At 35.6% G+C, this 115,343-nt stretch carries 108 protein-coding genes and 1 tRNA gene (2 of these 109 cut by a window edge); 17 read left to right on the top strand and 92 right to left on the bottom strand.

What is annotated here, in order from left to right; translation table 11 throughout:
* Together HFC68_RS00885 and HFC68_RS00880 are read left to right on the top strand one after the other, a co-directional pair.
* On the top strand, positions 1-592 hold the 3' portion of the coding sequence (locus HFC68_RS00885; protein ID WP_011673452.1) for a CocE/NonD family hydrolase. It extends 1,169 nt beyond the left edge of the window; only the last 592 of its 1,761 coding nucleotides appear in the window; its start codon lies beyond the left edge, outside the window; the stop codon is at positions 590-592.
* A 74-nt stretch (positions 593-666) separates the two neighbouring features.
* Positions 667-1,572, top strand: coding sequence for a LysR family transcriptional regulator (locus HFC68_RS00880; RefSeq protein ID WP_011673453.1), 906 nt, complete (start codon positions 667-669; stop codon positions 1,570-1,572).
* A gap of 435 nt (positions 1,573-2,007) precedes the next feature.
* Here the strand turns inward: HFC68_RS00880 and HFC68_RS00875 are convergent, their stop codons facing one another.
* The gene (locus HFC68_RS00875; protein ID WP_011673454.1) at positions 2,008-2,460 is read right to left on the bottom strand and encodes a MarR family winged helix-turn-helix transcriptional regulator; all 453 of its coding nucleotides are present in this window, start codon (positions 2,458-2,460) and stop codon (positions 2,008-2,010) included.
* Between the two features lie 93 nt (positions 2,461-2,553).
* On the opposite strand from HFC68_RS00875, the gene HFC68_RS00870 reads away from it, so the two are divergent.
* On the top strand, positions 2,554-3,153 hold the full coding sequence (locus tag HFC68_RS00870) for an NAD(P)H-dependent oxidoreductase (protein ID WP_011673455.1): 600 nt from the start codon (positions 2,554-2,556) through the stop codon (positions 3,151-3,153).
* Between the two features lie 167 nt (positions 3,154-3,320).
* Here the strand turns inward: HFC68_RS00870 and HFC68_RS09420 are convergent, their stop codons facing one another.
* From HFC68_RS09420 to HFC68_RS00845, 5 genes are all read right to left on the bottom strand, one after another.
* Positions 3,321-3,440 (bottom strand): LPXTG cell wall anchor domain-containing protein, encoded by a 120-nt coding sequence (locus tag HFC68_RS09420; RefSeq protein ID WP_372237474.1) that lies wholly within the window; start codon positions 3,438-3,440, stop codon positions 3,321-3,323.
* Between the two features lie 125 nt (positions 3,441-3,565).
* Positions 3,566-5,821: a hypothetical protein gene (locus tag HFC68_RS00860; RefSeq protein WP_041526967.1), complete on the bottom strand. Its 2,256-nt coding sequence runs from the start codon at positions 5,819-5,821 to the stop codon at positions 3,566-3,568.
* Positions 5,818-7,056, bottom strand: a complete 1,239-nt coding sequence (locus HFC68_RS00855; protein WP_011673457.1) for a hypothetical protein — start codon at positions 7,054-7,056, stop codon at positions 5,818-5,820. Before HFC68_RS00855 ends, HFC68_RS00860 begins: the two co-directional genes overlap by 4 nt.
* 351 nt (positions 7,057-7,407) lie before the next feature.
* Positions 7,408-8,253: an Rgg/GadR/MutR family transcriptional regulator gene (locus HFC68_RS00850; RefSeq protein WP_002833176.1), complete on the bottom strand. Its 846-nt coding sequence runs from the start codon at positions 8,251-8,253 to the stop codon at positions 7,408-7,410.
* Positions 8,254-8,443: 190 nt separating this feature from the next.
* Positions 8,444-8,869 (bottom strand): nucleoside-diphosphate kinase, encoded by a 426-nt coding sequence (locus HFC68_RS00845; RefSeq protein WP_002833178.1) that lies wholly within the window; start codon positions 8,867-8,869, stop codon positions 8,444-8,446.
* Between the two features lie 117 nt (positions 8,870-8,986).
* Here HFC68_RS00845 and HFC68_RS00840 point away from each other — a divergent pair, with 117 nt between their 5' ends.
* Positions 8,987-9,481, top strand: a complete 495-nt coding sequence (locus HFC68_RS00840) for a GNAT family N-acetyltransferase (RefSeq protein ID WP_178084807.1) — start codon at positions 8,987-8,989, stop codon at positions 9,479-9,481.
* Positions 9,482-9,621: 140 nt separating this feature from the next.
* Positions 9,622-11,175 carry an APC family permease gene (locus tag HFC68_RS00835; protein WP_049752773.1) on the top strand — a complete coding sequence of 518 codons (1,554 nt, stop codon included), beginning with the start codon at positions 9,622-9,624 and terminating at the stop codon, positions 11,173-11,175.
* 403 nt (positions 11,176-11,578) lie between these two features.
* Here HFC68_RS00835 and HFC68_RS00830 read toward each other — a convergent pair whose 3' ends face one another.
* The 3 genes from HFC68_RS00830 to HFC68_RS00820 form a co-directional block, all read right to left on the bottom strand.
* Positions 11,579-12,961, bottom strand: a complete 1,383-nt coding sequence (locus tag HFC68_RS00830) for a sugar porter family MFS transporter (protein WP_011673461.1) — start codon at positions 12,959-12,961, stop codon at positions 11,579-11,581.
* Positions 12,962-13,040: 79 nt separating this feature from the next.
* Positions 13,041-13,493 carry an NUDIX hydrolase gene (locus tag HFC68_RS00825; protein WP_011673462.1) on the bottom strand — a complete coding sequence of 151 codons (453 nt, stop codon included), beginning with the start codon at positions 13,491-13,493 and terminating at the stop codon, positions 13,041-13,043.
* 437 nt (positions 13,494-13,930) lie between these two features.
* Positions 13,931-14,827, bottom strand: coding sequence for a helix-turn-helix domain-containing protein (locus HFC68_RS00820; protein WP_011673463.1), 897 nt, complete (start codon positions 14,825-14,827; stop codon positions 13,931-13,933).
* A 171-nt stretch (positions 14,828-14,998) separates the two neighbouring features.
* Here HFC68_RS00820 and HFC68_RS00815 point away from each other — a divergent pair, with 171 nt between their 5' ends.
* Together HFC68_RS00815 and HFC68_RS00810 are read left to right on the top strand one after the other, a co-directional pair.
* On the top strand, positions 14,999-18,301 hold the full coding sequence (locus tag HFC68_RS00815; protein WP_011673464.1) for a DUF5107 domain-containing protein: 3,303 nt from the start codon (positions 14,999-15,001) through the stop codon (positions 18,299-18,301).
* A gap of 48 nt (positions 18,302-18,349) precedes the next feature.
* Positions 18,350-19,375 carry an aldose epimerase family protein gene (locus tag HFC68_RS00810; RefSeq protein ID WP_011673465.1) on the top strand — a complete coding sequence of 342 codons (1,026 nt, stop codon included), beginning with the start codon at positions 18,350-18,352 and terminating at the stop codon, positions 19,373-19,375.
* Between the two features lie 103 nt (positions 19,376-19,478).
* Here HFC68_RS00810 and HFC68_RS00805 read toward each other — a convergent pair whose 3' ends face one another.
* The 13 genes from HFC68_RS00805 to HFC68_RS00745 all read right to left on the bottom strand — a co-directional run bounded on the left by HFC68_RS00805 (position 19,479) and on the right by HFC68_RS00745 (position 32,699).
* A complete protein-coding gene (locus HFC68_RS00805; protein ID WP_002833185.1) occupies positions 19,479-19,832 on the bottom strand; it encodes an arsenate reductase family protein in 354 nt (117 codons plus the stop codon).
* Between the two features lie 147 nt (positions 19,833-19,979).
* Positions 19,980-21,317, bottom strand: a complete 1,338-nt coding sequence (locus HFC68_RS00800) for a Na+/H+ antiporter NhaC family protein (protein ID WP_011673466.1) — start codon at positions 21,315-21,317, stop codon at positions 19,980-19,982.
* 192 nt (positions 21,318-21,509) lie between these two features.
* On the bottom strand, positions 21,510-22,880 hold the full coding sequence (locus HFC68_RS00795) for a S41 family peptidase (protein WP_372237473.1): 1,371 nt from the start codon (positions 22,878-22,880) through the stop codon (positions 21,510-21,512).
* A 47-nt stretch (positions 22,881-22,927) separates the two neighbouring features.
* Positions 22,928-23,152 carry a YozE family protein gene (locus HFC68_RS00790; RefSeq protein WP_002833189.1) on the bottom strand — a complete coding sequence of 75 codons (225 nt, stop codon included), beginning with the start codon at positions 23,150-23,152 and terminating at the stop codon, positions 22,928-22,930.
* A gap of 11 nt (positions 23,153-23,163) precedes the next feature.
* Positions 23,164-23,754, bottom strand: coding sequence for a YpmS family protein (locus HFC68_RS00785; protein ID WP_011673468.1), 591 nt, complete (start codon positions 23,752-23,754; stop codon positions 23,164-23,166).
* 8 nt (positions 23,755-23,762) lie between these two features.
* Positions 23,763-24,680 carry an SGNH/GDSL hydrolase family protein gene (locus tag HFC68_RS00780; RefSeq protein ID WP_023440465.1) on the bottom strand — a complete coding sequence of 306 codons (918 nt, stop codon included), beginning with the start codon at positions 24,678-24,680 and terminating at the stop codon, positions 23,763-23,765.
* Between the two features lie 64 nt (positions 24,681-24,744).
* Entirely contained in the window at positions 24,745-25,590 is an 846-nt protein-coding gene (locus HFC68_RS00775; protein WP_011673470.1) for a DegV family protein, read from the bottom strand.
* Positions 25,591-25,826: 236 nt separating this feature from the next.
* The gene (locus HFC68_RS00770; protein ID WP_011673471.1) at positions 25,827-26,564 is read right to left on the bottom strand and encodes an amino acid ABC transporter ATP-binding protein; all 738 of its coding nucleotides are present in this window, start codon (positions 26,562-26,564) and stop codon (positions 25,827-25,829) included.
* Positions 26,561-28,012: an amino acid ABC transporter substrate-binding protein/permease gene (locus HFC68_RS00765; RefSeq protein WP_011673472.1), complete on the bottom strand. Its 1,452-nt coding sequence runs from the start codon at positions 28,010-28,012 to the stop codon at positions 26,561-26,563. The genes HFC68_RS00770 and HFC68_RS00765 overlap by 4 nt, the downstream gene beginning before the upstream one ends.
* Before the next feature lie 121 nt (positions 28,013-28,133).
* A complete protein-coding gene (locus HFC68_RS00760; protein ID WP_099046115.1) occupies positions 28,134-28,610 on the bottom strand; it encodes a dihydrofolate reductase in 477 nt (158 codons plus the stop codon).
* Positions 28,611-28,647: 37 nt separating this feature from the next.
* Positions 28,648-29,598, bottom strand: coding sequence for a thymidylate synthase (locus HFC68_RS00755; protein WP_011673474.1), 951 nt, complete (start codon positions 29,596-29,598; stop codon positions 28,648-28,650).
* A gap of 12 nt (positions 29,599-29,610) precedes the next feature.
* Positions 29,611-31,488 carry a ribosomal protection-like ABC-F family protein gene (gene abc-f / locus HFC68_RS00750; RefSeq protein ID WP_011673475.1) on the bottom strand — a complete coding sequence of 626 codons (1,878 nt, stop codon included), beginning with the start codon at positions 31,486-31,488 and terminating at the stop codon, positions 29,611-29,613.
* 2 nt (positions 31,489-31,490) lie between these two features.
* Complete coding sequence (locus HFC68_RS00745) at positions 31,491-32,699, bottom strand: CCA tRNA nucleotidyltransferase (RefSeq protein WP_041526969.1); 1,209 nt, start codon at positions 32,697-32,699, stop codon at positions 31,491-31,493.
* Positions 32,700-32,952: 253 nt separating this feature from the next.
* On the opposite strand from HFC68_RS00745, the gene HFC68_RS00740 reads away from it, so the two are divergent.
* Positions 32,953-33,837: a YitT family protein gene (locus HFC68_RS00740; RefSeq protein ID WP_002833200.1), complete on the top strand. Its 885-nt coding sequence runs from the start codon at positions 32,953-32,955 to the stop codon at positions 33,835-33,837.
* 54 nt (positions 33,838-33,891) lie between these two features.
* Here the strand turns inward: HFC68_RS00740 and HFC68_RS00735 are convergent, their stop codons facing one another.
* From HFC68_RS00735 to HFC68_RS00655, 17 genes are all read right to left on the bottom strand, one after another.
* Positions 33,892-34,362, bottom strand: a complete 471-nt coding sequence (locus HFC68_RS00735; RefSeq protein WP_002833201.1) for a nucleoside 2-deoxyribosyltransferase — start codon at positions 34,360-34,362, stop codon at positions 33,892-33,894.
* Between the two features lie 185 nt (positions 34,363-34,547).
* Entirely contained in the window at positions 34,548-34,850 is a 303-nt protein-coding gene (locus tag HFC68_RS00730; RefSeq protein WP_011673477.1) for a hypothetical protein, read from the bottom strand.
* 22 nt (positions 34,851-34,872) lie between these two features.
* A complete protein-coding gene (locus tag HFC68_RS00725; RefSeq protein WP_002833203.1) occupies positions 34,873-36,141 on the bottom strand; it encodes a tetratricopeptide repeat protein in 1,269 nt (422 codons plus the stop codon).
* 66 nt (positions 36,142-36,207) lie between these two features.
* Positions 36,208-36,483, bottom strand: coding sequence for an HU family DNA-binding protein (locus HFC68_RS00720; protein ID WP_002833204.1), 276 nt, complete (start codon positions 36,481-36,483; stop codon positions 36,208-36,210).
* 171 nt (positions 36,484-36,654) lie between these two features.
* Positions 36,655-37,962 carry a ribosome biogenesis GTPase Der gene (der, locus tag HFC68_RS00715; RefSeq protein WP_002833205.1) on the bottom strand — a complete coding sequence of 436 codons (1,308 nt, stop codon included), beginning with the start codon at positions 37,960-37,962 and terminating at the stop codon, positions 36,655-36,657.
* Between the two features lie 139 nt (positions 37,963-38,101).
* A complete protein-coding gene (rpsA, locus tag HFC68_RS00710) occupies positions 38,102-39,310 on the bottom strand; it encodes a 30S ribosomal protein S1 (protein ID WP_002833206.1) in 1,209 nt (402 codons plus the stop codon).
* A 75-nt stretch (positions 39,311-39,385) separates the two neighbouring features.
* Positions 39,386-40,066, bottom strand: a complete 681-nt coding sequence (cmk, locus tag HFC68_RS00705) for a (d)CMP kinase (protein WP_002833207.1) — start codon at positions 40,064-40,066, stop codon at positions 39,386-39,388.
* 15 nt (positions 40,067-40,081) lie between these two features.
* Entirely contained in the window at positions 40,082-40,759 is a 678-nt protein-coding gene (locus HFC68_RS00700; RefSeq protein ID WP_011673478.1) for a LysM peptidoglycan-binding domain-containing protein, read from the bottom strand.
* A gap of 72 nt (positions 40,760-40,831) precedes the next feature.
* Positions 40,832-42,256 (bottom strand): ATP-dependent DNA helicase RecQ, encoded by a 1,425-nt coding sequence (locus HFC68_RS00695; protein ID WP_011673479.1) that lies wholly within the window; start codon positions 42,254-42,256, stop codon positions 40,832-40,834.
* Positions 42,243-43,271, bottom strand: a complete 1,029-nt coding sequence (locus HFC68_RS00690) for a helix-turn-helix domain-containing protein (RefSeq protein WP_011673480.1) — start codon at positions 43,269-43,271, stop codon at positions 42,243-42,245. The genes HFC68_RS00695 and HFC68_RS00690 overlap by 14 nt, the downstream gene beginning before the upstream one ends.
* Positions 43,268-43,993, bottom strand: coding sequence for a pseudouridine synthase (locus tag HFC68_RS00685; protein ID WP_002833211.1), 726 nt, complete (start codon positions 43,991-43,993; stop codon positions 43,268-43,270). Before HFC68_RS00685 ends, HFC68_RS00690 begins: the two co-directional genes overlap by 4 nt.
* Entirely contained in the window at positions 43,994-44,584 is a 591-nt protein-coding gene (gene scpB / locus HFC68_RS00680; RefSeq protein ID WP_011673481.1) for an SMC-Scp complex subunit ScpB, read from the bottom strand. It abuts the gene before it with no gap.
* Positions 44,584-45,312, bottom strand: coding sequence for a ScpA family protein (locus tag HFC68_RS00675; RefSeq protein WP_167399568.1), 729 nt, complete (start codon positions 45,310-45,312; stop codon positions 44,584-44,586). Before HFC68_RS00675 ends, scpB begins: the two co-directional genes overlap by 1 nt.
* Complete coding sequence (locus HFC68_RS00670) at positions 45,302-45,661, bottom strand: hypothetical protein (RefSeq protein WP_002833214.1); 360 nt, start codon at positions 45,659-45,661, stop codon at positions 45,302-45,304. The genes HFC68_RS00675 and HFC68_RS00670 overlap by 11 nt, the downstream gene beginning before the upstream one ends.
* A 15-nt stretch (positions 45,662-45,676) precedes the next feature.
* On the bottom strand, positions 45,677-46,564 hold the full coding sequence (xerD, locus tag HFC68_RS00665) for a site-specific tyrosine recombinase XerD (protein ID WP_011673482.1): 888 nt from the start codon (positions 46,562-46,564) through the stop codon (positions 45,677-45,679).
* 2 nt (positions 46,565-46,566) lie between these two features.
* Positions 46,567-47,433: a S1 RNA-binding domain-containing protein gene (locus HFC68_RS00660; RefSeq protein WP_011673483.1), complete on the bottom strand. Its 867-nt coding sequence runs from the start codon at positions 47,431-47,433 to the stop codon at positions 46,567-46,569.
* Between the two features lie 17 nt (positions 47,434-47,450).
* Positions 47,451-47,909 carry a DUF441 domain-containing protein gene (locus HFC68_RS00655; RefSeq protein WP_011673484.1) on the bottom strand — a complete coding sequence of 153 codons (459 nt, stop codon included), beginning with the start codon at positions 47,907-47,909 and terminating at the stop codon, positions 47,451-47,453.
* A gap of 458 nt (positions 47,910-48,367) precedes the next feature.
* Between HFC68_RS00655 and HFC68_RS00650 the strand changes: the two genes are divergently transcribed.
* Positions 48,368-48,733, top strand: a complete 366-nt coding sequence (locus tag HFC68_RS00650) for a DUF805 domain-containing protein (RefSeq protein ID WP_011673485.1) — start codon at positions 48,368-48,370, stop codon at positions 48,731-48,733.
* Positions 48,734-48,916: 183 nt separating this feature from the next.
* Here the strand turns inward: HFC68_RS00650 and pyk are convergent, their stop codons facing one another.
* From pyk to dnaE, 3 genes are all read right to left on the bottom strand, one after another.
* Complete coding sequence (gene pyk / locus HFC68_RS00645; RefSeq protein WP_002833398.1) at positions 48,917-50,680, bottom strand: pyruvate kinase; 1,764 nt, start codon at positions 50,678-50,680, stop codon at positions 48,917-48,919.
* A gap of 72 nt (positions 50,681-50,752) precedes the next feature.
* The gene (pfkA, locus tag HFC68_RS00640; RefSeq protein ID WP_002833399.1) at positions 50,753-51,721 is read right to left on the bottom strand and encodes a 6-phosphofructokinase; all 969 of its coding nucleotides are present in this window, start codon (positions 51,719-51,721) and stop codon (positions 50,753-50,755) included.
* A gap of 122 nt (positions 51,722-51,843) precedes the next feature.
* Positions 51,844-55,167, bottom strand: coding sequence for a DNA polymerase III subunit alpha (dnaE, locus tag HFC68_RS00635; RefSeq protein ID WP_011673486.1), 3,324 nt, complete (start codon positions 55,165-55,167; stop codon positions 51,844-51,846).
* Positions 55,168-55,293: 126 nt separating this feature from the next.
* Here dnaE and HFC68_RS00630 point away from each other — a divergent pair, with 126 nt between their 5' ends.
* Positions 55,294-55,467: a YjzD family protein gene (locus tag HFC68_RS00630; protein WP_002833401.1), complete on the top strand. Its 174-nt coding sequence runs from the start codon at positions 55,294-55,296 to the stop codon at positions 55,465-55,467.
* A 44-nt stretch (positions 55,468-55,511) separates the two neighbouring features.
* On the opposite strand, the gene clpB is transcribed toward HFC68_RS00630, so the two are convergent.
* From clpB to rpsU, 14 genes are all read right to left on the bottom strand, one after another.
* Positions 55,512-58,103: an ATP-dependent chaperone ClpB gene (gene clpB / locus HFC68_RS00625; RefSeq protein ID WP_011673487.1), complete on the bottom strand. Its 2,592-nt coding sequence runs from the start codon at positions 58,101-58,103 to the stop codon at positions 55,512-55,514.
* A 19-nt stretch (positions 58,104-58,122) separates the two neighbouring features.
* On the bottom strand, positions 58,123-58,914 hold the full coding sequence (locus tag HFC68_RS00620) for a Nif3-like dinuclear metal center hexameric protein (protein WP_011673488.1): 792 nt from the start codon (positions 58,912-58,914) through the stop codon (positions 58,123-58,125).
* Positions 58,904-59,602, bottom strand: a complete 699-nt coding sequence (locus HFC68_RS00615) for a class I SAM-dependent methyltransferase (protein WP_011673489.1) — start codon at positions 59,600-59,602, stop codon at positions 58,904-58,906. Before HFC68_RS00615 ends, HFC68_RS00620 begins: the two co-directional genes overlap by 11 nt.
* A 95-nt stretch (positions 59,603-59,697) precedes the next feature.
* Positions 59,698-60,837 carry an RNA polymerase sigma factor RpoD gene (rpoD, locus tag HFC68_RS00610; protein ID WP_002833405.1) on the bottom strand — a complete coding sequence of 380 codons (1,140 nt, stop codon included), beginning with the start codon at positions 60,835-60,837 and terminating at the stop codon, positions 59,698-59,700.
* A gap of 17 nt (positions 60,838-60,854) precedes the next feature.
* Positions 60,855-62,717: a DNA primase gene (gene dnaG / locus HFC68_RS00605; protein ID WP_011673490.1), complete on the bottom strand. Its 1,863-nt coding sequence runs from the start codon at positions 62,715-62,717 to the stop codon at positions 60,855-60,857.
* A gap of 251 nt (positions 62,718-62,968) precedes the next feature.
* Positions 62,969-65,041, bottom strand: coding sequence for a glycine--tRNA ligase subunit beta (gene glyS / locus HFC68_RS00600; RefSeq protein ID WP_011673491.1), 2,073 nt, complete (start codon positions 65,039-65,041; stop codon positions 62,969-62,971).
* A complete protein-coding gene (glyQ, locus tag HFC68_RS00595) occupies positions 65,041-65,940 on the bottom strand; it encodes a glycine--tRNA ligase subunit alpha (RefSeq protein ID WP_011673492.1) in 900 nt (299 codons plus the stop codon). Before glyQ ends, glyS begins: the two co-directional genes overlap by 1 nt.
* 273 nt (positions 65,941-66,213) lie before the next feature.
* Positions 66,214-66,975 (bottom strand): DNA repair protein RecO, encoded by a 762-nt coding sequence (gene recO / locus HFC68_RS00590; protein ID WP_002833409.1) that lies wholly within the window; start codon positions 66,973-66,975, stop codon positions 66,214-66,216.
* Between the two features lie 2 nt (positions 66,976-66,977).
* Complete coding sequence (era, locus tag HFC68_RS00585; RefSeq protein ID WP_011673493.1) at positions 66,978-67,892, bottom strand: GTPase Era; 915 nt, start codon at positions 67,890-67,892, stop codon at positions 66,978-66,980.
* Positions 67,893-67,914: 22 nt separating this feature from the next.
* Positions 67,915-68,304 carry a diacylglycerol kinase family protein gene (locus HFC68_RS00580; RefSeq protein WP_011673494.1) on the bottom strand — a complete coding sequence of 130 codons (390 nt, stop codon included), beginning with the start codon at positions 68,302-68,304 and terminating at the stop codon, positions 67,915-67,917.
* Positions 68,282-68,752, bottom strand: coding sequence for an rRNA maturation RNase YbeY (gene ybeY, locus HFC68_RS00575; RefSeq protein ID WP_002833412.1), 471 nt, complete (start codon positions 68,750-68,752; stop codon positions 68,282-68,284). Before ybeY ends, HFC68_RS00580 begins: the two co-directional genes overlap by 23 nt.
* A 5-nt stretch (positions 68,753-68,757) precedes the next feature.
* Entirely contained in the window at positions 68,758-69,726 is a 969-nt protein-coding gene (locus HFC68_RS00570) for a PhoH family protein (protein ID WP_011673495.1), read from the bottom strand.
* Between the two features lie 11 nt (positions 69,727-69,737).
* A complete protein-coding gene (locus HFC68_RS00565) occupies positions 69,738-70,181 on the bottom strand; it encodes a GatB/YqeY domain-containing protein (RefSeq protein ID WP_002833414.1) in 444 nt (147 codons plus the stop codon).
* 61 nt (positions 70,182-70,242) lie between these two features.
* Positions 70,243-70,428 carry a 30S ribosomal protein S21 gene (rpsU, locus tag HFC68_RS00560; protein WP_002830340.1) on the bottom strand — a complete coding sequence of 62 codons (186 nt, stop codon included), beginning with the start codon at positions 70,426-70,428 and terminating at the stop codon, positions 70,243-70,245.
* A gap of 198 nt (positions 70,429-70,626) precedes the next feature.
* Here rpsU and HFC68_RS00555 point away from each other — a divergent pair, with 198 nt between their 5' ends.
* Positions 70,627-71,436, top strand: a complete 810-nt coding sequence (locus tag HFC68_RS00555) for a pyruvate, water dikinase regulatory protein (protein ID WP_002833415.1) — start codon at positions 70,627-70,629, stop codon at positions 71,434-71,436.
* A 64-nt stretch (positions 71,437-71,500) separates the two neighbouring features.
* Here the strand turns inward: HFC68_RS00555 and HFC68_RS00550 are convergent, their stop codons facing one another.
* From HFC68_RS00550 to hisS, 6 genes are all read right to left on the bottom strand, one after another.
* Positions 71,501-72,391: a deoxyribonuclease IV gene (locus tag HFC68_RS00550; protein WP_011673496.1), complete on the bottom strand. Its 891-nt coding sequence runs from the start codon at positions 72,389-72,391 to the stop codon at positions 71,501-71,503.
* Positions 72,388-73,599 carry a CDP-glycerol glycerophosphotransferase family protein gene (locus HFC68_RS00545; protein WP_011673497.1) on the bottom strand — a complete coding sequence of 404 codons (1,212 nt, stop codon included), beginning with the start codon at positions 73,597-73,599 and terminating at the stop codon, positions 72,388-72,390. Before HFC68_RS00545 ends, HFC68_RS00550 begins: the two co-directional genes overlap by 4 nt.
* On the bottom strand, positions 73,592-74,749 hold the full coding sequence (locus tag HFC68_RS00540) for a CDP-glycerol glycerophosphotransferase family protein (RefSeq protein WP_011673498.1): 1,158 nt from the start codon (positions 74,747-74,749) through the stop codon (positions 73,592-73,594). The genes HFC68_RS00545 and HFC68_RS00540 overlap by 8 nt, the downstream gene beginning before the upstream one ends.
* A 10-nt stretch (positions 74,750-74,759) precedes the next feature.
* Complete coding sequence (locus HFC68_RS00535; RefSeq protein WP_002833420.1) at positions 74,760-75,638, bottom strand: YitT family protein; 879 nt, start codon at positions 75,636-75,638, stop codon at positions 74,760-74,762.
* Positions 75,639-75,792: 154 nt separating this feature from the next.
* Entirely contained in the window at positions 75,793-77,574 is a 1,782-nt protein-coding gene (gene aspS / locus HFC68_RS00530; RefSeq protein WP_160211275.1) for an aspartate--tRNA ligase, read from the bottom strand.
* A gap of 13 nt (positions 77,575-77,587) precedes the next feature.
* Positions 77,588-78,862, bottom strand: a complete 1,275-nt coding sequence (gene hisS, locus HFC68_RS00525; protein WP_011673500.1) for a histidine--tRNA ligase — start codon at positions 78,860-78,862, stop codon at positions 77,588-77,590.
* Positions 78,863-79,204: 342 nt separating this feature from the next.
* Between hisS and HFC68_RS00520 the strand changes: the two genes are divergently transcribed.
* Entirely contained in the window at positions 79,205-80,074 is an 870-nt protein-coding gene (locus HFC68_RS00520) for an N-acetylmuramoyl-L-alanine amidase (protein ID WP_011673501.1), read from the top strand.
* Here HFC68_RS00520 and HFC68_RS00515 read toward each other — a convergent pair.
* From HFC68_RS00515 to HFC68_RS00480, 7 genes are all read right to left on the bottom strand, one after another.
* Complete coding sequence (locus HFC68_RS00515; protein ID WP_011673502.1) at positions 80,044-80,682, bottom strand: HAD-IA family hydrolase; 639 nt, start codon at positions 80,680-80,682, stop codon at positions 80,044-80,046. The genes HFC68_RS00520 and HFC68_RS00515 overlap by 31 nt on opposite strands.
* Positions 80,683-80,776: 94 nt before the next feature.
* Positions 80,777-81,226 carry a D-aminoacyl-tRNA deacylase gene (gene dtd, locus HFC68_RS00510; protein WP_011673503.1) on the bottom strand — a complete coding sequence of 150 codons (450 nt, stop codon included), beginning with the start codon at positions 81,224-81,226 and terminating at the stop codon, positions 80,777-80,779.
* A gap of 9 nt (positions 81,227-81,235) precedes the next feature.
* Positions 81,236-83,467: a bifunctional (p)ppGpp synthetase/guanosine-3',5'-bis(diphosphate) 3'-pyrophosphohydrolase gene (locus HFC68_RS00505; protein ID WP_002833426.1), complete on the bottom strand. Its 2,232-nt coding sequence runs from the start codon at positions 83,465-83,467 to the stop codon at positions 81,236-81,238.
* Positions 83,468-83,918: 451 nt separating this feature from the next.
* Positions 83,919-84,656 (bottom strand): 16S rRNA (uracil(1498)-N(3))-methyltransferase, encoded by a 738-nt coding sequence (locus HFC68_RS00495; RefSeq protein ID WP_011673505.1) that lies wholly within the window; start codon positions 84,654-84,656, stop codon positions 83,919-83,921.
* Between the two features lie 9 nt (positions 84,657-84,665).
* Positions 84,666-85,616 (bottom strand): 50S ribosomal protein L11 methyltransferase, encoded by a 951-nt coding sequence (gene prmA, locus HFC68_RS00490; protein WP_011673506.1) that lies wholly within the window; start codon positions 85,614-85,616, stop codon positions 84,666-84,668.
* 73 nt (positions 85,617-85,689) lie between these two features.
* Positions 85,690-86,982: a uracil-xanthine permease family protein gene (locus tag HFC68_RS00485; RefSeq protein WP_011673507.1), complete on the bottom strand. Its 1,293-nt coding sequence runs from the start codon at positions 86,980-86,982 to the stop codon at positions 85,690-85,692.
* 197 nt (positions 86,983-87,179) lie between these two features.
* Positions 87,180-87,512 (bottom strand): hypothetical protein, encoded by a 333-nt coding sequence (locus tag HFC68_RS00480; protein ID WP_171030544.1) that lies wholly within the window; start codon positions 87,510-87,512, stop codon positions 87,180-87,182.
* Between the two features lie 353 nt (positions 87,513-87,865).
* On the opposite strand from HFC68_RS00480, the gene HFC68_RS00475 reads away from it, so the two are divergent.
* Positions 87,866-88,765 carry a DMT family transporter gene (locus HFC68_RS00475; protein WP_011673508.1) on the top strand — a complete coding sequence of 300 codons (900 nt, stop codon included), beginning with the start codon at positions 87,866-87,868 and terminating at the stop codon, positions 88,763-88,765.
* Positions 88,766-88,805: 40 nt separating this feature from the next.
* On the opposite strand, the gene nfsA is transcribed toward HFC68_RS00475, so the two are convergent.
* On the bottom strand, positions 88,806-89,543 hold the full coding sequence (gene nfsA, locus HFC68_RS00470) for an oxygen-insensitive NADPH nitroreductase (RefSeq protein WP_160211274.1): 738 nt from the start codon (positions 89,541-89,543) through the stop codon (positions 88,806-88,808).
* A gap of 196 nt (positions 89,544-89,739) precedes the next feature.
* Between nfsA and HFC68_RS00465 the strand changes: the two genes are divergently transcribed.
* A tRNA-Ser gene (locus tag HFC68_RS00465) sits at positions 89,740-89,827 on the top strand.
* A 470-nt stretch (positions 89,828-90,297) separates the two neighbouring features.
* Here the strand turns inward: HFC68_RS00465 and HFC68_RS00460 are convergent.
* The 4 genes from HFC68_RS00460 to rnz are packed head-to-tail and all read right to left on the bottom strand — an operon-like array spanning position 90,298 to position 94,882.
* Positions 90,298-90,816, bottom strand: coding sequence for an adenine phosphoribosyltransferase (locus tag HFC68_RS00460; RefSeq protein ID WP_002833433.1), 519 nt, complete (start codon positions 90,814-90,816; stop codon positions 90,298-90,300).
* 1 nt (position 90,817) lies between these two features.
* Entirely contained in the window at positions 90,818-93,139 is a 2,322-nt protein-coding gene (gene recJ, locus HFC68_RS00455; protein ID WP_011673510.1) for a single-stranded-DNA-specific exonuclease RecJ, read from the bottom strand.
* Positions 93,140-93,152: 13 nt separating this feature from the next.
* Complete coding sequence (locus tag HFC68_RS00450) at positions 93,153-93,938, bottom strand: SDR family oxidoreductase (RefSeq protein WP_011673511.1); 786 nt, start codon at positions 93,936-93,938, stop codon at positions 93,153-93,155.
* 17 nt (positions 93,939-93,955) lie between these two features.
* On the bottom strand, positions 93,956-94,882 hold the full coding sequence (rnz, locus tag HFC68_RS00445) for a ribonuclease Z (protein WP_011673512.1): 927 nt from the start codon (positions 94,880-94,882) through the stop codon (positions 93,956-93,958).
* A 124-nt stretch (positions 94,883-95,006) separates the two neighbouring features.
* On the opposite strand from rnz, the gene HFC68_RS00440 reads away from it, so the two are divergent.
* A complete protein-coding gene (locus tag HFC68_RS00440; protein WP_011673513.1) occupies positions 95,007-95,297 on the top strand; it encodes a hypothetical protein in 291 nt (96 codons plus the stop codon).
* A 74-nt stretch (positions 95,298-95,371) separates the two neighbouring features.
* Here the strand turns inward: HFC68_RS00440 and obgE are convergent, their stop codons facing one another.
* The 4 genes from obgE to HFC68_RS00420 form a co-directional block, all read right to left on the bottom strand.
* Positions 95,372-96,664 carry a GTPase ObgE gene (gene obgE, locus HFC68_RS00435; RefSeq protein ID WP_002833437.1) on the bottom strand — a complete coding sequence of 431 codons (1,293 nt, stop codon included), beginning with the start codon at positions 96,662-96,664 and terminating at the stop codon, positions 95,372-95,374.
* Positions 96,665-96,722: 58 nt separating this feature from the next.
* On the bottom strand, positions 96,723-98,507 hold the full coding sequence (gene uvrC / locus HFC68_RS00430; RefSeq protein WP_011673514.1) for an excinuclease ABC subunit UvrC: 1,785 nt from the start codon (positions 98,505-98,507) through the stop codon (positions 96,723-96,725).
* Positions 98,508-98,618: 111 nt separating this feature from the next.
* Positions 98,619-99,362 carry an amino acid ABC transporter ATP-binding protein gene (locus tag HFC68_RS00425; RefSeq protein WP_002833439.1) on the bottom strand — a complete coding sequence of 248 codons (744 nt, stop codon included), beginning with the start codon at positions 99,360-99,362 and terminating at the stop codon, positions 98,619-98,621.
* Entirely contained in the window at positions 99,355-100,821 is a 1,467-nt protein-coding gene (locus HFC68_RS00420) for an ABC transporter substrate-binding protein/permease (protein ID WP_011673515.1), read from the bottom strand. The genes HFC68_RS00425 and HFC68_RS00420 overlap by 8 nt, the downstream gene beginning before the upstream one ends.
* 188 nt (positions 100,822-101,009) lie before the next feature.
* Here HFC68_RS00420 and HFC68_RS00415 point away from each other — a divergent pair, with 188 nt between their 5' ends.
* The gene (locus HFC68_RS00415; protein ID WP_167399567.1) at positions 101,010-101,153 is read left to right on the top strand and encodes an SPJ_0845 family protein; all 144 of its coding nucleotides are present in this window, start codon (positions 101,010-101,012) and stop codon (positions 101,151-101,153) included.
* Positions 101,154-101,196: 43 nt separating this feature from the next.
* Here HFC68_RS00415 and HFC68_RS00410 read toward each other — a convergent pair whose 3' ends face one another.
* From HFC68_RS00410 to rpsO, 8 genes are all read right to left on the bottom strand, one after another.
* The gene (locus HFC68_RS00410; RefSeq protein ID WP_002833441.1) at positions 101,197-101,487 is read right to left on the bottom strand and encodes a nucleoside triphosphate pyrophosphohydrolase family protein; all 291 of its coding nucleotides are present in this window, start codon (positions 101,485-101,487) and stop codon (positions 101,197-101,199) included.
* A gap of 1 nt (position 101,488) precedes the next feature.
* Positions 101,489-102,076, bottom strand: coding sequence for a ribosome biogenesis GTP-binding protein YihA/YsxC (yihA, locus tag HFC68_RS00405; protein WP_011673517.1), 588 nt, complete (start codon positions 102,074-102,076; stop codon positions 101,489-101,491).
* Between the two features lie 99 nt (positions 102,077-102,175).
* Positions 102,176-103,432, bottom strand: coding sequence for an ATP-dependent Clp protease ATP-binding subunit ClpX (gene clpX / locus HFC68_RS00400; RefSeq protein ID WP_011673518.1), 1,257 nt, complete (start codon positions 103,430-103,432; stop codon positions 102,176-102,178).
* A gap of 139 nt (positions 103,433-103,571) precedes the next feature.
* Positions 103,572-104,879: a trigger factor gene (gene tig / locus HFC68_RS00395; RefSeq protein ID WP_011673519.1), complete on the bottom strand. Its 1,308-nt coding sequence runs from the start codon at positions 104,877-104,879 to the stop codon at positions 103,572-103,574.
* Positions 104,880-105,019: 140 nt separating this feature from the next.
* The gene (tuf, locus tag HFC68_RS00390; RefSeq protein ID WP_002833446.1) at positions 105,020-106,207 is read right to left on the bottom strand and encodes an elongation factor Tu; all 1,188 of its coding nucleotides are present in this window, start codon (positions 106,205-106,207) and stop codon (positions 105,020-105,022) included.
* 183 nt (positions 106,208-106,390) lie between these two features.
* A complete protein-coding gene (locus HFC68_RS00385) occupies positions 106,391-107,266 on the bottom strand; it encodes a hypothetical protein (RefSeq protein WP_023440512.1) in 876 nt (291 codons plus the stop codon).
* Complete coding sequence (locus tag HFC68_RS00380; RefSeq protein ID WP_002833448.1) at positions 107,259-108,971, bottom strand: ribonuclease J; 1,713 nt, start codon at positions 108,969-108,971, stop codon at positions 107,259-107,261. The genes HFC68_RS00385 and HFC68_RS00380 overlap by 8 nt, the downstream gene beginning before the upstream one ends.
* A 124-nt stretch (positions 108,972-109,095) precedes the next feature.
* Positions 109,096-109,365: a 30S ribosomal protein S15 gene (rpsO, locus tag HFC68_RS00375; protein ID WP_002833449.1), complete on the bottom strand. Its 270-nt coding sequence runs from the start codon at positions 109,363-109,365 to the stop codon at positions 109,096-109,098.
* Positions 109,366-109,570: 205 nt separating this feature from the next.
* On the opposite strand from rpsO, the gene rpsT reads away from it, so the two are divergent.
* Positions 109,571-109,825, top strand: a complete 255-nt coding sequence (rpsT, locus tag HFC68_RS00370; RefSeq protein ID WP_002833450.1) for a 30S ribosomal protein S20 — start codon at positions 109,571-109,573, stop codon at positions 109,823-109,825.
* 25 nt (positions 109,826-109,850) lie between these two features.
* On the opposite strand, the gene holA is transcribed toward rpsT, so the two are convergent.
* From holA to rsmD, 6 genes are all read right to left on the bottom strand, one after another.
* The gene (gene holA, locus HFC68_RS00365; protein ID WP_011673521.1) at positions 109,851-110,870 is read right to left on the bottom strand and encodes a DNA polymerase III subunit delta; all 1,020 of its coding nucleotides are present in this window, start codon (positions 110,868-110,870) and stop codon (positions 109,851-109,853) included.
* Positions 110,867-112,984, bottom strand: coding sequence for a DNA internalization-related competence protein ComEC/Rec2 (locus HFC68_RS00360; RefSeq protein WP_080504380.1), 2,118 nt, complete (start codon positions 112,982-112,984; stop codon positions 110,867-110,869). Before HFC68_RS00360 ends, holA begins: the two co-directional genes overlap by 4 nt.
* 133 nt (positions 112,985-113,117) lie before the next feature.
* Positions 113,118-113,600 carry a ComE operon protein 2 gene (locus HFC68_RS00355; protein WP_011673523.1) on the bottom strand — a complete coding sequence of 161 codons (483 nt, stop codon included), beginning with the start codon at positions 113,598-113,600 and terminating at the stop codon, positions 113,118-113,120.
* A gap of 18 nt (positions 113,601-113,618) precedes the next feature.
* The gene (locus HFC68_RS00350) at positions 113,619-114,326 is read right to left on the bottom strand and encodes a helix-hairpin-helix domain-containing protein (protein WP_011673524.1); all 708 of its coding nucleotides are present in this window, start codon (positions 114,324-114,326) and stop codon (positions 113,619-113,621) included.
* Positions 114,327-114,395: 69 nt separating this feature from the next.
* On the bottom strand, positions 114,396-114,872 hold the full coding sequence (gene coaD, locus HFC68_RS00345) for a pantetheine-phosphate adenylyltransferase (RefSeq protein WP_002833455.1): 477 nt from the start codon (positions 114,870-114,872) through the stop codon (positions 114,396-114,398).
* 4 nt (positions 114,873-114,876) lie between these two features.
* Positions 114,877-115,343 carry the 3' portion of a 16S rRNA (guanine(966)-N(2))-methyltransferase RsmD gene (gene rsmD / locus HFC68_RS00340; protein ID WP_002833456.1) on the bottom strand. The gene runs 85 nt beyond the window's last position, so the window shows 467 of its 552 coding nt (coding positions 86-552); its start codon lies off the right edge, out of view; the stop codon is at positions 114,877-114,879.

Raw genomic sequence — 115,343 nt, 5'->3', positions numbered from 1 at the left:
GCCTTTGTCACAGGCTGCCACAGTGCAGTATGTAGCTAACGACAATCCTGGACGTGTCTCATTTTTAACTACTTTCGATGCGCCGGTCACGATGGTCGGTTATCCTAAGGCAAAGCTATTCATGGAAGTCGACGGTTACGATGATATGGATATCTTTATCATGGTACAAAAATTAGACAAATACAGTAATGTGTTAAGTGAGTTCGTTGTACCTAATCACGGTGCAGCCCTCCAAGACTTTACTCAAGAAAGTGCCTCGGCCCTACGTTATAAAGGAGTCTGGGGCCGTCTACGAGCTTCAATGCGTCATTTAGATGATAAGATGAGCACGGATGAGATTCCTGCATATTCATTTGATCGCGTTGAAAAGTTGGCACCAAAAGAAATTGTCCAATTAGATGTTGTTTTAAGCCCAATGGGGATGACTTTTGCTCCTGGCGAATCGTTACGTTTTGTAATCAGTTCCAAGAATGAATTAGGTTCTGTTATGCCAGGGACTCCTGGTGCTACCCCTGACAATCAAGGTATCCATATCCTTCATACCGGTGGCAAATATGATTCCTATTTACAATTACCTATCTTAAAAAAATAGAAAAGAATTTAGTTGCTTAACTAAAGGATTTGTAGTATTAATGACTATAAATCCTTTTTTTGATTGGAGTCACAATGAATTTAACAACATTAGAATACTTCGTTCAAGTAGCAACAGAAGGAAGCCTAACTAAGGCTGCTGATAAACTTTTTATTTCTCAACCTACTTTAAGCCGTCACATGAAAAATTTGGAAGCTGAATTAAATACTCAACTATTTGTTCGTCAAAGTCATTCTCTAAAACTCACCGAAAATGGGATTACTTTTTTAAAAGCTACGACAAAAGTAATCCAAGACGTAGATGCATTAAAACATTTCTTTGATCAACACCAAACAGCTAGCAATCCAACTCACTACCTTAATGTGGGCTATTTAGAAAATTTTCGTTTAGAAAAAATGTATGCAGTCCTGGACCAAATTAGTCATGAGAATAATATTCAGTTCTCGCTCTTTCCAGACACCCCAACTAATTTATCCAAAGGTTTATCTTCTGGTAAATATGACTTGATTTACTCTTTAAGACCCTATACCACTGACAATGTATTGTTTAAAAGCACGGATTTTTTAGAAAATCATCTTCAGATTGCATTACCAATTAATCATCCTTTAGCCATGAAACCACAACTTTCGTTTTCCGATTTAAAAAATGAAACTTTTATTTTATTAGATCGAGATAAATCACCAATTATTGTCGACAATGTGTTAAGTCAAGGAATCAAAAATGGCTACAATTTAAAAGCAAATTATTATGTTAAAAATTTAAGTCAGGGACTTTCAATGACAGCATTGGGAAATGGATTAGCCTTCCTATATTCTGCAATGAATGACGGCCAATTGGAAAAACAATACCGTATAAAAATTAAAGATTTAACCGATAATTTTGGTAATCAAAATATTGTGATCGCAATGAAACGTTCCGTAGATAATGCATTGATTGGATCTATTTTCGAAAAAATAATCGATACTAAAAAAAATAGATAAGCTAGTTAACTAGCTTATCTATTTTTGTATTTTCACAATAAAAAGTCATGCTCTAGCTCTAAAAGGTTTAGTTATTTATGAAAACTCTTACTTCCTAAACCATTCGTTTCTGACTGGCAAAAACTTTAACATCTGAATTTTCTCGTTCCCATAACGTACTTTTATTTTTAAAATATGATCCATCCTTCGATTGGAAACCTCTAAGTATTCATTTTTTCCTAAAATATTATTTTCTTCTTTTTTAATACCAGATTAAATGTTAACTTTCCGTGATACTAATTTTGCTGATCTAGCTGTTTTAGTTTCTCTCAGGCATAATAGTATTTTGATCAGCAATCTTTCTAAAGATTAAGAATTTCGCTACTTACAAAAAAGCTTATTACGTTTGTTAATTATCTCTAAAAAAACTGAGACTAAACAACATAATAAGCTTTTTTAATCCAATTGGTTTCGGGCTGCGTTGATTTTTTTCAATACACTAACGGTGATTCTAATATCTTGTTCAGTGAATTGATCTAGTGCTTGTTCTAAGCGTCGTTCTAGTTCTTGATGAAATTGGTGATGAACAGCCTCTACTTCCCGACCTAGATTGGTAAGCCGCAAATACGTATCCTTTTGATTTCCTTTCATATGATATTTTTCAACAAATCCATATTCAACAAGTCGATTGACCAGTTTAGATATGGCCCCTTGAGTCATATTTATATACCGCAATAAATCATTAATTTTTAAATTATAATCGGCAATCCATGCAATCACATCTAATTCTATAATGGAAAGTTTATTCAGGTTCTTTATATCATTGTGGCTGCCAATTAATTCTTTAATGGCCCTTTCATTAGAATGTTCGCGGTAATTTTTTAGTTCCTTAGCTAGTTCTTCATTCATTTATATTCCTCGACATATATATTGACTTTATAAATTTTGGTGCTATATTAAATATATTCCAAAGAATATAAAAGTACAAGAAAAGAGCATATTATGAAAAAAATAACAATTGTTTTTGATCACCCATATGGAAAAGAAGCTGGTTACAATGAACCACATAACCGTTCTTTTACTTCTGCTCTACTAGTTGCTGTGATACAGGCGTTAGAAAAACAAAGCGCTCAAATAGATTTAATTGACCTACACCAAGATCAATTTAATCCTGTAATGACTAAAACTGATTTACTTAATTGGCGAACTCACCCTTTCGTTGACACTCAAAGTCAAAACTACTTCGAAAGGCTCCAAAATTCAGATGAAATCATTATGTTATTTCCAATTTGGTGGGAAATGATGCCTGCAATGACCAAGGGTTTTATTGATAAGGTATTTGCCAAAGGACAAATCCAAGAACATCGTGGTATTACGCGACGACTATTTTCATCGAACACCAAAGTTAGAGTTCTTACGGTATCTGGTGCTCCAACCTGGATATACAAAGTTCTCTATGGGAATCCTGTTGGTCGCATGTTAAAACGTGGCGTTTTTAGAAAGTCTGGTGTTAAAAATTTTAAATGGCATAATTTTAATGCCGAAGACGTTTCTCCTAAGGCTCGTGCTAAAATGCTTAATTCAGTAGCTAAATATATTTAAATTACCTTTTCCCAATTAAAGGCTAAATTATTTTTGATCAATATTAAGTTTTGATATTGGAAAACAAAACTCCTATTTATTAATAAATAGGAGTTTTTATGTGTCACTAAAAATTTCTATATTTAATGTTCAATAGTCACTACACCATAAGTTTCTATTTCTTAGGTTTACTTCCTTTTTAAAATTGTGATTATCGTAGATAGAATTAATAGCGGTACTAGTAAAAAATACACAAATTTGTTTGATTTCTTCTCTCCAGTTTGAGGAAGTTTTTGATATTTTTTAATTGCACGCTTTTGATGGACTGAGTTTTGCTTTTTTATTTTATCACCTGATTTTATCAGCGTATTTAGTTTAAACTTAGTTTTATGTGTTGACTCAACTTTCTGCCTGTCATGATGAGGTTTAAGGCTTATTTTTTTGTGTGACTCTTTTCAGTGTTAATCCTTACCTCTCGATTTGGGTGAATCACCCTTACTAGAATTATTTTAATTTGTTTAAACTTCTTTGGAGAATTGCCACCAACCACCTCATTTTGTTTGTTGGCTTGATATACCACCGTTTTTTCAACGTCTTGATGGTAACTATTAATATTATTAATCGCCCTAACAATCTCAGGGATTGGTGTATATCCCTCTATGATTGGTGAAACTACACTCCTAAAATTAGTACCGTCAACCGCTTGCCATACTCCATAATATTTTTGACCCGTGACCTGATCAATTTTTACAATTCGTCTAAAACTAAGTTTATTTTTATATGTTGGCTCAGCTAATTGGCCGTCATCATATTGATAATAAATTACTTCTTTTACCGCACGTTGTTCAAAATCCATTTTTTCTCCATGTTTTAGATGTACTTCATACATTTTTATTAGCTTATCTTGGTCGTAAAACACCCCATTTTGGGGATAATCATCACTAACCAACTCGTAGCCTGCCCACTTATATTGATTAATCGCATCGACTGTTCGATAACTATCTCGAGTGCGATAAGCTCCATTTAGTCCTTTTTCGCTTAATTTTTTTCGAGTTGTATCATCATAGTATGTTACTTGAGCTTTTTCGTCGTTAATTTTGTATACTACCGTTTCTTCTATATCTTTATGGCTGCCATCAATGTTATTGATCGTTTCAATTGCCTCAAGAGTTGGCGTATAACCAATAATTTTCGGAGAATCTACTTTTTTAAAGTACGTTCCATCAATTGCTTGCCAATTTCCATAGCGTTTCTGCTTTGTTACTTGATCAAACTCGATAATTCGTTTGAAATCAAGTTCGTTTTCATATATTGGTCCAGCAGGTTGACCGTTATCATATAGATAATGAATCACTTCCTTTACAGTACTTTTTTCTGGTTGCTTAACGATTTTATGTTTTAAATGAATTTCATACACTCGAACTAATTTATCTTGACTATAGTTTGCTCCATTCTTAGGGTAGTTATCACTCACCAACTCATAACCCATTTGTTTATAACGCTGAATTGTATTAGCCGTTCGATAAACATCTCGACTACCATAAACACCATGTAGGAGTTGCTCACTTAGTTTTCGCCCTATCGTATCATCGAAATATTTCACTCGAGCTTTTTCGTCGTTAGCTTTGTAAACTACTATTTTTTCGATATTTGCGTGATTAACATTGATATTATTGATGGCCACAACTACTTTAGGCAGCGCCGTATAACCTTCTATCTTAGGAGAAACAACCTTCTTAAAACTTGTACCTTCAGTTGCTTGCCAAATTCCATAGTATTTTTTTCCTGTAACCTGATCAATTCCAACCATCCGACTAAAATTAAGCACACTTTCATATACTGGTTTGGCTAAATGACCATTGTCATATAGATAATGAATCACTTCCTTTACAGTACTTTTTTCTGATTGCTCAATGATTTTATGTTTTAAATGAATTTCATACACTCGAACCAATTTATCTTGACTATATTTTGCTCCGTTTTTAGGGTAGTCATCACTCACCAACTCATAACCCATTTGTTTATAATGCTGAATTGTATTAGCCGTTCGATAAACATCTCGACTACCATAAGCACCATGTAGAAATTGCTCACTTAACTTTCTCCCTGTCGTATCATCGAAATATTTCACTTGAGCTTTTTCATCGTTAGCTTTGTAAACTACTATTTTTTCGATATTTTTATGATTTTCGTTAATATTAGTAATTTCATCGATCAATTTTGGTACAGCGGTATAGCCTTTTATATACGGAGAAACTACTCTTTTAAAACTAGTTCCATCAACCGCCTGCCAATTCTTATAATTTCTTTGTTTTGTAACTTGATCAGTTTCTACCTTCCGTTCAAAATTAAGTACATTTTGGTATATCGGTCTGGCTAATTGACCATTATCATAGCGATAATGAACGGTCTCTTTCACATTCCGTTTTTCAAAATCAGACTCTATTCCATGCTTAAAATGAACTTCGTATATTTGATCGGTTCTATCGTCAGTATCAAAAGTAGTTCCCGTTACAAAATTATCACTAACTAATTGATAACCTTGTTTTAAATAATCTTGGATGTCTGCTCTTGTAGAGTACTTCATCGTTTTACCACCCTGGCCAGTTAGTACACGGACTCTCATGTTAGTTCCAGTATTATCGTCAATATACTTAATAAATGCTTTTTGAATTGACGTATATTTCATGGAGTCAATTTTAAAAAATTGTTTAGTAGGTAATACGCCTGTGGATGAAGCGATAGTAAAGTAATAGACGGGATCTTTAGCATCATAATCAAATTTTTTCTTAAAATAACATCCCCCGTTGGGGTCGAAAGGATCACCTTAAATTCTTTCGTACGAGCTGTATATATCATTTTTATAGCGTGGTATTTATTATCTTCGATAATTTTTGGTAAAGGCCGTACACTGTCTTTATCAATGGTCCCTTGACCATTTTTATTAGTAGTTACCATCGCACCATATGGATCGGGAAAAGCATCATCAGCTTCACCCTGTAAGCGCCTGGTAGTGTTACCAAACTTAAACGATCTACCCACGTTATGCCATGTGTCAGCTTTCCATCCAAAAGCATTAGTCACTCCATAGATACCCAAATTCCCACCGCTTCCACCAATTTGGTTACGGGTTCCTTTGTAAAAAACGATCCCAATTCCGTCTGCGATTCCCTTTAAAACTCTAAAAACATTCCTTACTTTCGTTTCTTTTCCTAAATTAATTGCACCATCAATTCTAAAATTGTGCCTAAGGTCTATTCCTCCTTTAAAAGTGATATTGCCACTTTGCCATGAACCTGTAGTAAGCTTTTGCTCACCGGTTATTGGATTGTAGTTACCTTTGGCACTCCCGTTCTGATTAAAGTAATCTTTAAAATTATCTTTGTTTACATACACATTATCCTGTAAATCTGTTTTATCATTTGGTTTCACTTTAATTTCACTGTTTATAAAATTTATATTTTTAATAGTACCTTGATTTTCATGGATTTTCTTAGGGGTTATTAGAGCTCTGTTCTTCACTTTTGTATTTTTTAGTGACCAATCGTCCTTAATAGTTTTTGGATCGACAATCCGATTTTGATTTTTTTTAAGTAGCCTTGAAGCTTGGTTACTATCTGCTCTTTTATTAGTATCATTGGATTTTGATGGTTGACTATGAGTCTCTGTTTTTACATCAACACCCACTTCCTTAGTGGTTTTACCATTCTTAGTTAGCTCTAATAACTGATTTGTTTTTAAAGAATTAGCATCTTTATAAGTATTCACTTTTCCAATCTCGGAAGCCTGAGCTACATCTGCATGCTGTAGATAACTAATACCAAGTCCTAACATAGCTAAATTGATCAATGTTAAGATCCTCTTAGGTTCGAGACGTGGACAATATTTCTTTTTATTGAACGATTTACCAAACTTTGCAGTCAATCTAAGTCACTCCAATTTAATTTTAAATTTAAAAACATTATTCATTACTAATCGCATTATTCTAAACAAATGCATCTATGGCTATCCTCCCCTCATTAAAGGTTTAAAATTTCATAATGTGCTTCTAATTTTAATTTAGGGTATTAACTGATTGTAACTATATTTCTTTTTAGGATATTATGGCCCTTAAACGGGACATATTTTTTATATCTAAAGATTATCTGCATAATTTAACTGGGGGGATTAGTATGGAATATGTTCTTTTCTTTTTATTTTTCTAAAAAACGACCGTGCAGGCATTAAAAATTAGTCTACACGGTCGTTTTAAATGATTATTTTTGCTTTTTAACATTATAATTTTGCAATGGCATTTTTAAAAATCCTTTTTTGCTCCTCCATTTGTAGTACATCTAAAATAAAATATAATTTGTTAAATTCTTTGTTGTACTCTATTTCAGAATAGCCTTCTAATTTTTTTCTGATACCCTTAAAAAAAAGTAACAAAATCCTTTCATACACGTGCTCTTCTTTCACTTGAAACTCTTCTAGTTTTGAAATATAGTATAGCGCCAAAGTTGGTTCTTGCTGGTATAAAAGAGAGATAATGGCGTTACTTAAAAGTCTAAACCCTTCAACTACTTGTGGGTTAAGATCATCCAATTCATGGACATGCTTTAATGCATTACTCAATAGGATGCTCAAAGTTTCTGGTTCAATATAAAATAGAGAATTATTAAACAAAATGATTTCATATCTAGTCCAAGAAGACGTGTTAATCAAGTATCGATATAAAATATTCTGGTTCATATCCAGTTTATAGTGATTTAAACGAGCAATCAAAATCTCACAAAGTCCGATTAAATGCTGATATTCAGTGTTATGAATTTTTGAATATTCACTTTCCAAAATTTTAATAATTCCTTTTAAAGCATTAGCATCACGCTTGTTAAAAAATTTTTTAATTCTGGATAGATAAATATTTATATCTTTAGGTACGTATCCCCTATCAATATATTCAAGCTCAGTTAAAGTTACGTGTAAACGTTTCAGTAGCTCGATGAAGTAATGGCTGTGAATGTCGGCTTTTCCAGCAGCAAAACGATTATAGCTGGATTTAGACATATTATCCCGGATGAGATCATTGACTGTTAAATTTTTTTCTTTTCTAATTTTTGCAATTGTCTTACTCAAAACCATGTTCAATTAGCCCCCCTTTTCTAATGACTAATAAATATAAACTGATGAACAGACTTAGTAAAGGAAGTTTAATTATCTAATTTTATTTATTACTCTCGCTACTGAAAAATAATGAGCTCTTATATAAAAAAACTAGCCAATCAGTCATCGATTAACTAGTTTCTGTAATTTACTTTTTTATAAACACATCTTAGTTTAATTCTGGAAACCAAATTTTGATTTCTTTTTCAGCATTTTCAATGCTATCAGAACTGTGCACCACATTACGTAGTAAACCGTCTGGCCACTCCCGTCCCAGGTCTCCACGAATGGTTCCGAAAGCAGCTTCCGACGGATCTGTAGCACCTGCCATCCGATGAAAAACATCAATAACATGAGTTCCACTGGCAATCATCGCCACGATTTTGCCTTCTAACATATATGTTTCGATTTCCTTAAAGAATGGTTTATTAACTAATTTTTCATAATGTTGCTGCAACTGTGCTTCCGTCGCTTGGGTAACTTTAAGCGCATCAATTGAATATCCTTTCAGTTCTAAACGTGTAATTACTTCCCCAATATGCCCTAAACTAACACCATCTGGTTTAATTAAAATTAAAATTCGTTCTTGTTCCATCAAAAACTCCTCCATTTCATGTATAGGCTTAGTGTTATTGTACTAAATATATATACGATAAACACTGTAATATGATCCAAAATCATTTTTACTTAGATTTAATTTAAATGAATCCGTATGATACCATTTAAACATACTAGAAATGGAGCTCTAACAATAAAAGGAGATGTTATTATTTTAAACGCAAATACTGCTACTAAATCCGATTACCCTTTAATTCTCAAAATTTGGGAAGCATCCGTTAGAAAAACTCACCACTTTTTGAAAGAATCAGATTTACTTTTTTACAAGGAAATCATTCCACAGGCTTTGGATTCAGTAAATTTAATCGTCTGGAAAAATCAAAATCATAAAGTGGTTGGTTTTAGTGGTATCGATAAAGACGAGCTTGTCATGTTATTTTTAGACCCCCAATTTATTGGCCAAGGTTACGGTAGAGAAATATTGTCTACTTTAGTACGCAAATATGATATTAAAAGAATCGATGTAAACTCGCAAAATGTGCAAGCAAAACGTTTCTATCTAAAAAGTAACTTTAAAATTGATTCAGAGGATCCAGTCGATGGTTTTGGTAAATCTTACCCTATCACCCATTTAATTAGATCCATATAAGCGATTAAATTTTAAATAAAAATATGGAACGTCCTATACCAATTTGATTTATTTACACAAATACGTTAATATTTACCATTATTAATCAAAAATTAAGGAGGATATTTTTTATTAAAAAACTAAATCTTTTTCAACTGGTAATGCTTGGGCTCGGTTCTCTAATTGGTTCGGGGTGGCTTTTTGGATCAATGGAGGCCGCTTCGGTAGCTGGTCCAGCGGCAATTTTTTCTTGGATAATTGGATTTGTTGTGATTGGTGTAATTGCCTATAACTATATTGAGTTAGGGACAATGTTTCCAGAATCTGGCGGAATGAGTAAATTTGCTCAATACAGTCACGGATCATTGGTTGGCTTTATTGCCTCTTGGGCAAATTGGATTTCTCTAATCACTCTCATCCCCATCGAAGCTGTAGCCGCGGTCCAATACATGAGTTCTTGGCCATGGGCATGGGCGAATTGGACCCATAGTTTTTTCAAAAATGGGAACATCACTACTAGTGGTCTATTAGTAGTTTTTTGTTTCATTTTAATCTTCACCTTATTAAATTATTGGTCAGTAACTCTATTAACAAGATTTACGAGTTTAATCTCCATTTTCAAAATTGCTGTACCTTTAATTACTATTATATTTTTAACTTTAAGTGGCTTTCATCCTGAAAATTACGGAAAATCACTATCGGAATTTATGCCTTACGGATCAGCTTCGATTTTCGCTGCTACTTCTGCTTCTGGGATTATTTTTTCCTTTAACGCCTTTCAAACCGTAATTAATATGGGAAATGAAGTCGAAAACCCTAAGAAAAACATTGGGCTAGGTGTAGGGCTTTCACTCTCAATCAGTGCTGTACTCTACCTAGTTCTACAAAGTACTTTCATCACTTCCGTACCAACTGCACTAATTACTCAATCTGGTTGGCATGGAATTAACTTTGAATCACCCTTTGCGGATTTAGCTATCTTACTTGGGATTCATTGGTTATCAGTTTTACTTTATTTAGATGCTTTCATTTCACCCTTTGGAACTGGTGTTTCATTTGCTGCTTCAACTGGACGGGCCTTGGCCGCTATGTCAAGTAATAATCATTTTCCTAAAATTTTAGGAAGAATTAATGCTAAATATGGGATTCCTCGAGTAGCTATGGCTTTCAACGCTGTTCTAAGTATGGTAATGGTTTCGATTTTTAGATCATGGGGAACTTTAGCCAGTGTTATTTCGACTTCGACGTTAATTGCTTACCTGACTGGGCCAATCACGGTCGTATCATTAAGAAAAATGGCTTCCCGTTTCAATCGACCTGTTCGTTTAAAAGCAATTAAATTTATGGCACCTTTAGCTTTCATTTTAGCTTCTTTAGCTATTTATTGGGCCATGTGGCCAACAACAGTTGAAGTTATCTTAGTCATTTTACTAGGTTTACCAATTTTTATTTATTACGAATGGCGATTACATTGGAAAGAAACTATGAAACAACTACGTAGTAGCCTTTGGCTGATTGTATACTTAATTTTCCTTTCAGTTATGTCGTATATTGGTAGTGATAATTTTAATGGTAGAAATTTAATCCATTATCCTCTTGACTTTATAGTTATCATCATTGTGGCATTTATTTTCTACATTTGGGGAATGCGCAGTCGCATCATAACTGTTTCATTTGGCAACGCCCAAGAGGTTAATAAGCATGTTAAAAAATAATTTTCCAAATAAAAAAGGAAACCAATTCACTTACGAATTTGGTCTCCTTTTTTATTGTACTTAGGATAATCATTTATTTAGCATCTGCATGACTTATCATATAATCTAACAACTTAAACGTTACTTTTTGATTTTACTTTGAAATGGGAAAAGCCAGTATATCGTCAGGGACTTGATGCAAATCATTATGAGTTGATTGTATTCTTTACCGTTTGCACTAATTTCACGAACGTCATCTGTCATTGATTTAAAATGAAATTGTAACCCAATATGACGTTCAATTTCTGAGGTAGTCCAGGTACTATATCCGTTTGACAATAGACCGACGCCCATCCCATTTCTTTATGTGAGACCTTATTGCCTATCAAATGAGAGTTTAAGAAATTATCATTTAAACCTAAAATTATTTAACATGGGTTTTACTTTTAGCATGCCAATATACTTCGATTTCCTCTAAAGACTTACCTCTTGTTTCTGGAACTAATTTCCATACAAATATAGCCGACAATGCAGTAACTACTACATAAAGCATAAAAGTCCATCCTTCTCCTATATTCTGAGTCAGAATTGGGAAGGTATAACTTAAGGTAAAATCACTTAGCCATAAAACTGCCGTACAAATTGACATTGCTCTACCTCTGATTTTTAATGGAAAAATTTCTGAAATTAGTATCCACGTTACAGGAGCTAAAGAAACTGCGTATGCGGCAATTGCTAATAAAACAAAAGTCAATGTTATGCTAGTAGCAGCATGTACAAAGAAACAAATTGAAACAACAAGTAAACAACATGACATCGCAAAAGATCCCCATCCTAATAACTTTTTACGGCCTATCTTGTCTACTAAACCTAATGCGACAATGGTGATTACCATATTAATTACTCCGATTGATACAGTAGCCATGAATGCACCACTTTGTCCAAATCCTGCACCCTTAAATATTTCAGGAGCATAATACATTATTGCATTACTTCCAGAAAATTGCTGGAACAAGGCTAACAATACTCCAATAATAAGTACTGGTAACCAAGTCTTATTAAATAAATCTCTAAATTTTGTATCATCAACAACTTCCTCAGACATCTGAATTTCTTCTAAGCTCTTTTCTGCAGCCTCATCACTTATTTCAACTTTTTGTAATACTTTATAAGCAGCCTCAGATTTTCCGTGTTGTGATAACCAACGTGGACTTTCACCAGCCGGGATCAATGCAATTAAAAATAATAACGATGGTATTACTCCAACCCCCATCATCCATCTCCATCCTGTTGAAACATTCCATAATTGCGTTGCATTTGACGCAATTGCTGCATTAACAAAATAGACAATAAAAATTCCAATCGTGATAGCTAATTGATTAACGGATACCAATTTTCCACGCACATTTGACGGTGCCATTTCTGCAATATATAAAGGTGTTATTAAGGAAGTCAATCCTATACCAATACCTGCAAGCATTCTCCAAATCACTAAAATCATATAACTTCCTGCGAAAGCAGCACCTAAAGAAGAAAGTGCAAAAATAACTGCAGAAAGCGCCAATATTTTCTTGCGTCCAAATAAATCACTTAAAATACCTGCAATCGAAACACCTAGTGCGCATCCAATTAAGATACAAGACGTAACCCATCCAACTTGCGCGCTACTCAAAGTAAACTTTATCTGTAAGAACCCAACAGCTCCTGAAATAACTGCTGTATCATATCCAAACAGAAGTCCTCCCAAAGCGGCTGCACAGGAAATCAATATTACATATGGACTAATTCTTTTTTTATTAGCGTTCATTTAACTCACTCCGTTTCTTGTAAAAACGTCTAAAGCTTATAGATATTGCTTTATAATTCAAAATTTGTGGAATATCAGTTTATTCTCTCATTCGTTGTATTTTTTTAAACATTTCGGCATGTTGTTCGTTAAAAAATTGAGGGGGTTGATCTAATTTAAAATATTTTAGTCTGGTTGTTTCACCTGTTTTTACACTCAATAATGTTCCTTCAAGGTATCTAACTAAAAAAAACTGGTTAATAGATTGTATCTGATCACCATTCGGATATTTATAAAAAGTATCATCTGTGTTTTGAATTAATTTCTCAGGTATTACCGATAGACCTGTATCTTCTTGAAACTCTCTCATTATTGCTTTTTTATATGTTTCACCATATTCAAGGTAACCTCCTGGAAATCCCCAATCTTTCGTATCTACCCTTTCCTGCAATAAAACTTCACCCGCATTATTAAAAAGTGCTCCTGTAGCAGTATTCAATATTAACGGTGCGTTCCCAACTTTTTGTCGTAAATCGTTTATATAATTACTCAAAACATTTCCACCTCGTCCAGATTATAAGTATTCCAATTATAATTAACTTTAAACAAATTATTACTTAACTACGTTTTTCGTAATCATATTTTTAATTAAGAAGTACTTATCGAATCAGTGAAACTAAAATGTATCTCTTTTGATAGAACCAATATTTCTTGTTCTATACATAAACATTTTATATATTTACTACATTTACTCTTCCTTCTCTCAACAAAAAATACTCAATGATACAGTGAAATTTTTCCATATATTAAATCTTCATCGCAGGATTTTTATACATCATTGCTATATCACTTAAAATTAGACGTAAATATAATACATTTAATACAAAATTATCACTTCCATTCTAAAAAAACGCCCTCAATACATTCATATTATGTATTGAAAGCGGTATCAAAAACATGGAATATAAACTCATAAACATGGATAATTGGCTACAACCTATTTTTTTCTTGCTTCCTAAAAACCCGTGGAGAACTACCTACCACCTTTTTAAAAATTCTTGAAAAATAGTATGGATCATCGTAGCCCAATCGAGAGGCAATTTGATGAACTGCCAAATTAGTATCTTTTAAGTAATAACATGCTTGCTTCATTTTGATATCCAGAATAAACTGGTTTACACTAGTACCAACCGTTTGTCTAAAAATTCGGCTAAGATAACTTTTCGACACGTCCAATACCTCGGTTAACGTAGACAAACTAACCTTTTCTTCGAAATGGTCATATATATATTTAACTGCTTTGGTTATATATTCGTTACCCATTGTATAAGAATCATGCGGCAAAACTGACTGCAACGATACATACGCTAAAGTTGCACCTAATACCTGTGATGAGTAAAAAACTGATTGATATGAAAATCCTGCTGATAACGCTTGAATCATTTGCCAAAATTGTGACATAAGCATTTGCATATCTTCAGTACTTGTTTTATTAATCACTAAGAAACCGTTTCCTTGCAAAGCTTCTTGTGGAATATATTCATTTACAGAATCTCCGTTAAAATGCGCCCAAAATATGTCCCAAGGATCATCATCAAAAGCGTAGTATGTATGTTCCTTACCAGGAGGTAACAAAACAATTGATCCACTTTCGATTAGCCATTCCTCAGTCGCAGATTTTACAACTCCTTTGCCATGTGTACAAAAAATCAATATCCATTCTTCAGTACCACGATCACGGTGAACAAAATGATATCTTGCTTTAGGATAAAAACCGAGATCGGTTATATATAACAGCTTTATGACTTTTGAAAAATTAAAATTATTCAAAATCACTGGCGGTAATACAAATAAATATTCATTCTCAAACCCGTGTAATTTTTTCATAAGCTCCTCCTTTATAAAATCTCTTCATTAATTGGTCTCGATATTATCATATGATAAAAATTTAAACAAATAACAGTTGCCTAAAATCCATCATTTAGCACATTTTGTACATTTGAAGAAAGCGTTTTCTATTATACCCTTAAAACGTAAATTTGAAAGGAGCTGTTTTATATGACTACTGATATTACGTTAAATGAACCAGTTATTCTAAAAGAAACAGACTTAACGATTCCAACCTATGGAATCGCTAAGCCAGAAAAAAATCCGATGTTTTTAGAAGATCGAGTATATCAAGGAAGTAGTGGTAAGACTTATCCATTTCCGGTAACCGAACGTGTCTTTGATGAAAAACATGACAAGATATATAAAGCCGTTATCTTAGAAAATAAGTATATCCAGGTTACTTTCCTACCCGAATTAGGTGGACGAATTTATCGAATGTTAGATAAAACTAATAATTACGACTTTGTCTATTATAATCACGTTATTAAGCCAGCACTTGTTGGTCTGGCTGGGCCATGGATTTCTGGAGGAATCGAATTCAATTGGCCACAACATCACCGGCCAGATACTTTTTCTCCAGTGAATTATTACACTAAGATTAATTCAGACGGTTCTAAAACAATCTGGATGAGTGATATAGATCAAATGAATGGCACAAAAATTTTAGTTGGTTTCACTATGTATCCTGATAAAGCATATTTGAAAGTTGATGAAACTTTTTCAAATCCAACTGATTTACCACAGACTTTCTTGTGGTGGGCTAATCCGGCAGTACCTGTAAACGAAAACACTCAATCAATCTTTCCGCCAGATGTTAATGCTGTTTTTGATCACGGAAAACGTGCAGTTTCTGATTTTCCAATTGCAACTGGTGAATATTATAAAGTTGATTACTCAGAAGGCGTTGATATTTCTCGTTACAAAAATGTACCTGTACCTACTTCTTACATGGCAGCCAAATCAAAATACGACTTTTTAGGTAATTATGACCACCAGAAAAAAGCTGGACTTCTTCACGTAGCTGACCACCATACTTCACCTGGCAAAAAGCAATGGACTTGGGGACATGGTGATTTTGGACAATCTTGGGATCATCAATTAACCGATAGCGATGGACCATACATCGAATTGATGGTTGGTACTTTCACCGATAATCAACCCGACTTCTCTTGGCTTAATCCTCATGAAGAAAAGCATAGTACTGAATACTTTATGCCTTATAAAGCTGTAGGAGCAGTTAAAAATGCTACGATTGATGCCGCAGTTAACTTAGAAAAAGACGGAGATACAATCTCAATTGCAGCATATGCAACATCAGAATTTTCAAATGTACAAATCATTTTAGAAAAAGAAAACGAAGTTCTACTTGACGAAAAAACTACATTAAGTCCCATAGAAACTTTTGTAACAACCATTCAAAATGATCAGTTTAAATTGCATGAATTAACATTAAAAGTACTTGATCCAGATGGAAATATTTTGGTGCAATACAAACCCGAACCTGAAAAAATCGAAGCGATTCCAGATGCTGCTAAAGCAATTCCTAATCCTAAAGATATTAAAACTAACGACGAACTATTCAATGCAGGACAACATCTTGACCAATATCGTCACGCTAGTTTCAGACCTGAAGACTACTATCTGGAAGGACTTAAACGGGATAAATTCGATAAACGAATCAATGATGCGTACGGTCTCCTACTCTACCGTCAAGGATTGTTTGTAGAAAGTGAAAAATACTTTAGACGTGCTTTAGAACGTCAAAACAATCATAATACTAACCCAGTATCTGGTTTCCCAAGTTATCATCTTGGACTAAGCCTTGAAAAGCAAGGGAAATATGCTGAAGCATACGATGCTTTTTACAAAGCAACTTGGTCTGCAGATACAAAATCAGTTAGTTTTGTGGCAATGGCTAAAATAAAGATTCGCGAAAATGATTTAGACAATGCTCTTAAATTTATTAATCAAGCACTATTATTTAACTATAATGATTTAACAGCTCGAGCAATCAAGGCTCATATTTTAATTTTGATGAAATCCGATCAAGCTGAAAAACTTTTAAAAGATAGTTTGGAAATCGATAACAGTGCTTCAGCGGTATTATTCGAATATTCAAAAATTAATCCAGATTACTTAGATACGTTAAAACATTTCATTGATACTCGCTTAAATGATGTTTTAGATTTAGTTCAACTTTATCTTGAAACTGGACAATATGCTGATGCATTATCGGCCTTGAACATTTACAAAGATGATAATCCATTAAAATCTTATTATGAATCTTATATATACTCTAAATTGGATTCGCAAGAACAAGCTCTTGCTTCAGCAAAACTTGGAGCTAGTCTATCTCCTGACTATATCTTCCCAAATCGTCTGTTCGACGTTATCATTTTGGAATATATTCAAAATATCAATCCAAAAGATGGCTTAGCACCCTACTATCTTGGTAATTTATACTATGATCGTCGTATATATCAAAAAGCTCAGGCTTTATGGGAAAAATCAGTCAAACTTGATCCTGATTACGCAATGTCTTACCGAAATCTTTCAATCGTCTACTACAACAAGACTAACCAACCTAAGAAAGCCTTAGAATATTTAGAAAAAGCATTTAAATTAGATCCTAAAAATGCACGGCTTGTTTTTGAACTGGATTCTTTGTATCAAAAAATGAACCATTCTTTAACGGATCGCCTAGCCTTTCTTGAAAAATATTTGGATCTGGTCGAGCAACGCGACGATAGCTACATTCAACTAGTTACTTTATTGAACGAAACTGGTAGATACAAAGAAGCTTATCAAAAGTTAATGGATCGCATCTTCCACCCTTGGGAAGGTGGCGAAGGTAAAGTCAGCTCACAATACGAATATGCATTAGTTGAACTTGCAAAACAAGATATTGCTAACGAAAATTATACGACTGCAATTGAAAAACTTAATCGTGCTTTAGTTTATCCACGCTCACTGGGTGAAGGAAAACTTCCTACGGCAAACAATAATGTTATCGATTTCTACCTAGGTTATGCTTACAAACAAATTAACGATACTCAACAAGCTAATGAGCATCTTAGATTAGCTACTCAAGGATTGGAAAAACCATCTAGTGCTATGTATTACAACGATCAACCATCAGATACGATTTTTTATCAAGGATTAGCCTTTGAACAATTAGGTCAGACAAAAGAAGCAAATGGTAAATTTCACGCATTAATTAGTTATGGTGAAAAACATATTTTCGACAATATCGAAATGGATTACTTCGCTGTATCATTACCTGATGCCCTGCTATTCAAAGATGATCATAAGTCACTTAATGTCATCGACTGTTATTACCTAATCGCATTAGGATACCTCGGATTAAATCAAGTGGATAAAGCTCATACAATGATGGATAAAATAACTGAATTGACTAATAATCATCAAGGGATGCTCAGACACTGTTCGTTCAAAAAATTTAGTTTATAATATAAAAGCACTCATGTGAGTGCTTTTATTAATTGGAGGAATTTCGAAATGAAACATACTTTAGTTAATAAATACCAAACACTAGATGATAAAAATTACTATCGTATTTCTATGTTTAATAAAAATGGTGTTCAAGTTGATATTTTAAATTATGGTGCAACTCTTGAACATTTTTTTGTACCTGGTCGAACATCTGAAAAGGACAACATTATTTTAAGTTTAGAACGCCCAGAATATTATGATAAAGAACGGAATTATCTCGGTGGTACTGTTGGTAGAGTTATTGGTAGAATTGCACATGGTCACTGGCAAGATGAAGATAACACAATACAATTTGAATTAAATGATGACCCTAATCATGCACATGGGGGATCAAAAGGATTCGATACGCAAGTATTCGGCTTTACTATTAAAGAAAATGAAAACTGTAGTATCCTTAAATTACATCTATTAGATCCGGATAATTATAATAACTATCCTGGGAATTTAAGCATTTATGTAACTTACACGTTAACAAACGAAAATACATTAATTTATGAAATAGAAGCTATTTCAGATAAAAAAACTTTATGTAATCCAGCAAATCATAGCTATTTTAATCTAAATAGCGGTAAAGATATACTAGACCAATATCTAACTTTAGATGCTGACTATTATTTACCACTGGACAAAAATAGTATTCCAACCGGCGAACAAAAATCAGTCACTAATACTCCATTTGATTTTCGAAAACCCAAATTACTTGGTAAAGCAATTACTTCTTTAGATTCACAAATAAGAGAACAATTAGGACTTAATCATCCTTTCTTGCTCAACCGAAATAATAATATTGCAGCAGTATTAGAAAGCTTAGATCATCAGCGTAGATTGAGTGTGGAAACAACTGCCCCATCAATTGTTGTTTATACTGGTAACCATTTTAATAATAGTGGATTTGCACAGAATATTGGCCAATATGGTGGAGTTGCTTTAGAGACCCAATTTCCACCAAGTAATGATGAATCTTTGTCTTCAATTGTGTTGCTACCATATCAAAAATTTTATAGTCGAACTAGTTGGTGTATAGAATTTTGATGTCTTAATTAATCGTATTCCATATAAAATAAGAGTTGAATTTCTGAATAAACTACAGAAATCCAACTCTTATTTTTAGTACAACCGTGTGTCTTTCATTATATTAAATCCAATTCTCTTCATACACTCCTACATTAAATCCACAAGTGACTTTAGTATCGTCGACCATTAACGGACGTTTAATTAACTTACCATTCTTGGACATTAATGTTGCAGCCTGTTCTTTCGTCATCATTTCTACTTTATCTTTAAGTCCCATTTTGCGATAATCGATTCCACTAGTATTAAAAAAGTAGCGTAATTTCTGATTACTCTTGGAAAAAATATTTAGCATTTGTTCTTTAGTCGGTGGTTGTTCAACTAGATCGATTTTTCCATAGGATACGTCATGTTCTTGTAACCATTTTTCGGCTTTCTTGCATGTACTACACTTAGAATAACAATAAAAAGTTGTCATGTGTCCTCCTAAAATAAAATTTGAGAAACTTCAATTTGCATTCATAATACTATAATTTTTATAGTATTAGTAATAGTAAGAGAAATAAAACTCTTTCTGGATTTATTTTATTTAAAAATAAAAAGACGATCCTAATCGTCTTTTTAACTATTCAGCTTTACTTAAAGTGCTCTTTTTGGCTGAAAAATAATTAATCCCAAATGTTAGTGCCATCAAGATTACCGGGTAGAACATATAACGAATCAAATCCAGATAATTAGTACTCTTACCGGCTAATTGAAGAGTCATCATCATTGCAGAGTCTTGTGGAATTACCATTGAGGCAGTTACCGCGAAGATGGAAATAATTCCTGCTAACACTTTACGATCAACTTTATATTCATCACCGAGTTCTCTAGCAATGGGTGAAGTAATTAGAACTGAAATGTTATTATTTACAATTGCTCCGGTTACACAGAAACTCAAGATTCCAATTAAAGCTTCACAACTAGCTTTACTATGAATACGTTTAGTAAAGACATGCACCAACCAGTCAATTCCACCATAATAACGCATTAACGCAACCATCCCATTGACCATCATTGCAAAAATAGCTAACCAGAACATGCTTTCCATTCCGTTTCCAATTGCCTTCGCACAATCAAAAATATTCGCTTTTCCAAGAAAAATTCCAATTGCGCTTGCCATAACCGTTCCTAACGCTAGTACAATGACCACATCCATCCCAACGGCAGCTAACACTAAAACAGCTAGGTAAGGCAAAATTGTAATAATATTATAGCTTCCGGCGGCAATATGATGGGCACCACCATTATTTAAACTCATCAAAGTATAGGCGATAATAGTTAAAATTGCAGCTGGTGTCGCAATTTTAATTTGCCACAAGAATTTATCCTTCATAGGTGAACCAACTCCAGCAGCTGCCGAGATAGTAGTTCCACCAATCATAGATAACCCATCACCAAAATATGATCCGGTAATTACAGCCGCTCCTGCCATCCCTGCATTCAAATGGGCAGCGGCTACCAGAGAAAATGTAACGGGTGCCATCGTAACGATGGTTCCCGTTGAGGTACCAATACAAAGCGAAATAATTGCTGAAATTAAAAAGATACCTGGAACTAAGAATTGACTAGGAATCAAGGAAACACCTAAATTAACAATTGAGGATTGTCCCCCTGAAAGGGTTACGGCGGATGAGAAACCACCGGCCATCATAACGATTAAAGCTAAATTCATCACCCCTGCATTTCCAGCATTATTTAGGTATAAGTCCATTTTTTTACTGAATTTACTGCGAGGTTCAAAAAATATTAGTGCAAATACTAATGCAATTAAAATGGCCACTTGGCGTGGCATGTATGAAGAAGGATCTTTAGCGCCTTTAATTGTAAAAACGGCTAAACATCCAACATATAGTAGCAAAAAAATTAGTAGCGGAAGCAACCCTGCTGCCCCGTAATTTTTCCGCGTTTCTTTTTCCATTACTCAAAACTCCTATCATACTATGATTAAAACAGATATATTTAACTTACTACTATCTTCCGTAAATTAAAACCAAAAACTGTTAAAAATGCTGACTTTTTGTTAGAAAGTTTGAATAAAACGTTACCATATTTAAATTAGTTCAAAAATTCCAATCAAAAAGGCCCTACAACTGTAGGGCCTTAAATCAATTTATTTTTCGTCATTCATAACTTTTTGCGCTTTTTCTAGAGCAGGATCATTTTTAGCTAAAGTTTTAATGACATTCTGTTCGATTGAACGCATTGTCTTCGCATCAACTTTTCCAGTAACAGCTAGCTGATTCTTTTCTTGATAAGCTTCCACTGCCTGCTTGACTTTCTCAGTATACTCTTTAGAAATTTTATCATCATAGTAACCTAATCCCTTTAAGGCAATTTGAATATTTTTAATATCTGAATTGCTCTCTCCCACGGAGTACGTTTTTTTCTGATCAAATTCTGTAATGTATGCCATGGCAGGATAATCAGCCTGATAGTCTGGTTTTAACCCTTTTCCATGAATCCAAGTACCGTTTGGCGTTAACCATTTTGCAATCGTTAGCTTTAATTCATCACTATCTGTATATTGGGTAATATTTTGAACGGTGCCTTTTCCATAACTTTTGGAACCTACAAGTGGAACATTAGCCGATTGGTGTAAAGCTGCAGCAAAAATTTCAGCTGCACTAGCGCTTTCGCCATTAATAACAACTGTAGTAGGTTTAGTAACTTTATAGCCACCATCATACTTTTTAGACGCCTTGTATACTTCTGCTTTACCAGTCCGAGCTTTAACTTGCATAATAGTTTTGCCATTCTTTAAAAACATCGAAGACATCTTTAAAGCTTCCTGCATCAGACCACCCGGATTATTTCGGACATCAATAATATAAGATTTAGCTCCCTGTTTATCTAAACGTTTAAGCGCCCGTTTAAGTTCACTAGAAGTTTTTTCAGCCACTGTTGAGATAGTTATATAACCTACTTTATTCTTCAACATCTTAGCCGTGACGGTCTCAACTGGAATTTTAGAACGAGTTAGCACCTTATCAAAGGTATCATTTCCTCGCTGCAATTTAACCTTTACTTTAGTCCCAACTTTTCCTCGCATTAAGGTGGTGGCTTTAGAAAGGGATTGATTAGTTAATTTCTTACCATCTACTTCTAAAATCACATCTCCGGCTTTCAGACCCGCTTTTTTGGCCGGTGTACCATCAATGGTAGTCATAACTTCAATTTGGTGATTCTTCTTTACAACTTGAATACCAACACCACCGAAGGCTCCTGAAACACTATCATTCAAACTAGTAGCATCACTATCAGTTAAATAGTCCGAAAATGGGTCATTTAAAGTGCTCAACATTCCATCAATTGCTCCTGTAGCTAATTTAGAAGTGTCGACTTTTTTATAATAATCACTATTAATTTGATTATAAACACTCGCTACACGATTAAAATCATTTTTCTCACCATCGGTATGACCTAAAATCCCTACAAAAAATACTAAACCACTGACAATAGTAATTAAAACTCCTAAAATCATGGAAAATACGATAGTTAAATACGGATGTTTTTCTATTATTTTTTTCATTAAAACTGTTCACTTTCTAAATATCTTTGCCACGCTGAATCAAAAATTGACATACTTTGTAGATAGCCCGCATTGAGCTCTAAATATTTACTGATCTCATCAAAATCGCGTGATTGTTTAGGAAAAACTTGATCAAAAAAAGCTTGGTTAGCAAATTCTTCAACTTCATTATTAGGTTGCGGATTGCGTTGTGTCATTAAATATTCAAAAAATGATTTTTTCATTAGCATTCTCCTTAATTATTGGCTTTAGGAACGTTAATTATGAATTGAAAATCGTTTTTATCAATATCGATTGTTTTAGCTTGGAAGCTGACTTTATTAGTTGTTTTGATCTGATTCAAACGTAAAAGTGCTTCATCGCCATCAATACTTACCCATTTAGGAAGTTGATAATTACGTGAAATATATTTCAAAACAATTTTAGCTGACAAATTTAGCGTTCCCACCGTTAGCCCATGCGCTTTAAGTTTGATATTACCACTTTTGGTAACCTTTGGAATCATCGTTAACGCAATTTGAATCTTTTTACCTAAAATTTCAGTTTCTCCGCTTAAAATAGCGTAGCGTTGACCAATTTTAAACTCATAATTAAAGTCTTCATCTTTTTGAAATTGAGAAAGATAAGCTGCACTTAGATCATTAATTTGATTTTTCTTTAATTTAATTGGAATTCGATCATAGTGGTTACTACTTCGAACTACTTGGTCATCAACTTGCTGAATTGGACGAGAAGCTTTAAAAGTTACATAAATACCGCCCGCTAAAAAAATGGAGAGCAGGACTAAAAATCCCCATTTCCAAAAATGATACATATATTTATTCATTTCTTCACCTACTTGAAAATTCTTGCCCGATCCATGGCCTTAAAGATCTTATCTGCCATCATATCATATCCCTTGTCGTTGGGATGAAAATGATCTGCATCCGATAAATAATTATTTTTTTCTTTAGTATCAAATTTACTTTTCTCAAGTTGACTCTTTTCAACAACCGCAATATCATCCTCGGTACTTTGTTTCTTTAAACGCTGCTGCTGACTAAGCGTCTTATATTGACCCACTGATAATGCATTGATATCAACAAAAGTAGCATGCTTAAAATAATCACCAGTGGCTTTTGCTGTGGTATTAAATGTATTTATCGCATCTGTGATAGCCACTACATTTGGGAAATATACGTAAAATGGGTTATAAATTCCTACCATAACAATTTTAATTTTGGGATTCAGCTTTCTTGCATATTTAAAAATATTTTCTAAGTTGTCTTGATAAGTAAGACTAATACGATTAACATTTACGGCAACTTGACTAGGTGATTCAGTAACATCTTTCTGGAGATTCTGGAAAAGATCATTTCCCCCGGCCGTAACAATAAGTACATCACTTTTAGCAGCCTCTTTTTGAATTTTAGTAGTAGTTTTGAAGCGTTTAAGGATTTGATCACTACGTTCACCACTAACTCCCTCATCGTAAATCGTTGCCTTTTTTATCTGTTTGGTTTTAGTAATTTTCTTAGCTAAACGTTGCTGATATCCACTTTGATTCTTTGTATCGCCAACTCCTTGAGTGAGAGAGTCACCTAATGCTAAAATCTTAAGATTTTTAACTTTTTTCTGGGTTGTCGGTACGACTTTGTTAGCAACTTGAGACGGTGTCTTAGCTCCTTTAAAAAAGCCCAACCCCCATAAAATTAAAAGCGTGATAACCGAAATACCAATGATACTAAATAAAATTTCTCTGACTACTTTCATAATGCCTCTCTCTGTAAAATAAATTAGGGCCAAAATCGGTTAGTCCCGATCTAAGCCCTACTTTTTAATCTTCACTGTAATATAAGATACAAAACGCACCCATACCTGTATGAGTTGCAATAATTGGAACAGTCTCTCGTACAACAATATCATTAACTGGGAAAAATTCACCAACATGTTTCTTCATATCTTCTACCATATCAAAGGCTTCTACATGTGAAATTCCTACCCCTTTGATTTTGCCACTACCTTGCATTTCAGTATAAATATCTGACCAAAGTTTCTTCATGGCTTTCATCCCGCGAACCTTGCCGGCTACATCAAGTTTACCATTTTTTACCTCAAGTAATAACTTAATATTTAGTAAACCTCCCAGCATTCCGCCAATCTTACTTAGACGACCGCCTTTAACTAAATTTTCCAAGTTAACAACGCTTAAGTAAAGTTTGGTATGATCTCGGATATATTCTGCTCGCTGGATAATTTCGTCTTTGCTGGCACCTTCTTTAGCCATCTTAGCTGCTTCTAAAACTTGAAAAGCTAAGGCGCGATCCGTGAATTGGCTATCAATCACAGTCACATCTGCTTTACTAAGTTGAGCAGCTTGTTCGGCAGTATGTACCGTACCACTGATTGCCTCTAACATATTAAAGCTGATGATTTGGCTACCATCTTCACCTAATTTATCAAACATTTCAACAAATTTACCTAATGGTGGTTGGCTAGTCTTTGGTAGTGACTTAGATGATGCCATTTTATGAATAAATTCTTCATTAGTAATGGTTTCACCTTCGACATAAACTGTATCATCAATCATTACACTTAATGGGACAATTGAAATATCATATTTTTTAATTTCTTCATCAGTAACGCCACATGATGAATCTGTGACAATTTTAATTTGACTCATATTTTCACTCTTTCCTTGTTACATAGTTATTCCGAGTTCTATTCACATGAAGCGTGTTTCATATACATTTATAGAATCCCCGTACATATTTACAATTTTAATTATAACAATCTATTCTAAATTTTTGTTCTATAAACAAACTTTTCCGCAAAAAATTTTTGTATTTAAAAAGAGCCTTGATAAAAATAATATTTAACCTCATTAAATATTATTTTTACTTCAAGCCCTTTTATTGATTAAACGTTTAAAATTTTGTTTAAAAATTCTTGTGTCCGTTCGTTTTGAGGGTTACCAAAAATTTCTTCCGGCTTTCCTTCTTCCATGATATGACCATCCGCCATAAAAATCACACGATCAGCAACTTCTTTAGCAAAGCCCATTTCATGCGTTACAACAATCATGGTCATCCCTGCCTTAGCTAGTTTTTTCATTACTGCTAACACATCTCCAACCATTTCAGGATCTAGGGCCGAAGTCGGTTCATCAAATAAAATCATATCTGGTTTCATCGCTAGAGTTCTTGCAATGGCCACTCGCTGTTTTTGACCCCCCGAAAGAGATTGGGGTTTAGCATTAAATTTATCTTCTAAACCCACTTCTTTTAGCAATTCACGTGCCTCAAGCTCGGCATCCGCTTTACTCATCTTCCCTAATTCAACCGGCGACAACATCACATTTTCGCCTACGGTCAAATTATTAAATAGATTAAAGTGTTGAAATACCATTCCAATTTTTTCACGAACCTGATTCATATTAACCCGTGGATCCTTCAAATCATGCCCATCGATAATGATTTTTCCAGCGGTCGGTTCTTCTAACTTATTTAGCGTACGTAGAAAAGTACTTTTACCCGAGCCCGACGGACCAATCATAACAACCACTTCATTATCTTTGACGATCAAATCTAATCCTTTCAGAACCTCGTTACTGCCGTAAGATTTTTTTAAGTTCTGTACTTCTATTTTTGTACTCATCCCTTCATCCTCCGTTCAACCCATTTTGAAAGCCACGTTAGTAATGTGATGATGACCAAGTAAATTAGTGCTACCATGGTCCAAATTTTAAATCCTTCTAGATTACGTGCAATAATTATCTTACCTGTCTGTGTTAATTCAAGTATTCCAATAATTGAAAGAATCGAAGTATCTTTCAGAGTAATAATAAATTGATTAATAAAAGATGGAACCATAATTTTCAATCCTTGCGGTAAAATAACTCTTCGCATCGCCTTTCCATATGGTAATCCCAGTGAACGTGCTGCTTCCATTTGTCCACCATCTACTGCTTCAATACCACCTTTTACAAAAGCGGCAGTATAAGCTCCTTCATTTAAGGTTAAGGTAATAATTCCGGCAACAAATGCTGGAATTTTTTCACCTACCAAATTAGGCACCCCCGTATAGATAAATAAGGCTAAAACTAACAAAGGAAGTCCACGGAAAATATAAATTACAGTAGTCGAAACTCCATTAGCAAATTTATTTGGGACAACCCCTAACATTCCGAAGAATATCCCAAAAATGGTAGCAAAGAAAATTGATAATACTGTTAAAATAACCGTTTGTTCTAATCCACCAAGTAATGCGCCTTGATTTTGTTTCCATAAACTAATAAATGTATTTTGTGTTTTATGAGCTTTTTGTGAAGCAACAGCAGAAGCTCCTAAATATTTAGCTACAATCTTTTTATACTGTCCATTGCTTTTAATTTTCTTTAAACCCGCATCAAATTTCTTTAATAGTTCTTGGTTATGTCCTTTTTTAACAGAAAATCCATAAGCACCGCCATTGGCTGGTTTAGTAACGATCTTAAGTTTTGCCCCAGTTTTAATAGCGTATTGCATAACCGGCTGATCTTCAAAACATGCCACTGAATTTCCAGTCGTCACGTCGTTATAGACGTTATTAGAATCATCAAAAGTAACCGTTTTGAATCCATACTTTTTCTGAATACTTTTAGCATAGTCTCCAGCAGCTGTACCAGTTTTGATAGCAACTCGCTTGCCCTTTAAATCTTGGAAATTTTTGATGGATGAGTTTTGTCCTACAGCCATCACCACCCCAGTTTTAAAGTATGGGGCCGAAAAATCCATCTTCTGTTTACGTTCATCAGTAATCGTTGTTCCAGCAATAACTCCATCCAATTGCCCGGCATCAAGCGCTTGAACCGCTGCATTGAAACCAACTGGCTTAATCTTTACTTTAAAACCTTCGTTTTTAGCAATCGTCCTAATGATATCCATATCAATCCCTACGTACTGATTTTGATCATTAGCAAATTCAAACGGTGGAAATGTAACATCAGTTCCAATCTCGTACACTTTCTCATCCGCATTGACGTTATTCGAATTAAAAACTGACCACCCAAATAAAATTACAATGCTAAAAACTATGCTCAATAAAGTTTTTTTAATCTTTGCCATGATGCCCTCCTACTTATGTTAGATAACCTAACATTAAAAATTAGATTAAATATATCATATAATTTTAATTTTGAAAAGGAGGATAAATAAAAAACCTCAATAAATGAGGTTTTAACGTTTATTAAATTCTAATCCATGTTTCAAAAGTATATGCAGGATTTCTTTCGGTTGATTCATGTTCAACTGAGCTAGCCAATTTAAATTCATTTTGGGTGATATCAGGTGCTAAAACCTCACATTGATAATCTTTTTGGATTCTAGTTATCAGAAGTTCATCAGCTTGTGATAACAAGGCATTGTATAAATGACTTCCTCCAATAATATAAAATTTTTCATTAGGATGGGTTTCAAAAATCGCCTGAAGCTCACTTAATGAACCCACGCCAACTACAGAATCTGGCAATGAGGTTGGATGATGACTTAAAACAATATTTTTTCGGTTAGGCAACGCTTTTCCAATTGAATCAAAAGTTTTACGACCCATAACTACGGTGTTCCCACTAGTGGTTTTCTTAAAAAAAGCCATATCACCTGGAATATGCCACGGAATAGATTGCTGCTTGCCAATTCCATGACGCAAATCTTCGGCCCAAATCATTGAAATCAAATTTAATTCCTCCTAAATTGACTTAAAATTAAACTGCTACCGGTGCTTTAATGGTTGGATGAGGATCATATCCTTCAACCACAATATCTCCTGGTTCATAGTCAAAGATACTGTCATGCACTTGTTTAAATTTCAATTTAGGAGCCGGACGTGGAGTACGTTCTAATTGTTCTTTAACCTGATCCAGATGATTAGAATAAATGTGAGCATCACCGATGGTATGGATAAATTCTCCCACTTCTAAACCAGTCGCTTTCGCAATTAATTCTGTAAGCAAGGCATAGCTAGCAATATTGAAAGGAATTCCTAAGAAAATATCGCCACTGCGTTGATACAGTTGACAGCTAAGTTTCCCATCAGCCACATAAAATTGAAATAGTGAATGACACGGAGGTAATGCTGAGGTTGGCACATCTTCAGGATTCCAAGCCGAAACGATCATTCTTCTTGAGTTAGGATTATTCTTAATCATATCAATAACATTTGAAATTTGATCGATAGTCTCACCAGTACTAGTCTTCCATGCTCGCCATTGGCTACCGTAAACATTTCCAAGATCACCATATTTAGCAGAAAATGTATCATCTTCCAAAATTTGTTCTGTAAAACGTTGTTTTTCAATTTTATAGAGTTCATTGAATTCAGGATCAGTCAGTGAGCGGTGACCAAAATCGGTCATGTCTGGTCCCTGATATTCATCACTTTCAACCCACTTTTTAAAAGCCCATTCATCCCAAATATGATTATTATGTTGAAGTAAATATCTAATATTGGTATCGCCTTTTAAAAACCAGAGTAACTCACTCTTAATCAAACCAAAAGGGACTCTCTTGGTCGTTAGTAATGGAAAACCTTCACTTAAATCAAAACGCATTTGATATCCAAAAGTACTTAGGGTACCAGTTTGGGTACGGTCTCCTTTGAGATGCCCATTTTCCAAAACATATCTTTCCAAATTAAGGTATTGTTCTTCAAGCATATTAAATTTCCCCTATTCTTCGAAACTTTCTAAGTATTCCCATCTTGCCATTTTTTCTTCTAATTGGTCCGAAATTTCATTTAATTCTTTTTGCAATTCTGCTAATTTTCCGTAATCAGCAGCACATTCGCTCATTTGTTCCTCCACAGATGTGGACTTTTGTTCTAACTTTTCGATTTCAGTTTCAATTGTCTGCCATTCTTTTTCTTCTGAATACGTCCTTTTTTTCTTTTTAGGAGCTTCAACTTGTTCAACTGACTTAGGAGTACTTTTAATTTTACTTGATTGTACTACGTTTTGTTTTAAATAGTCACTGATCGAGCCCGTATATTTTTCAACTTTAGCATTTCCATCAAATATTAGTAATTGGTCACTAACTTTATCTAAGAAATACCGATCATGGGACACGGTAAGGACTGTACCTTTGAAGGTTTTTAAATAACTCTCTAAAACAGTTAAAGTAGCAATATCCAAGTCATTAGTGGGTTCATCTAACAATAGTACATTAGGTTGTTCCATTAAAATCTTAATTAAAAATAGACGCCGTTTTTCACCACCAGATAGCTTTTTAATTAAACTACCATGTAAAAAACTTGGAAATAAGAATTGTTCTAAAAGACTAGTGACACTAATTTTTTCACCATCTTTATTGATTACTTCTTGTCCAACTTCTTTTAGGTAATTAATTACCCGTTTATCTTCTGGTATGGGTTCAATTTTTTGAGTATAATACCCAATTTTAACAGTTTCGCCAATTTCAATTTTCCCACCCTGAATAGGCAATACTCCCGCAATCGCATTCAAAAATGAAGATTTACCTGCGCCGTTGGCTCCTGTTATTCCGATTCGGTCACCCGCCTGAATTAACTTAGAAAAATCCTTCATAATTTGATGGTCGCCAACTTCTAAATCTAAGTCATTGATTTCAATTACTTTTTTGCCCAATCTTTGTTGTGTTAGACCAATCTCAAGGTCTTGATCAACCTCTTTAGGCGCATGTACAGCTTGGTCTAACTTTTCAAAATGGTTAATTCGCGCTTGTTGTTTAGTTCCACGTGCTTTGGGTCCACGTTTCATCCATTCAAGTTCTTGCTTATATAGTTTGTACTCTTTTTGTTTACTAGCTTCGTTTTGCTCATCACGAACCGCTTTTTGTTCAACATATTTTTCATAGTTACCGACGTACTCAAAAAGGTCTCCGTAACTTAATTCCCAAATTCGATTGGTAACTCGATCTAAGAAATATCGATCATGGGTAACCAATAGTAATGCGCCTTTATAATCAGCAAGGTATTTTTCCAGCCACTCAATTGAATCAAAATCTAAATGGTTAGTAGGTTCATCTAAAATCAATAAATCTGCTGGTTCTAACAATGCCTGTGCTAAAGCGATTCGCTTAACTTGTCCACCCGAAAGATGATGGATAGATTCATCTAGCATATCAACATGTAATTGCGTCAAAATGGTTTTAATATTGCTTTCCGTATTCCAAGCATCCAGTTGATTCATTTCATTTTCAAGTTTAGTAAATTTTTCAAATAGCGTTGATGAAGTTGGATTATTAGTATATTGTTCTAAGATTTCTTCGTAGTGTTTAATTACTTGAAATACATGTTGATCCCCGCTGTAAATAAATTCACGTACCGTTTCAAACTGACTAATTTCTTCACTTTGTTTAAGATATGCAATACGGTAATCGTTTGGTGTTTCAATTGTTCCTGAATCAGCGGGATCAAGATTCGAAACGGCATTAAGTAAATTCGTTTTTCCTGATCCATTAGTTCCAATTAGTCCAACTCGATCGTGTTCATTGATTACAAAATTAATCGAGTTAAACAGCTTCTTTTCACCGTAAGTTTTGGTTAGATTCTTACCTTTTAGTATTTTCATATTTAATCATCTTTCTGTAACTTATTTACTGCATTCAAAAGCGCTAAGGACTCGTTTTTCAGTTCATCATTAATAACCATTAATTTTAACCGGTTTAAAACTTGTCCCATCTGAGGTCCAGGCTTAATTATTCCCTTTTGAATTAGCTCTTTACCAGTAATTGCCATTTCATGTGTATCTTTAATTTGAAGGTTTTGGTAAGTATCTAGCCAAGCCTCACGATTCATCCCCAGAATTTGGGCCACCCGAATGGCGTTAACTACATTAGCTTCCCCTGCGTTGAACAGCGCTAAACGTTCGTTTTGATCATTTTTATCCATGCTTAATACTTGTAAAGTCGCACTGACATTTTTGATCAAATCGTTAGATGTCTTCCATTGTTTCAAGAAAGGCATTACTTCTTGAGGAGTTAATTTTAAACTCCAAGCAATCATAGTCCAAACTTGTTCAGGATTTTCTAGAAGTTTCAAGGGATATTTTGTAAGCTGGTCTAGTTCTTTAGAACGGTCCTTAAATCCCGGGCAATATTCATTCAATTTAGTTGTCAGCATGTCTTCTAGTCCACGATTAGGTTTGCTACCCAACATCATTTTTTCAAATTCAACTAAGATTCTTTCGACTGAGATTTTACCTAAAAGCATATTATTTTCTTCGATTGCCTTCAGCGTCTTTGCTTCAATTTTGAAATCTAGTTGGCTTGCAAACCGTACTGCTCGCATCATTCTTAAGGCATCTTCATGAAAACGTTCGTGTGGATCTCCTACCGCACGAATAATTTTATGTTCTAGATCACTTAAACCATCAAAAATGTCAATTACCGTTCGATCTTCTTTTAAAGCAAATGCGTTAATTGTAAAATCACGGCGCATTAAATCTTCTTTTAAAGAGCGTACAAAAGTAACCTGATCTGGACGGCGAAAATCCTGGTAGCCACTTTCGGTTCTAAAAGTCGTGACCTCGTAACCTTCGCCATCATGAATCACCATTACCGTACCATGTTCGATTCCTGTATCAACAGTTTTCTTAAAAATATGTTTAATTTCGGCGGGGTATGCGCTTGATGCAATATCAACATCATGAATTGGCTTATTTAATAATGTATCACGAACACTTCCCCCAACAAAAAAAGCATCAAAACCTGCATCTTCGATTTTTTGTAGGACTGCACGGGCGTCCTCAAATTCTTGGGGCATTTTTTCTATCTGCACCATTTCCACATCCGTTTCAAAGGAATTACTTTCTCGTAACACCTTAAATAATAAATTCTTTAACTTAGTATGCGCATCAATCCGATTTAAGTAAAGGTACTATCTTTTAACTAATTACCGAATTAAGTATAAAAATTTTGCACATACTCTAACATCGTCTTAATAATTCTACCAGCGTATGATTTTTTTGAAAAGCCTGCTCCGCTCTATGGTATGATATTTGCAAGTACTTCAGTTTCTACGTAGGAGGTCTATTATGCAAAAAGATGAATCAATCCGATTTTTAGATTTTGTGATGATTGCCTTAGGTTGTTGTCTGTATGGTTTAGGGTTGGCTGTAGTCAATATCCCTAATAATCTAGCTGAAGGTGGAATTACAGGGGTCACCTTAATTTTACGAGCTTTATTAGGAATTGATCCTGCACTCTCAACAATTTTAATTAATATCCCATTAATTTTCATAGGTTACCGTTTTCTGGGAAAAAGATCTTTAATCTACACAATTTTTGGGACGTTTGCGCTCTCGTTTTGGTTATACGTTTGGCAACGAGTACCCATCAGTCTCGATATTCATCATGATATGTTTATCGCCGGAATCCTGGCCGGAATCGCTGGTGGTTTTGGTAGCGGGATCGTTTACCGTTTCGGTGGTACAACCGGTGGAACCGACGTTGTAGCTCGCATTCTCGAGAAACGGCGTGGAATTGCCATGGGTCATACTCTTTTCGCTTTAGATGCCGTCGTATTAACCATTTCTCTTTGCTACATCGATGTCCTTCATATGATGTATACTCTACTAGCAGCTTATGTATTTTCTCGTCTAGTTTCTCTTACACAGGTGGGAGCCTATGCTGCTCATGGTTTACTAATTGTCAGTAGCAAAAACCAAGAGATTGCTGATGCCTTAATGGACGAGTTAGAGCGCGGGGCAAGCTATATTCATATGTCTGGTGCCTATTCTAAAACAGAGCGTGAAATGGTTTATTGCGTAATTGGACCTAACGAATTAAACGTTGCTAAACGTATCATTGGACGAATTGATCCTCAGGCGTTTACTTCTATTATTGATGTCCATGAAGCCATTGGTGAAGGTTTTACCTACGATTCGCCCAGTGCTAAAAATCGAAATATCCCTAATTAAAAAACATCAGTTATGTATAAACTTAAATACATGACTGATGTTTTTTAATTAGCTTTAGAATACTGTTAAATCAGAATATACCGGCTTTAACAAATTAAAATCATAAGTTGCCAAGTCCTTAATACTTTCACCATTAAAGAAAGCAGTGTGACTTCTAGCAAGCATCAAATTAATTTTGTCAGAATCATCAAATTGAACAAGTGCTACGGGATTACCATGTTCAAAGGCAGTACCGATCTCAAATACTGTTCCAGGATCTGAAATGATTTCTTCACCGTTTTTAGTATAATCTAAGATTGCTACAACAATATCGGCTTTGCGAAGTTGACGCACATCGGTTTCAAAGACTCCCACTTGCCATTCAAATGAACCAAATTCCTTAGTATCATATTGATTATCCATTGGTACAAAAATTCTTTTTGAATCAATTGTAGAATTTTTCTTTAAAAGTTCTTCAACCTTACGTACTCTTTCAATTTGTAAATCACTAAAGAAAGGCCCTGCTAAATATACTGAGTTTCCCATGCTTTTTACTCACTCCTTCAATTATGTGTATATAACTATACCATATTTTTTCACTTTTTAGTTAAAAACTGGTTAATTAGCAACTGAATTTATTATTAATGTTCGTTTATTAAGATAATCAAGAACTAATTGAACAAAAATCTATATTAAAAAACAGATTCCGCGCTTGACGGAATCTGTTTTTATTATTTATCGAATAAAACTCTTAGCTTTTCAACGGAAACTTCATTTTGAACATTTTTATCAATTGCATAAAAAAATTCATTATGTTCGTTACGTCCAATTACGCTAAAAATTGTACGCTCATTAAAACTAGTAACCACTTTAATTTCATATTTTTTAGAGATTTCATTCTTCATTAAGTCTTGTTGTTGGTTAAAATCAATTTGTTTGAAGCCATTAAAATCCTCTGAATTATCAGATTTAAATTGATTTTTACGCATCACTTCAACCATTTTTTTATTGAACTTAGGCGCCCAACTTTTCACTTTGAATTTATCATTTAAATTATTAATAACCTTGTTCCTCCAGCTGTTCTAATTCATCCTGCATATCGACATCGGTTGGTGCTAATTTTACGTATTTACGTGCGATATCGACAGCGTGTTCCAACTGTCCACTCTCCCTAAGAAAATGGTAAAGATCCAATAAAAAGGCAGTTGTATCTTTTAAATCACTCAATGCTGCATCAAAGTGACTAGCAGCCTTTTTAAAATCATCTGTCTTCCAATATGCTAAAGCTAAATTCCAATTTAATTGAGCATCAGTTATATCGTCACTAGCGAAACGTAAAGTTTCATCATATTTTCCAATTCGATTATAAAAATCGGTAATGCGAATCATACCTTCTGTATTTTCAGGTGCTAATTCAATTGCCTTACGCAGGTATTTTTCCACCAATTCATTATCTAAAGCATGCTCAGCCATTTCTGCTGCTTGAAGGTACAACTCAGGATTGTATTGATCGACCGCCAAGCCCTCTTGGGCAGCAATCAATCCTTTATCCCATTGCTCATCTTTTTGATAAGAATTAATTAAATATGGGTAAGCACTGCTATAAGAAGGATCCAATTCAATTACTTTTTCAAGAGTTGCTTGTGCTCTCTCATTTTCATCTAACTGAAGATAAGTAATTCCTTCTTGCATCAAAATATCTGGTGTCAAATCTTCTTCATGAATTTGTTCAAAGTAGGCAATCGCTTTTTCAAACTTTCCATAAGCGGCATAAGAGACCGCTAACCGTTCAACAATATTAATTTGGGACATTTCACTGATCCCACTTTTAATTAACCCCAGATAGTAGTTTACAGCCTTTGAGTAGTCTTGCGTTGTATAATACAGCTCACCTAAGGCTAATTGGATAGCGGGCTCCTCTGGGGCTAGTTTAATTGCTTCAACTAACTTTCTCTCGGAAACCTCATACAACTCTTCGGTTTGATATAAATCAGCTTGAACCATTAATGATGATACATAAAACTCAGAGTCAGGCGAAATTTGATCTAAATTTTCTAAAGCTGCATCATTTTTACCTTGATCAATTAAAATTTCAGCCGCCAAGACTAACAGTTCATCATCATTAGGATATTCTTCGATCAATTTTTCGTATATACGAAGTGCTTTTCCATCAAATCCTAATGCAAATAATTCTCCAGCTAAATTATATAGCGTTTCATTGTCATCTTTTCGAAGAGCCCAGCTGTATAGACGGTTCGATTCTTCAATCTGCCCCGATTCAAGTGCTGCTAATGTTTTTTGTGAATATGACTCATTATTATCCATAAATTTTTACAGGCAAACAAAAAGCCAGCATAACAGAGCTATGCTGACTAAAGTTCAGAAAACCGCTTATTTAACAGCGTCCTTCAAAGCCTTACCAGGCTTGAATGCAGGAACTTTACTTGCTGCGATTTCGATTTCTTTACCAGTTTGTGGGTTACGGCCCTTACGAGCTGCACGATTACGTACTTCGAAAGTACCAAAACCGATTAATTGAACTTTTTCACCCTTCTTCAAGTCATCTTGAATTGAGCTAAATACAGCGTCTACTGCTGCGGTTGCATCCTTTTTAGTTAAACCTGTTACTTTAGCAACGTTATCAACTAATTCTGCTTTGTTTGCCATGTATTTCACCTCCTGAAAATTATTTATCAAAACGAAATGTTTTGTCATTTCTGAAAGGATCAAAAATGTTGAAACAATACTCTGATATTATTTCAACTTGAAATATATCATACAAACACCGACGTGACAAGCTTTTTCATATTTTAGAGAGTTCTTATAATACAATCTTAGCTATTTACGTCTACGTTCTATCAAATGAACGGGTGTTCCCTCAAAGTCAAACGCTTCACGGATTTTATTCTCTAAGAAGCGTTCGTATGAGAAATGCATCAAATCAGGATCATTTACAAAAACAACAAAGGTAGGTGGTTCAGTGCTGACCTGCGTGCCGTAATAAACCCTCAAACGTTTTCCATTATCACTTGGAGTTGGATTAACGGCAATCGCATCCATTAACACGTCATTCAAGGAAGAAGACTGGATACGACGACGATGGTTGGTATCTACTCGCTTAATTAATTCTGGAAGCTGTGAGAGCCGTTGTTTAGTAACTGCTGATACAAAAATGATTGGAGCGTAACTTAAGTAAGCAAATTCTGAACGGATAGCCTGTTCAAAGTTAGATAAGCTATGGTTATCTTTCTTAAGGGTATCCCATTTATTAACCACGATTATGATACCACGGCCAGCTTCATGCGCATATCCAGCAATACGCTTATCTTGCTCTCTGATGCCTTCTTCGGCGTTCAGCACGACTAAAACAACATTACTATTGTCAATGGCTTTCATAGCACGCATTACACTGTAGCGTTCGGTATTTTCATATACCTTACCTTTTTTACGCATCCCAGCGGTATCTACCATCACATATTCATCTTCATTATTAGTGAAACGCGTATCAATTGCATCACGTGTTGTCCCAGCAATATCCGAGACAATCACCCGTTGTTCACCTAAAATGGCGTTAACTAATGATGATTTACCAACATTAGGGCGACCAATCAAACTAAAGCGAATGGCGTCGTCCTCTTCTTCATTTTTATCTTCTGGGAATTTAGAAATTACTTCATCAAGTAAATCTCCAAGCCCTAATCCGTGACTTCCTGAAAGTGGAAACGGTTCTCCGAAACCTAAGCTGTAAAAGTCATAAATATCTTGTCTTAATTCGGGATTATCTACTTTATTGACGGCTAAAATGACGGGTTTATCAGCTTTATAGAGAATTTTAGCAACAGCTTCATCAGCATCACTAACTCCCTCACGTACACTCACAAGAAATACAATAACATCTGCTTCATCAATAGCTAATTCAGCTTGATCCTTAATTTCTTCTAGGAATGGTTCATCACCAATCTGGATACCACCAGTATCGATCAAATTAAATTTATGTCCTAACCATTCACTATGAGTATAAATACGATCTCGTGTTACACCTGGAGTATCTTCAACAATTGAAATACGTTCTCCAGCAATTCTATTAAAAATAGTTGATTTACCGACATTTGGCCGGCCAACTATTGCTACGGTTGGGTTACTCATATTGAATTAGCCCCCTTTCCTTACAAATTAAAAAGGTCTTGGACAGACTATCATTCTCCGCCAAGGCCTCTCTAACTGAGTCGATAGGTATAATCTAGCATGGGAAAAATGTTAAATTATTAATCCTAACACTTATAATTTATTTTTCTGAATCGTCTAAGCTCTTACCAATAATGTCTCCAAGAGTGAATCCAGTTGCTTCTTCAGGCATATCTTTACTAAAGTCTGCTGCAGGAGCTTCCGTTTTCTTTTCGTTCTTTGGAGCTTCTTCTAAAGCTTTAATTGACAAAGCAAGACGGTGTTCTGCTGGATGTACTTCAAGAACTTTAACCTTAATGTCTTGTCCTTCTTTAAGAACGTCAGCAGGAGTTGCAATGTGCTTGTGAGAGATTTGTGAAATATGAACTAAACCTTCTACGCCAGGGAATACTTCAACGAATGCCCCGAAATCTGTTAGACGTTTTACTTTACCGTCTAATACAGCACCTTCTGGAGCATTTTCTTCGATATTGTCCCAAGGTCCTGGTTGTGTTTGTTTGATTGAAAGTGAAACACGTTCTTTTTCTGCATCAACAGAAAGAACTTTAACTTGCACTTCTTCACCGGCTTTAAGCACGTCAGAAGGTTTGTCAACACGTTGGTATGAAATTTCAGAAATATGAACAAGTCCATCAATTCCACCAAGGTCAACAAATGCACCAAAGTTTGTTAAACGAGCTACTTTACCAGTTACAACATCGCCTTCTTTAATTGAGGCAAGTACTTCACCGCGTTTAGCTTCACGTTCAGCGTTTAATACAGCTTTGTGTGAAAGGATTAAACGGTTGTCTTCTGGCTTAACTTCAATAATCTTAACTTTAAGAGTTTGACCCTTGTAAGCATTCAAATCATCAACAAAACGATTTTCGATCATTGAAGCTGGAATAAATCCACGTACACCAGCATCTACAACCAAACCACCTTTAACAACTTGTGTTACAGGGACATCAAGTTCTTCATTATTAGCAGCTTTTTCTTCAATTTCTTTCCATACTTTACGAGCTAACAAACGTTTACGTGAAAGAAGGTAACTTCCACCTTCCTTGTCATCACCGATTCTTGAGATAACAACAAGTTCTAGTTCATCACCAATTTTTACTTCATCACTAATATTATCGATATGTTGAGTTGATAGCTCACGTAAAGGAACAACACCCTCCACACCAGCACCTTGAATACCTACGATCACTTGACGATCGTCATCAATATCCAATACTTCACCGGTAACTACATCACCAACTTTTACTTCTTCAACGCTATTAATTGCGTTGAGTAAATCACTGTTTTGATTAACATCATTTTCGGCCATCCGAATAAATCCCCCTTTTACAGCACTTATACATATATAATATCGAAAAACTGCTCCAATTGCTAGTAATTGTTGCTACTTTCTCTTGGATGCATTTTCTACAATACGTAATATTTCATTTACAACGTCTTGAATTGACATTGAAGTTGTATCAACCTCGATTGCATCACTGGCTTTTGTCAATGGTGAAATCTTTCTAGTTGAGTCTTTATGGTCTCTAATTTCAATTTCTTTTTTAAGTTGCTCTAAATCAGTTTCCATACCCTTAGCTATGTTTTCTTTATAACGACGTTCGGCACGTTCTTGGACACTGGCAATTAAGAAGATTTTAACTTCTGCATTTGGTAAAACAGCTGAACCAATATCGCGCCCATCCATTACAATGCCACCATTCTTAGCAAGATCACGCTGCCAGTTAGTTAAAACTTCTCGAACTGCTTTTTGAGCAGCAATGGTTGACACAGAGTTCGTAACGTTGGCTTGGCGAATATCTTCCGTAACTTCATTCCCATCCAGAAAGACCTTTTGAACTGGCTCACCTGGTTCGAAGCGAATATCCGTATCATTAAGCATTTCACTAATTTTTGTTTCATCGTTAAGGTCAATACCATTTTGAATGGCCTTAAGGGTTACCACTCGATACATTGCTCCCGTATCACAATAAACATATTGCAAATCCTTTGCAACAATTTTTGCAACTGTACTTTTTCCAGCTGATGCCGGACCATCAATTGCAATTTGATATTTATTATTCATGAATACACTAATAACCTACCTTACTCTAAGTTGTTGTCCTGGTTCAATATCTGAACTACTTGTTAAACCATTTAATTCCATTAATTTTTGAACCGAGATACCATTGTTAACAGCAACCCGATACATACCTTGCCCAGATTGAACAGTTGCATAAGATGCGTTGCCATCGGTACTAGAGCTACTTGTGGCGTCACTTTGTTCTACGCTTGAACTCTCACTGGTTACCTCAGAAGAGGCTTCACTAGCCGAATTTGCATCTTCACTAGCTGCTACAGCTTTAGATTCTGATTCAGACTTAACTTTAGCCTTGGACTCTGATTCAGGTTTAGCGAGAGACGAAGATTTGTCATCCTCTTCTTTAGAAGCCTTTGATTTACTTGATTTCTTTTTATCACTACTAGATTTAGCTACCTGTGTAGTTGTTGTATTCGCCGTCTTCTGTTGAAAATCTTGTTTTTGTGTCATGTAATAAGCTAGCGACGCGATAGCTAAAATAACAATCACCCAAATTAATGATCCAGCAAAATTCTTAGATTTCTTTTTATTTTTATGGAATTCTCCCCGTCCTCCAGTAGTGGCAGACTCCTCGGCGCCTGCCTGTTGATCAGCGCTTGATTCTTCACTACTTGGTTTTTGATCTGAATTCTCCGGTGTTTGCTCATCCTTTAAGTTCTCATCATTTTTCTCGTTCATGTTTATCCTCCTACTACATACCAATAAATTGTATTTTACAATAATTCAATTTGAATGACCACGAAAATTACGCTATATTCCTGCAAAAATTTTATTTAATCTTGATTTCCAAGGTTCAATTTGCATTTTTTTAGTTGTTAAATTAGCTTCTAACTTTAATTCTTCGAAAGTATTGATTGAACCACAACATAAATCATGGTGTTTTTTGAAGCCCTCATCAAAATATTGTAGCAAATATTGACGATGACAATTCTCCGTTCGAATGAGTTTTAACATTCTTAAGATTTGCTGTTCATTTTGTAATTGTTGTCTTTTAAATAACTCTGTTAATTCGTGAGGGGTTAGCCCATTTTCTTGATAATATTTAATTAATTCTTGCTGCTCTTCATCTATACCACTGCGTTCAAGATTTTCAGTAAGGATTGCTTCAGAAGGAATTTCAATATCATTTAAAATTGAAGGAATTACCTCGTCGCCAGCCGCATACAACATAATAGCAATACTCTGTTGACCATCGCGACCAGCACGACCGATCTCTTGGACATAACTTTCAATGTCTCCGGGCAAATGATAGTGAATTACATATCTGATATTAGCTTTATCAATACCCATTCCAAACGCACTGGTAGCACAAATCACATTGACTTGATCTTGTTGAAACTGTTTTTGAACTTGAAAACGGTCATAGTCTGTCATCCCTGCATGATATGGAGCCGAAGTAAGAGTAAGATTATTATTAATCATTTCGCTAACTTGGCTAGCAACTTTGCGACTTGAAAAGTAGATTATTCCTGCCCCTGGTAACTCATCAAGTAAATCTAAAAGTTTTTCATCTTTGTCACTTCTACTTTCGACTTCTAAAAAATCAAGATAGATATTGGAGCGATCGACAGAACTAATATATTCTTCAACCTCACCTTTTTTCAAATTAAGGTACCTAACGATTTCTTCACGGGTTGTTTTTCCAGCTGTGGCCGTTAACATCAATGTTAGGGGGTTGTTTAATTGCGTTCGTATCCGACCAATTTTTAAGTAGTCTGGACGAAACGACTTCCCCCATTGAACGATACAATGAGCTTCATCAACTACAAATAAGTCGATCTCTATTCGTTGCATCGCTGCTTGAACATCAGGTCGCTGCAATCCCTCAGGTGATATAAAAATAAATTTATATCTTTCTAAATTGTTAAGGATTTGCTTTTGCTCCATAAAATCTATTTGAGAAGTTATCTCTGCTATACGACGTTCCCCACTTAATCTTAACCGGTTGATTTGGTCTTTAATCAAGGATAATAAAGGCGAAACCACAATAACGGAGCCCTCATTTAAAAAACCATACATTTGATAAATTAAGGTTTTTCCAGCTCCTGTTGGTAAAATCGCCAATGTATGGTGATGGTCAAAAAGTTTATGTAAAATTTCTAACTGACCCGTTTTAAACTCAGTAAAATTAAATTTCTCATGTAAGACTTGATAAATTTTTTTATCTGTTACCATTATTATTCTGTTGTTCCTTAATTTTTCTGATTTGGATTAGCCTAAAATCAAAAAATGTAATATCTGCAATTTGGCTTTGGATACTTCTAAAGTCAACTTCTGTAGGATGCTTCCCAATCTCAAAATTAAATCTAACAAACTTATCAAATGGAAAATTAGAATCCAAAATTGCTGCCATCAAGATGTGTTCCTTCACGGTATTAGTTTTAACATGTTTCAAACGTGCAACTTCGTCCACCGTTTTACCTTGTCGAATTAATTGCCACGTTTGATAAGTGCTATCTGGCATAACATTTTCTTTAATGGTTGAATTTAATAAATCAACAAACGGTGCTATTTTTGTTAAAACAGCATCACTAATAATCTTGCTAAAAATCAACCTAATTTTAAGTTCCATTTGAAATTTGCTGATTCCAAATGCCTGAGCTAGTTGATCAATAGTCCACCCCGGATCAACATGATTGGGGAGATAACTAAGCAAGATGTCTGCATCGTGCTGTTGTAATTGACTTAAAAGTTCATCTAAACCCTGCGTATATTTTTGAACAATGTCTGTCGTATGATGGTTTCTTGACTTAAGTTGCTTAAACCAATTCTTTAAGATCACATTAATTCGAAGATTATCACTGACTGGGATATAACGGTTGTTTTTAAAACTAAATTCGGAAATTACCTGGTTAGCTAATAGCAACAAATCAATTGCCTCATCGAGCCGAACTTTTTTAATAAAAGGCGTAGGAGTCGTACAACTGAATTGCTTTTGTTGTCCTGCCTCCGTCAAATAAATCAACTCATCCTTTTTGGCTAAAAAACCACCTTCAACAGCTCGGTCAACATTTTCTAGAAAAGAGGTTGTATCAATTGTTTTCCAGAAATTTAGGTACTCCAAAATATCGTATTCTAAGCCCCAAAATAAGGCCGAAACCGTCATTTTACCAACCAATACATTCAAAATTGCCTTCGGACGGCGCCCCTGCTTAAGATCAAAAAAAGCTAAAACATCTTCTGGAATCATTTTTCAATTTGACGTTTTAGACGACTAATTTCATTAACCTTCAAAGCACGCCATTTTCCAGATTGCACTCCATCAATATTTAAAAATGAGTAACTATCACGGCGTAATTTTTGGACTGGGTGACCAACTGCCATAAACATATTTTTAACTTGATGATTACGCCCTTCGTGGATAGTGAGGCTCACAATCGAAGTTTTCTTTTCATCATCCGTGCTAATTAAGTGTGCTTTAGCTTTAGCTGTTTTTTTATGATCAATTACCAATCCATTTTCTAGCTTCTTTAAATCTAAACTATTAACAATTCCTTTAACTTTTGCGGTATATGTTTTTTCAAACTTAAATTTGGGGTGAGTTAAACCATTTGCTAAAGTTCCATCATTGGTCATTAAAACGGCACCTGAAGTATCATAGTCTAGACGCCCCACTGGATAAATACGTTCAACTACGTCAGGGAAAAAGTCCATGACCGTTTTACGCTTTTTATCATCACTAACGGATGTAATAACCCCTCGAGGTTTATTTAATAGGAAATAAACCATCTTTTCTCGTTGAAGAGGAACACCATCAACTTCAATCTTATCGTGGGCAGTTACTTTTGTACCTAGCTGTTTAATCACCTTACCATTAACACGTACATGGCCTTCAGTAATTAATTTTTCTGACTTTCGTCTTGAAGCAACTCCTGCTTCAGCCATTACTTTTTGTAATCTTTCTTCTTCCATTTATTTCTCCTTATTATTTAAATTCATTTTTGATTCAAACTCTTGTAAAAATAAATCGCTATCGTCTAATTCTGAATCTTCTCCAACTTTTTCAAGTTTAGGTAAATCTTTAATATCCTCTAAACCAAAATAATCTAAAAACTCATCTGTTGTACCATACGTTTTGGGTCTTCCAGGCTCTTCAAGTCTACCAACTACTTTCACTAGATTTCTAAGTACTAAGTTCTGTAAAGTCGTGCCACTTTGAACACCGCGAATTTGGTCAATTTCAATCCGTGTTATGGGTTGACGATAAGCCACAATTGACAATATTTCTAATGCTGCAGGCGATAGTCCTGAGCGACTATTTCGATCAAAATACTTTTCTAAAATCGATGCTAACTCAGGTTTAGTAACTAGTTTGTAAGTACCACCAGTTTGGATTAGCTTCAAAGCAGTTTTAGAATTAACTTCGTAATTTTTTTCAAGATTATCTAGCATCGTTAGTATAGCAGGCTTAGCATAACCCGTGAAATTAGATAGTTCTTCAACTGAAATTCCTTCAGCCCCTGCTACAAAAAGTAGGGCTTCTACTTTCTGCTCATTATTCATTAAACTTCACCTAACTTAATTAAAATTGATTGTTTTCTTGCTGGCTGTTCAAGTAAGATTTGATGATTTTTAGCTAGTTCTAAAATTGCCATAAAGGTTGTTACTAATGTTTCTCGGCTAAAATGTCCAATAAATAAATCTTCAAAACAGCATTGCTTTAAATCAAAAATACGTTTTTTGATTTCTGACATTCGTTCTTCAAGAGTGACTTCTTCTGCTTTAACGGTTCTATAAGTGGGTTCTAGGAGCGCTTGGCGCGCTAAAACCTTCTGAAGTGCGAATTGTAAGTCACTTATTTTAACGCCCGGAGCTAAGCGATTAGCTTCATTAGGAGGAATTTCCATTTCTGGGCGTGTAAACGAGGTCTGTCGTTCTTTTTCAAGTGATTTTAGGCCTTCCGAAGCTTCCTTAAACATTTGATAAACTAAAAGTTGATCAACTAAGTCATTACGTGGATCTTCTTCCTCAATCACTTCTTCATCATGTGGTAGTAGTAATTTTCCTTTGATTTCAGTTAATTTTGCAGCCATCACTAGATACTCTCCAGCAATATTTAACACTAGCGATTCTTGTGAATGTAAGTATTGTAAATATTGGGCAGTAATTTCTGATATTTTTATATCATAAATACTCATCTGTGATTTTCGTACCAAATGTAATAATAAATCTAGCGGTCCCTCAAATTCAGCTAGCTTAACGTTTGGTAGGGTATAATTTTCAGCTTTCATTTACCTGCCCCATTTCGAATCTTTCAATCATTGCGCTAGTTTTTAACGACCCCATTAAACGCCGGTCTGGATAGATAGAAGTTAATGATCTTAAAATTTCATTTTCGTTGAATACTGTTTCCTCGTTTGCAATAAAAGCCATGCGATCAACTACAAGACACTCTTCTTCTAAGATAATCATTACGATTCCAATATAAGTTCCATCTTTTCGCTCTAAATAAATCTGTCGATTTCCTTTAGTAAACCGCTCTAAGACCAACTGTACTACATCAATTGAATTAAATGCTTGAACAGTCGACAATAATCCCATCGCAATTTGTCTTTTTGAATCCGAATATTTTACTAACATGTTGCTCCTTTATCTTTAGGCTCGTGGATGATATTTGTCATATACATCAACCAACCTTTGCTGCGTAATATGCGTGTAAATTTGAGTCGTTGAAATATCAGCATGACCTAATAACTCCTGGACAATCCTGAGATCTGCTCCATTCTCTAACAAATGGGTCGCAAAAGAATGCCGAAGGGTATGGGGAGTAATATTTTTTTCAATTCCAGCTTTTTTAACCTGAGCTTTAAGATTCTTCCAAATCCCTTGTCTTGTTAATGGATGTCCATGTTGGTTTAAGAAGATTTCATTGTACTTTTTATCACCCAATAAAATTCTACGCGGTCCATTAATATATCGATTAAGCCATTTAATCGCCACGTCACCGATTGGAATGATTCGTTTTTTATTCCCTTTCCCAATCGTTTCAATTAGTCCCATCTCCAGATGGAGTTCGTTTAAATTCAATGTAATTAACTCACTAACTCGTAATCCTGTTGCATACATAACTTCTAGAATAGTTCGATCCCGCATTCCAAGTGGTTCATTTGTATTTGGAACCTGCAACAGCTTTTCTACTTCCGCTGTCGTTAGTACTGAAGGCAAATGGTGAGCTCTTTTAGGTGGATCAATATTAACCATGGGATCAACATCAATCTTATCCACAATCAATAAGTACTTAAAAAACTTTCTTAAACTTGAAATGGTATGAATTGAAGAACTTCTTGCCCTACCAGTTTTCTTGAGCTCATCTAAATAATCTAAGATTGCATACCGATCAATTTTTTTTATATCTGTAATTTTTTCTTTAGTCAAATAGTCATTCAAGTGACGTAATTCTTGGCGGTAACTAATAATTGTATTATCAGATAAGCCTCGCTCTACTTTAAGAGAATGTAAATAGTCATTGATTAAATCATTCATGACTATTTCTCCTTTAAAACAATCCCATCTTCAGTTTGTTGGATTACACCAGCCTTAAGCAAATGTCCCAATGCCATTTTGAAACGTCCTTTACTAATACCAAAACGTTCTTTAATCGCATCTGGTTTGCTATGATCATTAAATGGTAGCGTTTGGTCTCGGGTATGTTGTAGCATGGCTAAAACCATTGCTGCATCATCACCTAGAGCCTCATAATTCCTAGGTTTTAATGATAAATTTAACGTTCCATCTGGATGAACCCCGATTACCCGTGCATTTAATTGTTCGCCCAATCGTGGTTCTCGATCTCGTTCGGAAGCATGGATAAATCCTAACAAAAAGTTATCAGTCAATACCAAAGAACCAGCCATCTTTAACCGGAAAGCCGTTGCATTAACATTTTTATTAATCATTGTTTTATCTGCTCGAGCAGAAATTGCCTTAAAAACATCATAGTCAGCTGGATGTGCCCACATTCTTTCCTTTTTGTCTACAGACAGACAAACTAAAATACGATCATTAGTATGCGGCCAGATACTTGTTTCTGTTGGTAATTCATCTAACGAAATAACAATATCTTTATTAGGTAAACCAATGTCAACGAAGACTCCTAAATCTTTACGCGTTTTAACAACCGTTCCCCAACCATATTTACCAGCAGTTGCTCGTGGCGTCTCACGTGTTATTTGGCGGTCATGATCTGCATTTTCATAAGTAAATCCAGTAAAGAAACTACCCTTCTTCAGTGGTTTTTTAATTTCTTTTTTATCAAGTCGATAGGCATTTCCATCTGACAATTGAACAAAATAATAATCATCATTTTCATCAATAACTTTACCTTTTTCGACTTTTCCTAATAGTGTATCCATATTTATTTCACCCATTTTTATTTAATTTGAATTTGTAAAAGTTGAATAATCAAATACGCAATTCCTGACGCAATGATTGGTCCAGCTGCAATGCCATTCATAAACACTACCCCAATGATAGTTCCCATTACTAAAGCAACTGTCACTTCTGGACTAGCTGATAAGAAGCCTACTCCTTGGTACGACAATAGTGAGACCAAGATGCCACAAGCTACTGCTATCCAGCCCACCGGTGATTTAAATGAATTAACTAAATCCATAAAACCAATCTTCCCAGTTGCTATTGGAACTAAAATGGTAATTGAAATAATCGTAACCCCCCAGTTTATTCCTTGTTTATTTAATAAAGGAAAAATTTTATCTGAGTACGGTATTAATTTTAAAAATAGTACTACAATACTAGCGATAATTAATGATTGATTTTTGCCTAATAACGCCACAATAAAGATTCCAATCAAAAATAGCCAACTCTCCATTAAATTCCACTCCAATTTCTAGTTTACATAATATATGTACATTAGTCCATAGAACCGACATCAATATATCAGGGTTCCTTAAGGACCAACACTACAATTAATTATCTTCCAATTAGTAATTAAAAAACTGACCGTCAAAAACGACGGACAGCCCTTCGCAGAAGCACAATGCTTCTCAATTTTTATTCATTCTACATTTTAACATATTTCTAGAGGTTTCCTCGCTTCTAATTTCTTATTCCCATAGCATTAACCTAATATACCCTTCTTAATCAAACAATAAATCCCAAGTAGGATTATTTCTAAATTCAGCATTATCTTTGCCAATTATATTATTAAACATTCACTTTATTAGACATTTTGACTACCTTTGCTATACTAAAATGTAATAAAAACTACATTATGACTAAATACTGAAGTCTTTAAAAGCTGTTTATTGCATTGGAGGTGACATATTGATGGTTGAATCATATAAAAAATTCTGGCATAATATCACCAATTTTTCAGGTACTGCCAATCGTCCCGACTACTGGTGGCCAGTTATTATCAATTATATTTTAGGTGTAATCATCATCGCAATTATCCAATCTATTACTGGTCATCCTATTGAAGACATCTACAATCTAAGTGATTTGAATATTAATCTAGTTTCTAAAATCATTGCATTCATCGTTTGGCTGGGTATGTGGACACTTAAAGTAAGACGTTTACATGACACCGATCGAAGTGGCTGGTGGATTTTAATTGAAATCATCCCACTAATCGGTACAATCTGGTTCTTTATTTTAATGATCTTGCCTTCTAAGGAAAATCGTTGGAGTTAAGATCCATAATTGAATTTATAATTTGTTTTAACTAAAAAGGGATACTACTAATTTCATTACTTTAGTAGTATCCCTTTTTAGTTAAATCTAGAACCCTAACAGTCTAAATTCAACTTTCATTCTGCCAAACAAAAAAACCTAGAACATATAATGTTCCAGGTTTTAAAAATTTAAATTAAATTTTTATAGTGAGTTTGATGCACCATGGTAGATAATACCACGACGTGAGTCAACTGTAATCAATTCATCATCTGAAAGGATTGAAGTTGCGTTTTGTACACCAACAATAACAGGAATTCCCATTGAAATACCAACTACTGCAGCGTGTGATGTCAAACCACCATTTTCAACTACTAAAGCACTTGATTTTTCAATTGCTGGTAGATAGTCTTTGTCAGTTGTCTTTGTAACAAGTACTCCGCCTTCAACAGCTTTTTTGTTAGCTTCATCAGCTGATGTAGCAACAACTGCTTTACCAATAACTGTTTCATCACCAACACCTTGACCAGAAGCAAGCTTTGAACCAATTAGTTGTAACTTCATGATGTTTGTTGTTCCACTTTCGCCAACTGGAACACCAGCAACAACAAGAATCAAGTCTCCTTCTTTAGCAAGACCAAGATCTACAGCTTTGTTAGCAGCTAGTTCAAACATTTCATCAGTTGTTGATGGACGGTCAGCGATGATTGGGTGTACACCCCAGTTAACCATCAAACCGCGACGAACACGTTCGTCAAATGTGATTGCAAGAATGTCAGCATCTGGACGATACTTAGAAATCATACGAGCTGTGTAACCTGATTGTGTTGCAGCAACGATAGTCTTAACACCAAGGTTCTTAGCAGCACGAGCAACAGCAGCACTAATTGTTTCTGTAACATCACTTTGATCAAATGTGTTGATTTGAAGATTTCCGTCTTCAGCCATAGCATTTTCAGCTTTTTCGTCAATCTTAGCCATTGTAGCAACAGCTTCAACAGGGTAGTCACCATTAGCACTTTCACCAGAAAGCATAGTAGCATCTGTACCATCCCAAACAGCATTAGCAACGTCAGAAGCTTCAGCACGTGTTGGACGTGGGTTTTCGATCATTGAGTCAAGCATTTGAGTTGCTGTGATAACAGGCAAACCAACTGCATTACACTTCTTGATCAATGTCTTTTGTACCAAAGGAACATTTTCAGCTGGAATTTCAACACCCATGTCACCACGAGCAATCATAATACCATCTGAAACTTTCAAGATTTCGTCTGTGTTGTCAATACCTTCTTGTGATTCGATCTTAGGGAAAATTTGAACATCTTCCATGTTCTTTTCTTCCAACAATTCACGAATTTCAAGAACGTCTTGTGGCTTACGTACGAAACTTGCAGCGATGAAGTTGATGTTCATTGATTCAAGACCAAAACGAATATCATCAGCATCTTTTTCAGTAATACCAGGTAAGTTAATTGAAACACCAGGAGCATTTGTACCCTTACGTGATCCAAGAACACCATTGTTAGTTGCATGAGCAACTAATTCGCGGTTTTCTTCATCTTTTTCGTCAATCTTAAAATCAAGAAGTCCATCATCAAAAAGAACGTGTCCACCAACATGAACGTCATCAAAAAGTCCATCATATGTAACAGCAATCTTTTCTTTTGTTGTTTCCAAAGTGTCATCCATTGAGATGCGAACCTTATCATTTGTGTGATATTCTTGGTTACCATCTTTTTGTGGAGTTGTACGGATTTCAGCACCCTTTGTATCAAGCAAAATACCTACTGACTTGCCAGTAATCTTTTCTGCTTCTTTAACCATGTTATAACGACCTAGATGTTCTTCATGGTCACCATGTGAAAAGTTAAAGCGGAATACATTAGCACCGGCTTCAATTAATTTAACAATTGTGTCAACAGAAGTACTTGCAGGACCAAGTGTTGAAACGATTTTGGTTTTCTTCATTACAGAATCTCTCCCTTGATTTTAAATTATAAAAGACTTCTTAAGTCATTTTATCCAAATATTAATAGAACTCTAGAATGATAAATCTTCACTTAATTGGTAAAGTGAATCATCTGCTTGATGTTTTGCATCAAACAAGTCAAGCATGTTATGAGCTTGAACCTTATTTTCTAAGATTCCAACTGCTAAACCACCCTTACCTTCAAGGAGTAGCTCAACAGCGTAAGCACCCATCTTACTTGCTAAAACGCGATCTTTAGCACTTGGAACACCACCACGTTGGACATGTCCAATTACAGTAGCACGTGCATCAAAATCGCCGTATTGCTTAAGCTGGTCAATGAATTCAGGAGCTGCATCTGAATTAGCATCACCTTCAGCGATGACAATAATGCCGTAGTCCTTACCGTTTGCACGGTTCTTTTTCAACTTGTTGGCAATTGCTTCAACGTCATAATCAAAACCAGGTGCGATAACCGCATCTGCTCCTGAAGCAACACCAGCCCAAAGAGCAATATCAGCAGCATTGCGGCCCATAACTTGGACAGCAAAGACCCGTTGATGACTCTTAGCAGTATCGCGAATTTTATCAATCGCGTCAACTGCAGTGTTTAACGCTGTATCAAAACCAATAGTGAAGTCAGTGAAAGGAATATCATTATCGATTGTTCCTGGAAGACCAATGGTGTTGTATCCATGTTCTGTCAAACGAAGAGCACCATGATATGAACCGTCTCCTCCGATAACAACCAATGCATCGATACCGAACTTCTTAAGTTGTTCAATACCTTTCAATTGGCTTTCTTCTTGTGCAAATTCAGGATAACGAGCTGAATAAAGCATCGTTCCACCTTGTGAAACCATATCGTCTAAATCTGCTGCCTTGAATTCGTGGATATCACCAGCAACTAGACCGGCAAACCCGTAGTTAATTCCGTAAGCTTCAAGACCAGAGCTTAGGGCCTTTCTTGCAACGGCGCGGATAGCCAAGTTCATCCCTGGAGCATCCCCACCACTTGTCATGATACCAATACGTTTCATCTTTTCACCTCAAACAGAAATATTGAGTTTTTTCAAAACTTCATTGTTGATTTTATCACTTTTGAAAACAGTTGTCTGTACCATTTTCTTAATTAATCGAATGTAAGTGCTTTATTCAAAATTTATTTTTTAATTAACGAAATATGTTGACTTCCTAGCAATTCTGCTAATTGCTCTTTTACTTCAGAACTGTCATTTAAATAAAATTTTTCAGACAACTCATTATGTTCATTAGTATCCTCATAAACTAAAATAACTGGAACTTTTCCATGATATTTTCTGAAAATATCAAATAGTTTGGTTTGGAATTCTGATGAATTATTTCGGCTAGGCACTTCTAATTTCCAAATTGCTGCTTGGACCTGTTTGGTTTGAGGGGCGGTAATTTCATTAACAATTAATTGTAAACCGTCGTTTCTTTTCTCAACCTTGCCTCGTAATTGTAGGACTCGTTTGTTTCTCAAAATTTTAGCATGCTGGTATATCCTTGGAAAGATAACTGCTTCGCTTTCTCCAGTAGGGTCCGTGATATTCGCAAAGGCCATTGACTCTCCTTTTTTAGTTCTGATGGTCCGAATACTTCTTATATATACAATCGTAGTCACTTGAGCTTCATCACTAAATTCATCGATTTTTTTAAACCCATTTTGTTCAATCAAGTTTGCATAGCGTTCAACTGGATGCGCGGAAATGTAAGTTCCTAATAATTCTTCTTCCCAATCCAGCTTTTCATCCAAATCCATATCCGGTCGATGTTTAATCGTAGGCATTAACTTTTCAAAAAGATCCACATTTTGCCCGCTAAAAGCAATACCTTTCAACAATTCAGGTAAAAAGTCACCTAATTCCGCTCGGTTATATCCAAAGGAATCTAGAGTTCCCGAAAAGATTAGTTTTTCAATAATTTCTTCTGTAATACCCTTATCCCGCATTCGACGTAAAAGACTGTCAACTGATTTAAATTCTCCATTACTTTGACGTTCTTCAATCAAATTACGGATGAAATCTCGCCTTAATCCTTTAATGGATAGAAAACCCATGATAATTTGTTGTTGATAAAATGCATATTGTAGTTGGCTCAAATTAATATCCGGTGCTTTAACTTTAATCCCTAAACGATTCAATTCTTGAATGTATTCTTTAGTTTTAGCCTCACCACCAATAACTGAATTAAGTAAGGCTGTATAAAAAGGTCCTGGAAAGTACGTTTTTAAATAAGCCAGCTGAAAAGCTAGCTTGCTATAAGCTACGGCATGTGACTTATTAAAACCATAATTAGCAAAATTTTCGATATAACTATAAACTTGTTGGGTTAACTTGGCGTTATATCCCTTTTGCAATGCTCCATCAATAAAATTCGTCCGCATTTGTTCAATTACATCATGTTTTTTCTTACTCATCGCTCTCCGCAACAAATCGGCCTGTCCCAAACTCAGGCCCCCCATTGCTGAAGCAACTTCCATAACCTGTTCTTGGTACACTAAGATACCGAAAGTTTCACCTAAGATTTCCGATAAAACGTCATTAGGAAAAGAATAGTGTTCGCGATGTTCTTTTCGTTTTACAAATCGATCAATATTTTCCATTGGTCCTGGACGATAAAGCGCATTTACCGCAACTACTAAACCAAATCGATCAGGTTTCACTTTTCTCAATACATTCCGAATACCAGCCGATTCAAATTGAAAAATGCCACTGGTATCGCCTCGTTGGAAAAGTTCTAAAGTCTTTGTATCATTTAAATTAATGTTCTCGATGTCAAAATCGGGTTTAAGTTGATGGACTTGATCTAAAATATTAGCCATTAATGACAAATTTCTTAAACCTAAAAAGTCCATTTTTAACAACCCTACCCGCTCAACATAATTCTTGGAATACTGACTCATCAGCATTCCTTCATTTCCATCCTGAACAGGAGTGGTTTCAGTTAAATTATTTTCACTTAAAACAATTCCCGCTGCATGCGTAGAGTAATGACGTGGCAATCCTTCTAAGCGCCGCGCCGTTTCAAACATAAATCGATTTTTTTCGGAAGTTCTTATAAACTCTTGTAACTTACTTGAATTTTCTAAAGCACGCTCCAATGTGATATTTAGTTCACTAGGAATTAATGCGCTTATTTGATTAATTTTATTCGGCATTTCCCCAAAAACACGGGCAACATCGCGAATGGCTTGCTTAGCTGCTAAAGTACCAAATGTGATAATTTGTCCCACATGTTGATGTCCATATTTATCATGGACATATTTGAGCATCAATTCTCTTTTATCATCTGGAATATCTAAATCGATATCTGGCATTTGGGCACGTTCTGGATTTAAGAAACGTTCAAATAGCAGTCCATATTCAATTGGATCCACACTAGTAATCCTGAGTAAATAAGCTACTAACGAGCCTGCAGCTGAACCACGTCCCGGTCCAGTCAAGATGTGATTTTGATGAGCAAATTGGACCACATCGTGAACAATTAAGAAGTAGTCCGCAAAACCCATGGATTCAATGACATTAAGCTCTCGATCCAATCTTTGCTGATATTGCAAATTTTGAGCATTTTTACTTTTTTCTAACTGTTGAAAGCATAATTCCTTTAAATATTGAATAGCCGATTGATTAGCTGGCGTGGGAAATTTTGGTAATTTGGGCTGGACAAACGGAATTTTTAGCTCGATTTGGCTAGTTAGCGCATCTAGCTGGTCTAATAATTCACTCAATCCAGCATCCCGATACTCTTTTTCAAATACATCTCGCGGTTTTAACCAATTATTACCTTGGTCCTTTGCTAGGATTTCAGGATGCTTAATAACTTCCCCCGAGGCAATATCCTTCAAAACTTGAGTTGCAAAATGGTCTTCACTATTTAAATACTCCACGCTCGGTAAGGGCAAACAACCAAGACTGTGTTTTTCGGCAATTTGCATCAAGGTTTGACGCATAATATTAGTTTGCTTTAAATTAATTCCTAGATAAAGATCTTCATCACCAACAACTTGACGATAATTTTCTAAAAGCTCGGTTGCATCACCGGATAGCCCTCGCTCCAACAATTCAATCATTTCTGATCTTTGTGCTGGAACAATCATGATTAAATCATCTAGCAAATCTTTAATATCATCAAAAACAAATTTTGGTGTACTACTCGTCATCTTGGCCGAACTAATCTGCATTAAATTACGGTAACCTTTAACACTCTTAGCTATTAAAACTAGCGCAAATTGATTGTCAATTCCTGTCGTGCTATCTAACCAAAGCGTTAAACCCACGATGGGCTTTAAATTGTTTTTAATACAAGCTTGATAAAATTCAACTGTTCCATACATTGTATTATGATCGGTGAGGGTCATCGCTTGATATCCACGATTTTTCGCCGTAGCAATTAAGTCGTCAATTTTAATCGGGCTAGATAACAAACTGTAAGAACTTAATACTTGCAGTGGCACGAAAGCCATTCTTATCCCCTCCTGTTTTTTATAATTATACTAAATAAATTCCCCTTCTCCAAAAATATAGAGTTTAATTTATTTCCCCACGTAATTGTGCTAAAATTACTGTTGTTCAGAAAGGGGCCAAACGAAATGAAACAAATCGTAGTTATTTTTTGGGCATTTATCTTTGGTGAAGTTATTGGCTATATCGGAGGACAACTTGATGCCCTTCCATATACACCATTAGAAATTGGTATCGTGGCAGCTGTAGTAGCTCTTATCACTTCTAACATGATCCCACTAATTTCAAAACCTAAAAAATAAGGATGCAAATCTTTGGTATTTTTACCAAAGAGAGCATCCTTTTTTTATTTATTCTGGAAAACCAATTGATCATTCAAAACATCGATATTGACTGTTGAATTAGGACGGACACGCCCACTAATAATTTCTTTTGCCAAAGGAGTTTCAACATTTTTAGTAATGTAGCGGCGCAATGGTCGAGCACCAAACGCTGGATCATATGCCTGTTCAACAATATAATCTTGTGCATCATCCGAAATACTTAAACTTATTTCTTGGTCGCTCAAACGCATAGATAAATTATGAATTAATTTAATCACAATTTGGCGTACATCTTGTTTACTTAATGGAGTAAACATAATGATATCATCAATCCGATTTAAAAATTCTGGTCTAAAGTATCCATGCAAAACATCTTGAACTTGGTTACGGATATTATCATCAATCTTGTTTTCTGATTGATTCTTTAATAATAAATCTGAACCTAAGTTAGAAGTCATAATTAAAATTGTATTTCTAAAGTTAACCGTACGTCCTTGTCCATCTGTTAAACGACCATCATCTAGAACTTGTAAAAGAATATTGAACACTTCTGGATGTGCTTTTTCAATTTCATCAAATAGAACAATGGAATATGGGTTTCGCCGGACCGCTTCGGTTAATTGGCCTCCCTCTTCGTAACCAATATATCCTGGAGCAGCTCCAACCAAACGGGAAACCGATTCTTTTTCCATGTATTCAGACATATCGATTCGGACCATATTATCTTCCGAATCAAATAACGCTTCTGCTAAAGCTTTAGACAATTCTGTCTTACCAACCCCTGTCGGACCAAGGAAGAGAAATGAACCAATCGGACGATTAGGATCCTGGAGTCCCGCACGGGAACGTAAAACCGCATCTGAAACGGATTGAACGGCTTCATCTTGACCAATTACTCGATTGTGTAATTTATCAGCTAAATGTAGCAGTTTTTCTCGTTCACCTTCCACCAACCGTGCAACTGGAATGCCTGTCATTTGACTAATAGTTTGGGCAATTTCTTTATCTGTAACGGATTCTTCTACCAACCAATCCCCATGATCACTTTCGGATTGATTTTCTAATTGTTCCAATTCTTTTTCCAAAGCTGGAATGGTCCCATGTTGTAAAATAGCCGCTTGATCGAGATCATAAGAACTTTCAGCTTCTTGTAAGTCATGCTTGGCCTTATCTAATTCATTCTTCTTATCACTGATCTTTTTAATTTCTTCTTTTTGGGCTGACCAACGTGATTCCAGCTTAACTTTTTCTTCTTTGGTTTCAGATAATTCTTTCTGTAAGTCCTTTAAACGTTTAACTGACTCTGCATCACTTTCATTTTTAAGTGCTCGTTCTTCAACCTGCAAACGCATCAACTGTCGTTTGACCTGATCGAGTTCAGTAGGATTGGAATTCATTTCCACTTTAATTTTTGCAGATGCTTCATCGATTAAATCAATCGCCTTATCTGGTAAATAACGATCCGTAATATAACGACTAGAAAGTTTAGCGGCTGCCACAAGAGCATTATCATGGATACGAACGCCATGATGAATTTCAAAGCGTTCCTTTAAACCTCTTAAAATACTGATAGTATCCTCAATGCTAGGCTCCTTAACCAGCACCCGTTGGAAACGGCGCTCAAGTGCCTTGTCTTTTTCAATGTTTTCGCGGTATTCATCTAATGTTGTTGCACCAATCAAATGGAGTTCACCACGAGCTAGCATAGGTTTCAAAAGATTTCCAGCATCCATACTACCTTCAGTCTTACCCGCTCCTACAATCGTGTGAATTTCATCAATGAATAAGATAATTTGACCATCTGACTTTGATACTTCCTTCAAAACTGCTTTAAGTCGTTCTTCAAAATCGCCTCGATATTTAGCCCCGGCAATTAATGAGCCCATATCTAGAGAAACAATGGTTTTATCAACTAAATTGCTAGGAACATCACCTTTAGCAATTCTTTGCGCTAGACCTTCTACAATGGCTGTTTTTCCTACACCAGGTTCACCAATTAGTACTGGATTATTTTTTGTTTTTCGCGATAAAATTCGAATAACTTCTAAAATTTCTTCATCACGTCCAATAACTGGATCTGGGTTTTCACTGTGGGCCCTTTTAACTAAATCTGTCCCATATTTTTCTAGCGCTTTATATCCACTTTCTTGTTCCTTTGATGTCACTCTTTCACCCCCACGAAATTCATCTACTTTGGCTAAAACCTGTTTTTGAGTTAGACCTTGTTGATTCAGGAATTTTTTAAACTGATTCTGATCTAAATTAAATAAAGCAATTAAAATAGTATCAATTGCAACATACTCATCCTGTAATTTTTTACGCTGTTGTTCTGCTTGAACTAATAATTGATTTAGTTCTGCTGAAATCGATTGACCGTAACTAACCTGGCTACCACTAACCACGCTAATTTGTTCAAGTTCTTGGTCTAACTCGGTTTGGACAAGGTTGTTATCAATCTTTAAGTCTGTTAATAGTGTCCCGACCAGTTGGTCTGGTTGTGTTAAAAATTTAAATAATTCTGGCACACCAATTTCTTGATGTTGACGATTTACAGCAATCTGCTGTGCTTCGCTAATTGCTTCTTGAAGTGCCGTAGTCATTTTCTCTGGATTCATTTAAATCGCCTCCCAATTTTTAGATAAATTGATAAGGATTGGTATTAACCGTCGATTCTATAATTTCAACTTCCCAATCATTATTAGCCTTCCATTCGTTGAATAAAGAAGCTAACTTAGGAATACATATTTTTTCGACGTTATGACCTACATCGACTACATTAATGCCATCCGCTAACATATCATGTCCTGTATGATAATAAACATCACCGGTTACAAACACGTCTGCTCCCGCTTTGAGCATTTCAGGATAAAATTTACCACCATCACCACCTACAACTGCAACGTTTTTTACCATAGCTTCATTGTCACTTGTTACTAAGCGCAACCCATCTAAGTTAAAAGTTTTTTTCAAGGTTTTAGCAAATTTTTCAACAGTTACAGGAGTTGGTAAGACTCCGATGCGACCAATATTGGTATCGTAATGGTTAGAATACACCGTTTGGACATGATTTAACCCCATTGCTTCCGTCAACCAATCATTCATGCCACCTTTAGCAACGTCCAAATTTGTATGAGCTGAATAAACCAAAATCGAATTTTGGATTAATTTAGCGTACATTTGATTTTGCGGGTTGCTTAAATCTAAATTTTTAATAGGTCGAAAAATCAAGGGGTGGTGCGAAAAAATCATATCACAATTTTGTTTAATTGCTTCGTCAACCACTTCAGGTCGAACATCTAAAGTCACCATTACTCGTTTAATATCGTTATTAACATTTCCGATTTGTAAACCCACAGGATCATTAGTAAAAGCAATGGTTTTAGGCGCGAAGCTTTCAAAACGGTCAATTAATTTTTTAGCTAACATGTGAAAACATCTCCTCAATATCGCTAATTTGCTTAGTAACTTGGTCTAGTTTAGCTTGTCCATGGCTAGGATGAGCATTTAGATTTACTTCAATTTTTCTCAACCGGTTTAATTCGCGCTGCCACTTACGTGTATACACCTCATTATGACTTTTCATTAAAATTGGTCCAAACATTTGCTCTTTCTCGGATAAAGTCATCTGTCCAGGTTCCGCCATGATAATTTCGTACAAGTGATGGTCCTCCGCCACGATATCTTCATGGGTAATTTTGAAATTATTACTAATTAACCATTCTCTTAATTCCAACTCTCCGACATTGGGTTGAAGAATTAATTTCTTAACCCCATTTAATTTTGTTTTTCCGTCATTTAAAATTTTTCGAATTAATTGGCCACCCATTCCAGCAATACAAATCACATCGACGGTGTCGGTATCTTGAATAACAGCTAATCCATCACCTAAACGTGCTTCAATTTGATCAACTACTCCATTCTTTTCGATTTCTTCTTTCGAATTAGAGAGCGGTCCAGGAGCGACTTCTCCGGCTATTGCATGGTTAGCAATCTTATTTTTAATTAAATTAATCGCTAGATACGCATGATCCGATCCAATATCCGCAATTCTTGAACCTTGTGGTACTAAACTAGCAACTATTTTTAGTCTTGGTGACAAATTATTCGAATTCATAAAATAAACCCCTACTATCTTTCGTAATTATAGTTATATCTTTCAAAAAAAGGTCCTGCACAAATCTACGACCTGCACGGAACCTCTTGGGTTAACTAATCTAGAAAATCTTTTAGTTGTTTTGATCTTGATGGATGGCGGAGTTTACGTAAAGCTTTCGCTTCAATTTGACGAATACGTTCTCTTGTAACTCCAAATACTTTACCAACTTCTTCAAGAGTTCTAGTACGTCCATCATCTAATCCAAAGCGCAAACGTAGCACGTTTTCTTCACGATCAGTTAGCGTATCGAGAACACCTTCAAGTTGTTCCTTTAGCAATTCGTATGCAGCATGGTCAGCAGGACTAGTTGCTTCTTGATCTTCAATGAAATCACCAAGATGTGAGTCATCTTCTTCACCAATTGGTGTTTCTAATGAAACTGGTTCTTGAGCAATTTTTAGAATTTCACGAACTTTATCAGATGGCATATCCATTTCAGCACCAATTTCTTCAGGCATTGGTTCACGACCTAAATCTTGGAGCAATTGACGTTGAATTCGAATCAATTTATTGATGGTTTCCACCATGTGAACAGGAATTCGAATTGTACGCGCTTGATCGGCAATCGCACGTGTAATGGCTTGTCGAATCCACCATGTAGCATACGTAGAAAATTTAAATCCTTTTTGGTAGTCAAATTTTTCAACAGCTTTCATCAAGCCCATGTTACCTTCTTGAATTAAATCAAGGAATTGCATTCCACGACCCACATAACGTTTAGCAATTGATACTACCAAACGAAGGTTAGCTTCTGCTAATTCTTGACGGGCACGGGGATCACCCTTTTCAATTCTTAAAGCTAATTCGACTTCTTGATCAGCAGTAAGAAGTGATACACGACCAATTTCCTTAAGGTACATACGAACTGGGTCATTAATTTTTACTCCAGCAGGAGCCTTTGTATCATCTAATTCTTCCTTAGAAATTTCTTGAGCTTTCAAAGCTTTTTCACTTGGATCACCATTTTCATCGACAACACTAATTCCAGCATCTTCAATGCGTTGAATAAGATCATCAACATCTTCGTCAGTTAATTTAAACTTAGTAATCAAATCTTTAGTTAATTGTGTATATTTAACTTTCTTTTCACTCTTACGAGCTTTAATGATTTGATTGACAGCTTTTTTAAACTCAGGTGAAGAAATGATACTTTCACTCTTTTTCTTTTTTGTTTCAGTTTTTTTGTTTGCCATTTATGCTGATCCCCCTATTATTTTTGAAGCTGTTGTTGTTTTTGATATAGCGCGATAAGTTTTAAAGTTAGTTGTTGTTGTAATTCTTTGTTACCTAATCTAGTAGCTTCATCTAAATCCAATTTAACATTTGAAATTTGTTCACTTAAAGGAGCAAAATTTTCAATCACGCTAAGATAATCTTGAATTTCTTCTTCAGTAAATTCAGGGCTTAGGTTAATTGATTCAATATCAGCAACGACTGCTTGTAGCTCATCTTCTTTAAGATAATCCATAAAATCTGCAACATTATATTCATGATTTTTTTCTAAATATCCACTAGCCAAGACATAAATTGTTTCAAGCTTTTCATTTGGAAAATAAAAATTGGGTAGGCTCTGTAATTTTAGCCAAACATCATGATTATTTAATGCACGAGCTAGCAAACGATATTCCGAAATATCTATCTTAGATAACTTTTTTTGAATATTTTGATTGAATACGGGTTGATCTCCCATTGCCTCCGGTGGAGGTGGAGGCATCGACGCTTCCAATTCAAACTGTTTGGGTGCATGCGCGATTCGATCTGCTACACTTTCTCTTAACTGGTCTTTTAAATCACGCTTATCAATCTTAAATTCATCTGATAATTGATTTAAATACAAATCTTGTTCTAGGGCATCTTTCAGACTACTAATTCGTTTTAAAGCTCGTTTTAAGTATTCTAATTGATCATTTTCATTAGCTAGATTTAGACCGGTTCGATCATATTTCAAAAGAAATGAAGTACTTGATTCTCCAGTCTGCTGCATCAAATTTTGAAATGCAGCTGTCCCTCTTTGATTCACATACTCATCCGGATCTAAATTATCAGGAATAAAAACCACACTAATTTGTAAATCACTAGATTGCCTCAATAACTCAATTGCTCTAGCAATTGCCTTTTGTCCAGGCGCATCCCCATCAAAACAGATTATTACGCGATCAGCCACCCGCTTGATAGCATTAATATGATCCTCAGTCAAACTGGTTCCCATCGTCGCAATTCCATTCTTTACAGCCGCTCGATGAGCAGCAATGACATCCATAAAACCTTCATATAATATGACTGTTTTCTGTTGGATAATTTCTGAACGAGCTTGAGAAAAATTGTAAAGCACCTTTCCTTTATTAAAAATGCTTGTTTCAGGGCTATTTAAATATTTAGGATGGTTCTTATCCTTAACCAAACTACGGCCCGAAAATGCAACGATTTTTCCATTTGTATCTTTAATCGGAAAAATAATACGGTTAAAAAATCGATCTCTTAATGTTTGATTTTCGGATTCAATAAACAATCCTGATTCAGCCATTAAATGTTGGTCAATCTTATGTTCTTTAAAAAAACTTAGCAGGAGATTGTCTTCCGGGGCGGCAAATCCAATATCAAAATTCTTGATATCATCCTCGGTCATTCCTCGTTTTTTCAAATACTGTAATGCATCTTCACCTAATTTGGTGTTCAATAGAATATGACTAAATAGCTCAGAAGCTTTCTCATATAAATCAATCAATGCACTTTGTTCAGACGTATACGACGACTTTTTAGTTGACTTGAAATAACTCTGATCTAACGGAATATTGCCAAATTCCGCTACTCTACGAACTGACTCAGGGAAACTAAGATTCTCTAAATCCATCAAAAATTTAAAAACATTTCCACCGCGTCCGCAACTAAAACAATGAAAAATTTGTTTACTCTCCGAAACCGAAAAAGACGGTGTCTTCTCATCATGAAATGGACAAACACCAAATAGGTTTTTACCCGCCTTTCTTAACTGGACATATCTACCAACAACATCAGCGATGTCAACAGATGTTCTAACATCATCAATTACATCTTCTGGAATCATTCCAGCCATACTCTCACCAGCTTTCGCAAGATAAACTCATACGTTAGTATGATACAGCAGTCGAGCAATAGAATCAATTAAAACGCCCTTGTTTTTAACACTTTTGTCAAGTCTGTACATTTTAATTTGCTGCTGTATCATTTTTATTACTTAATTTAGATATAGGAAGAAACAAGCCATTTAATCTCGTTAGACTAAATGGCTTGTTTTATTTATTTATTAACTTTAAGCAGATCCAAATCATCCTTATAAAAACATTTTTATTTTACAAGTACGTTAGTTAGGTCCCCAATTTTTAGAATTAAATTAGCTAACCGACTCATCATATTCAAACGATTACGCTTAATATTTTCGTCTTTGTCCATGACCATCGTTGCGTCAAAGTACTTGCTAATCGCAGGAGTTAACTCGCATAATTTAGCAAATAGTTGGCTCATTGTCAAATTATTTGCAGCTTCAATTTTAATAATTTGATCAAAAAGTTCGCCTTCAGAAGCATTATTAAATAATTGTGGATCTACATTAAGTTCTCCACTTTCTTCATTCTTTGTAGCAATTCTTTGAACTCGTGTTAAAGCTTCAATATCATCTTTAAATGTAGAGCTCGCTTTAGCATCTGCTAGTACTTGGGCAGCTTCGATAATTTCCGTAACATCATGATTATTACCTGTAAGCACCGTTTCAACGATATCATGACTAATCTTTTGATGATCAAGCAATTGTTTAATACGGTCATTAAAGAAGTTAAGTACTTGGTCAAAGTTTTGATCGACATCCACACCAAACGCTGTGCCATTCTCCGCTAATTCAGTCTTAACTTGTGATTTGAATTGATTTAAATCTAATTGCCAATCACGGCTATTTAAGATTCTAACAATTCCATATGCATGTCGGCGTAATGCATATGGATCGTTTGAACCACTTGGAATCATACCAGCTGAGAAAAAACTAAAGATGTTATCAAACTTATCAGCTAATGCGACTACCGCGCCCGTTACACTTTCAGGCAAATCACCTTCTGCGCTATTTGGCATGTAATGTTCGCGAATGGCTTGGGCTACTGCTTGGTTTTCACCATTAAGTTGAGCATATTTTTCACCCATTACTCCTTGTAATTCTGAGAACTCACCAACCATACCAGTTACCAAATCAAATTTATAAATCATTGTAGCGCGATCGATATCATCAAGTTCCGTTTGATTAAGATTTAAGGTGTTTCCAATAACTTTAGCAATAGAATTAACTCGTTGCAGTTTTTCGTACATTGAACCAATCTTATCATGGAAACTAACCTTTTTAAGTCGGTCAACATAATAATTAATATCATGTTTTTGATCTTCTTCGTAGAAGAAAGCAGCGTCTTCTAAACGTGCAGTTAAAACTTTTTCATTTCCACGAACAACATTTTCAATAAATTCTTCATTCCCATTTCGTACGGAGATGAAGTTTGGCAATAGCTTTCCAGCTTGGTCGCGGACAAAGAAGAAGCGTTGGTGGTCACGCATTGATGTTATCAATACCTCTTCTGGAATAGCTAAATACTTTTCATCAAATCCCCCATTAAAAGCGGTTGGCCACTCAACCAAATTGTTAACCTCTTCTAAAAGACCTGGGTTAGGGGTAACGTTCCAACGATTGCTTTCAGCAATTGCTTTAATTTGGTTTGAAATTAATTGTTTACGCTCGTCGGCATCAACAATCACAAATTGATCGTGTAATTTTGCTTCATATTCTTCAGCATTAGCCAGTTCGACAGCTTCACCTAAGAAACGATGTCCTTCTGTTCGGCGTCCCGCAGTTACGTCTAAGATACTAAAAGGAAGGACTTCTTCATCTAGAATAGAAACCAGCCAACGAATTGGGCGTACATATTTAAAATCAAAGTTAGCCCACTTCATCATTGTTGGGAAATTAATTGATTCAACAACTTCTTTTAATCCCGTAAGGATTTCCTTAGTCATCTTTCCTTTGATTAACTTATGGACGTACACATAGTCCGTACCTTTGATTGTTTTAAAAGTAATATCGTCAACCGTAAGACCTTGTCCACGTGTAAAGCCAATTGCAGCCTTAGTCCAATTTCCATCAGCATCTTGAGCAATTTTACGAGCAGGGCCTTTAGCATCTTCTTCAATATCAGGTTGTTGGTCGCCTAACCCATTGATTCGAATTGCCAAACGACGAGGAGTTGAAAAATGATCAATTGAGTCGTATGTTAAGCGATTTTCTTTTAAGAAGGCTGTTACTTTTTGTACTAACTGTTTGATACTTGGAGTTACAACATGGGCCGGAATTTCTTCCAATCCAATTTCTAGTAAATAATTATGTGCCATTATTTTGCCTCCTCTTCGTTATTTTTTAATAATGGGAATCCTAATTTTTCACGTTCTTCCACAAATGCCCGTGCTACCTTACGAGCCATATTACGAATACGGGATAAGAAACCAGCACGTTCTGTAACTGAAACTGTTCCTCGAGCATCTAATAAATTGAAGGTATGGCTACATTTTAGAATGTAATCATAGGCTGGATGTACTAGACCTTCTTCAATTAAACGATTAGCTTCAGCTTCAAAATCGTTAAACATTTTTTCCAGCATTGCTTGGTTAGATTCTTCAAATGAATATTTTGAATGTTCAAATTCAGGTTCTCTGAAAATATCACCATATGAAACTCCGTTACCCCATTCTAGATCGAAAACCGATTCCACGTCTTGAATGTATGATGACAAACGTTCCAATCCATAGGTAACTTCACTAGTTACAGGATTTACTTCTAAACCACCAACTTGTTGGAAATATGTAAATTGAGTAACTTCCATTCCGTCAAGCCAAACTTCCCAACCAACACCGGCACAACCCATTGAGGGATTTTCCCAGTTATCTTCAACGAAGCGGATATCATGTTCCAATGGATCAATTCCAAGGGCTTTTAAGCTACCTAAATAAAGCTCTTGGATGTTTTCAGGAGAAGGTTTCATTACTACTTGGAATTGGTGATGTTGGTATAAACGGTTAGGGTTTTCTCCATAACGTCCGTCCGCTGGACGACGTGATGGTTCAACATAAGCAGCATTCCAAGGTTCTGGACCAATTGCTCGTAAAAATGTGTATGGGCTCATTGTCCCGGCACCCTTTTCTGTATCATATGCTTCCATGAGCATACATCCTTGTTCTGCCCAATATTTTTGTAATGTTAAAATAATTTCTTGGACTGAAAGTTTCTTATTCATAAGTTCCTCCTTTTAATTTAGCGGACAAAAAAATCCCTACGCAGTGTACTAAAAATACACTACGTAGGGACGACAAGAGTCGCGGTTCCACCCTACTTCCAGCAATCGCTGGCAACTTAGTTTTACACGGACTCCAAATGCCCTGTAGACTTGTTTTAATCAGCTCCCACCATTCTGATCTCGCTTTGAAAACTTATAAGGCCTACTTCGTTCTTCACTGTCCTCTATTAACTACAATGATGATAGAAGAAATTTAGTTAATTGTCAAATCACTTAAATTTCCCATTTTTTCATTTGATCAATAAAGCTTCGACTTTTCAAATTAATTCCAACTTGATTTTTATAAATATCAGCTGTTAAATTCCAAATTTCTTGTTTGGTCTCTTTTGAAATGGAGATTTGTCCTAACTTAAAAATACTAACCGCACTTAAAATTCCGATTATTCGCGCACTCTTAGGTTTTAAATGCCAACGATGCTCATCTCGTTCCCAATGACTTTGACATAGCATTCCACCGAACGCTTCTGAATAGTCTAGAGGCAAATCGGTTCGCCCACAAATCACACAGTGATCCCAAGTGATTGATATCCCAAACGAATTTAATAATTGAATTTGGATTAAATCAGTTATAATTTCAGCATCATTTCCAGCATCAATTAAAATTAATGCGCGATTAATCCGCTCAAACCATGATGTGATTTTGACATTATCATCAAAAGCCGCATCAACTAAATTAAGAACAAAGGTTGCGTAAGCATTTAACGTGATATCTTGAAAAATATTTTCAAATTGCTGAACATCTAGTGCAGCATTAATATACGACAAACCGTTACTACGAATTAGCCCCGTATACTGACCATGACTAAATGGTAAAATCGCTGATCTTAACTTAAAATCTACTTTTTTGGCATTTCTAATGAAAAACATTCGCTTACCATGCTCTTTAGTTAGAAACTTAACTAACAAATCATTTTCGCGATGGCTTCGTTCAAACATTACAATGCCATTAAAATCAGCATTGGCGACTGTGTTCACTTTTAATACTCATCCTTTTTGTAACCAAATGATTGCAAAATTCCTTGTTTATCACGCCAACCTTCAGAAACTTTAACCCATAGTTCAAGATAAACACGGCTACCTAGTAAGTGTTCAATATCTACACGGGCACGGCTACCAATTTCTTTAAGCATTTTTCCGCCTTTACCAATTACAATTCCCTTTTGTGAAGAACGGTCAACAATAATCGTTGCTTGAATGTTAACCAATCCCTCATCATTAGATTTCATCGTTTCAATTACCACCGCAACTGAATGTGGAACTTCCTGACGAGTCAATTGGAGTACTTTTTCACGAATTAACTCTGAAACAACAAAGCGTTCTGGATGATCAGTAACCTGATCATCAGGATAATACTTAGGTCCTTCAGGCATGTGCTGACTTAAAGTTGTCACCAATTCGTTAATATTATTACCTTGAAGCGCCGAAATCGGGAAAACTTCTGTCCAATCCATAGCATCTTTATATGAATCAACAATCGGTAATAATTCGTCCGGGTGCACTAAATCGATTTTATTGATCACAAGATAGACTGGTCGATCGGTAATTTTCTTTAGCCGTTCGATAATGTAATTATCACCAGCTCCTCGAGGTTCGTCAGCGTTAACCATAAACATAATTGCATCTACTTCATTTAATGAAGACATCGCTGATTGCACCATAAAGTCTCCCAATTTATTGTGAGATTTATGGATACCCGGCGTATCAATAAAAACAATTTGTTCTCGATCAGTCGTATAGATTCCTTGGATTTTATTCCGAGTTGTTTGAGGAACGTTACTCATAATAGCAACTTTCTGACCAATCACGTAGTTTAAAAATGTTGATTTTCCTACATTAGGACGCCCTACAATAGCAACAAATCCTGAGTGAAATGCTTGATTGTTTTCTTCCATATTTTATATCCGTTTCTTTAATTTAGAATAACTTATTACCAAAAATTAATAACCCAATTATGGCCGCAAATAGCGCTGTGACAAGCACACCACTAGCTGCAATATCTTTTGCTTGCTTAATTAACGGGTGGAATTTACCGTCAGCAGCTAAATCTGCTAATCGTTCAATGGCCGAATTTAAAATCTCAGCAACCAAAACTGCTGCAATGCATCCTAAAACCATAATCCATTCCAACAAATTTAATGCAAAAATAAATCCCGCAATAATAATGACAACCATAATCATCAAGTGATAACGGAAATTACGTTCAGTATTAAACACTTCCCACAATCCATGGCCCGCGTGGCCTACAGATTGGAAGATTGAACGATTTTTTTTCGTTTGATGCTTATCGCTTGAGGCCATAGGCATTCATAATTTCTTTTTGAAGGGGGAACATCTTTTCTTGGTCTTCTTTTTCCATATGGTCATATCCATTTAAATGAAGGAAACCATGAACACATAAAAAGCCTAATTCACGCTCATAAGAATGACCCAAAAATTCAGCTTGTTCAGCAACTTTATCAACTGAAATCATCAAATCTCCGATATTTGCCGGAATTTCCTCCGCCATTTCAGGATCCATAATAATATCCTCATCTGCATCGTTGATTGCAAAGCTAATTACATCAGTTGGACGATCAACGTTTCGATACTCTTTATTAATTTGATGTATTTCATCATTATGCATTAATGTTACTGAAATTTCCGTTTCTTCATCTAAATGCAAATAATTTCCAGCAAATTCAAGAATATCGGTAATTAATTCGAGATTTTTAGGATTTTCTTCCTTAGTATGATCAAATGTTTGAATATCCATCAGATTTATCCTTTCGCTTCTTTGTCATCGTAGGCTTGTACAATCTTAGCCACTACCGGATGACGAATAACGTCGTTAGCTGTAAAGTTAACGAATTCAATTTTATTGATTCCTTGTAAAACCAATTGTGCTTCTTTTAATCCACTTCGCGTACCACGTGGTAAATCAATTTGAGTAACATCCCCATTAACAATCATTTTAGAACCAAATCCTAAACGGGTCAGGAACATTTTCATTTGTTGATTAGTGGTATTTTGAGCTTCATCCAAAATTACAAAGGCATTATCTAACGTCCGACCACGCATATAAGCCAATGGAGCAATCTCAATGACTCCTCGATCTAACAAGCGTGTGGTATGCTCTGCACCAATAATTTGATACAAGGCATCATATACTGGCCGTAAGTAAGGATCCACCTTCTCTTTTAAATCCCCAGGTAAAAATCCCAGACTTTCACCCGCTTCAACCGCAGGACGTGTTAAGATAATCCGTTCCACTTCACCTTTCTTCAAGGCTGCAATGGCCATAACCACCGCTAAGTATGTTTTACCAGTACCCGCAGGGCCAATACCAAAGGTCACATCATTATCGTTAACGGATTGAACGTACTGCCTTTGACCAAAGTTTTTGATTCGAACTGGTTTTCCTTTAGCATCTTTAATCAAAATTGTAGAATACAAATCTGGAAGATAATCCAAAGTTCCCTTTTCAACCATTTTCATTGCACTTACAAAATCAGCGCTGTTTAATTGGACACCCGACCTTAAAATTTTTAATAAAGTCTTCAGTACTTCGTAAGTTTGTTCGACTGCATTTTTGGAACCTTTAATTGTGATTCGTTCACCAAATGGTAATACTTTTACATTCATCCCTTCTTCAAGCACCGGGATGAAACGTTCCTGATTTCCCAATAGTGAAACTTCTAAATTTGGATCAGATAATATTAGATTTTTTTCAAATACTTCTTCGGTCACGTAAACGTCCCCTAACTTAAGGTATTTTTTACGATTTCATTGACTTTAGAACCGTCTGCTTTTCCCTTAACTTTTGGCATTAATTTAGACATTACTTTACCAAAATCAGCTTTAGAAGTAGCACCCGTTTCAGCAATCACATCACTGATAATCGTTTGGAGTTCTTCGTCAGATAATTGTTCTGGCATATACTTTTCAACAACTTTTAATTCTGCTTCAGTTTCTTGAACAAGGTCATCACGTCCACCCTTTTGAAACTCATTGATAGACTCTTTGCGCTGCTTGTAAGCACGATTGATAACCGCAGCAAAGTCTTCATCATTCAATTCGTGGCCAACTCGTCCTTGTTCATTTAAAATTTCAGATTTAATCATTCTAATCACGCTTAAACTAAGTTTATCATGCGCTTTCATAGCTGTTTTCAAATCATTATTAAGTTGTTCAGTAAAATTCATGTTTAAATCTCCCTTTTAAGTATACAAAAAAAGCTCCTGAAATTCAGGAGCAATGATCGGATTAGAAACGCTTCTTGTTCTTACGTTTTCTAGCAGCTTCCGATTTCAACTTGCGTTTTACGCTAGGTTTTTCGTAAAATTCACGTTTACGATATTCTTGTAGAGTACCGGACTTTGACACCGTACGTTTAAAGCGACGAAGAGCGTCATCAAGTGACTCGTTTTTGCGAACAACTGTTTTTGACAATGTGATTCCCTCCCTCCGAGCTTCGAAATAACAATTCGTACTAAGTACTCATGTTTCTTAAATATTATAACTGAATAAGTTATGACCGTCAACATAAAATAAATAACTGTGGCGATAATTATTTATTTATCAGAAAACGTTTTCTAACTTAAAGCAACTATGTTAATATCATACCAAAAGACTGAGGAGTTAAACAATATGGAAAAACAAAAAAAATCAATTAATATTTACATTCTTTCAGATTCTGTCGGTGATACGGGTGATCAAGTCGCTCATGCAGCAGCCGCTCAATTTCTAGATGTGGAATTTAATTTTGCTCGTCATCCGTTTATTCATACAATCTCTTTACTAGATAGTATTTTGAATAAAGCCGTCCGTGAAGATGCAATGGTTTTTTCCACCTTTGTAAATCCGGAATTGAATCAATATGCTGCCGATTTTTGTAACCAAAACACTTTAAAATATTTGGACGTATTGACTCCGGCAGTGAATTTATTTGCTGAAAAAACTAATCTCGCCCCTGAAAATAAACCTGGACGCACCCACTCACTAAATGCAAAATACTTCGATAAGATTTCGGCAATGGAGTTTGCGGTTACCTATGATGATGGAAAAGACCCTGCTGGCTTCTTAAAAGCTGATATTGTCCTCTTAGGGGTGTCTCGAACCTCTAAGACACCTCTTTCACTCTACCTTGCTAACAAGGGCTACAAGGTCGCTAATTTGCCTCTGGTACCTCAAACTCAAATTCCAGATGAAATTTGGCAGGTAGACTCTAATAAGATTTTTGGACTAACTACCACTAAAGAAGTTTTAAATAATATTCGTCGGCAGCGCATGATTGCTTACGGTTTAAATCCAGAATCGTCCTATTCTAATATGGATAGTATCAATAAGGAACTTCAATCTGCAGACGAACTCTTTAAAAAAATTGGTTGTTTAGTAATTAATACTGCTAATAAATCCATCGAGGAGACCGCCACAATTATTATGGAAAGTCTCGTATAAAACCAAAAAATGTCATAAGGCACCGAGATAAATATCTCGTTATCACATTGCCCTATGACATTTTTTAATTATTGATGATTTTTTCAATCAATGTATCATCAAATCTACCACTCTTAAGCATTGCAAGCTCTAGTTGATATGGAGAATGCTTTTTAGCATCTGGATCTTTTACCCATGGTGTCTCTAAAATTTTAGGAACGTTTTGAAATTTATCAAAATTAGCAATATAATGTAGCGCCTTAAATCCAATGGTTCCAAACCCAAGATTTTCATGGCGGTCTTTGTGACTGCCCATTTCATTTTTAGAATCATTTAAATGAATTACGCCGATTTTCTGCAAACCAATAATTTGGTCAAATTCATCCATTACATCATCGAAATGGTTTTTAACATCATATCCCGCATCATTCGTATGACATGTATCAAAACATACGGATAATTTTTCGTTGTGCTCTACTCCAGTAATAATTTGCTGAATTTGTTCAAAGTTAGTTGCAACTTCAGTTCCTTTTCCCGCCATGGTTTCTAACGCAATCTTCACATTTTGCTCTGGTGTAATAATTTGATTTAATCCCTCAGTAATTGACGCAATCGCAGCGTCGGGACCTGCTCCTACATGCGATCCTGGATGTAAGACTAACTGGCTAGCCCCTAAAGCATCAGCCCGTTTAACCTCTTCTTTTAAGAATTCCACGGCGAATTTGAAACTTTCGGGTTTAAAAGTATTTCCTAAATTAACAATGTATGGGGCATGAACCACGACGTCTTTAAAATCATGTTCTGTAAGTAAGGCGCGTCCTTCAGGAATACGTAAATCTTCAATTGCTTTGCGGCGTGTATTTTGGGGAGCTCCTGTATAAATCATCAAAGCATTTGCCCCATTTTCAATACTCGTTTCAACGGAGCCTAAAAACATTTTCCTTCCACTCATACTGACGTGTGAACCAATAATCATTTTTCATCCCTCCGATAGTTAATTTTTTCTATGACTTGTTGAGCAGCTGTCCCTCTTTCCCAACTTACAAAACGCTTGGCAAATTTGTTAAAGCGCTCTGGATCAAGCTCCGCAAAATTATTTTGAAGAAGTTGATCAATTTCAGCTAATAAATGTGTTTCATCGGTAACAATGGAACCTGGTAGCTCAGTATAATAATCAAAATAAAACCCTCTCAAATCATCTCGGTAATATTCCAAGTCATACGCAAAAAATAACATTGGTCGTTTTAAAATAGCAAAATCAAACATTACAGATGAATAATCCGTCACCATTAAATCTGTAATCAGATAAATTTCATTCATATCAGTTGTTGAATCAATAACTACGCGATCTTCAAATCCCTTAATATCAATTCGATCTGTTACAAGGTAATGTGGTCGAATTAATAACATCACATCTTCAGGAAGTAATCCCATCATTTTTTTTAGACTAAAATGCCATCTAAAATGATAATGTCCAACACTGATAAAATCATCTTCTCGCCATGTTGGCGCATATGTCACGACTCTTTTTTCTCCATTGCCAATGATTTTTTGCTTTAGTGCCTTAATCTCAGTTGGTTGATTTTTTTGAACTAATATATCATTACGCGGATAACCCGTTTCTAGAAATTGGTTTTTGAATCGAAAAGCTCGTTTGAAAATATCCTCTGAATATTGGTTTGCAGCTACTAGGTAGTCCCATCGTTTAGCTTCACTAACAAATTCTTTTAAGTACTTTTCTCGCGTGCTTCCGGGTAATTTCACCTGATCCATGTCTGTCGCTAAATGTTTTAAAGGTGTACCATGCCATGTTTGAACGTATTTAGTATTTCGATTTTTCTTCCACCAAGTGGGCATTCTTGAATTAAAAATCCAATAATTTGCTCTTGCTGAAATCCAAATCCATTTTAATGACCATCTTTTTAAGATTTGAGCATTCGGATATTGTTGTACAATTTCATCATAAAATTGACCTTTAATTCCCCAATAAAGTAGTTTAGCAGTTTGATTATCCATCTCCAAAAGCTGATCGTAAATTGCCTTAGGGTTATCGGTTAATCCCTTACCATTAAAACTTTCAAATAAAACTACTCCTTTTTTAATGGGTAATAAAGTTAAAATATCGTTGATAACAATCAATACGTAGCGAATGATAATTTTTAGTTGTTTTTTTAAATTACTCATCTGTACATCTCTCTTTAACTTGCTTAATTAATCGGGCACTAGAATGACCATCATTCAATGTATTCCATTGTTGATTTAATTTATGAATCACATTCTTATCTGAATTGCCAAACAAAATTGCGTCATTAAGTTGTTCCACAGTATTTACCATTTGGTTTAGAAAGGCTGCCTTAAAGCTAGCCTGAATTCCTACCGTTCGTTCAAACTCTTCTAAGTCATAAGTGAAGAAAATTACAGAACGCGCATTATCTAATAGGCTAAAATCAAAAGCTATAGACGAATAATCAGTAATCAGAGTATCAGCAACACAGAGTAACTCCTGAGTTGAAATAAAATGGTCCACCATTATCACTCGATCAGGAGATGCATCAACAATTTGACGTTCCACATTAGCTAGGTGGGGATGTAAACGTACTATCAATACTGCATCCTGAGGTACCTTAATTTTGCGCCAGTCGTCTGGAAGGCTAAATGAAACATCTTTGCGATAAGTTGGTGCGTACAAAATCACTCTTTTTTGGGTTAATTCTGGAAGTTTTGTTTGAATTTTTTTTCGTGCTTTTTCTATCCAACTTTCTTCAAAATATTTATCGGTTCGTGGATATCCAATTCGATCAATTTTGTCGGAAGCTACATGCCAACTTCGCTGAAAAACATCAGCCATTTTTTCAGAACCAACTACAATTTGGTCAAAACTATCATAAACTCGCTGAAAACGTTGTTGATCTTCCACCGAACGATGATATGTACTTGGATCTTCCCAACCAAAAGCTTTAATAGCTCCGTTAGCATGCCACATTTGAATGAAATAATCTTTTTTGGTTTTATTGATAGCACTTAATTCTGGATAATAATTGTCAAAAAGTGTCACTCGGGCCAACTTGATGCCTTTAACAAAGCTCGTAACTTGAAACTTTTTAAACTCGATGGCATGTTTTATGATGTGCCCCTGTTGCAACTGTAAAACATTTTCTTTGACGTTTGTTTTATAGACGATTAAAACTTCGTCTGAACCAAACTGTTTTACTAACTCTCTAATAAAAGTTTCGTTACCAGCAAAGCTCATAAAATAGGCTACTTGGTACTGTGCCTTCTTGGCGCCAAACGCCAAACGAGCTAATCTAACTAGTAATAAATATATTTTTTTCAAAATAAACTCCTTACAAAGTAGGCTCGTAAAAATGTCCTAATATTTTAATCGTATCGGTGATACTTACAAAGGCATGGGGATCAGAGACCTCCATCGCCGCTTCCAATTCCGGCATTTCATAACGCGATACAATGGTGAAAAGGACGGTTTTATCCTTATGATTATAAGCTCCTTCCGCCCCGTGGACGATTGTAATACCGCGCCGCATATTATTTTGGATACTATCGATCACACTCTTAGGACGGTCCGTAATAATCATCACTTGCATCCGTTGCTGTCGTGTATATGTCATATCCATTACTTTAGCGTTAACAATTAATCCAATTGTTGAATAAAAAGCGTATGGCCAGCCATATAGAAAGCCAGCAGCTACAACGATCAAAATGTTAAAGGCAATGTTGATACTTCCAATACTATGCCCTGTTTTACGCAAAATTGTAATTCCTAAAATGTCCAAACCACCGGTCGATATACCACTTTTGAGTGCTAAACCTGTCCCATAACCATTGACTGCACCACCAAAAATTGCACAAATTATAGGGTCTGTTGTCAAAGTCATTGGATGTAAAAACTTAATCATCACACTGGCTAAACCAACGGAAATAACCGTAAAAACGGTAAAACGTGGACTAATCGCAATCCAAGCTAAGATGAACAACGGTACATTTAGAGCGAAAAGTAAAATGGCGACTGAAACGTCCATTGACAAAAATCTTTTTAAAACCGTTGATACTACCTGAGCTGCACCGGTAATACCTGAAGCATAAATATGGCCCGGCGTCCAAAAAAAGTTCATCGCGATCGAAACCAAGATCGCATAGATAAACGATGTTGAAATTCTAGCCACGTATTGGTGACGTTTTGCAATTTTTTTGATTTGATGATCCATTATATATATCAATCACTTTCTTAGTTTATTTAACTCTAGTTTAATATAACATTTTCAGTCACTTGAAATGAAGACTGATACTCATTTAATAATTTTTTATATATAATCCAATAAAAAAAGAGGATTTAACCATCCTCTTTTTTCTAGTTTCTTATTAGTCTTCTGGTTTACGAACATCAATATCTAATGATAATTCAGCTAATTGTTCTTCTGAAACCATTGTTGGAGCTTCTGTCATTGGTTCTGATGCCTTAGAATTCTTAGGGAATGCAATAACATCACGAATATTATCACGTTTAGCTAATAATCTAGCAAAACGATCTAAACCAATTGCTAAACCGCCATGTGGTGGGAAACCATAATCGAGCGCTGTTAGTAAGTAACCGAATTGGTCATTGGCACTCTCTAGACTGAAGCCAAGTGCTTTCAGCATCTTTTCTTGAAGTTCACGTGTGTTAATACGAATTGAACCACCGCCTAGTTCAAGTCCATTTAAAATGATGTCATAACTTTGGGCATGGGCTTGATGAGGGTCTTCGCCTTCATCTAGATAATGAACATCCTCTTCATTTGGCATTGTAAATGGATGATGAGCAGCAACCCAGCGTTGGTCACCTTCATCATAGTCAAATAACGGCCAATCTACTACCCAAAGGAAAGCAAACTGATCCTCATCGATCATATCAAAACGTTTAGCAAGTTCAACACGGAGATAACCCAATGTATCACCAACAACCTTGGCACGATCTGCAGCAAACAGTAGTAAGTCTCCTACTTGAGCCCCTGTTTGTTCCATAATTTGTTTTTCAGTTTCTGCATTAAAGAACTTAGCAACTGGACCACTGAAACCATCATCTGTAATCTTCAACCAAGCTAATCCCTTAGCACCAAAGCGCTCTACGTATTTGCCTAGTTTATCAATGTCTTTTCTAGATAAGTTGTTAGCTCCATCAGGAACAGCAATCGCCTTAACTACTCCGCCGTTAGCAACTGCCCCACTGAAAACTTTAAATTCTGAGTCAGCCACAATTGAACTAATATCTTTTAATTCCATCCCAAAACGAACATCGGGTTGATCTGTACCGAAGCGGTCCATCGATTCTTTCCAAGAAATTCGATCAAATGGTAATTTAACATCAATATCCAAAGTATCCTTCATTACGCGAGCAATTAAGCCTTCCGTAATATCTTGAATTTCTTCAGCAGTTAAAAAACTAGTTTCTAAATCGATTTGCGTAAATTCAGGTTGACGATCCCCACGTAAATCTTCATCTCGGAAACAACGTGCTAATTGGTAGTAGCGATCAATTCCAGCTCCCATTAAAAGTTGTTTAAACAACTGTGGTGATTGAGGTAAGGCATAGAAATGTCCTGGGTAAACCCGAGAAGGTACTAAATAATCACGAGCTCCTTCGGGTGTCGACTTTGTTAAGTCAGGTGTTTCAATATCTAAGAAACCTTGTTCATCAAGATAACTATGAACAGCTTGCGTAATTCGATTACGGATTTTAAGACCTTTAAGCATTTCTGGACGACGAAGATCCAAATAACGATATTTCATCTTCAATTCATCAGATGCACTTACTCCATCCTCAATATCAAATGGAGGTGTCTTAGCTGAGTTCAAAATCTTAGCTTGTTGAACTTCCACTTCAATTTGTCCCGTTTTCATTTTAGGATTAACGTCTTTTTCCTTACGTTGTTTGACAATCCCAGTTATTTCAAGGACATATTCATTTCTTAATTGATCAGCAATTTTCAATGCATCAGCCGAAAATTCTGAACTAAATACTAATTGAACGATCCCTTCACGATCGCGAAGGTCAATAAAAATTAGTTGTCCCAAATCACGACGTTTTTGAACCCATCCTTTTAAAGTTACTGTTTGGCCAGTATACTGTTCATTTACTAAACCAGCGTATGTTGTTCTTTTCATTAGTCTTCCTCGCTTATTTTAAAAGATCTTTTAATGTATTAATTTCGCTTAATGCTACGGTACGTTCTTCTCCAGAATGCATGTCCTTTAATTTAAAGATTCGATCATTCATTTCAGATTCGCCAATGGTAACCACATACTTAGCGTTCAGCTTATCCGCTGATTTAAATTGAGCTTTTGGTTTACGATCAAGGTAATCTTGTTCAGTTACAAAATTCATTTGACGAAGTTCATGGACAACCTTAAGAACATCATTTTGAACAAGATCGCCAATTCCAACAACGTAAAAATCAAGTTGTTTACTTTGAAGAGTGGTTTGTGTTTCAGCATTTAATAATAAGAGCAGACGTTCAACTCCTAGTCCAAAACCAACTCCAGAAACTTCAGGTCCTCCTAATTCTTCAACCAAACCATTATAACGACCTCCAGCACAGATAGTAACATCTCCCTTTCCTAAAGGAGAATCTGCAATCATAATTTCAAAAATAGTATGGTTATAATAGTCCAACCCACGAACCATGGATGAATCCACAACGTAGTCTACTCCTAATGTATCAAGTTCTTCTTTAACACTTGTAAAGTGCTTTTGAGCATCTTCAGTTAAGAAGTCTAAAATCTCCGGAGCATTTTCAACAATCTTTTGATCGTTTTTATCTTTGCTATCTAGAACACGTAAAGGATTTTTATGGAGACGAGCTTTAGAATCATCACTCAATTCTTCAAAATGGGGTTCCAAATAATCAATCAATGCTTGGCGGTAACGATCACGACTCTCTTTATCACCTAGCGTATTGATAACTAATTTTAGTCCCGAAACCTTCAACTTTTTAAGAAAATCCATCCCCATCATGATTGTTTCAACGTCAATTTTAGGGCTATCACTACCGAATGCTTCTACCCCGATTTGGTGAAATTCACGTAGTCGGCCAGATTGTGGACGTTCATAACGGAACATTGGTCCCATGTAGTAAACTTTTACCGGTTTCTGGTGTTCTGGTCCATATAACTTATTTTCAACAAATGCCCGAACCACTCCGGCTGTTCCTTCTGGACGTAACGCAATGTGGCGTCCACCTTTATCATCAAAATCATACATTTCTTTGGTAACAATATCAGATGTATCCCCAGCACTTCTTGAAAAGACTTCAAATTTTTCAAAAATTGGTGTACGGATTTCTTCGTAGTTATAAAGTGCAAATGTTTCGCGAGCATTCTGTTCAACAAATTGCCATTCTTTTGAAAATGGCGGTAATATGTCTGCTGTTCCCTTTGGTTTTTGATACTTCATTTATATTCACCTCAAATATTTTTCAAAGAAAATAAAAGACGCCCTTGATTTAACAAGGGCGTCTTGACGCGGTACCACCTTAGATTTGTACTCTACGGCATATATAATGGGTGCCGACCAAATCTCCAAGGTGTCTTCAATATGACGCATGCACTCTTTTCCAGCAACCGAGCTCTCTTAGCCATGTCGTCAATATTTAATAGTCCTTTTCATCGATTTATATTAACTTTAGTTATAAAAGTACTAGAAAAAACCATATTAGTCAAGGCGAATTCGTCAAGTAAGTACCCTTAAAAATTTGCTATAATGGATACTAATAATAATAAATTAAGTGAGATTAGCATGAATAAAGAAATTATTTTTAACTTTATTAAAAGAAACCTTGTTCAAATTGGTCTATCAATTGCGTTTGGGGCTGTAGCAATTTTTTTGATTCTACCACTTTTTAATTCTAAAACCGTATACGTAGGTTTGGATCAAGTTGCAATCCGAAGTTCTAATAGCCGAACGTCAAAAAAAATTGGAACCCTCAATCAATATCAAACGGTAAGCGTACTTTCCAAATCTAACCACTGGTATCATATTCGTTATGATGACACTAAAATGGGCTGGATTCCCGATTGGATTACCAACCGTTCTTTTCCTAAAGGTCAAAAAGAAACTCCTTTAGCAGAATCAATTATTGTCATTGATGCCGGACATGGTGGGGTTGATTCAGGTGCTTTAGGAATCGATCAATCCCATGAAGAAAAGAAATATACCCTACGTGTATCTAAGGCCATTCAAAGTAAATTAGATCACAGTGGAGCTAAAGTAATTATGACCCGTGATAATGATAGTTTTATCGAATTAGCTGAACGTCCCCAAATTGCTAACCGAAATCATGCGGATGCCTTTATCAGTATCCATTTTGATTCTTCTGGTGAAAATAATGCCGGAACTGGAGACACTACCTACTATTACCACGATAACGGTTCGATTGAGTTAGGTAAAGCCATTAATAAACAATTGATTAATGATGTTCCTCTTTACAACCGAGGCGTCAAATTCGCTAATTATCAGGTCTTACGTGATAACAAGCGTCCGGCAATTTTAATTGAGGGTGGATACATCAACACCAACTCTGATTTCAAAAAATTGTCTAGTGCTTCTTATCCAAAAAAGGTCGCCAAAGCTGTTCATCAAGGATTAATCAATTTTTTATCTAGATAAGTCTGAATATCTTTAAAATTATTGGTTATTAATTCTGGATGGCTAGTTACATTAATAATTTGGTCAGGATCAAATAAAATTCCCTTTATATCAGCATTATGTGCAGCGTCGATATCTAAGTTTCGATCGCCAATCATATATGCTGTTTTTTTGTTTGCTTGATTTCGCTCAATTAAATAATTTAATGAAGCTGGATTGGGTTTTCTTGGGAAAGTCATGTTTCCAGTAACAAAGTCTTCAAACCAAGTTTTCATTTCAAATTTTTCTAGTAAAGTAATTGCCGCCTGATTTCGATGAGTTAGCAAATAATTTTTACCACCATGGTTTACTACCGACTCTAGCGTTGCCTTTACGCCTTCAAATGGTCGACTATTTTTTAATTCCTCGTTTTCAATTGCTCGAAAATGACATTCAATCGTAGTACTTTCAATCTTAGCTATACGAGCTAAAACTTTAATCGCATCCCCCAAGGATCCTTGACGCATTTGCTGATAGGCTTGATTTCGGTCAATCTTAATCTGGTAATCAACGGCTGTTTGTACCAAAGCAGCTACCATCGCTGGGTATGTGTCAAATAACGTTCCGTCAAAATCATAAAAAATATCCATAATTTTCTCCTTAAAAAAGAGCTTATCTTAGGAGCTAAACTATGTTTGCTCTACGCCAACAATAGTCTAAGACTTCTAATTTAAGCTCTTTCAATCATTCTTTATTTTGTGTATCTAAAACAATCGTAACCGGTCCATCGTTAACCAATTCCACCTGCATATCCGCCCCAAATTGACCAGTTTGTACTTCAATTCCTGTAGCACGTAACTTAGCATTGAACTGATCATACAGTTTACTAGCCAACTCTGGGTTACCCGATTTAGTAAAGCTCGGCCGATTTCCTTTTTTAGTGGAAGCAAATAAGGTAAATTGAGAAACAGAAAGAATCGCTCCTTTTACATCGTTAATAGACAGATTCATCTTAGCTTGCTCGTCTTCAAAAATACGCATATTAACAATTTTGCGTACTGCAAAGTCGAGATCAGCGTCCGTATCTTCATCGTTGAAAGCCACTAATAGCATGAATCCCGGCCCGACCTTTCCAACTACATTCTCTTCAATTGTAACGCTTGCTTTTGATACTCTCTGAATTACAACTCTCATACATTACTCCTAATGGGTTGGACGTTTAACCACATAAACGTCCTTAACATTTTTTAAGCTTTCCATAACTCGTTGTAAATGTAATAAATTTCGCACTCCGATAGTCATACTGATTACTACCATCCGATTATGATCTAATTTTCCATTCACTGATGAAAGATTTCTAGTAGAGTTATTAACTGATTTCAAAACATCATTTAACATGCCATTACGGTTGTAGCCTTCTACTTCCAAGTCAGCAGAGTAATTTCCTGATTCATCATTAGGATTTTCCCAACTAACTTCAATAATGCGTTCACCATTTTCTTCAGCTTGACGGACGTTGGGACATTCGACCCGATGAACGGAAACTCCTCGTCCCTTAGTAATATATCCCACGATTTCATCCCCAGGAACTGGACTACAACAGTGGCTTAAGCGAACTAATAAATTATCCGCACCCTCAATTACAATGCCTTCAGAAGAAGATTTCTTTTTCTTACGATCGTCATTACTTTCATTAGAGATTGTTTGATGACTTTCTAACAATTGTTTTTGTTCTTCTCGTTGGCGATCTTCTTCTGCTTGCTTACGTAAATCCTTGGTTAACCGATTAGCAATTCCCGCCGGAGCTAAATCACCAAATCCAACTGCAGCAAACAAATCATTAATTTGGGAGAAGTTCATTTGGTTAGCAACATCTTTTAAATGTTCATCGTCCATCAAATCAGAAACATCGTACCCTGTTTGTTCCAATTGCTTAGCAAGGATGTCCCGTCCTTTTTCAACATTTTCTTCGTGATCAACTTGGCGGAAAAATTGTTTAATCTTATTCCGTCCACGTCGAGTAGAAACTAGATTAATCCAGTCACGACTCGGCCCAGCAGAATTTTTGGAAGTTAAAATTTCAACAATATCACCATTTTTAATGGTGTAATCTAAAGGAACGATTTTGCCATTAACTTTAGCTCCGGTAGCATGATTACCAACTTCAGTATGGATGATATAAGCCAGGTCTAGTGGACCAGCTCCCTTTGGTAACTCATACACATCCCCCTTAGGCGTAAATGCATAAACGCGATCACCAAACAGATCCCCTTTAACACCTTCCATAAAATCGGCTGCATCATTACTTTCATCTTGAAGTTCGACAATTTCTTTAAACCAGTTTAACTTCGCATCTGTTGTATTTTGAGCCAACTCATCTTTAATGCCTTCTTTATAAGCCCAATGAGCAGCAACCCCATACTCGGCAACACGATGCATCGCTTGAGTACGAATTTGGATCTCCAATGGTCGCCCTTCTGGCCCTACCACCGTCGTATGCAAAGATTGGTACATATTAGCCTTAGGCATTGCAATATAGTCTTTAAAACGACCTGGGATTGGTTTCCATTTAGCATGGATAGCACCCAACACAGCGTAACAATCACGAACTGACACCGTAATTACTCGAATTGCTAGTAAGTCATAAATTTGACTAAATTGCTTGTGCTGATCGACCATCTTACGGTAGATAGAATAGATGTGTTTTGGTCTTCCATAAATTTCAGTATGCTTTAATTGTAAATCTTCGACCGCTGATTTTAGTTCTGAAATCGCGGAATCAATGTATTCTTCACGTTGATTTCGCCTTGAATTCATTAAATGAACAATTCGATAATATTGTTGAGGATTTAGATACCGCAGTGAAATATCTTCAAGTTCCCATTTAATTGTGCTAATCCCTAAGCGTTCGGCTAGTGGTGCGTAAATTTCCAACGTTTCATTTGATATTCGTCGTTGTTTATCAGGGCGCAAGTGTTGTAGAGTTCGCATGTTATGCAAGCGATCTGCAAGCTTAACAATAATAACTCGGATATCTTGTGACATAGCTAAAAGCAACTTCCGATGATTTTCAGCTAACTGTTCTTGATTTGATTTATATTTGATTTTACTGATTTTAGAAACACCATCGACAATTACTGCCACATCTTTACCAAAAAGTTCTTCGATATCACCTAAGGTAATCAGTGTATCTTCGACTGTGTCATGTAAAAATCCAGCTGCAACCGTTTCAGGATCCATTTTTAGATTGGCTAAAATCCCTGCAACTTGAATCGGATGCATAATATATGGTTCGCCCGATTGACGATATTGTTCCTTATGGACATATGACGCAAAATCACAGGCTTTTTGAACAAATGCCGCATGTTCTTCGTTCATGTACTCCTGGCACATTTTAATTACTTCATTTGCCGTTAACACTGGTTCTTTAGACATTAATATCACCACCAACCTCAAAATACAATAAAAGCACGGAATCAAATGACTACGTGCTTCGCTTTTATTGAATTAAGTATACGTTTATTGATAATAAATTGCAATATTCAGCCGTTAGAAAGGTTATACGACAGTAATTCTACACATAAATATACGATGGTAAAATAATATGAATAATGAGGCAAAATAATAAAGGCCCCTATTAAATATAAAATAGGAAAAACAAATAGAAAAATGAAATGTAATCCATTTGATTTTATTAGATTTCCAAACGTGTAACTTGCCAAAACATTAAATACAATTAATAGCCATAAAACAATCATTACCGATGGCGTATGGCAAAGTTTTAAAATTATTGGAAGGACAATTCCAATTAAGAAAGCGAAAAGTATGTATCGCCAATGAATAGAAAGTCCCCATTTATTAATTTTTTTCATTGTCTTTCTCCTTATTACTTAAGCTCGAATTGATAAGATACAGCTGATAATAAATACATCGGAGCTGTTTCCGCTCTTAAAATTCTTGGCCCTAAACCTGCTAAAACAAATTGATGCTCAGTAAATTCTTGAATTTCCTCTTCTGCAAATCCACCTTCAGGACCGAAGACGGCTAGAAGCTGGTCTCCAGCCTTTAGTTGCAATAGAAGCGATTTAAAATTAGCATGTTCATCTTGTTTAGCCGATTCTTCATAAGCTACCATTCGATGCTCAATGGTTGTTTCAAATAGTGCAGGCGCTTTAATAAATACCACCGTAGGAATAAGCTGGCGATGTGATTGCTCAGCCGCACCTTTGGCAATTTCACGCAGTCTTTTTAATTTCTTCTCCACTTTAGGTTCTGACCAACGAGCTACCGAGTAACGCGACTCAAAAAATATAAAGTGCTTAGCTCCCATTTCAGTTCCGCGTTTAATAATTTGTTCGTTTTTGTCACCCTTAGAAATTCCACACGCAATCGTAATATCAACTGGTAGTTCAACTGACTTAGTAATATCTTCTTTAGTTCTTAAAGTTGCAATTGATCCACTCTTCAAAACTTCCGCAATGAAAACTTTACCATCTAGATCTACAACTTCCACATCTTGACCAATATCAGTACGCATTACTCGAATCAGATGATGAGAATCTTCTTTCGAAAGTTGAAGTTCAGCTTGGATCTTAAGGGGCTGTTTTACAAAATACCTTTGCATAGTTTCTCCTTAATCATCTTTCCGATTAGTAGCAATCACGCCACGCCACTCACCGTAATGTAGAACTTCTTCAATTTTAAAATCATTGGCTATCAATGTATCTATCACTAACTCTAGTTTATCATCAATAATCCCTGATAATATGAAATATCCATTGGAATTAAGCAATTGCTTAGCTTGCGGAATCAATGGTACTAAAATATCGGATAAAATATTAGCAACAATTGTATCTACAGGGCGATTAATCCCTTTCAATAAATCATTAGCACTAACTTTAATATCCTTAGCAATTGGATTTAAATCGAAGTTTTCTTGAGCGGCTGCGACTGCAATATCATCGACATCAAAAGCTTCTACATCACTTGCTCCTAAGTGTTTAGCAGCAATACTTAAAACTCCTGAACCAGTTCCGACATCATAAAGTGTCTCGCCGCCACGCATCGTCATTTCTAAAGCTTGGAGACAAAGACGAGTTGTGGGATGAGTTCCCGTGCCAAAAGCCATTCCTGGATCTAAGCTAATTACCTTTTCATCGCTGAAACTTGCTTGGTAATCACTCCAACTTGGTTTTACCGTTAAATAACGGGTAATGCGGACTGGATGATAATACTTCTTCCATGCTGTAGCCCAGTTGTCATCCTGCACTTCAACCGTCGTAATGCTGGCTTCTCCAATATCAAGTCCAAAGTCAACTAATGCATTCACCTTAGTACGTAATTGACTTAAAATTACGTCAATATTTGTTGTATCGTCTGGATAGTATGCTGATACGATTGCACCTTCAGTAATATGTGGAATATCTTTTAATTCCATTAATTCTGCAGGATTACTAGCTCGATAATTCTCAAAATCTAGTGCATTTTCAATTTTCACTCCAACAGCATCGAGGCCATCGAAAATGCTGCTAACAGCTTCGACGGCCTCGTTTGTTGTTTTGACGTTTACTTCAGTCCATTTCAAACAAAATCAGCTCCTATAATATCTCGTGTTTAGATACTATGATACCATTTTGCTTAAATATACGAAAAGTAAATTATTTTTCACTTAAAGCTTGTTTAGGAAGGACTAGGTTAAGAATGACTCCTAAAACGGTTGCCACTGCTAATCCTGAGAAACTTAGATTACCAATATTAAAACTAGCATTACCAATACCGATTACTAAAATTGATGCAGCAATCATTAGATTACGTTTCTGATTAAAGTCGATTTTATTATCAATTAAAATCCGTAGACCATTAGCAGCAATCGTTCCAAATAGTAGAAAACTAATTCCACCAATTACTGGATTAGGAATACTTTGAATCAATGCGCTTAATTTTCCAACGAAACTAAAGATAATTGCACTCACCGCTGCACCCATCAAAACATAGACACTGTGAACTTTTGTAACTGCAAGTACTCCAATATTCTCACCATAACTAGTTACGGGAGGTCCCCCAATAAAACCAGCTACAATCGATGCCACACCATCACCTGAAAGTGTGTAGTGTAGTCCTGGATCCTTAAAGAAATTACGATGGGTTAAAGTATTCAAAACCATGATGTGGCCAGTATGCTCTGTCATCGTTACGAATGCCAGTGGCATCATACTTAATACGGCCCCGATGTTGAAGTGCATCTGATAATTTACAAATGGAATTTCAAAATTTGGAGCAACTAACCATTTAGCTTGTTGAACAGTAGATAAATCGACCACTCCCATGACAAGCGCGATAAGGTAACCAGCAATTAAACCTAACAAAATAGGAATTAAACTAATAAAGCCTTTGAGATACATATTAAATACAATGGTGATTAACAGTGTTGCCAGTGCGATAATGAAGTATTTGATATCATACACGCTTTGACTGCCAACGGATCGCATAGTTGCATCTGTAGCAGCGGTTCCTGCTAATGATAAACCAATCACCATAATAATTGGACCAACGACAATCGGTGGTAATATCTTATCCAACCAATCCGAACCCATCCAACTAATCAACAAAGCCACAATCAGATACACTACCCCAACTGAGATAGTTCCTTGTGCAATACCTTGATAGCCCGTTGTTTTCATTAACGCCAGCATTGGAACAATAAATGTAAAACTAGAACCCATATAAGCTGGTATTTTAGCTCTGGTTATCAAGATATATAACAGCGTTCCCACACCTGAACTAAAAAGAGCGATTCCTGGGTTTAAACCCACTAAGATTGGAACTAAAACGGTCGAACCAAACATTGCAAACATATGTTGAATAGATAGGCCTACCAACTGAGGAAACTTTACTTTATCATGGATATCTAAAATTGCCTCAGGATTGTGATATTCTTCTTTCTTTGCCATAACCACGTACTTCCTTTCATAGAAAAAGCCTCTTAGATCGATGTGATCCAAGAGGCTTCAGTAAATTCTATGATTCCCCGTTAAGTGCGAGGTTCTACCGAACAAATTGAGCCTTTTGGCCTCACAGGACCAAATTAAGGTTTCTTTTCTTTAATTGACTATACTACGCATAAAACTTAATGGCGTCAATAGTCAATTTACTTTTTTATTTTTTTGGAATGATGTTTTTTACGGCGTGTTATGTTAGTAACTCCATCAGTTTCCGTTAGATGTTTCTTTAAATAAGCTAATAAATCACTTTCTCGACGAAAGATACGAGGATGCTTTTGTTCATGCAGACGTAAATCAATCTCAGTAATTTTAATTCGACCCGTCCATGTATGGGTGTAATTAATAATTGCTCGATTATTAAGTTCATCTTTGCCAAATTTAAAAACATAAACACTTCCTGGCGTCATCATCGGCCGGATATATTTCTTACTATATTGTAGATTATTGCTTCTCAAAAATTGTTTTGTTTTCTTTAGAATTGTTGATCACCTCGACTAATTTTTCTTTTAACTTCCGTATGTATGATTATTCATTCTATCCCATTCCTAGGCAAAAGTAAAATAATTAGGTTGCTTTCGAATGTCTATTATCGGCGTTTTAATAACTTTTAAAGCGTTTCAAGAATTGTTTTTCATTCTATTGTTATTTTTACAGATTAACACCATTCTAAATTCATCCATCCTTCTCTTATTAGTTTAAAAGTAAATATCTTAAACATTTTATAGAAATACTTTCTAATTGGAGTTGATTCTTTTATAAAAAGGCTTTGTTTTAATGGAAAATCCACGTATGATAGATATTATTGAATTTGAGTATACGGATAGGTGTTCTTATGAATCAAAATAAAACAAAAGGTTTGTTATTTGCAATCTTAGGTAGCGTGCTCTGGGGTGGCTCCGGAACAGCCGCTCAATTTGTTTTTCATCATCAGTCAATTGACCCCATTTGGTTGGTCGGAGTTCGACTACTTACGGCTGGTAGTCTGTTAATCGTTTATAGTTTTTTAAAAAATGGTAGGAAGATTTTTACCATTTTTTATACTAAAAGTAATATTTTATGGTTGATACTCTTTGCCCTACTTGGTATGGTTCCATCTCAATTAACTTATTTTCTAGCTATCAAATTTGGAAATGCAGCTACTGCGACAATCCTTCAATTTATGGGTCCTTTATTCATCATTCTTGCTTTGGCAGTTGGAAGTCGAACTTTGCCACGACGAATTGATGTTATTTCCATTCTTGTGGCCCTAATAGGAACTTTACTACTAGTTACTAAAGGTAACCTTGGTAGTCTTGCTTTAGCACCTTTAGCAGTATTCTGGGGACTAATGGCGGGTGTTGGACAAGCTAACTATACTTTGATTCCTCGTCGCTTACTTAAGAATTTTGATGCAGCTTTAGTTACTGGTTGGGCCATGCTGATTGGAAGCATTCCATTTGCTAAGATAATCATAACTAATCGCCCTGCCTCCATTGATCCTGCTTCTATCTTATTGATTGTATACATTATTGTTGGTGGAACTATGTTATCTTACCTATTCTATTTAAGCAGTTTAAATTATTTGAAGCCCGATACGACTGGGATGCTTAGCTCTTTTGAGCCTTTAACTGCCACATTACTTTCAATCCTTTTATTGGGAGTTCATTTTGGGTTAGCTGAAACAATCGGCGGGTTATTAATTTTAACTACGGCATTTCTACAAGCCTTACCTACTAGAAAAAAGATTGTTTAATAAAAATGCACTACTAGTTTTAAAACTAGTAATGCATTTTTTATTCCAGTGAAAATCCTTGTTTTTTAAGAAATTCAGCAACTGCTGGTCTTTTGGGTTCGGCAAAAAAATGAAGCATTTTATGAGACCAATCCGTATTTTGGGGAGCAGTTGAACGATTAGCATAATACACACGAGTTTGTTGATTATAACTATCCAGATTTACTGCAACCGATGGTTCATATCGGTTTTTAAAAGAAATATTCTTTTTAGGTAGACGTGGCTTAATTTCATTTTTTTGAACTGGAATACCCACAGTCATTCCAAAAAGTGGCACTGTATATTTAGGTAAACCAAGTAGTTCCTTAATGCTATCCATTTCATTTCGGATTCCACCAATAAAACAGATTCCTAAGTCTAGGGACTCAGCAGCAATCGCCATGTTCTCACCTGCAATGGCCGTATCAACAACTCCTACTAGAAGAGATTCCATATTTTGAATCCCGTCTAATGGTAATTGGGCTTGCTTTAGGATATTAGCTTGTCGATATAAATCTGCTATAAAAACAAAAAAGGCCCCACTTTGTTTTACGTATGCATCACTATTGGAAATTTTGGCGATTTTTTCACGAGTTTTAAGATCAGTCACTTCAATAATAGAAGTTGCTTGAATAAAGTTCGAAGATGAACCACTTTGAGCGGCCGAAACTAATTGATTTTTTACACTTTCAGGAAGTGGTTCCGGCATAAAGTTACGCACGGATGTATGATGTTGCATTAAAATAATTGTATCTCGCATTATTAAATCCTTCTTTTTAAACTTAAATAATCTTTTTAGGCAATTCAAAAATAATATTTAATTCTAGCACACTTTTAAAAAGTTAGTTTAAGCTCATTTGAATTAACTTTTAGAATATTACCCCACAAGCGTTTGAACCATTACGTCTAAACTCTATTGCACTACCTTTTTATTTTTGATAGAATTATAGTGTTATGGAGAGTTGGCAGAGTGGTAATGCATCGGACTCGAAATCCGACGACCCGGCTAATACCGGCGCGCAGGTTCAAATCCTGTACTCTCCTTATTAGTATCTATTAGACCCTAACGAGAATTACCGCTTGTTAGAAATAAAATAGCTTAAAGCCTTTCATATCAAGGCATTAAGCTATTTTTTTGTTTTTGTAGTTCCGATTAGAAAACCACTAGAAATTAAGAAGTTGGTTCCCATTTTAAGAGCATTTTTCGAAAAATTTCATTTTATCTAATTCACCAAAAAACATTCCAATCATAAAGAATTAGTAGATTAATAAATTTAATGAGTATAGAATTTTTATATCCTGATCTAACTGTTATCAAGACCCAGAGTTGTTTATTCTAAATTTACATTAGTCGATTTTGTCACTTTATAATGTCTAACTACAATAAGCACATTGATGAATAAACGCTTAAATTATCAAGAAAAAGACTTGTACGACTTTGTACCATTTTAAATAAAAAAGCTCCCTAGTCATTGGACTAGCAAGCTAAAATAAGTAGATATTTGAGAATATAATTAATATTCCATCAAACTTAATGTATCATAGTCTTTAATTTTTTCACGGCCATTGAGGTCTTTTAATTCGATAAAGAAGGCAGTTCCCACAACTATACCACCTAATTTTTCAACTAATTCAATCGTAGCAGCGATTGTTCCACCCGTTGCTAGTAAATCATCAGTAATTAAAACCTTTTGTCCGGGTTTGATCGCATCCTTTTGAAGATACAATTCTGATTTTCCATATTCTAGACCGTAAGTAGCTTTAACGGTTTCTCGGGGAAGTTTTCCTTTTTTACGTGCTGGTGCAAAACCAATTCCCATTTCATAGGCAACCGGGCATCCCACGATAAATCCTCGTGCTTCAGGTCCCACAATCATTTCAACGCCTTTATCTCTAGCAAATTTAATGATTGCATTTGTTGCTTGACGATACGCCTCACCATTTTCCATTAAAGGAGAAATATCACGGAATGTTACACCTTTTTCTGGGAAATCTTGAATACTTGCAACGTAGTCATGTAAGTCTAATGTCATTTTACGACACTCCTTTGTTATCAACATTCATCAGTCTTTCAACTATAGCTGATAGTTCATCACCACTACTATAGAGTAATTTTTCCTGAGTTTGAATTAATTCTTCACGCTTCTTATACGCCGGTGCCTCAGTAAGTTGGTGCTGTTCTGCTTCAGCATTGATGAAAAGAAGTCCGTTTTCTATTTTAACAAAATTCAACTCAAAAAACACTTTTATCATGAAGTTGATCTTCTCTTGATCTATTTTTAATTTTGGTCCAAGTTGCATGATATCTGTTTTAGTTAATTTTTGAGTTTTAACAATACCAAACATCTGCTTAAATTCAATCCGACTGGGCATGCCACTAGCGTAGAAATCGACGTTATGAAAGAAATAAGTAATGATTCTTTGCGGCTGCGTAGCCTTGATAAGTTCGGCCATTTTGGCTAGATTATCAGGACAATCTACTAATACAATCGTGTCATTTTTCTCAATTGCTGACGAACTGTAATAATAGAATTTACGATTAAGATTTTGACTTTGAATCAAATCCATTAACTTTTGGTTAAAAAAGACATATTGCATGTCACTCTTAAATAAGTTTTTATTCAAATTTGAGGTTCGTTGATCAATAACTTGCAAACCATCGATCTTGATATCATCCGTCATAAATTGAACCGAAACATTACCACGCCACTCGTTAGTATTGATGGTTCCCACCAAACTAATGGGATTTGCAACATTATTTAAGACATCAGCTAACTCACCCCGTTTAAACGCAATAGCATTGATATTTTGATTACCATCATCAAGCGTGAACTTTAAATGTGCCCCATCTTTACCAATTGCCTTTGCTTCTTTAACACGAACGTCTTCAAGTTCAAACTTAGGTACTGGGTTATTCATCCCAAACGGCCCTAAAATTTTCATTTCTGAAACTAACTTTTCAGTTAATTCTTCAATGTTTACTTTTAAATCAATTTGTAATTGCGGCTGTTGCTTAAAATCTAAATTAACTAATTGAGCCGCCTTTTCTAATTGATCAGTTAGAGTTGCAAGCTGGTCAGCCTCTACGGTAACTCCAATAGCCATATGATGTCCACCAAACCCAACACACTTTTCTCGGATAGGATTAATAGCTTCAAATAAATTTAGAGCTGCAACACTACGTCCAGACCCCTTATAAATTCCATTACCACCTTGATCACTAAGAACAATCGTCGGTTTATTAGTTCGTTCGACAATTCGACTAGCAACAATCCCCAAGACTCCTTGATGCCAGTCGTGTCCAGCAATAACTAGCGTTTGGCGGCTAGCATGCTCATCATCAAGGGCAATTTCTTCAGCTTCAGTGTAAATATCACTAACTAATCCCTGACGCTTCGAATTAATCTTATTAATCTCTTGTGCAATTGTTGTGGCTTCTTCTTCATCAAAAGTTGTTAATAGTTCTACTGCTCGGCTGGCATTTTCTAATCTACCAACAGCATTAATTCTCGGAGCCACAGTAAAACCAATGTCTTGCTCGTCGAAATGACTTACATCAACACCTGATATTTCGATTAACTTCTGTAAGCCAATTCTCTGGGTGTTGGGTATCATTTCTAATCCCATCTTTACCAAAAAACGATTTTCATCGGTCATTGAAACCAAATCAGCGGTCGTTCCAATTGCATACAAGTCAAGGAATTCTTCGGGAATTTCTTCAAGTAAAGCTGTTGCCACCTTAAAAGCTACCCCGACTCCAGACAAATCACCAAATGGATAGGCTCCCTCTGGGTGACGTGGATGGATAATTGCATATGCCTCCGGTAATACTTCTGGTATTTCATGATGATCCGTGACAATAACATTCGTACCCTGATCTTCAGCAAATTTGATTGCTTCATTTCCGGCAACTCCATTATCCACGGTAATGATTAACTGAACCCCTTCATCATTAATGAAGTGTTGGTACTTCTTCAAATTAGGACCATAACCATCCTTAAAACGGTCTGGAACAAAGTATTGCACGTTAGCCCCTAACTGATCTAACGTTTCATACATAATGGTCGTACTTGTAACCCCATCTGCATCATAATCACCGTATACAAGAATTTTTTCGTTGCTTTCAATCGCCACAAAAATTCGGTCAAGGGCTTTTTGCATATCGTGCAGTAGCATCGGATCATGTACAATCGACATATCCTCATCAATAAAACTGAGAATATCCTCGCCTGTTTTAAAACCTCTAGCGACCATGATTTTAACCATCGTCTGGCTAAGTTTGGTTTCCGATGCCAGTTGATCGATATCAACATCATCTAACTTGCTAACTTGCCAATTAAATCTGTTATCTTTCATTAATTAACTCCAACTACTTTCGATTAATCAAGGGACTATTAACGATTAAATCACCCATTTTAGGAAATAAGGTGTACATAATCGCTCCCACTCCCATTATTTTAGGTACATTAACTTCCCTAAGATTTTCAATAATGGCCTTATTCACCAATTCAGCCACTTGATTCGCGTTAATCACGAATTGTTGAACACCTTTTAAATATTTACCACTAGGATCAGCAATACTAAAGAAATTAGTATCCATTGGTCCTGGGTTAATTGTGTGGACACGGATGTTGCGGTCATACATTTCTAGACGAAGTGCGTTAGAAAAGCCGATCACGCCGAATTTAGCACTAGCGTACGTAGTTGTTTTAGCCGTCGCAATTTTACCAGCAATAGAAGCAATATTAACAATATCTGCAGCTTCTCCAACGTGATCCACCATTAATGGCAACATTAGGCGTGTAAACTTAATCATCCCCGTCAGGTCTGTCGCAAATGTTCGTTCAATTTGTTCAAAGCTTTGACTTAACAAGTTTTCAAAATATCCCAGCCCAGCGTTATTAACTAATAAATCGACTGTTCCAAGGTGTGAATCAATCCATGCTCCCGTTTGACGGATTTGTTCCTCATTCGTTAAATCACATGCCAAACAGAATACTCTATTTTCACCCTTAACAATACATTTTTCAGCCGTTGCATTTAATTTTTTTGAGTTTCTTCCAATTAAAACTAAATTATCATAGCGAGTGCTATTCAAAATTGCAATCTTTTGCCCTAAACCGCTGCCTGCTCCAGTAATTACTGCCGTTGTCATTAAAATCACTCCTACTTTTAAGGTAATGGAATATCAATTATGTCAAAATCACGAACAACTTTACTATTACTAAAAATTTCCTTTGCATCACTTTCAAGTTGCTTACTGAGCTTTCCCGTATAACGAGCTGAAATATGGGTTAGCAATAATTGCCGAGCATTAGCTTGCTTAGCAATTTTCGCAGCTTGAATATTAGTTGAATGATAATAATTACGTGCCAAGCTTCCCTCTTGTTTTCCAAAAGTACTTTCGTGGACCAAGGCATCCGCATCTTTAGCTAAAAGTTCGATATTAGGCGTTTGTCGTGTGTCGCCCAAAACTGTGACTACTCGACCTGGTTGAGGTTTTCCAATGAAATCTTGCCCGTTAATAACTCTACCGTCATCTAAAGTAACTTCTTTACCTTGCTTAATCTGACCATAAATAGGTCCTGAAGGTATCGCTAATTCTTTTAGCTTATCGACTAAAAGTTCACCTGGATGGTCTTTTTCCTTTACCCGAAAACCGTAACTTTTAATTCGATGATCTAACTCAGCAACGTTAACAATATAATTTTGATCTTCAAATAAAACGCCCTCTTGAGCTATTTCAACAAATTTTATTCGATATGAAAGTTTTGACTCTGAAATGCGCAATGAGGTCATCACAAAGTCTTTAATGCCAGTTGGCCCGAAGATAGTAAGTTCTTCGCTACCCCCCTGATTAGAACGACTACTTAAGAAACCTGGCAAACCAAAAATATGATCACCATGAAGATGGGTAATAAATATTTTATCAATTTTACGGGGTTTTATATTAGTTTTTAAGATTTGATGCTGGGTTGCTTCACCACAGTCAAAAAGCCAAACTTCATTACTTTCATCTAATAATTTTAATGCTACACTAGTAACATTACGGAATTTACCGGGACTTCCGGCTCCAGTTCCTAAAAATTCAAGTTGCATATTTTCACCTATATCTATTGACTTAACAATCCATTTTACAATACTTTTAATTGTATCACTAGCATCGACTATAATTCTAAGATATCCTTGCTATATAAGTATTATTAAATAAGGAGGTTTCTTTTTGAATTTAAATAATTTCATAAAATCAACGGCCGAATTACGTTCCCACTTAATTCTTAAGGGGGATCAAGAACAATTATTTTTTGTTTCAGGGATCATCGTTAATACCCTTCAAAAAGAAATATTGCTTACATTAACTTTAAATCCTCATCGGTTTCCCCTTAGTCAATTTCGAACCAAAACTATTGAAGCACCAAGAGAAGCTAAAATATTATTGTTCAACCCCGAAACCAAACTAAAAACTCATACATTTGGATATTATCTACGTGATCAATATCTAGTAATCAAGTAAAAAGTCAGTGATGAGAACAGAATTGTTTAAGATTAAACATTCCTTTCTGTACTTACCACTGACTTTAATAATTTTTATTCTACAAATTCAAATACAAAGTCCAAAATTTGAACACTATCTCCATTACGTGCACCTAAGCGACGTAATTCATCATCAATTCCCATGCCACGCATTTGACGAGCAAAGCGTAAAAGACTTTCATCATGCGTTGTATCAGTCATCTTAAAGAGTTTTTCAATCTTTTCACCCTCAATAACCCAAACGTCATCAATATTTTCAATGGTAAAGTCTTTTTCTGAACTAAATTCATATGTCTTTTCAGTTTCTTCGTCAGAAGTAGCAATTAATGAATGCTGTGGAATTTCTTCCAATACATCTGCAGTTCGAGCAACTAGTTTTTCAAGTCCATTATGGGTGATAGAAGAAATTGGAAAAATTTCAAAATCAGCATAACGTTCATCAGCTCGAACTTGTTTTTCAAATTTCTTAAGCTCTTCATCGGATCCAGGTAAATCCATTTTAGTCGGAACAATAATTTGCCGACGTTCCAACAATTCAGGATTATATTTTTTTAGCTCTTCATTGATTTGACGGAAATTAGTGAATGGATCTTCTTCCGTCATCCCACTCATATCTACTAAATGAAGTAAGACCCGTGTTCGTTCAACGTGACGTAGGAATTCAAAACCTAATCCCACACCTTGAGAAGCTCCTTCAATCAAACCAGGAATGTCAGCAATAACAAAATCACGACCATCATCCAATTGAACCATCCCTAAGTTAGGTACTAAGGTCGTAAAATGATATTCCGCAATTTTAGGCTTCGCACTCGTTACTACTGAAAGTAGTGTTGATTTACCGACAGATGGAAATCCTAATAATCCAACATCCGCTAAAACCTTAAGTTCTAATTGTAATTCAATTTCTTCTCCAGGTTCCCCATTTTCAGAAATTTCGGGAGCAGGATTTCGAGGGCTAGCAAAACGCATATTTCCACGGCCTCCACGACCACCTTTAGCCACCACTAATTCTTGTCCGTTATCGGTTAAATCACCAATTACACGTCCTGTGGTTAAATCGCGGACAATTGTTCCACCTGGTACGGAAATTACGAGATCTTGAGAACTACGTCCCGTCATTTGTTTATTCATCCCATTTTTCCCAGAATCCGCCTTGAACTTATGACGATACCTGAAATCCATCAAAGTTCTAAGACCTGGGTCAACTTTTAAGACGACGTTACCACCACGGCCTCCATCGCCACCAGCTGGTCCACCGTTGGGAACATATTTTTCACGACGGAAAGCTACAATCCCATTCCCACCGTTACCAGCTTTAACATTAATTTTAACTTGATCTACAAACATTATTTTCTCCTAAATATTTTATTTCACCGAGAAATTCCTATCCATTTGTTAGTGTACCCTATTTTCCGTGCACTGATAAGGACACTTTGATAGTTTTAGCTACTTTTTCTGGAATTCCGAGTTCTTCAATTTCTTTCAAATTAGCATCCCTAATTTTATTCAATGAACCAAACGACTTCAACAGCTTGTTCCGCGTTTTAGGTCCAACACCTTGAATTAAATCTAATTGGGAAGCCAACGAATTTTTGGCGTGCAACTGACGATGGAAAGTAATCGCAAAACGATGCACTTCATCTTGGATTCTTTGAACTAAATAAAAGCCCTGACTTTTAGGATCCAACTGTACTCGTTGGTCTTGGCTACCAAAAATCAAATCCGAAGTTTTATGTTTATCATTTTTAACCATCCCAGCAACTGGAATATGCAAACTTAATTCATTTACCAAAACATCCTTTGCTGCATTAAGCTGAATATCGCCACCGTCCATTAAAATCAAATCAGGCAAAGATTGTTTCTCTTTTAATAGTCTAACATATCGGCGACGAATTACCTCTCTCGTACTGGCAGCTTCATCAGCATGATCGACTGTATTTAGCTTAAATTTGCGATACATCTTTTTATCTGGTTTTCCATCCGTAAAAACAACCATTGCTGAAACTAATTCAGAGCCTTGAATATGAGAATGGTCAAAGGCTTCAATTCGATGACCTTCAGGGATTCCAAGCGCATCAGTAATTTCCTTCATTGCGCCTGTTGTTTTACTTTCATCTAACTCCATTAATCGGAACTTTTCCTCAAGGGTAATTTGTGCATTTTCTTTAGCTAACTCTAACAAGTTTTTCTTTTCCCCACGCTGTGGAGTGCGAACCGGGACACCTAAAATTTCGGCCATAATCTTATTATCTAAGCCACTTGGTACTAAAATTTCATTTGGTAAAACCTTATTTTTATTATTATAAAATTGAAGAATAAAAGACGAAAGCTCATCATTTACATCTGTTGCGATTGGAAATAGCCTCTTCTCTCGTTTAATCAAGCGTGATTGCCGGATAAAGAAGATTTGAATAGAAAGCCACCCCTTATCAAGGTAGAAATTAAACAAATCACGTGGCGTGCTATCATTTGAAATAATCTTCTGCTTCTCAACCGTTACTTCAATATAATGAATTTGATCTCGTATGTCGGCTGCCCGTTCAAATTCCATTGCTTCAGAAGCTTTTTGCATTTTTGTTTGAAGGGACTGCTTAATCTTTGCGACATTTCCTCGTAAAAATGATTTAATTTTAGCGATTTGTTGGTCGTATTCTTCTTTGGGTACCTCTTGGAAACAGGCTCCCAAGCATTGCCCCATATGATAGTACAAGCAGGGGCGACCCTGAAATCCATTGCATCGGCGTAGTGGATAAACCTTTTCCAAAAAATGGAGTGTTTCTTCAGCAGCATACACGTTTGGATAAGGTCCAAAGTAAAAGCCCCCATCTCGACGAACACTTGAAACAATTTCCATTCGTGGATCTTTTTCATTCGTAATTTTAATATAAGGATAGCCAGTCCCTTTTTTCAATTTTATATTGTAATAAGGTTGGAACTTTTGAATTAAAGTAATTTCTAGTAAAAAAGCTTCTTTATCGCTAGAGGTAACAATATAGTCAAAATCGGCTATTTCACTCACTAGTTTCGCCGTTTTTCCCTCATGGCTACTTTTAAAGTAAGAGCGAACACGGTTTTTCAAGTTTTTGGCTTTTCCAACGTAAATGATTTGGCTATTAAGATTTTTCATCTGGTAACAGCCTGGTTTATCTGGTAACAATGCCAACTTATGTTCAATGTGTTCTGATGCCAATTTGACCCCTCCTAGTTTACATAATAACTCATAACATTATACTCTGTTTTTACCATATTCAGCAACTAAAACGAAAAAACAGGTAGTAGTATTACACTCTACCTGCTTTTCCTATTTGACTAAAATTTTAGATAAGAATTCCTTGGCCCGATCCGTCTTAGGATTGCTAAAAAATTCTTCTGGAGTTGATTTTTCTTGAATACCTGCATTTTCCATAAACCAAATTTGATTGGAAACTGACTGGGCAAATCCCATTTCATGAGTTACCACAACCATTGTCATCCCTGATTTAGCTAATTGACGCATAACATCTAGTACCTCTCCAACCATTTCAGGATCTAACGCAGAAGTCGGTTCATCAAAAAGCATAACATCTGGTTTCATTGCTAATGCCCTAGCAATCGCCACCCGCTGTCTTTGTCCCCCGGATAGATTGTCTGGATAGGCCTCCGCCTTATCTGATAATCCGACTTGATCTAACAGACTAAGGGCTTGTTGATTGGCTTTTGCTTCACTTAATCCCTTAACTCGGATGGGAGCTAAGGTAATATTTTTAAGAACGGTCATATTCGGAAATAAATTAAAATTCTGAAAGACCATGCCGACTTTTTCACGAACATGTTCAATTTCCTTTTGAGTTTTTTTAGTTAAATCTTCACCTTCTAACGAAACCACCCCTGCCGTAGGTTTTTCTAGAAGTGTTAAGCATCGAAGAAATGTACTTTTACCAGCTCCTGAAGGACCAATGACACTAATGATGTCTCCATCCTTCACTTCTGCTGAAATATCCTTTAATATTGTATTTTTTCCATATTTTTTGGTCAAATTTTCAATTTTGATGATTTCTTTAGCCATTATTAAACTTCCTTTCATAGAACTTAAGTAAACGTGATAGTGAGAAGGTCATTACAAAGTATAAAATCATCGCAACAACGATTGGAGCTACCCCTCGATAAGTATCTGATTGAACAATCTTTAATTGGTAAATTAAGTCGGTTACACCAATAATTGAAACGATTGAACTTTCCTTAATTAGAGAAATAAATTCATTCCCCAAAGCTGGCCAAATATTCTTTAAAGCTTGAGGCATAATTACAAAACGCATCCGATCTCGCTTATTCAAACCTAGACTTTCAGCTGCTTCACGTTGTCCATCATCAACGGAATTAATGCCCCCACGGATTACTTCGGCAACATAAGCTCCACTATTTAAAGATACAGCGATAATTCCTGCGGTAAGGGCTGGTAAATTAACAAATAATCCAAGTCCAAAGTAAACGAACATCAATTGAACCATCAACGGCGTTCCACGTACAAATTCAACATACGCTGCTGATAAACCACGTAAAACTTTATTGTCACTCAAGCGTAGTAATGCTAGTAATGTACCGGTGATAAAACCAAAAATAACCCCCAAAATTGAAATAAGGATTGTATAACCCACTCCCATGGCAAAGTACTTCCAATAATGAATCATAGAGGTATTAACGGTGTTTCCTTTTAAATACGTCCCTGCTTCTTTAAGATATTGTGGTAATAAATTTTTAGCTTTTATCTTACTAATTGTAGTATTTATTTTCTTTCTCAGGACTGGCGAATTTTTAGGCATTGCAACCGCTGTGCTAGTTTCATCATTATTTAACGTGAATCCGCCTTGGATAACTTTAATACCACTATTATTAGCAGCATATGCTTCAGCAGTAGGTTTTTCCATGACAACCCCTTCAACTTTATTAGTTTGAAGAGCTAGAATTAAATCTGCCCCTTTTTGAATACCACTCACTTTGGCTCCATCAATTTGTTTTTTGGCTAAATTGTACTGAATTGAGCCAGTTTGAGCTGCAATCTTTTTATGTTTAAAAGAATCTTTATTTTTATAAATACCTGCATCCTTTTTATTAATTAGAATGCTTTGTCCACCTTTATAGTAAACATCTGAAAAATCAACTGATTTACGCCGAGCAGCACTAGGATTCATCCCGGAAAGAACCATGTCAACCTTACCGGTTTGTAGTGCAACTAATAAAGAATCAAAATCCATATTTTTGATCTTCAATTTTACACCCAAATCATCAGCAATGTCCTTAGCCACACTAATATCCATTCCCACATCTTTACTCTTATTATTAGATGTTGTTTGAAATTCGTACGGGGCATAATCTGGACTGGTACCAAGTACAATATAACCGCGCTTCATAATCCGATCATAAGTAACATCCTTTTGATCTGCCTTAATACTAGTTGTAAAACCCGAAGTTGCAAAAACTGTTATAGCTAATAACGCTAACATGATAAATTTATATATTTTTTTCATCGCCATCATCCTTTATTCAATATAATGTTACTAATATACATCTACACCCTTTGATATAAAAGAATTTTATTTAATATATGAATTTTTATACATTAAAATATATAATATTCACTATAAATATGAATGATTTTTATTTTCTGACAAATGAAATTTTTTTTGGTATTATGGTCGGAAAGAGGTGATTAGAAATGGGACTCACTGTTAAAAGAAATGATAATCTCGAAAAAGTGTTCGATCAATTAACAACTCAAACTAAAACTTCCGTAGAGGAAAAAGAAAAGAAAAATAAATTTCTTGCTAAAGGTACTAATAAAAAAGATTCAAAAAAATAAACCACAATCATCAGCATTAATGCTGTTAATTGTGGTTTTTTATTTACTTAAAGTTGCCGGGATAACGCTTTTCAAGTGTGGCAATATTTTGTTTGGCCACCTCATCGAAAGGAATATCAGCCCATTCAGCAACTTGAGAAAGATACCATAGAACATCGCCCATTTCTTTGGTAAGTTGTTCTTTATCAAGATCAGCTCCACGGAACGTATAGTTTTTAACTAAATTCACAACCTGTCCGCTTTCTCCGGCTAGTCCTAAAGCACAATTCGTTAAAACTTGTTCATTGCCAAATAGGGTTTTATTTGCAGTACGTTGGTATTCATTAAATTCCATGCTATTCTCCCATCCTATCTTCAATCCATTTCCAAACTTCTTCTTTTCCCATTTTAGTTTGAGCAGAGAACATTTGGAAAGCACTACTTCCATCAAAATCTAGTGCCTTTTTAATTTTACTTTCGTGTTGATTCCATTTTCCTCGAGCAATCTTATCACTCTTAGTAGCAACGACTAGAACGGGAATATCATAATAACGTAGATATTGATACATGGTGATATCATCGTCAGTTGGTTCATGGCGTGCATCAACCAGTGAAATTACGCCTTTAAGCTCTTTACGGGAGGTGATATACTTTTCAATCATCTTCCCCCATTTTTCACGTTCTTTCTGAGAAACTTTTGCATAACCATAGCCTGGGACATCAACAAAGAATAATTGATCTTCAACCCGGTAAAAATTTAAAGTTTGTGTTTTACCTGGTTGAGATGATGTTCTTGCATATGATTTACGGTTAATTAACGTATTAGTTAGAGACGATTTCCCGACGTTAGAGCGTCCTACCAAAGCAATCTCAGGATAACCTTGTTCTGGATATTGATCGGGTCTCACTGCACTAATCTGTAATTCTACATTATGGACTTCCATTACTTCTCCACCTTCCAATTTCTGCTTTTAATGATAACATGGATCAACAAAAAAAGAACCAGACTAAAGGAACTTATAGCCTGATTCTTAAAACTTAGACTACGATGCTTGTTCGTCGATTAACTCAACTTCAGGTTCCGCACCTTCAATAACAGTCTTTTTATTTACCGTAACTTTTGCAACATCATTGCGAGAAGGAATTTCAAACATGATATCTCGCATGACATTTTCAATAATTGATCTTAATCCACGAGCACCAGTATTACGACTAATAGCTTGGTTAGCAATCGCATGCAAGGCCTGTGGTGTAAATTTAAGTTCTACGCCATCTAGACCTAATAACGTCTTATATTGCTTAACTAACGCATTCTTAGGCTCTGTTAAGATATGAACAAGATCTTCCTCAGTTAGTTTTTCCAATGCTGAAAGAATTGGTAAACGTCCAATAAATTCTGGGATTAAACCAAAGTTAAGCAAATCTTCTGGAATAACTTGTTGCATTAAACTCTTATCTTCTTCAACAGTGGTACTTGCATTTGTACCAAAACCAATGGTCTTATCACCTAAACGATTTTTAACAATTGTCTCGATGCCATCGAAAGCACCACCAACAATGAATAAGATGTTCGTCGTATTAATTTGGATAAACTCTTGTTGTGGATGTTTTCTTCCTCCTTGAGGTGGAACATTAGCAATTGTTCCTTCTAGGATTTTTAAAAGGGCTTGTTGCACACCTTCACCGGAAACATCACGAGTAATTGACACATTTTCGCTTTTCTTAGCGATTTTATCAATTTCATCAATATAAATTATTCCACGTTCTGCAGCTTCAACATTGTAGTCCGCATTTTGCAATAACTTAAGTAGAATATTTTCGACATCTTCACCAACATACCCTGCTTCCGTCAATGTGGTTGCATCGGCAATCGCAAAAGGTACATTTAAAATTTTAGCCAAACTTTGAGCCAAGAAAGTTTTTCCTGAACCAGTAGGTCCAATTAAACTAATATTACTTTTCTGGAGTTCTGGTTCATCTTCGTCAGCTTTAGTTTCAGCCATTTTATTGATTCGTTTGTAATGATTATATACAGCAACCGATAATGTCTTTTTAGCTTCTTCTTGTCCAATAACATATTGGTTAAGATAATCTACAATCTCTGCAGGAGTTGGAACATCCGTGATTTCAGTTGGTGCGTTTTCTGAAGCCAACTCTTCATCAATGATTTCCTTGCAAAGATCAACACATTCGTTACAAATATAAACATCTGGGCCAGCAATAATTTTCTTTACTTGATCTTGGGTCTTACCACAAAAAGAACAAGTAACTGGTTCATTCGTTTGTTGATCATCAAACAATTCTGTCACCTCTCAAATGATTTTTACCACTATCATCATAGCAAAATAAACGACTATAAGCCAATTTCTATAACTTTAGTGGTTAATAAACAAAAACGATTTTGAGATAAAACCTCAAAATCGTTAAAAATAGTTTTAATTATTTTTTAGCAGCCTTTGATTTTGGTTCTTCAATTGCTGAGTCTTTGATAAGTTCAACAGCTGATTTAATAGCAACATCATGCTTGATCATATCTTCTGAAAGAGCTGAGCGAACAGCTTTTTCTTCCATGCCGTATTGTTCTGCTAAATCTTTGATTTCAGCAGCAACTTCGTCATCTGAAGGATCAATCTTTTCAGCTTCAACGATTGCTTCTAAAACAAGAGTTGTCTTAACACGGTTTTCAGCACCTTCACGTAATTGGTCACGTAATTGGTCTTCTGATGAACCAGTTAATTGGAAGTACATTTCAGGGCTAATTCCTTGTTGTTGCATGTTTGCAAGATATTGGTTAACTTGACGATCAACATCTTCATTTAACATTGCTTCTGGAATTTCTGCAATTTCAGCATTGTCAACAGCAGCTTGAACAGCTTCTGTCTCTTTAGCATCACTAGCAGCTTGGATCTTACGTGATTTGATTTCTTCTTTTGTCTTAACTTTTAAATCTTCAAGAGAATCAACATCTTCGTCAACATCCTTAGCGAATTCATCATCAAGTTCAGGTAATTCCTTAGTCTTGATTTCATGAATCTTAACCTTAAACAAGGCATCCTTACCTTGTAAGTCTTCAGCTTGGTAGTCGTCAGGGAATGTAACGTTAACATCTACATCTTCATCAGTATTATGACCAATCAATTGATCTTCAAATCCTGGAATGAATGAGTTTGAACCTAATACAAGGTCGTAATTGTCAGCTTTACCGCCATCAAAAGCAACGCCATCAACAGAACCATCAAAATCGATTGTTACTGTATCGCCGTTTTCTGCTGGTTTGCCTTCCTTAAGAACTAATTCAGCTTGTTGTTCACGTTTCTTTTCAATTTCTTCGTCAACTTCTTTTGAAGTTACACGTGTGCTTTGCTTGATAACTTTAACGCCTTTGTATTCGCCAAGCTTAACTTCTGGCTTAACTGTAACAATTGCACTTAGGACCCAAGCTTCGCCTTTTTCCATGCTTTCAACATCAACTTGTGGTTGATCAACTGGTTCGATACCAGCTTCTTTGATAGCAGCTTCATAAGCCTCTGGTAACACGATGTTCAAAGCATCTTGGTACAATGCTTCTTCACCATACATCTTATTGAAGATTTGGCGTGGAACGTGTCCCTTACGGAATCCAGGTACGTTCAATTGTTTTTTAGTACGATCGAACGCCTTATCAACGCCTTCTTTAATTTTGTCAGTACCTACTTCGAAAGTTAATTTACCTTCGTTAGTACCTGTTTTTTCCCATTTTGCAGTCATTGTGTTCCCTCCGACAGATGATTTATTTCATTACAATTCTGGATTGCATACGCTTATAATCTTAACGTATATGGTTTGAAAAGTAAATAAAAATACAACAAAAAAACCCGCAAAAGCGGGTTTTTATTAAGCAATTAAGCTTAGTCGTCAATTTCTGATACAACACCAGCACCAACAGTGTGTCCACCTTCACGAACAGTGAACTTAGTACCTTTTTCAATAGCAACTGGTTCGATAAGTTCTACAGTAAATGTAACGTTATCACCAGGCATAACCATTTCAACGTTGTCAGGTAATTCAATAACACCTGTTACATCAGTTGTATGGAAGTAGAATTGAGGACGGTAGTTTGAGAAGAATGGAGTATGACGTCCACCTTCATCCTTAGAAAGGATATAAACTTCACCCTTGAACTTCTTGTGTGTTTGGATTGAGCCAGGAGCAGCCAAAACTTGTCCACGGACAACATCTTCACGGTTAACACCACGTAGAAGTGCACCAATGTTATCACCAGCTTCACCAACATCAAGAGTCTTACGGAACATTTCAATTCCTGTAACAGTTGTCTTTGTTACGTCTTCTTTAAGACCAACGATTTCAACTTCGTCACCGACTTTGATTTCACCACGATCGATACGACCAGAAGCAACAGTACCACGACCAGTAATTGTAAATACGTCTTCAACAGGCATCAAGAATGGCTTGTCTGTAGAACGTTCTGGTGTTGGAATGTATTCGTCGATTGTATCCATAAGATCCATGATAACTTTTTCTTGTTCTGCATCGCCTTCAAGAGCTTTCAAAGCTGAACCGCGAAGTACAGGAACATCGTCACCAGGGAAATCATATTCAGATAGAAGTTCACGAACTTCCATCTCAACAAGGTCAACTAATTCATCATCATCAACAAGATCAGTCTTGTTTAAGAAGACAACGATGTAGTCAACACCAACTTGGTGAGCAAGAAGGATATGTTCACGTGTTTGTGGCATAGGACCATCAGTTGCAGCAACAACTAAGATAGCACCATCCATTTGTGCAGCACCAGTGATCATGTTCTTAACGTAATCAGCATGTCCTGGAGCATCGATATGAGCGTAATGACGCTTTTCTGTTTCATATTCAACGTGGGCTGTGTTGATTGTGATACCACGTTCCTTTTCTTCTGGAGCAGCATCAATATCAGCGTAATCTGAAGCTTTAGCTAGTCCTTTTTCTGACAACACTTTTGTAATAGCAGCTGTCAAAGTAGTTTTCCCATGGTCAACGTGGCCAATTGTACCAATATTTACATGGGGTTTTGTTCTTTCGTAATGTTCTTTTGCCATTAATACGAACCTCCTGTATGTCGTAAGAATCACTCAGCATTCAAAATGAATAACTAGATCCTTTAAAAAATATTATACTACATCCTCCACGAAAGGCAAAGCACCGTCAGAGAATCCTCTAGTATTGTATAATAATCGAGTTTATTTTGTAAACTAAAATATTTTATTAATTCGATTTTTTTCTTACTCTTCAAATAAGTTAATCATGATTTGATTCAATTCTTTGAACGCTTTTATATCTTTCCCCTCAAAAAACTGTTTCTTTAGTGCTGTAAGCCATTCTTCTGAGGTAGGTAGGACACGCTTCGAAAAAGGATAGGAAAGCTCATATAGCAATTCAGCTTGCTGCTGTAGCATTTCTGATTGAACTGGATCATTATAGTTTTCAATAGCTTTTTTTATTTTTTTCCACATCTCATCAGTTCCTAATAAGTCCTTTGGAAACACTTCATATTCTTTTTCATCAATCCAAATAAAGCGCACTGGTTCCTCTAATCTCATCAAAACCAAGTCTTTTAAAATTGAAACACGCGTTATTTGGTTTAAAAACGGATCAACTAAATTAAACTTTGCCGCCCGTTTAAAGTTACTCCATGGTAAATAGTAAGCTTTTTCAATTACAGCAGCTTGCTGAATAACCCTCTTATCACCTAGATGGTAAAAATCTCGTTCGTTTTCTTTCACAGTTTTAGGAAAAGCAATCGCATATTCATTTTCTTGATTCTCGAGAAAATTTAAATATTTCTTTAAATCTGGCGTAGTCTCTTCATAATAGTTAAAAAGTTCTTTTCGAGCTAAACTAAAAATTTTTGTTTGAACCAGCGCCTCAAAATAATCTCTAAAAGTATTTTTCTGCTCAATGAACTTAGCTGGTTGATCACGAATCAACTCAATCGCTGCCTTAAATTGTTTATTTTCAACGTAAAAATGAATTAAAACACGGATTAATTCATCATCTTGTTTTAATTCATTCTCAGTTTCAAGAATATGAATAGCTTCTGCACGTTGACCTGTTTTCCAAGCTTCATTTGCTTTGCTAATTACATTCATATTATTCATCGTCTTTAGATTTATTCGATTTTTTGCTCTTCTTATGATGTTGGTTTACTTCCATAATTACTGGTAAAATTACTGGACGTCGTTTCGTTTTATCGTATAAGAATTTGCCCAATTGGTCACGTACATCTTGCTTCAAATGTCCCCAATCGAATTCTTTATTATCTAGATTAGCTTGCACTGCTCGTTCAACCAAGTCCGAACTTTCTTGAATTAAATCTACACTTGTTTTAGCGTAAACAAACCCTCTAGACGTAATTTTAGGTTCCTTAATAATGATTTTCTTCTTACGGTCAATTGTCACTACCGCAATGAAAACCCCATCTTCAGATAAAATTTTACGATCTCGAAGAACAATGTTACCAATGTCCCCTACACCAATTCCATCAATCATTGTATTTCCGACCGTAATTCCTTTACCTAGGAACATTTCACCATCTTTATATTCTAAAACATCACCCTTTGAAGCAATGAAAATTTGATTTTCATTGAGACCAACTTGTTCTGCAAGTTCTTTATGAGCTACTAAAAGACGGTATTCGCCTTGAATCGGAATTAGAAATTCTGGCTTAATTAAATTAAGCATTAACTGTAAATCATCTTTGCTAGCATGACCTGTAGCATTAGCTCGGTCTGAAATCGACTTAACTTCGGCTCCAGCACGATACAACATATCTTTAGTCTTAGCAAACGTTGTTTCCATCGCATGGGAAGGATTAGTAGCTATTACTACCAAATCACCTGGTTGAATCTTAAGGTTTCCCTTTTTCCTAGCGGCCATTTTTTGTAAGGCTTTGATGGGTTCACCCAATTTACCAGTTTCCAAAATAATCGTTTCTTCTGGTTTCAACTTATCTAGTTGGTTTAAAGGAACAATTAATTCGTCGTCTGGAATGTTTAATTTATTTAACTCGATAGCTGTGTTAACAATCTTCTCTAAATCATGTCCCGTTAAAACGACTTTTTTATCTGATTTAGCTGCAGCGTCAATCACCTGTTGAATCCGTAAAATATTCGAAGCCACTGAAGCTACAATTACCCGACCTTCATGGTATTTAATTGTCTCAGCCATTACATCAGCAATATCAGTTTCATTAGATGAACGTTCTGGATTTTCGGCGTTAGCAGAATCACTTAAAAGCGCGATAACTTTTTTACTTCCAATTTGTGCTAGCCGTCCGAAATCTGTCTGATATCCATCAGTAGCCGTTTGATCAAATTTAAAATCACCAGTATATACAATTTGTCCTTCCGTACAACTCAACACAATTCCAAGTGATTCAGGAATTGTATGCGTAGTCTTAAAAAACGAAACAGTAACGTCGCCAAAATCAATTTCTTTCTTGTCATCTACCACATGGAAATTATCGAATGCTTTAAGTTCAGGGTCATCATTAACCGTAATTTTAGCCAAGGCAATGGTCATTTCTGAACCAAAAACCGGTACATTAATTTCTTTTAAGAAATATGGCAAAGCACCAATCGCATCAGCATGCCCGTGAGTTAGGAATACACCCACAATTTTTTCTTTATTTTCAACCAAATATGAAATATCTGGGATTACAATATCAATACCCAGCAATTCATTTTCCGGGTATTTTAGTCCACAATCCAAGATATAAATATCATCATGAATTTGAACAGCATACATATTCTTTCCATTTTCGCGAACACCGCCAAATGGAATTATTTTTATTGTGTCACTCATTTTTTCACCTACATAAATTAATTTTTTATTTTCCGCACAATACATACTCCCCTAATTCTAGCATAGATTAAACGCCAAAAACAAAAAAGCCTCCTGAATTAACAGGAGGCAAAAAAATATAATATTAACGACGAAGACCAAGACTCTTGATTAAATCACGGTAACGTTGTACATCTGTCTTACGTAAGTAAGCAAGAAGGTTACGACGATGACCAATTTTCTTCATCAATCCACGTTGTGAATGGAAATCTTTACGATGAACACGTAAATGTTCGTTGATTTCGTTAATATCAGCTGTCAAAACTGCGATTTGGACTTCAGCAGAACCAGTATCGCCTTCGTGACGAGCATACTTTGCAATAATTTCGTTTTTCTTTTCTTGTGAAATTGCCATGTTAAAACACCCCATTCTTTAAATTCCCCAAGACTGAGTAAATCGTCGGCAGATCGATGGACTAAGTAATGGGTTTGCTTTTATCAAGCAGTATCTAGTTTAACTAATATAATGAAAATTTTCAAGTGCATTCAAGCATTGCAATAATTACGGGTCATCTGTATAATAATATTGTTGTACTAACCATATTCTGGAGGTGAATAAAATGCCAGTTATCAAATCTGCAATGAAACGCGTTCGCACAAGTGAAAAAGCTGCTGCTCGCAACCGCTCACAAATGAGTGCAATGCGTACAAGCATCAAAGCATTCGAAATTGCTGCTACAAACAACGCTGAAAACGCTAATGAACTTTTACAAACAGCTTACAGTCGTATCGACCGAGCTAAGTCAAAAGGTTTAATTAAAGCTAATAACGCCGGCCGTAAGAAGTCACGTTTAGCTAAAATGCTTAGCAAATAAAAAAACACCGGATTTCCGGTGTTTTTTATTTCCATCCATTTTTAAATTTAACTAAGAACAACTCAAAGAGTTCCTTCGGATCTCGTTGGGTTGTTTTTAATTGTTCTTCTAAATCAACCAACCCGATATAAGCATTTTCGAGACTTTGAATATTAAACTGACGCACAGATTGCATTGCTAACTTAATTCGGTAAGGATGGGCCTTTAACTCTTGTGCTAGTTTTCCTTGTGAGAAACCTCTCTCCATCAATATTTTAACTTGCAGCAACAATCGAAATTGGCTAACCAAAGCCGCATTTATTCTTAGTGGCTGTTCTTGATTTAGGAGTAATACAGAATAATCATCGATTGATTTACGTAAATTTCCTTGCATTAATACATTGATTAGATCAAAAACATTTTGATTTAAGCCCTTAGGAACTAATTTTTGAACGGCATTCAAATCAATTTTCTCTGTTCCCGATGCATATACAGTTAATTTCTGTAATTCATTAATAATTTGTGCTAAATCATTATCCGTCCTTAAAATTAATTCATCTAACGCATCACTGTCAATTTCTGTTCGTTTCTCATCAACGTATTGCTGGATAATCTTCCGAGTATCGCTTTCTTTCGGTGAATTAGCATCGATAACTTCTACAATCTTTTTTAAGTCTTTGACAATTTTCTTCCGACCATCGAGTTTTTCATATTTTGCAGCGATTAACATAATTGTAGTAGGTTCCGGATTTTTAATATAGCTAAGCAACCCGTCCAAGTTAAACTTTAATTTAGTTTTTTCACCAGTCAAGAATACAGGGTTATTTAAAATGACCAAACGATAATCGCCAAAAAAAGGGGCAGACTGTGCATCATCTAAGACCATCCCTAAGTCCACATTTTCAAGGTCATACGTTCCTACGTTCATTACCCTTTGATCTTCAGGAATGAAATCAATTAATTCTTTTTTGACCGCTTTCTGGATATAGTTATCAGGACCTTCAACCAAATAGATTGACTTCAATTGCCCTTGTTTAAGTTTTTTTCTTAAATCAGTTAATTTCATTGAATAATACTTTCCTTTTCATCTATTCCTGTCTTCCATCTTCCCATACCATTCAAAAAATATCTATAAGAAATCATTCCTTCATCCTGTGTCGAAGCGTAAGGAATCCCCATTGAATTCAAGCGATTTATAACTTCTAGATTTGGATGTCCATACCGATTATGACGCCCAGCTGAAACAATAGCTAATTTAGGCATAATTGCTTTTAGAATTTCTTCAGAATTAGCCGTCTTACTCCCATGGTGCCCTAATTTAAAAATATCCACCCGTTGATTTAATACACCACTTTCTAACAATTTACGTTCACCAGCTAGGTCTAGATCACCTGTTAGTAGTAAATTTTTACCACCCACATTACCAGCTAAAACTAAAGAATCACCATTTTCACCCTTTCCAGCTTGAAACGGATACTTAATTTCCATTGGTAAGTGATCAATTTTCGTCCCCGCTAAGCACGCAATCACCTTTGTATTGCGTCGGATAAATGGCAATATTTTTCGTTGATAATTTTGAGTTGTATCAACCCCCACCGGAAAAACCAAATTTTTCACTTTAAAATTGTTTAAAATTTCACTGGCTTCTCCAATATGATCAATATCTTGATGCGTCAAACATAAATTATTTAACTTAGATACTCCTATACTTTGTAAATAATTAATTGAACTATTCTTAGCGATGGTATGCTTCATTGCAACCGGCTTTTTGCCAAATTGCATTTTACCGCCGGTATCAATTAACGTTACTGTTCGATTAAACGGTTCACGAATTAAAATGCTATCGCCTTGACCTACATCAAAAAAGGTAATTTCACCATACGGATTCAATTTAAACCAGCTCCACAACCCCAGCCAAATCAGACTATAGAACGTTAGCGCTCTTTTCTTAAATTTACTTTGCTTTGTTGAAATAATTTTTAGCGCTAATATCACCATGAATAAAGTGATCAGTCGCGAAGGTTTACCAACTTGAATTAACCCCGGTAATTTATCCAAATATTTCAAAGTCACTTCAAACATCATAATAATCGGATTTAATAATGCCATTAATTGAGGAAGTGCAAAAGCTACAATTACGATTGGAACGATTACACTCGAAAAAATCGGAACAATAATTAAATTAAAAACCATCGTTAGTAAGTGGATTTTGTATGTTGAAAATAAAATAATTGGTAATTCTACCAAAAATAATTTTATTCCTGTTGTCCAGCCATTTTCCATTTGTTGCATAATTAAGACAAAAGATAATAAATAACTAAGTTGCCCACCCATCTGAAGTAAGACAAACGGATTAAGCCATAAATTGACTAATAAAACTAAGCACCAGCTATCAAGTGTGCTAATTTTTATAGCTATTTTTTTAGTTATCAACTGAACTAAAACTAATACCACCGCGCGAAATAGACTAGTACTTCCCCCACCCAAAATAAAATAGAGGGGTAAAACTCCTATTTGGGTTATCTCCATCGTTTCCCTTTTAATTTTAAATCTAGTAAAAACAATTTCAATTAACTTGATGAAATAAAACACATGTAATCCTGAAATACAAAACAAATGAATAATACCCATATTACGTAACTTAGTGCTATTTTCTTTTAGATAATCCGTCTGTTCCCCAAGGATAATCCCCATACAATAACTCTGTAGTGGTTCCTCTAACTTTATACATCTTTCTAATAACTTTTTACGCCAGCTATGTATCTTAGCAATCAAACTATTTTTAGTTAAAATATTATATTCTATTAGACTAGCTTTACTTACTTTAAAATAAACTGCCTTACCGTACATAATCCGTCGAAAATCAAATTGATTTATATTCGTTGGTCGTTCAAGCGGTTCAATATTCCCCTTAATTTTAAATTCAACTACTTTTTGAGTTTTACTAATTTTTTTTAAATCGTCCACCGTTTTAACTGGAATAAAAACTTGCAAGCCTTTACGGTTAACATTGTTAGTATATGCTCGAATTGAAACGCCGTCTTCCATTGGCTTAATTTCATCGGGATAAACTCTCAAATCAATTTCAATATCACTTCTACTTTGGTTATAAGTATTAATTGAATTTGCTTTATGACTAAAGTGAATAAAAAAACAGACACTAATCAATAATGCCTGCATTACCACTGTAAGTTTTTTTAAACATATAGTTCTAATTAACCAAATTATTAATAATAATAAAAATATTTTAGCTCTGGTAAAGATTAATCCAGACAGTAAAAAAACAGCTACTGTTGCCCATATAAAAGAAACCTCATTCACCTTCTCTTAAAATATGATTAATATTAATTTTATCTAAATCATCCTCTGAGAATTTAATCTGCTTAATTTCGACATTCTTTCTTTTTAAAAGCTCTACGGCATATTGGTCATTATGGTAATTTCTAAGATAATTAATTTTAATAATTCCGGACTGTAACAACATTTTTGTACACTGTAAACAGGGAAAATCCGTTACATAAACTTCTGCGCCATCCGTTGCAACACCAAACTTAGCACATTGCAGAACCGCATTCATTTCCGCGTGTATCGTACGAACGCAGTGTCCCTCTACTAAATAGCATCCCTCGTCAATACAATGTACGTCTCCAGAAACTGAACCATTATAGCCCCCAGCTATTACTCGCCGGTCTCTAACAATAACTGCCCCCACTGAAAGCCGCGTGCACGTACTTCTGAGTGATAACAGGGTTGCCTGTGTCATAAAATATTGATCCCAATCAATTCTATTGTCCATATCATTTCCATCCTTAATTTATACAGTAATTGCATCTTGTAGTCCTTCAAAAATTTTATCACCAATCCCCTGTACTTGCTTTAAATCTTCAATGGATTTAAATTCGCCCTGTTGTTCACGATAATTAATAATTTGTTCAGCTTTTTTATCTCCTACACCATTCAATGTCAACAATTCTGCTTTAGAGGCAGTATTTATGTTAACTATTTTTTCAGTTGAACTATCGGTTGTGGAAGGGCTGCTACTTGAAATACTCGATGAACCAACTGCACTTAATTGTGACGGATCAGAATTTTTTATCTCACCCTTAATCGGTACATAAACTACTTGTTGATCAGACAATTGAGTCGCAAGGTTAATATTTCTTTGATCAGCTGATTTAGTCATTCCACCAGCAATTTCAATCGCATCCATTATTCGCATTCCTGACTTCACTTCATAAACTCCAGGGCTTTTCACAGCTCCTTTAACATCCACCATTATTTTAGAACTAGCAAGTCTCTGGGCGTGAGTCTCCTTATCTTGTCCACTCGCCATTGGCGTTGCAGAGTTTGAGCTGCTTTGTATAGAACTGGACGAACTAGTCAGATTGTTTCCAATCATCTTATCAGTACTATCATTACGCCCCGCTCCTACCAAAATACAAAAAAACATGACCACTATTGTGACTGTTATACCTGTTATTATAATTTGTTTTTGATATTTTTCCCAAATTTCTTCCAACATTTTTGCACCTCCTTAGCTAACAGAAGATACAAAAAAAGATTGGAATTTATTTTCCAATCCTTTAAATAGTCATTTTAGTCTTGATTTTAATAATACTTCTACAGTTTCAGGGACTAGGCCTTTAATGCTTCCGCCCATTTTTACAACTTCTTTAATTAAACTAGACGAGGTAAATTCCCACTTAGAATTAGCTGGTATAAATACCGTCTCAACTTCTTGATTTAAATATTGATTCATTCCAGCCACCTGAATTTCAAAGTTTAAATCTTCCCCATTGCGAACGCCTCGAACCAAAACATCTGCTTTTTCCTGTGTAAAAGTTTCAGCCGTTAATCCTGTTACCGATTTACAAGCAACATTTTCAAGGTCTCTAGTCACTTGCGTAATTAAGTTCACGCGTTCCTGTGGTGTAAATAAAGCCGATTTGTTGGTGTTAATCGCCACTACCACCGTTAATTCATCAAAAATTTTAGCAGCACGTTTAATAATATCTAGATGGCCATTAGTAATTGGGTCAAAACTTCCAACATAAAGAGCCTTTGTCATCGTATTATTCTCCCTTATAAATTACAATTTTGGTAATTCCATAATGTTGTTCACGTACACGATTTAAATATCCAATTTTCTCTGGCAATTCAACTTCATCACTGACTTCACAAATGATAATTGCGTCTGAAGTTAATAAATTTAAACCAATTAATTCTTGAAGGTCTTTCTCAATTGTTTGGAGTGCATAAGGTGGATCAAAGAAGGCCATCGAATATTTATTTCCTTTTGTAGCTAACATTTGAATAATTTTCTTGGAATCGCCCTTAATGACTTCAAAACGATCCTTTGCCTTAGTCACTTCAACATTTTCTTTAATTGTTTTAATAGCAGCAAATTGTTTATCAATCAACGTAGCGCTATCCATCCCTCTCGAAACAGCTTCAATTGATAATCCACCACTTCCAGCGTACATATCTAGCACTAAGCCTCCATCGAAATATGGCCCAATAATATTAAATATATTTTCTT

It is taken from the genome of Pediococcus sp. EKM201D (assembly GCF_011800215.1).
Classification (GTDB): Bacteria; Bacillota; Bacilli; order Lactobacillales; family Lactobacillaceae; genus Pediococcus; species Pediococcus pentosaceus.
Note: the sequence above shows the minus strand (reverse complement) of the source record. Positions and strands in the feature narration are given on the sequence as shown.

Coding starts and splice junctions, on each gene's coding strand:
- HFC68_RS00880 (WP_011673453.1), top strand. CDS start 667: ATGAATTTAACAACATTAGAATACTTCGTTCAAGTAGCAACAGAAGGA.
- HFC68_RS00875 (WP_011673454.1), bottom strand. CDS start 2,460: ATGAATGAAGAACTAGCTAAGGAACTAAAAAATTACCGCGAACATTCT.
- HFC68_RS00870 (WP_011673455.1), top strand. CDS start 2,554: ATGAAAAAAATAACAATTGTTTTTGATCACCCATATGGAAAAGAAGCT.
- HFC68_RS00860 (WP_041526967.1), bottom strand. CDS start 5,821: ATGAAATATACGTCAATTCAAAAAGCATTTATTAAGTATATTGACGAT.
- HFC68_RS00850 (WP_002833176.1), bottom strand. CDS start 8,253: ATGGTTTTGAGTAAGACAATTGCAAAAATTAGAAAAGAAAAAAATTTA.
- HFC68_RS00845 (WP_002833178.1), bottom strand. CDS start 8,869: ATGGAACAAGAACGAATTTTAATTTTAATTAAACCAGATGGTGTTAGT.
- HFC68_RS00840 (WP_178084807.1), top strand. CDS start 8,987: ATGATACCATTTAAACATACTAGAAATGGAGCTCTAACAATAAAAGGA.
- HFC68_RS00835 (WP_049752773.1), top strand. CDS start 9,622: ATGCTTGGGCTCGGTTCTCTAATTGGTTCGGGGTGGCTTTTTGGATCA.
- HFC68_RS00830 (WP_011673461.1), bottom strand. CDS start 12,961: ATGAACGCTAATAAAAAAAGAATTAGTCCATATGTAATATTGATTTCC.
- HFC68_RS00820 (WP_011673463.1), bottom strand. CDS start 14,827: ATGAAAAAATTACACGGGTTTGAGAATGAATATTTATTTGTATTACCG.
- HFC68_RS00815 (WP_011673464.1), top strand. CDS start 14,999: ATGACTACTGATATTACGTTAAATGAACCAGTTATTCTAAAAGAAACA.
- HFC68_RS00810 (WP_011673465.1), top strand. CDS start 18,350: ATGAAACATACTTTAGTTAATAAATACCAAACACTAGATGATAAAAAT.
- HFC68_RS00805 (WP_002833185.1), bottom strand. CDS start 19,832: ATGACAACTTTTTATTGTTATTCTAAGTGTAGTACATGCAAGAAAGCC.
- HFC68_RS00800 (WP_011673466.1), bottom strand. CDS start 21,317: ATGGAAAAAGAAACGCGGAAAAATTACGGGGCAGCAGGGTTGCTTCCG.
- HFC68_RS00795 (WP_372237473.1), bottom strand. CDS start 22,880: ATGATTTTAGGAGTTTTAATTACTATTGTCAGTGGTTTAGTATTTTTT.
- HFC68_RS00790 (WP_002833189.1), bottom strand. CDS start 23,152: ATGAAAAAATCATTTTTTGAATATTTAATGACACAACGCAATCCGCAA.
- HFC68_RS00785 (WP_011673468.1), bottom strand. CDS start 23,754: ATGAATAAATATATGTATCATTTTTGGAAATGGGGATTTTTAGTCCTG.
- HFC68_RS00780 (WP_023440465.1), bottom strand. CDS start 24,680: ATGAAAGTAGTCAGAGAAATTTTATTTAGTATCATTGGTATTTCGGTT.
- HFC68_RS00775 (WP_011673470.1), bottom strand. CDS start 25,590: ATGAGTCAAATTAAAATTGTCACAGATTCATCATGTGGCGTTACTGAT.
- HFC68_RS00770 (WP_011673471.1), bottom strand. CDS start 26,564: ATGAGTACAAAAATAGAAGTACAGAACTTAAAAAAATCTTACGGCAGT.
- HFC68_RS00765 (WP_011673472.1), bottom strand. CDS start 28,012: ATGGCAAAGATTAAAAAAACTTTATTGAGCATAGTTTTTAGCATTGTA.
- HFC68_RS00760 (WP_099046115.1), bottom strand. CDS start 28,610: ATGATTTGGGCCGAAGATTTGCGTCATGGAATTGGCAAGCAGCAATCT.
- HFC68_RS00755 (WP_011673474.1), bottom strand. CDS start 29,598: ATGCTTGAAGAACAATACCTTAATTTGGAAAGATATGTTTTGGAAAAT.
- abc-f (WP_011673475.1), bottom strand. CDS start 31,488: ATGAAAATACTAAAAGGTAAGAATCTAACCAAAACTTACGGTGAAAAG.
- HFC68_RS00745 (WP_041526969.1), bottom strand. CDS start 32,699: ATGGTGCAGATAGAAAAAATGCCCCAAGAATTTGAGGACGCCCGTGCA.
- HFC68_RS00740 (WP_002833200.1), top strand. CDS start 32,953: ATGCAAAAAGATGAATCAATCCGATTTTTAGATTTTGTGATGATTGCC.
- HFC68_RS00735 (WP_002833201.1), bottom strand. CDS start 34,362: ATGGGAAACTCAGTATATTTAGCAGGGCCTTTCTTTAGTGATTTACAA.
- HFC68_RS00725 (WP_002833203.1), bottom strand. CDS start 36,141: ATGGATAATAATGAGTCATATTCACAAAAAACATTAGCAGCACTTGAA.
- HFC68_RS00720 (WP_002833204.1), bottom strand. CDS start 36,483: ATGGCAAACAAAGCAGAATTAGTTGATAACGTTGCTAAAGTAACAGGT.
- der (WP_002833205.1), bottom strand. CDS start 37,962: ATGAGTAACCCAACCGTAGCAATAGTTGGCCGGCCAAATGTCGGTAAA.
- rpsA (WP_002833206.1), bottom strand. CDS start 39,310: ATGGCCGAAAATGATGTTAATCAAAACAGTGATTTACTCAACGCAATT.
- cmk (WP_002833207.1), bottom strand. CDS start 40,066: ATGAATAATAAATATCAAATTGCAATTGATGGTCCGGCATCAGCTGGA.
- HFC68_RS00700 (WP_011673478.1), bottom strand. CDS start 40,759: ATGAACGAGAAAAATGATGAGAACTTAAAGGATGAGCAAACACCGGAG.
- HFC68_RS00695 (WP_011673479.1), bottom strand. CDS start 42,256: ATGGTAACAGATAAAAAAATTTATCAAGTCTTACATGAGAAATTTAAT.
- HFC68_RS00690 (WP_011673480.1), bottom strand. CDS start 43,271: ATGATTCCAGAAGATGTTTTAGCTTTTTTTGATCTTAAGCAGGGGCGC.
- HFC68_RS00685 (WP_002833211.1), bottom strand. CDS start 43,993: ATGGAAGAAGAAAGATTACAAAAAGTAATGGCTGAAGCAGGAGTTGCT.
- scpB (WP_011673481.1), bottom strand. CDS start 44,584: ATGAATAATGAGCAGAAAGTAGAAGCCCTACTTTTTGTAGCAGGGGCT.
- HFC68_RS00675 (WP_167399568.1), bottom strand. CDS start 45,312: ATGAAAGCTGAAAATTATACCCTACCAAACGTTAAGCTAGCTGAATTT.
- HFC68_RS00670 (WP_002833214.1), bottom strand. CDS start 45,661: ATGTTAGTAAAATATTCGGATTCAAAAAGACAAATTGCGATGGGATTA.
- xerD (WP_011673482.1), bottom strand. CDS start 46,564: ATGAATGATTTAATCAATGACTATTTACATTCTCTTAAAGTAGAGCGA.
- HFC68_RS00660 (WP_011673483.1), bottom strand. CDS start 47,433: ATGGATACACTATTAGGAAAAGTCGAAAAAGGTAAAGTTATTGATGAA.
- HFC68_RS00655 (WP_011673484.1), bottom strand. CDS start 47,909: ATGGAGAGTTGGCTATTTTTGATTGGAATCTTTATTGTGGCGTTATTA.
- HFC68_RS00650 (WP_011673485.1), top strand. CDS start 48,368: ATGGTTGAATCATATAAAAAATTCTGGCATAATATCACCAATTTTTCA.
- pyk (WP_002833398.1), bottom strand. CDS start 50,680: ATGAAGAAAACCAAAATCGTTTCAACACTTGGTCCTGCAAGTACTTCT.
- pfkA (WP_002833399.1), bottom strand. CDS start 51,721: ATGAAACGTATTGGTATCATGACAAGTGGTGGGGATGCTCCAGGGATG.
- dnaE (WP_011673486.1), bottom strand. CDS start 55,167: ATGGCTTTCGTGCCACTGCAAGTATTAAGTTCTTACAGTTTGTTATCT.
- HFC68_RS00630 (WP_002833401.1), top strand. CDS start 55,294: ATGAAACAAATCGTAGTTATTTTTTGGGCATTTATCTTTGGTGAAGTT.
- clpB (WP_011673487.1), bottom strand. CDS start 58,103: ATGAATCCAGAGAAAATGACTACGGCACTTCAAGAAGCAATTAGCGAA.
- HFC68_RS00620 (WP_011673488.1), bottom strand. CDS start 58,914: ATGTTAGCTAAAAAATTAATTGACCGTTTTGAAAGCTTCGCGCCTAAA.
- HFC68_RS00615 (WP_011673489.1), bottom strand. CDS start 59,602: ATGAATTCGAATAATTTGTCACCAAGACTAAAAATAGTTGCTAGTTTA.
- rpoD (WP_002833405.1), bottom strand. CDS start 60,837: ATGGCAAACAAAAAAACTGAAACAAAAAAGAAAAAGAGTGAAAGTATC.
- dnaG (WP_011673490.1), bottom strand. CDS start 62,717: ATGGCTGGAATGATTCCAGAAGATGTAATTGATGATGTTAGAACATCT.
- glyS (WP_011673491.1), bottom strand. CDS start 65,041: ATGGCACATAATTATTTACTAGAAATTGGATTGGAAGAAATTCCGGCC.
- glyQ (WP_011673492.1), bottom strand. CDS start 65,940: ATGAATAAGAAACTTTCAGTCCAAGAAATTATTTTAACATTACAAAAA.
- era (WP_011673493.1), bottom strand. CDS start 67,892: ATGGAAGAAAACAATCAAGCATTTCACTCAGGATTTGTTGCTATTGTA.
- HFC68_RS00580 (WP_011673494.1), bottom strand. CDS start 68,304: ATGCCTATGGCCTCAAGCGATAAGCATCAAACGAAAAAAAATCGTTCA.
- ybeY (WP_002833412.1), bottom strand. CDS start 68,752: ATGGATATTCAAACATTTGATCATACTAAGGAAGAAAATCCTAAAAAT.
- HFC68_RS00565 (WP_002833414.1), bottom strand. CDS start 70,181: ATGAATTTTACTGAACAACTTAATAATGATTTGAAAACAGCTATGAAA.
- HFC68_RS00555 (WP_002833415.1), top strand. CDS start 70,627: ATGGAAAAACAAAAAAAATCAATTAATATTTACATTCTTTCAGATTCT.
- HFC68_RS00550 (WP_011673496.1), bottom strand. CDS start 72,391: ATGATTATTGGTTCACACGTCAGTATGAGTGGAAGGAAAATGTTTTTA.
- HFC68_RS00545 (WP_011673497.1), bottom strand. CDS start 73,599: ATGAGTAATTTAAAAAAACAACTAAAAATTATCATTCGCTACGTATTG.
- HFC68_RS00535 (WP_002833420.1), bottom strand. CDS start 75,638: ATGGATCATCAAATCAAAAAAATTGCAAAACGTCACCAATACGTGGCT.
- aspS (WP_160211275.1), bottom strand. CDS start 77,574: ATGAAAAGAACAACATACGCTGGTTTAGTAAATGAACAGTATACTGGC.
- hisS (WP_011673500.1), bottom strand. CDS start 78,862: ATGAAGTATCAAAAACCAAAGGGAACAGCAGACATATTACCGCCATTT.
- HFC68_RS00520 (WP_011673501.1), top strand. CDS start 79,205: ATGAATAAAGAAATTATTTTTAACTTTATTAAAAGAAACCTTGTTCAA.
- HFC68_RS00515 (WP_011673502.1), bottom strand. CDS start 80,682: ATGGATATTTTTTATGATTTTGACGGAACGTTATTTGACACATACCCA.
- dtd (WP_011673503.1), bottom strand. CDS start 81,226: ATGAGAGTTGTAATTCAGAGAGTATCAAAAGCAAGCGTTACAATTGAA.
- HFC68_RS00505 (WP_002833426.1), bottom strand. CDS start 83,467: ATGTCTAAAGAACCAGTGTTAACGGCAAATGAAGTAATTAAAATGTGC.
- HFC68_RS00495 (WP_011673505.1), bottom strand. CDS start 84,656: ATGCAAAGGTATTTTGTAAAACAGCCCCTTAAGATCCAAGCTGAACTT.
- HFC68_RS00485 (WP_011673507.1), bottom strand. CDS start 86,982: ATGGCAAAGAAAGAAGAATATCACAATCCTGAGGCAATTTTAGATATC.
- HFC68_RS00475 (WP_011673508.1), top strand. CDS start 87,866: ATGAATCAAAATAAAACAAAAGGTTTGTTATTTGCAATCTTAGGTAGC.
- nfsA (WP_160211274.1), bottom strand. CDS start 89,543: ATGCGAGATACAATTATTTTAATGCAACATCATACATCCGTGCGTAAC.
- HFC68_RS00460 (WP_002833433.1), bottom strand. CDS start 90,816: ATGACATTAGACTTACATGACTACGTTGCAAGTATTCAAGATTTCCCA.
- recJ (WP_011673510.1), bottom strand. CDS start 93,139: ATGAAAGATAACAGATTTAATTGGCAAGTTAGCAAGTTAGATGATGTT.
- HFC68_RS00450 (WP_011673511.1), bottom strand. CDS start 93,938: ATGACAACGGCAGTAATTACTGGAGCAGGCAGCGGTTTAGGGCAAAAG.
- rnz (WP_011673512.1), bottom strand. CDS start 94,882: ATGCAACTTGAATTTTTAGGAACTGGAGCCGGAAGTCCCGGTAAATTC.
- obgE (WP_002833437.1), bottom strand. CDS start 96,664: ATGTTTGTAGATCAAGTTAAAATTAATGTTAAAGCTGGTAACGGTGGG.
- HFC68_RS00425 (WP_002833439.1), bottom strand. CDS start 99,362: ATGGCTAAAGAAATCATCAAAATTGAAAATTTGACCAAAAAATATGGA.
- HFC68_RS00420 (WP_011673515.1), bottom strand. CDS start 100,821: ATGAAAAAAATATATAAATTTATCATGTTAGCGTTATTAGCTATAACA.
- HFC68_RS00415 (WP_167399567.1), top strand. CDS start 101,010: ATGGGACTCACTGTTAAAAGAAATGATAATCTCGAAAAAGTGTTCGAT.
- HFC68_RS00410 (WP_002833441.1), bottom strand. CDS start 101,487: ATGGAATTTAATGAATACCAACGTACTGCAAATAAAACCCTATTTGGC.
- yihA (WP_011673517.1), bottom strand. CDS start 102,076: ATGGAAGTCCATAATGTAGAATTACAGATTAGTGCAGTGAGACCCGAT.
- tig (WP_011673519.1), bottom strand. CDS start 104,879: ATGACTGCAAAATGGGAAAAAACAGGTACTAACGAAGGTAAATTAACT.
- tuf (WP_002833446.1), bottom strand. CDS start 106,207: ATGGCAAAAGAACATTACGAAAGAACAAAACCCCATGTAAATATTGGT.
- HFC68_RS00385 (WP_023440512.1), bottom strand. CDS start 107,266: ATGAATAATATGAATGTAATTAGCAAAGCAAATGAAGCTTGGAAAACA.
- HFC68_RS00380 (WP_002833448.1), bottom strand. CDS start 108,971: ATGAGTGACACAATAAAAATAATTCCATTTGGCGGTGTTCGCGAAAAT.
- rpsO (WP_002833449.1), bottom strand. CDS start 109,365: ATGGCAATTTCACAAGAAAAGAAAAACGAAATTATTGCAAAGTATGCT.
- rpsT (WP_002833450.1), top strand. CDS start 109,571: ATGCCAGTTATCAAATCTGCAATGAAACGCGTTCGCACAAGTGAAAAA.
- holA (WP_011673521.1), bottom strand. CDS start 110,870: ATGAAATTAACTGATTTAAGAAAAAAACTTAAACAAGGGCAATTGAAG.
- HFC68_RS00360 (WP_080504380.1), bottom strand. CDS start 112,984: ATGCAGGCATTATTGATTAGTGTCTGTTTTTTTATTCACTTTAGTCAT.
- HFC68_RS00355 (WP_011673523.1), bottom strand. CDS start 113,600: ATGGACAATAGAATTGATTGGGATCAATATTTTATGACACAGGCAACC.
- HFC68_RS00350 (WP_011673524.1), bottom strand. CDS start 114,326: ATGTTGGAAGAAATTTGGGAAAAATATCAAAAACAAATTATAATAACA.
- coaD (WP_002833455.1), bottom strand. CDS start 114,872: ATGACAAAGGCTCTTTATGTTGGAAGTTTTGACCCAATTACTAATGGC.